At 43.7% G+C, this 115,343-nt stretch carries 104 protein-coding genes, 2 tRNA genes and 3 pseudogenes (2 of these 109 cut by a window edge); 53 read left to right on the top strand and 56 right to left on the bottom strand.

Features of this window, described 5'->3' with window-relative positions:
* The 3 genes from HGH90_RS23595 to HGH90_RS23585 form a co-directional block, all read right to left on the bottom strand.
* Positions 1-913: the start of a SusC/RagA family TonB-linked outer membrane protein gene (locus HGH90_RS23595; protein ID WP_169192021.1), read on the bottom strand. The gene continues 2,306 nt to the left of window position 1, outside the view; 913 of the gene's 3,219 nt are visible here — the first part of the coding sequence; the start codon lies at positions 911-913; its stop codon lies off the left edge, out of view.
* Between the two features lie 414 nt (positions 914-1,327).
* Entirely contained in the window at positions 1,328-2,413 is a 1,086-nt protein-coding gene (locus HGH90_RS23590; RefSeq protein WP_168765863.1) for a glycoside hydrolase family 43 protein, read from the bottom strand.
* Between the two features lie 90 nt (positions 2,414-2,503).
* The gene (locus HGH90_RS23585; protein WP_169192020.1) at positions 2,504-3,271 is read right to left on the bottom strand and encodes a response regulator transcription factor; all 768 of its coding nucleotides are present in this window, start codon (positions 3,269-3,271) and stop codon (positions 2,504-2,506) included.
* 147 nt (positions 3,272-3,418) lie between these two features.
* On the opposite strand from HGH90_RS23585, the gene HGH90_RS23580 reads away from it, so the two are divergent.
* Positions 3,419-4,078, top strand: coding sequence for a DUF1349 domain-containing protein (locus tag HGH90_RS23580; protein WP_168765865.1), 660 nt, complete (start codon positions 3,419-3,421; stop codon positions 4,076-4,078).
* Positions 4,079-4,214: 136 nt separating this feature from the next.
* Here HGH90_RS23580 and HGH90_RS23575 read toward each other — a convergent pair.
* Both HGH90_RS23575 and HGH90_RS23570 read right to left on the bottom strand, forming a co-directional pair.
* Positions 4,215-4,285 (bottom strand) — tRNA-Gln (locus HGH90_RS23575).
* Positions 4,286-4,351: 66 nt separating this feature from the next.
* The gene (locus HGH90_RS23570) at positions 4,352-4,834 is read right to left on the bottom strand and encodes a DUF4126 family protein (RefSeq protein WP_168765866.1); all 483 of its coding nucleotides are present in this window, start codon (positions 4,832-4,834) and stop codon (positions 4,352-4,354) included.
* Between the two features lie 223 nt (positions 4,835-5,057).
* Here HGH90_RS23570 and HGH90_RS23565 point away from each other — a divergent pair, with 223 nt between their 5' ends.
* Complete coding sequence (locus HGH90_RS23565; RefSeq protein ID WP_168765867.1) at positions 5,058-5,390, top strand: DUF4870 domain-containing protein; 333 nt, start codon at positions 5,058-5,060, stop codon at positions 5,388-5,390.
* A 40-nt stretch (positions 5,391-5,430) separates the two neighbouring features.
* On the opposite strand, the gene HGH90_RS23560 is transcribed toward HGH90_RS23565, so the two are convergent.
* Positions 5,431-7,365, bottom strand: a complete 1,935-nt coding sequence (locus HGH90_RS23560; RefSeq protein WP_169192019.1) for a hypothetical protein — start codon at positions 7,363-7,365, stop codon at positions 5,431-5,433.
* A 422-nt stretch (positions 7,366-7,787) separates the two neighbouring features.
* Between HGH90_RS23560 and HGH90_RS23555 the strand changes: the two genes are divergently transcribed.
* Genes HGH90_RS23555 through HGH90_RS23545 form a run of 3 tightly spaced genes read left to right on the top strand, consistent with a single transcriptional unit; the run spans position 7,788 to position 9,691 of the window.
* Positions 7,788-8,441, top strand: coding sequence for a FadR/GntR family transcriptional regulator (locus HGH90_RS23555; protein ID WP_168765869.1), 654 nt, complete (start codon positions 7,788-7,790; stop codon positions 8,439-8,441).
* Between the two features lie 11 nt (positions 8,442-8,452).
* Positions 8,453-9,286 carry a sulfite exporter TauE/SafE family protein gene (locus HGH90_RS23550; RefSeq protein ID WP_168765870.1) on the top strand — a complete coding sequence of 278 codons (834 nt, stop codon included), beginning with the start codon at positions 8,453-8,455 and terminating at the stop codon, positions 9,284-9,286.
* Positions 9,287-9,295: 9 nt separating this feature from the next.
* Positions 9,296-9,691: a DUF1634 domain-containing protein gene (locus HGH90_RS23545; protein WP_169192018.1), complete on the top strand. Its 396-nt coding sequence runs from the start codon at positions 9,296-9,298 to the stop codon at positions 9,689-9,691.
* Positions 9,692-9,693: 2 nt separating this feature from the next.
* Here the strand turns inward: HGH90_RS23545 and HGH90_RS23540 are convergent, their stop codons facing one another.
* Together HGH90_RS23540 and HGH90_RS23535 are read right to left on the bottom strand one after the other, a co-directional pair.
* Positions 9,694-10,086 carry an acyl-CoA thioesterase gene (locus HGH90_RS23540; protein ID WP_145672358.1) on the bottom strand — a complete coding sequence of 131 codons (393 nt, stop codon included), beginning with the start codon at positions 10,084-10,086 and terminating at the stop codon, positions 9,694-9,696.
* 42 nt (positions 10,087-10,128) lie between these two features.
* Complete coding sequence (locus HGH90_RS23535) at positions 10,129-10,251, bottom strand: amidohydrolase family protein (protein ID WP_169192052.1); 123 nt, start codon at positions 10,249-10,251, stop codon at positions 10,129-10,131.
* 71 nt (positions 10,252-10,322) lie between these two features.
* Between HGH90_RS23535 and HGH90_RS32305 the strand changes: the two are divergent.
* Positions 10,323-10,409 (top strand): annotated as a pseudogene (locus tag HGH90_RS32305) (hypothetical protein); the annotation flags it as partial.
* 81 nt (positions 10,410-10,490) lie between these two features.
* Here the strand turns inward: HGH90_RS32305 and HGH90_RS23525 are convergent.
* Both HGH90_RS23525 and HGH90_RS23520 read right to left on the bottom strand, forming a co-directional pair.
* Positions 10,491-11,279: a TerC family protein gene (locus HGH90_RS23525; RefSeq protein WP_168765875.1), complete on the bottom strand. Its 789-nt coding sequence runs from the start codon at positions 11,277-11,279 to the stop codon at positions 10,491-10,493.
* A gap of 68 nt (positions 11,280-11,347) precedes the next feature.
* Positions 11,348-12,193: an AraC family transcriptional regulator gene (locus HGH90_RS23520; RefSeq protein ID WP_168765876.1), complete on the bottom strand. Its 846-nt coding sequence runs from the start codon at positions 12,191-12,193 to the stop codon at positions 11,348-11,350.
* A 103-nt stretch (positions 12,194-12,296) separates the two neighbouring features.
* Here HGH90_RS23520 and HGH90_RS23515 point away from each other — a divergent pair, with 103 nt between their 5' ends.
* On the top strand, positions 12,297-13,361 hold the full coding sequence (locus HGH90_RS23515; RefSeq protein WP_169192017.1) for an SDR family oxidoreductase: 1,065 nt from the start codon (positions 12,297-12,299) through the stop codon (positions 13,359-13,361).
* 60 nt (positions 13,362-13,421) lie between these two features.
* On the opposite strand, the gene HGH90_RS23510 is transcribed toward HGH90_RS23515, so the two are convergent.
* The 10 genes from HGH90_RS23510 to HGH90_RS23465 form a co-directional block, all read right to left on the bottom strand.
* Complete coding sequence (locus HGH90_RS23510) at positions 13,422-14,945, bottom strand: sulfatase (RefSeq protein WP_211172672.1); 1,524 nt, start codon at positions 14,943-14,945, stop codon at positions 13,422-13,424.
* Between the two features lie 557 nt (positions 14,946-15,502).
* Entirely contained in the window at positions 15,503-18,187 is a 2,685-nt protein-coding gene (gene fdhF, locus HGH90_RS23505; RefSeq protein ID WP_169192016.1) for a formate dehydrogenase subunit alpha, read from the bottom strand.
* Positions 18,184-18,429, bottom strand: a complete 246-nt coding sequence (locus HGH90_RS23500; protein WP_169192015.1) for an acyl carrier protein — start codon at positions 18,427-18,429, stop codon at positions 18,184-18,186. Before HGH90_RS23500 ends, fdhF begins: the two co-directional genes overlap by 4 nt.
* Positions 18,426-19,559, bottom strand: coding sequence for a dihydrolipoamide acetyltransferase family protein (locus HGH90_RS23495; RefSeq protein WP_169192014.1), 1,134 nt, complete (start codon positions 19,557-19,559; stop codon positions 18,426-18,428). Before HGH90_RS23495 ends, HGH90_RS23500 begins: the two co-directional genes overlap by 4 nt.
* Positions 19,552-20,529 carry an alpha-ketoacid dehydrogenase subunit beta gene (locus tag HGH90_RS23490; protein ID WP_169192013.1) on the bottom strand — a complete coding sequence of 326 codons (978 nt, stop codon included), beginning with the start codon at positions 20,527-20,529 and terminating at the stop codon, positions 19,552-19,554. Before HGH90_RS23490 ends, HGH90_RS23495 begins: the two co-directional genes overlap by 8 nt.
* A gap of 3 nt (positions 20,530-20,532) precedes the next feature.
* A complete protein-coding gene (pdhA, locus tag HGH90_RS23485) occupies positions 20,533-21,525 on the bottom strand; it encodes a pyruvate dehydrogenase (acetyl-transferring) E1 component subunit alpha (protein WP_168765882.1) in 993 nt (330 codons plus the stop codon).
* A gap of 4 nt (positions 21,526-21,529) precedes the next feature.
* Positions 21,530-23,272 (bottom strand): acetate--CoA ligase, encoded by a 1,743-nt coding sequence (acsA, locus tag HGH90_RS23480; protein WP_169192012.1) that lies wholly within the window; start codon positions 23,270-23,272, stop codon positions 21,530-21,532.
* A gap of 1,039 nt (positions 23,273-24,311) precedes the next feature.
* On the bottom strand, positions 24,312-24,824 hold the full coding sequence (locus HGH90_RS23475; protein ID WP_169192011.1) for a hypothetical protein: 513 nt from the start codon (positions 24,822-24,824) through the stop codon (positions 24,312-24,314).
* 59 nt (positions 24,825-24,883) lie between these two features.
* Positions 24,884-26,239 (bottom strand): hypothetical protein, encoded by a 1,356-nt coding sequence (locus HGH90_RS23470; protein ID WP_169192010.1) that lies wholly within the window; start codon positions 26,237-26,239, stop codon positions 24,884-24,886.
* 155 nt (positions 26,240-26,394) lie between these two features.
* Positions 26,395-26,820, bottom strand: coding sequence for a hypothetical protein (locus HGH90_RS23465; RefSeq protein WP_169192009.1), 426 nt, complete (start codon positions 26,818-26,820; stop codon positions 26,395-26,397).
* A 177-nt stretch (positions 26,821-26,997) separates the two neighbouring features.
* Here HGH90_RS23465 and HGH90_RS23460 point away from each other — a divergent pair, with 177 nt between their 5' ends.
* On the top strand, positions 26,998-28,161 hold the full coding sequence (locus HGH90_RS23460; RefSeq protein ID WP_169192008.1) for a cytochrome P450: 1,164 nt from the start codon (positions 26,998-27,000) through the stop codon (positions 28,159-28,161).
* 127 nt (positions 28,162-28,288) lie between these two features.
* On the top strand, positions 28,289-32,659 hold the full coding sequence (locus tag HGH90_RS23455) for a hypothetical protein (RefSeq protein WP_169192007.1): 4,371 nt from the start codon (positions 28,289-28,291) through the stop codon (positions 32,657-32,659).
* A gap of 189 nt (positions 32,660-32,848) precedes the next feature.
* Here the strand turns inward: HGH90_RS23455 and HGH90_RS23450 are convergent, their stop codons facing one another.
* The 4 genes from HGH90_RS23450 to HGH90_RS23435 form a co-directional block, all read right to left on the bottom strand.
* A complete protein-coding gene (locus tag HGH90_RS23450; RefSeq protein WP_169192006.1) occupies positions 32,849-33,319 on the bottom strand; it encodes a hypothetical protein in 471 nt (156 codons plus the stop codon).
* Between the two features lie 142 nt (positions 33,320-33,461).
* Positions 33,462-34,433, bottom strand: a complete 972-nt coding sequence (locus HGH90_RS23445) for a terpene synthase family protein (protein ID WP_169192005.1) — start codon at positions 34,431-34,433, stop codon at positions 33,462-33,464.
* A gap of 75 nt (positions 34,434-34,508) precedes the next feature.
* Positions 34,509-36,272 carry a hybrid sensor histidine kinase/response regulator gene (locus tag HGH90_RS23440; RefSeq protein WP_169192004.1) on the bottom strand — a complete coding sequence of 588 codons (1,764 nt, stop codon included), beginning with the start codon at positions 36,270-36,272 and terminating at the stop codon, positions 34,509-34,511.
* Between the two features lie 534 nt (positions 36,273-36,806).
* The gene (locus tag HGH90_RS23435) at positions 36,807-38,111 is read right to left on the bottom strand and encodes a toll/interleukin-1 receptor domain-containing protein (protein ID WP_169192003.1); all 1,305 of its coding nucleotides are present in this window, start codon (positions 38,109-38,111) and stop codon (positions 36,807-36,809) included.
* A gap of 183 nt (positions 38,112-38,294) precedes the next feature.
* On the opposite strand from HGH90_RS23435, the gene HGH90_RS23430 reads away from it, so the two are divergent.
* Positions 38,295-39,122, top strand: a complete 828-nt coding sequence (locus HGH90_RS23430; protein WP_169192002.1) for a DapH/DapD/GlmU-related protein — start codon at positions 38,295-38,297, stop codon at positions 39,120-39,122.
* Between the two features lie 544 nt (positions 39,123-39,666).
* Positions 39,667-40,233: a hypothetical protein gene (locus HGH90_RS23425; protein ID WP_169192001.1), complete on the top strand. Its 567-nt coding sequence runs from the start codon at positions 39,667-39,669 to the stop codon at positions 40,231-40,233.
* Positions 40,234-40,335: 102 nt separating this feature from the next.
* Here HGH90_RS23425 and mobC read toward each other — a convergent pair whose 3' ends face one another.
* From mobC to HGH90_RS23405, 4 genes are all read right to left on the bottom strand, one after another.
* Complete coding sequence (mobC, locus tag HGH90_RS23420; protein ID WP_169192000.1) at positions 40,336-42,318, bottom strand: conjugal transfer protein MobC; 1,983 nt, start codon at positions 42,316-42,318, stop codon at positions 40,336-40,338.
* 11 nt (positions 42,319-42,329) lie between these two features.
* Positions 42,330-43,646, bottom strand: a complete 1,317-nt coding sequence (locus HGH90_RS23415) for a relaxase/mobilization nuclease domain-containing protein (protein WP_169191999.1) — start codon at positions 43,644-43,646, stop codon at positions 42,330-42,332.
* The gene (locus HGH90_RS23410) at positions 43,631-44,020 is read right to left on the bottom strand and encodes a plasmid mobilization protein (protein ID WP_169191998.1); all 390 of its coding nucleotides are present in this window, start codon (positions 44,018-44,020) and stop codon (positions 43,631-43,633) included. Before HGH90_RS23410 ends, HGH90_RS23415 begins: the two co-directional genes overlap by 16 nt.
* 185 nt (positions 44,021-44,205) lie before the next feature.
* Positions 44,206-45,147, bottom strand: a complete 942-nt coding sequence (locus HGH90_RS23405; RefSeq protein ID WP_169191997.1) for a toprim domain-containing protein — start codon at positions 45,145-45,147, stop codon at positions 44,206-44,208.
* 149 nt (positions 45,148-45,296) lie between these two features.
* Here HGH90_RS23405 and HGH90_RS23400 point away from each other — a divergent pair, with 149 nt between their 5' ends.
* Positions 45,297-45,563: a hypothetical protein gene (locus HGH90_RS23400; protein WP_169191996.1), complete on the top strand. Its 267-nt coding sequence runs from the start codon at positions 45,297-45,299 to the stop codon at positions 45,561-45,563.
* 391 nt (positions 45,564-45,954) lie between these two features.
* Here the strand turns inward: HGH90_RS23400 and HGH90_RS23395 are convergent, their stop codons facing one another.
* The 6 genes from HGH90_RS23395 to HGH90_RS23370 form a co-directional block, all read right to left on the bottom strand.
* Positions 45,955-46,239, bottom strand: coding sequence for a DUF2622 domain-containing protein (locus HGH90_RS23395; RefSeq protein WP_169191995.1), 285 nt, complete (start codon positions 46,237-46,239; stop codon positions 45,955-45,957).
* A 323-nt stretch (positions 46,240-46,562) separates the two neighbouring features.
* Positions 46,563-46,814, bottom strand: a complete 252-nt coding sequence (locus tag HGH90_RS23390; RefSeq protein ID WP_169191994.1) for a hypothetical protein — start codon at positions 46,812-46,814, stop codon at positions 46,563-46,565.
* A 4-nt stretch (positions 46,815-46,818) separates the two neighbouring features.
* Entirely contained in the window at positions 46,819-47,022 is a 204-nt protein-coding gene (locus HGH90_RS23385; RefSeq protein ID WP_169191993.1) for a hypothetical protein, read from the bottom strand.
* A 49-nt stretch (positions 47,023-47,071) separates the two neighbouring features.
* Positions 47,072-48,055, bottom strand: coding sequence for a DUF932 domain-containing protein (locus HGH90_RS23380; protein WP_317166170.1), 984 nt, complete (start codon positions 48,053-48,055; stop codon positions 47,072-47,074).
* A 128-nt stretch (positions 48,056-48,183) separates the two neighbouring features.
* The gene (locus HGH90_RS23375; protein ID WP_169191991.1) at positions 48,184-48,702 is read right to left on the bottom strand and encodes a hypothetical protein; all 519 of its coding nucleotides are present in this window, start codon (positions 48,700-48,702) and stop codon (positions 48,184-48,186) included.
* Positions 48,703-49,023: 321 nt separating this feature from the next.
* Complete coding sequence (locus tag HGH90_RS23370; protein ID WP_169191990.1) at positions 49,024-49,494, bottom strand: JAB domain-containing protein; 471 nt, start codon at positions 49,492-49,494, stop codon at positions 49,024-49,026.
* 727 nt (positions 49,495-50,221) lie between these two features.
* On the opposite strand from HGH90_RS23370, the gene HGH90_RS23365 reads away from it, so the two are divergent.
* Positions 50,222-50,683 carry a hypothetical protein gene (locus tag HGH90_RS23365; RefSeq protein ID WP_169191989.1) on the top strand — a complete coding sequence of 154 codons (462 nt, stop codon included), beginning with the start codon at positions 50,222-50,224 and terminating at the stop codon, positions 50,681-50,683.
* A 40-nt stretch (positions 50,684-50,723) separates the two neighbouring features.
* Here HGH90_RS23365 and HGH90_RS23360 read toward each other — a convergent pair whose 3' ends face one another.
* Positions 50,724-51,002 carry a hypothetical protein gene (locus HGH90_RS23360; protein WP_169191988.1) on the bottom strand — a complete coding sequence of 93 codons (279 nt, stop codon included), beginning with the start codon at positions 51,000-51,002 and terminating at the stop codon, positions 50,724-50,726.
* A 791-nt stretch (positions 51,003-51,793) separates the two neighbouring features.
* Here HGH90_RS23360 and HGH90_RS23355 point away from each other — a divergent pair.
* The gene (locus HGH90_RS23355; RefSeq protein ID WP_169191987.1) at positions 51,794-54,442 is read left to right on the top strand and encodes a TonB-dependent receptor; all 2,649 of its coding nucleotides are present in this window, start codon (positions 51,794-51,796) and stop codon (positions 54,440-54,442) included.
* Between the two features lie 298 nt (positions 54,443-54,740).
* Here HGH90_RS23355 and HGH90_RS23350 read toward each other — a convergent pair whose 3' ends face one another.
* Positions 54,741-56,102: a hypothetical protein gene (locus HGH90_RS23350; RefSeq protein WP_169191986.1), complete on the bottom strand. Its 1,362-nt coding sequence runs from the start codon at positions 56,100-56,102 to the stop codon at positions 54,741-54,743.
* A 490-nt stretch (positions 56,103-56,592) separates the two neighbouring features.
* Between HGH90_RS23350 and HGH90_RS23345 the strand changes: the two genes are divergently transcribed.
* The gene (locus HGH90_RS23345) at positions 56,593-57,237 is read left to right on the top strand and encodes a hypothetical protein (protein WP_169191985.1); all 645 of its coding nucleotides are present in this window, start codon (positions 56,593-56,595) and stop codon (positions 57,235-57,237) included.
* A gap of 40 nt (positions 57,238-57,277) precedes the next feature.
* Here HGH90_RS23345 and HGH90_RS23340 read toward each other — a convergent pair whose 3' ends face one another.
* Genes HGH90_RS23340 through HGH90_RS23330 form a run of 3 tightly spaced genes read right to left on the bottom strand, consistent with a single transcriptional unit; the run spans position 57,278 to position 59,571 of the window.
* Positions 57,278-58,258, bottom strand: coding sequence for an adenylate/guanylate cyclase domain-containing protein (locus HGH90_RS23340; protein WP_169191984.1), 981 nt, complete (start codon positions 58,256-58,258; stop codon positions 57,278-57,280).
* A 20-nt stretch (positions 58,259-58,278) separates the two neighbouring features.
* Complete coding sequence (locus tag HGH90_RS23335) at positions 58,279-59,037, bottom strand: adenylate/guanylate cyclase domain-containing protein (RefSeq protein WP_169191983.1); 759 nt, start codon at positions 59,035-59,037, stop codon at positions 58,279-58,281.
* Between the two features lie 12 nt (positions 59,038-59,049).
* The gene (locus HGH90_RS23330; RefSeq protein WP_169191982.1) at positions 59,050-59,571 is read right to left on the bottom strand and encodes a Pycsar system effector family protein; all 522 of its coding nucleotides are present in this window, start codon (positions 59,569-59,571) and stop codon (positions 59,050-59,052) included.
* Positions 59,572-59,840: 269 nt separating this feature from the next.
* Between HGH90_RS23330 and HGH90_RS23325 the strand changes: the two genes are divergently transcribed.
* Positions 59,841-60,404, top strand: coding sequence for an RNA polymerase sigma factor (locus tag HGH90_RS23325; RefSeq protein ID WP_169191981.1), 564 nt, complete (start codon positions 59,841-59,843; stop codon positions 60,402-60,404).
* Positions 60,405-60,430: 26 nt separating this feature from the next.
* On the opposite strand, the gene HGH90_RS23320 is transcribed toward HGH90_RS23325, so the two are convergent.
* Positions 60,431-60,706, bottom strand: a complete 276-nt coding sequence (locus HGH90_RS23320) for a hypothetical protein (RefSeq protein WP_169191980.1) — start codon at positions 60,704-60,706, stop codon at positions 60,431-60,433.
* A 278-nt stretch (positions 60,707-60,984) separates the two neighbouring features.
* Between HGH90_RS23320 and HGH90_RS23315 the strand changes: the two genes are divergently transcribed.
* The 6 genes from HGH90_RS23315 (at position 60,985) to HGH90_RS23290 (ending at position 71,944) form a co-directional block, all read left to right on the top strand.
* Complete coding sequence (locus HGH90_RS23315) at positions 60,985-61,563, top strand: RNA polymerase sigma factor (protein ID WP_169191979.1); 579 nt, start codon at positions 60,985-60,987, stop codon at positions 61,561-61,563.
* A 150-nt stretch (positions 61,564-61,713) separates the two neighbouring features.
* Positions 61,714-62,856 carry a FecR family protein gene (locus HGH90_RS23310; RefSeq protein ID WP_169191978.1) on the top strand — a complete coding sequence of 381 codons (1,143 nt, stop codon included), beginning with the start codon at positions 61,714-61,716 and terminating at the stop codon, positions 62,854-62,856.
* A 141-nt stretch (positions 62,857-62,997) separates the two neighbouring features.
* On the top strand, positions 62,998-66,366 hold the full coding sequence (locus HGH90_RS23305; protein ID WP_169191977.1) for a SusC/RagA family TonB-linked outer membrane protein: 3,369 nt from the start codon (positions 62,998-63,000) through the stop codon (positions 66,364-66,366).
* Positions 66,367-66,377: 11 nt separating this feature from the next.
* Positions 66,378-67,838, top strand: coding sequence for a RagB/SusD family nutrient uptake outer membrane protein (locus tag HGH90_RS23300; protein WP_169191976.1), 1,461 nt, complete (start codon positions 66,378-66,380; stop codon positions 67,836-67,838).
* Positions 67,839-67,853: 15 nt separating this feature from the next.
* Positions 67,854-69,170, top strand: a complete 1,317-nt coding sequence (locus HGH90_RS23295) for a thioredoxin family protein (RefSeq protein ID WP_169191975.1) — start codon at positions 67,854-67,856, stop codon at positions 69,168-69,170.
* Between the two features lie 83 nt (positions 69,171-69,253).
* Entirely contained in the window at positions 69,254-71,944 is a 2,691-nt protein-coding gene (locus HGH90_RS23290) for a S9 family peptidase (protein ID WP_169191974.1), read from the top strand.
* A 129-nt stretch (positions 71,945-72,073) separates the two neighbouring features.
* On the opposite strand, the gene HGH90_RS23285 is transcribed toward HGH90_RS23290, so the two are convergent.
* The 7 genes from HGH90_RS23285 to HGH90_RS23255 form a co-directional block, all read right to left on the bottom strand.
* Complete coding sequence (locus HGH90_RS23285; RefSeq protein ID WP_169191973.1) at positions 72,074-72,313, bottom strand: hypothetical protein; 240 nt, start codon at positions 72,311-72,313, stop codon at positions 72,074-72,076.
* A gap of 488 nt (positions 72,314-72,801) precedes the next feature.
* Entirely contained in the window at positions 72,802-73,041 is a 240-nt protein-coding gene (locus HGH90_RS23280; RefSeq protein ID WP_169191972.1) for a hypothetical protein, read from the bottom strand.
* Between the two features lie 108 nt (positions 73,042-73,149).
* Positions 73,150-73,389, bottom strand: coding sequence for a hypothetical protein (locus tag HGH90_RS23275; RefSeq protein WP_169191971.1), 240 nt, complete (start codon positions 73,387-73,389; stop codon positions 73,150-73,152).
* A gap of 85 nt (positions 73,390-73,474) precedes the next feature.
* Positions 73,475-73,999 (bottom strand): peroxiredoxin family protein, encoded by a 525-nt coding sequence (locus HGH90_RS23270; RefSeq protein ID WP_169191970.1) that lies wholly within the window; start codon positions 73,997-73,999, stop codon positions 73,475-73,477.
* Between the two features lie 15 nt (positions 74,000-74,014).
* Complete coding sequence (locus HGH90_RS23265) at positions 74,015-74,470, bottom strand: MauE/DoxX family redox-associated membrane protein (RefSeq protein ID WP_169191969.1); 456 nt, start codon at positions 74,468-74,470, stop codon at positions 74,015-74,017.
* Between the two features lie 489 nt (positions 74,471-74,959).
* Entirely contained in the window at positions 74,960-75,301 is a 342-nt protein-coding gene (locus HGH90_RS23260) for a helix-turn-helix domain-containing protein (protein ID WP_169191968.1), read from the bottom strand.
* A 41-nt stretch (positions 75,302-75,342) separates the two neighbouring features.
* A complete protein-coding gene (locus HGH90_RS23255) occupies positions 75,343-78,009 on the bottom strand; it encodes an outer membrane beta-barrel protein (protein WP_169191967.1) in 2,667 nt (888 codons plus the stop codon).
* A gap of 857 nt (positions 78,010-78,866) precedes the next feature.
* On the opposite strand from HGH90_RS23255, the gene HGH90_RS23250 reads away from it, so the two are divergent.
* The 4 genes from HGH90_RS23250 (at position 78,867) to HGH90_RS23235 (ending at position 82,525) form a co-directional block, all read left to right on the top strand.
* Positions 78,867-79,268 (top strand): hypothetical protein, encoded by a 402-nt coding sequence (locus tag HGH90_RS23250; RefSeq protein WP_169191966.1) that lies wholly within the window; start codon positions 78,867-78,869, stop codon positions 79,266-79,268.
* A 4-nt stretch (positions 79,269-79,272) separates the two neighbouring features.
* Positions 79,273-79,710 carry a hypothetical protein gene (locus tag HGH90_RS23245; protein ID WP_169191965.1) on the top strand — a complete coding sequence of 146 codons (438 nt, stop codon included), beginning with the start codon at positions 79,273-79,275 and terminating at the stop codon, positions 79,708-79,710.
* Positions 79,711-80,165: 455 nt separating this feature from the next.
* Positions 80,166-80,732, top strand: coding sequence for a Crp/Fnr family transcriptional regulator (locus tag HGH90_RS23240; protein WP_169191964.1), 567 nt, complete (start codon positions 80,166-80,168; stop codon positions 80,730-80,732).
* 617 nt (positions 80,733-81,349) lie between these two features.
* On the top strand, positions 81,350-82,525 hold the full coding sequence (locus tag HGH90_RS23235; protein ID WP_169191963.1) for a hypothetical protein: 1,176 nt from the start codon (positions 81,350-81,352) through the stop codon (positions 82,523-82,525).
* 126 nt (positions 82,526-82,651) lie between these two features.
* Here HGH90_RS23235 and HGH90_RS23230 read toward each other — a convergent pair whose 3' ends face one another.
* Both HGH90_RS23230 and HGH90_RS23225 read right to left on the bottom strand, forming a co-directional pair.
* The gene (locus HGH90_RS23230; RefSeq protein ID WP_169191962.1) at positions 82,652-83,176 is read right to left on the bottom strand and encodes a hypothetical protein; all 525 of its coding nucleotides are present in this window, start codon (positions 83,174-83,176) and stop codon (positions 82,652-82,654) included.
* Positions 83,177-83,219: 43 nt separating this feature from the next.
* Positions 83,220-84,320, bottom strand: coding sequence for a hypothetical protein (locus HGH90_RS23225; protein WP_169191961.1), 1,101 nt, complete (start codon positions 84,318-84,320; stop codon positions 83,220-83,222).
* Positions 84,321-84,928: 608 nt separating this feature from the next.
* Between HGH90_RS23225 and HGH90_RS23220 the strand changes: the two genes are divergently transcribed.
* The 26 genes and pseudogenes from HGH90_RS23220 to HGH90_RS32295 form a co-directional block, all read left to right on the top strand.
* Positions 84,929-85,390 (top strand): hypothetical protein, encoded by a 462-nt coding sequence (locus HGH90_RS23220; protein ID WP_169191960.1) that lies wholly within the window; start codon positions 84,929-84,931, stop codon positions 85,388-85,390.
* Between the two features lie 84 nt (positions 85,391-85,474).
* Positions 85,475-85,750, top strand: a complete 276-nt coding sequence (locus HGH90_RS23215; protein WP_169191959.1) for a hypothetical protein — start codon at positions 85,475-85,477, stop codon at positions 85,748-85,750.
* A 39-nt stretch (positions 85,751-85,789) separates the two neighbouring features.
* Complete coding sequence (locus HGH90_RS23210; RefSeq protein WP_169191958.1) at positions 85,790-86,134, top strand: DUF4134 domain-containing protein; 345 nt, start codon at positions 85,790-85,792, stop codon at positions 86,132-86,134.
* Positions 86,134-86,565, top strand: coding sequence for a DUF1896 family protein (locus tag HGH90_RS23205; protein ID WP_169191957.1), 432 nt, complete (start codon positions 86,134-86,136; stop codon positions 86,563-86,565). Before HGH90_RS23210 ends, HGH90_RS23205 begins: the two co-directional genes overlap by 1 nt.
* Before the next feature lie 84 nt (positions 86,566-86,649).
* Positions 86,650-87,033, top strand: a complete 384-nt coding sequence (locus HGH90_RS23200; protein ID WP_169191956.1) for a DUF4133 domain-containing protein — start codon at positions 86,650-86,652, stop codon at positions 87,031-87,033.
* A 41-nt stretch (positions 87,034-87,074) separates the two neighbouring features.
* On the top strand, positions 87,075-87,926 hold the full coding sequence (locus HGH90_RS23195) for a hypothetical protein (RefSeq protein WP_169191955.1): 852 nt from the start codon (positions 87,075-87,077) through the stop codon (positions 87,924-87,926).
* 10 nt (positions 87,927-87,936) lie between these two features.
* Positions 87,937-89,154 carry a hypothetical protein gene (locus HGH90_RS23190; protein ID WP_169191954.1) on the top strand — a complete coding sequence of 406 codons (1,218 nt, stop codon included), beginning with the start codon at positions 87,937-87,939 and terminating at the stop codon, positions 89,152-89,154.
* A 113-nt stretch (positions 89,155-89,267) separates the two neighbouring features.
* A pseudogene (locus tag HGH90_RS32300) lies at positions 89,268-91,802 on the top strand (TraG family conjugative transposon ATPase).
* A gap of 27 nt (positions 91,803-91,829) precedes the next feature.
* Positions 91,830-92,771, top strand: a complete 942-nt coding sequence (locus tag HGH90_RS23180) for a DNA-methyltransferase (RefSeq protein WP_169191953.1) — start codon at positions 91,830-91,832, stop codon at positions 92,769-92,771.
* 228 nt (positions 92,772-92,999) lie between these two features.
* A complete protein-coding gene (locus tag HGH90_RS23175) occupies positions 93,000-93,674 on the top strand; it encodes a conjugal transfer protein TraI (RefSeq protein WP_169192050.1) in 675 nt (224 codons plus the stop codon).
* A gap of 4 nt (positions 93,675-93,678) precedes the next feature.
* Positions 93,679-94,530 (top strand): hypothetical protein, encoded by an 852-nt coding sequence (locus tag HGH90_RS23170; protein ID WP_169191952.1) that lies wholly within the window; start codon positions 93,679-93,681, stop codon positions 94,528-94,530.
* A gap of 10 nt (positions 94,531-94,540) precedes the next feature.
* Positions 94,541-94,975, top strand: coding sequence for a hypothetical protein (locus HGH90_RS23165; protein WP_169191951.1), 435 nt, complete (start codon positions 94,541-94,543; stop codon positions 94,973-94,975).
* 75 nt (positions 94,976-95,050) lie between these two features.
* Positions 95,051-95,893 carry a hypothetical protein gene (locus HGH90_RS23160; RefSeq protein WP_169191950.1) on the top strand — a complete coding sequence of 281 codons (843 nt, stop codon included), beginning with the start codon at positions 95,051-95,053 and terminating at the stop codon, positions 95,891-95,893.
* A 30-nt stretch (positions 95,894-95,923) separates the two neighbouring features.
* Positions 95,924-96,565: a hypothetical protein gene (locus HGH90_RS23155; protein ID WP_169191949.1), complete on the top strand. Its 642-nt coding sequence runs from the start codon at positions 95,924-95,926 to the stop codon at positions 96,563-96,565.
* A gap of 42 nt (positions 96,566-96,607) precedes the next feature.
* Positions 96,608-97,258, top strand: a complete 651-nt coding sequence (locus tag HGH90_RS23150; RefSeq protein WP_248277048.1) for a TerB family tellurite resistance protein — start codon at positions 96,608-96,610, stop codon at positions 97,256-97,258.
* Positions 97,255-98,526, top strand: coding sequence for a conjugative transposon protein TraJ (gene traJ, locus HGH90_RS23145; protein ID WP_211172671.1), 1,272 nt, complete (start codon positions 97,255-97,257; stop codon positions 98,524-98,526). Before HGH90_RS23150 ends, traJ begins: the two co-directional genes overlap by 4 nt.
* Positions 98,527-98,571: 45 nt before the next feature.
* Positions 98,572-99,189, top strand: a complete 618-nt coding sequence (gene traK, locus HGH90_RS23140) for a conjugative transposon protein TraK (protein WP_169191948.1) — start codon at positions 98,572-98,574, stop codon at positions 99,187-99,189.
* Positions 99,190-99,221: 32 nt separating this feature from the next.
* On the top strand, positions 99,222-99,737 hold the full coding sequence (locus HGH90_RS23135) for a hypothetical protein (protein ID WP_169191947.1): 516 nt from the start codon (positions 99,222-99,224) through the stop codon (positions 99,735-99,737).
* 32 nt (positions 99,738-99,769) lie between these two features.
* A complete protein-coding gene (gene traM / locus HGH90_RS23130) occupies positions 99,770-101,071 on the top strand; it encodes a conjugative transposon protein TraM (protein WP_169191946.1) in 1,302 nt (433 codons plus the stop codon).
* Positions 101,072-101,100: 29 nt separating this feature from the next.
* Positions 101,101-101,940, top strand: a complete 840-nt coding sequence (traN, locus tag HGH90_RS23125) for a conjugative transposon protein TraN (RefSeq protein WP_169191945.1) — start codon at positions 101,101-101,103, stop codon at positions 101,938-101,940.
* 45 nt (positions 101,941-101,985) lie between these two features.
* Positions 101,986-103,035: a hypothetical protein gene (locus HGH90_RS23120; protein WP_169191944.1), complete on the top strand. Its 1,050-nt coding sequence runs from the start codon at positions 101,986-101,988 to the stop codon at positions 103,033-103,035.
* A 5-nt stretch (positions 103,036-103,040) separates the two neighbouring features.
* The gene (locus HGH90_RS23115; RefSeq protein WP_169191943.1) at positions 103,041-104,261 is read left to right on the top strand and encodes a hypothetical protein; all 1,221 of its coding nucleotides are present in this window, start codon (positions 103,041-103,043) and stop codon (positions 104,259-104,261) included.
* 18 nt (positions 104,262-104,279) lie between these two features.
* Positions 104,280-104,582, top strand: coding sequence for a hypothetical protein (locus tag HGH90_RS23110; protein ID WP_169191942.1), 303 nt, complete (start codon positions 104,280-104,282; stop codon positions 104,580-104,582).
* A 30-nt stretch (positions 104,583-104,612) separates the two neighbouring features.
* A complete protein-coding gene (locus HGH90_RS23105) occupies positions 104,613-105,473 on the top strand; it encodes a hypothetical protein (RefSeq protein ID WP_169191941.1) in 861 nt (286 codons plus the stop codon).
* A gap of 64 nt (positions 105,474-105,537) precedes the next feature.
* Positions 105,538-106,089 carry a hypothetical protein gene (locus tag HGH90_RS23100; protein WP_169191940.1) on the top strand — a complete coding sequence of 184 codons (552 nt, stop codon included), beginning with the start codon at positions 105,538-105,540 and terminating at the stop codon, positions 106,087-106,089.
* A gap of 671 nt (positions 106,090-106,760) precedes the next feature.
* Positions 106,761-107,708 (top strand): annotated as a pseudogene (locus HGH90_RS32295) (recombinase family protein); the annotation flags it as partial.
* 583 nt (positions 107,709-108,291) lie between these two features.
* Here the strand turns inward: HGH90_RS32295 and HGH90_RS23085 are convergent.
* The 7 genes from HGH90_RS23085 to HGH90_RS23055 all read right to left on the bottom strand — a co-directional run bounded on the left by HGH90_RS23085 (position 108,292) and on the right by HGH90_RS23055 (position 115,063).
* Positions 108,292-108,365, bottom strand: a tRNA-Gln gene (locus HGH90_RS23085).
* A gap of 105 nt (positions 108,366-108,470) precedes the next feature.
* Positions 108,471-109,511: a glycosyltransferase family 9 protein gene (locus tag HGH90_RS23080; protein ID WP_211172670.1), complete on the bottom strand. Its 1,041-nt coding sequence runs from the start codon at positions 109,509-109,511 to the stop codon at positions 108,471-108,473.
* 12 nt (positions 109,512-109,523) lie between these two features.
* Positions 109,524-110,129: a DUF4254 domain-containing protein gene (locus tag HGH90_RS23075; protein ID WP_168765884.1), complete on the bottom strand. Its 606-nt coding sequence runs from the start codon at positions 110,127-110,129 to the stop codon at positions 109,524-109,526.
* Between the two features lie 635 nt (positions 110,130-110,764).
* Complete coding sequence (locus tag HGH90_RS23070; protein ID WP_168765885.1) at positions 110,765-112,210, bottom strand: APC family permease; 1,446 nt, start codon at positions 112,208-112,210, stop codon at positions 110,765-110,767.
* Positions 112,211-112,442: 232 nt separating this feature from the next.
* Complete coding sequence (locus HGH90_RS23065) at positions 112,443-113,057, bottom strand: OmpH family outer membrane protein (RefSeq protein ID WP_168765886.1); 615 nt, start codon at positions 113,055-113,057, stop codon at positions 112,443-112,445.
* Positions 113,058-113,176: 119 nt separating this feature from the next.
* Positions 113,177-114,202 carry a glycerophosphodiester phosphodiesterase gene (locus HGH90_RS23060; RefSeq protein ID WP_168765887.1) on the bottom strand — a complete coding sequence of 342 codons (1,026 nt, stop codon included), beginning with the start codon at positions 114,200-114,202 and terminating at the stop codon, positions 113,177-113,179.
* A gap of 168 nt (positions 114,203-114,370) precedes the next feature.
* A complete protein-coding gene (locus tag HGH90_RS23055) occupies positions 114,371-115,063 on the bottom strand; it encodes a DUF4397 domain-containing protein (protein ID WP_168765888.1) in 693 nt (230 codons plus the stop codon).
* 134 nt (positions 115,064-115,197) lie between these two features.
* Here HGH90_RS23055 and HGH90_RS23050 point away from each other — a divergent pair, with 134 nt between their 5' ends.
* Positions 115,198-115,343: the 5' portion of a hypothetical protein gene (locus HGH90_RS23050; protein WP_168765889.1), read on the top strand. The gene runs 415 nt beyond the window's last position; only the first 146 of its 561 coding nucleotides appear in the window; its start codon is at positions 115,198-115,200; its stop codon lies beyond the right edge, outside the window.

Below are 115,343 nucleotides of genomic sequence, written 5' to 3'. Positions count from 1 at the left end.
AATTTTCATCGGAGCCGGTGGTGCCGGGTTTAACATACTGCCCACCGATGCCGTTGGAGAAATTGGTTTGGCGTGGTTGTAAACGGCGGTTGATTTTATCTACCGTAAAGGAGCCACTGTAGCTTACGCCGAAAGTTTTATCGGTTAGTGAACTGCCTCTTTTGGTGTTGATCACCACGGCGCCATTTGCCGCCCTGATGCCGTACAAGGCAGCGGCAGCAGGCCCTTTTAATACCGTTACACTGGCAATATCAGCGCTGTTGATATCAATAGCCCGGTTGGATGGAGTAGCCAGCGACACACTATTGGAAATAGGAAGGATATCCTGGATGGAGTTATCCACCGGGATACCATCAACAATAAACAGTGGTGCATTACTTCCCAGCAGGGAGCTGTTGCCCCTTATTTTTATGGTAGATGAGCCACCTGGAGAACCACCAGAATTATTGATCTGCACGCCGGCCACTTTTCCGCTAAGCGCCGCTACCACATTAGGCTCCCGGCTGTCTTTCAGAGCAGCGCCCTTTAGTTCGCCCACGCTGTATCCCAGCGAACGGGTAGCGCTTTTAATGCCCACTGCGGTAACAACCACCTCTGACAGCGACTGTTGCTGCTCCAGTTTAATGACCTGGTGCAGATTGTCTTTGGTAACCACAATTTCCTGCGGCTGATAACCAATAAAAGTGACCAGCAGTGTTTGTGGCAACTGGGTAATACTAAGCTCATAATTACCCGTGGCATCAGCGAGGGTGCCTGCTTTCCCGTTTTTCACGCGAATAGAGGCGCCAGGCAAAGCTTCTTCTGTTTTATGATCGATCACTTTTCCTTTAAGAATAACGGGCGCCTGCGCCATTATAATTCCTGGTAGTAACAGGAATGCGTACAACATTATTTGTCGTAAATATTTCAACATAAAAAATTAATTATTAATGGAGAGATATGGGCAAAACAGGTCCAGACAACGGCATAAGCCGTCATTTAAATAATCTCGGAAATACCTGGAAAGTGTTTAACAGCAGCAACAACAACAGCTGCCAACAGACAGTAACCTGCCAGTATACAGTGCCTTCTTCCTATTGTTGTTCAATAGCTGATTCATGGTTGAAAATGTTTAAAAAATAGTGATCCGGGTTACTTCAGAGAAGTAACATTTGTTGATAAATTATTTGCTCGCTTTGTGTGGTGGGACAAAGACTTTTTGCCGGGATACCGGCGTCTGGTGGTGGTAAATTTCTATTAGTCTACTAAAACTGTAGACAAATATACAAAGGCTTTTCAAAAACGCAAATCTTTGCGCAAAAATTTTGGGTTAACAAACTGCTTGTACTTACCTTCCATGGTAAGCGCTGATAGTTTGTATTGTTCCATCTTCACGATACACCAGCGGCGCTACTTTCACATTGCGCAAATGTGTTTTCCCGGATAGCTGTGTATCATGATAGAACAAATACCATTTCCCGTTCACATCAATAATAGAATGGTGATTGGTCCATCCTTTAACAGGATTCAATACGATACCTTTATAGGTAAAGGGTCCATAAGGGTTATCGCCAATGGCATAAACAATATTATGTGTATCACCTGTTGAATAGGAAAAATAGTATTTGCCCTTGTACTTGTGCATCCAGGCGGCCTCAAAAAAGCGCTTGTCGTTATCTTTCTCCTTAAACAAATTTCCGGCGCTATCCAGTATTTTAATTTCTCTTACTGCTTCAGAAAAATGTTTCATATCCTTATCCAGCTTTGCCATACGCGGCAAAATAGCAGGCTCGTTCCCCTGGCGCAACCTGGCTGTAGAATCATATACATTATTATTCCAGCGTTGCAGCTGTCCTCCCCATATACCGCCAAAATACAGGTAATAAGATCCATCATCATCCTTAAATACACAAGGATCGATGCTGTAACTGCCTGCTATAGGCATTCTTTCTGCTACAAAGGGCCCTTCCGGCTTCTGTGCAGTAGCCACTCCTATCCTAAAAATGTCTTGCTTATCTTTTACGGGGAAATACAAATAGTAGGTGCCATTGGCAAAAGCGGCATCTGGCGCCCACAGCTGCCGGCCTGCCCAGGGAATATCCCGGATGTGCAGCGCCACACCATGATCAGTAACTTTGCCGCCAACGCTATCCATAGAAAACACATGAAAATCCATCATGTTAAAATGATCCCCATTGTCATTCTCCGGCGTGCCAGTGGCTGTATCGTGCGAAGGATACAGGTATATGCGTCCTTCGAACAGGTGAGCAGATGGATCGGCAGTATATATCGAAGTAATCAGCGGTGGCGAAAGAAATGTGGTGGAATCTTTTAGCTCTGTAGCCTTGCCGGCATCAGGTGATTGACAACTTTCGCCGGTGACCGCCGTCATTGCAGTCAGCAGCAGCAAACTATATTGAATAGCCTGTTTCATAATACGTGGAATGTTTTATATGTCAATATATAAAATTATTATATACAAAACCTAATATGATGGCTTATTTTCAATATATACAAGTGCCGATTAGATCAGCCCCATAATTTCAGCAATGCTGCAAGCCTCCAAGGAGTTGGATACTTTCAATTTTTCGAGAATATTCTGGCGATGCCGGTGTACGGTATTGATACTGATAGATAATTTTCCGGCGATTTCTTTACTGCTTCTCCCATTTTTGATGAGCCGCAATATCTCCTTCTCGCGATGCGACAGTAAGTCGTTACATTGCTCCTTATCGGGTGTGATGAGTTGGCCGGTACGCGTGTTAACAATCATCCCCTGGTATCGTTCTATGCTTCCAGGAAGATAACAATGGTTATATAAACAAAGGGCCAGCCATATACTGCCATTGCCCGCACTTAAAATATAAAAAATACGGTGTTGTACCGCCACATACTGCTCTTCCCTGTTCTTCATCCGGATAGTACTCTGTACCTGGTAGTCTCCACGCTCCACCACTGGTACAGACTTTAGCAGCTGAAAGAAGTGTAACTCCAGGGCATACTTTTGCAGCAGGTCGTCGGGATGAATGCGGCCAAATATATCTTCTTCCCAGATTGACTTGATTTCCGTTACATTGCTGGTGGCAGGGAGCCCCAGACCAGCTGCAATGCCTCCATTATAGATGTAGCTGGTATTGGCTCTCAGGTCGCTCAATACACTGATGGCATTTTCCAGTTTTGCATACATCTGCGCTATAAACCGGCCAGTGGCCAGTTGCAGCTCCGGCTGCTGCTCATCATTGAAAGTTTGCCTGAGCAGCGTATCATTTAAGGCGGTATGAATATTATCCATATATGTCAAAATGGTTATTATTCACCATTGGGCGTTACCTGGTAACATTTTAGTTTTGCAAAGGTAGCCAACCGTCCCGGTTAACCGGGATATTTTCTGCTGCATACCAGGACACAGCGTCCTTTCATTAATATTATGATCATCGATATGAAGAAAATTATTGTCAGCTTAGTGGCGCTCATGGCCATGCAATCGCTTGCTGCCCAGCGCCTTGAAAAAATGCAATGGTTCAATGAACCTGCAAAATGGGAGATAAAGGACAAATCGCTCACCATGTTTGTTACGCCCCAAACCGATTACTGGCGTATCTCTCACTATGGATTTACGGTAGACGATGCTCCTTTTTACTATGGCACCTATGGCGGAGAATTTGAGGCCAAAGTGAAGATTACGGGGGATTATAAAGCGCGGTTCGACCAAATGGGATTAATGATCAGAACAGATGAGCAAAACTATATCAAAACAGGAGTAGAATTTGTAGATGGGAAATTCAATATCAGCTCCGTTGTTACGCATACGGTAAGCGACTGGAGCGTTACCCCGCTCGATAAAACCCCTCCTTTTATCTGGATAAAGGCGGTACGAAGATTAGATGCGGTAGAAATTTATTATTCCCTGGATGATAAGAATTATATCATGACCCGCAATGCGCCCCTGAAAGACAACCACCCCGTAATGGTAGGACTGATGGCTGCATCGCCGGACGGGCAAGGATTTGAAGCGAAATTTGAAAGCTTCACCGTAAAGCATCTACCGGATCAACGCCGGTTGAACTGGTTGAAAAATAATACAGCCCCTGAGAAATAATAGCCCGGAAAATAAGACCCGCAGCCGGCTGGCAGTAGCGGGTTCTTTTGATTTAAAGCACTTCATCGGCTACTCAGTCATTTTCCAAAATAAGAAAGGACAAAGCGAAAGCACTTTCACTTTGTCCTTTTTATTGTTGCCCAACCTGGATTCGAACCAAGACAAACAGAACCAAAATCTGTCGTACTACCATTATACTATTAGGCATTGTTTAACGGGATGCAAATGTAGTTTTTTTCTGAAATAAAACAACATTTGTGAAAATAAATTTCACTACTTCCTGATAGACGCGGCTGCAATACCCACAGCCATGGCGTCCTCCACGCCTCCCAAGGCGGCATCTTTTATAGGCAACCGTCTACCTGTTTCACGGCGTAGATAGAAAAATGCATACGCCGCGACAACGGCCGTAACCCCGCCTATCAAGGCGCCTTTCCATGCTTTTCCATTTCGCGCCTGGTATAACGTAGCACCCGACAAAGCGCCGGCAAGCGCCCGGCCGGCTATACCGGGAGCGGCTATACGATTTCCAACACCCGGCGCTTTATCTATTACCAGCTCTCCCGCTGCCATTGTTTGCAGGTAATGCAGTGTAGCAGGATGCTGCATGAAGCGTAAAGGCGACCTGCGTAACTTGTCTGATGGTTGCTGGTTAACAAAATAACTGGTAAATGCAGGACCCATTGCACTGCGCATCCCGGTCACTATTCCTAAACCAATAGCCCGGAAAAAGGTAGGTAGTAATGCTTTCTTCATAACAACAGCGTATCAATCATTATGCCACCGGTGTTATTAAATAATATAATAAAAATTAACTTGTAAAAATTTTTTAATCAACTAATTAAAATTAATGTAGCTTTTTTGTAGTGTTAATTCCTCGTGATTGTAGATATCATGTAGTAGCTACTTTTTCCCATTTGCCACACCCTCCTTTTACTTTTGCGCTAAATCATTCTTAACAAAAAAAACCTCAACAGCTATGAAAACAAATCAATGGGCAATGATTGCTTACATCACAATTATAGGATGGATTATTGCATTTGTAAAAAGTAAGGAAGAAAGAAGTGCACTGGTGAGCTATCACCTGGAACAAGCCCTGGGATTGGCTATCGCAAGTATCGTATGGTCTATTGCTGTAGGTATTGTTATCGCTGTTCTACCGGCTGCCCTGTCTGGTGTACTCGCAATTGCCGGCTTCCTGCCAATTATCTTCATGATTTTTGGCATTATCAACGCCAATAACGGTGTACAAAAACCTATACCGGTGATCGGAAAAATGTTTGAGAACAAATTTGCTTTTTTACAAGCCTGATGACACGGGGACGCGGGTTCACTGCGTCCCCGTATCATTATTAACTGGCCACCGTCATCAGGTAGGAATCAAGCCCCTCATCTTTCCCTAGCCCCAGTTTTTGCTTAATCCGGTAGCGCGACATCAGGATACTCTTCGGCGCCACTCCCATCCTGGAAGAAATTTCTTTTGTAGACAGTCCCATAGAAATATAGGAGCAGTGTTTCAAATCCAGCCTGGTAAGGGAATTCCCTGCCTTCTCCTGAAGACGGGTAAAAAACTCAGGGTGAATATTTTCCAACTCCGTTTTAGACGTTTCAAAATCCTCATCCAAACGCCGGTCCTGGTCTATCATACGGCTGATCTGCCCAATCAGGTTACGGTCGCCCGACTTTTCCTGGAGCTTTGCCTGCAGCGTTTGCAGCAATTCATTTTTTTGCTCTACCTGTAACGTGCCTGCCAACAGGTCTTTCTGCAACTGCTCCTTCTGGGCCTGCATCAACTGCTGTTCTGCCTGTAAACGGGCAGCAGCCTCGCTTTGCAGCTGTGCCTGCAGTGCCGCCTCTTGTTTTTCCAGTTCCAGTGTTTTCGCCTCTTCTTCCTTCAGGCGAACCTGTAATATCGCATCCTGCTTTTCCTTCTCCAGTAATGCCTGCTGTTGAATGGTTGATTTTAAGCGGAAGTGATAAGAGCGGAAAAGGAAGAGCAACGCCAATATACAGGCAACAATTAATATCACATATGCAATATTCAGCTTTTTGTTAAAAGCGGCCTTTTCCTGTAAGGATATTAGTTCCTGCTCCTTTTGTTGCGCCTGGTACTGGGCTTCCAGCTTTTTGGCGATGCCCATTTTTTCGGCATCGAAAGCGGCCGCATAATACTTGCTGTGCTCCCGCTCGTAGTTGAGCGCCGCCGGCAGATCTCCTTTCTTTTCTGCCACCTCAGACAGGGAACTCATAAAGTGCGCCATTAGGTTATTATCTGGTGTGGGCGATTGTTGTAAGGTATGTAACCCGCTTAACAAAAGGCCGGCCGCCGCATCGTAATGCCCGTCGGCCAGTTCGAAACTGCTCTGCATCCCATAACTGCTGGCAATGATCTCCTGCTGGTCGGTTGCTACGCCTATCTCCTTGGCTATTCTTAAATAGTGTTGGGCAGAGTCGCGGTAACTGCGGGGAAAATACTCCGCATACAAATTAGCCGTATTTAATGCCAATATACCTAAAGTACTCGGAAAGCTGATCCTGTTCTTATTTTCCAGGTAGTATTGAATGGCCAGCCGGTTATAATACAGGGAAGAATCCAGCAGGTTACGTGCGCTGCTATCACCGGCAAAACGGTGCTCATAGCTGGTGGCAATAGCCTGGTAAGCATTGCAGATATCATCGGGATCAGGAAAACGTTTGGCCGCATCAAGACTCGCAAAAGCGTACCGCGACTGGTTTTCGAGATCGTCCCAATCCCCGTATACTGCCGAAAGATTATAGTAGATGCTATTAGCATAGCTGTTGGGCGGTTGTTTTTCTCCAAATTTCAAGGCCTGCTGGAAACTCTTCACCGCCTCATGCGGTTTGCCAATGCGGTTTTCCAGCCAACCTTTCCTATACCACACATTTTCCAGGGTATAAGGGTCGCCCGATTGTTCGGCCAGCATAAAAGCGCTGTCTAATTGTAGTCTTACCCGCTTTACATCTTCCTGGCCATACATTAATGATACCAGGGAGGAATGTGATTGTGCGGCATACTTACTATCCTTCAGGGAACGGCTCATGGATAACGCCACCTGGGCATTAGCAAGCGCTTCCTTTCGATTGGTGCTCAATAAAGCGCGACTCAGTTTCAATCTTGTCAGCACCTGTTCTTCAGGTGTAAGTCCCGGCTGGGCCAGCACCCGCTTCAGCGAGTCCACTACCGTTTGGGCCGACAAATTAACTGTATAGAGCAGGCTAATGATGGTACATAAAAAAACTACCAGGCCTTTTTGGATATGGTTCATTCCGCAAAAATACTATTTGTAGATGTTTTGTAGATATAAAAAATGGTACAGTGTAGTTACGTTGTAGAGGCCCTAAATGCCTGAAATCCGCCACCCGCATGTATTTTTGCATCAGAGTTCATTTATAGAAAGGATCATATGGAAAAATTGAAAAACCTGCATCCTGGGGTCTGAACTTACTATTACGTATATACGGCCTTTCGTCCCTTTGTTAGTTGTCCCAATTCTTCTTATAGAAAAAAAGTAAAGGGTGTATCCAAACAGGTACACCCTTTTATATTTGTTTCCCATCCATATATCTCTAAAACATATAGCCATCCCAGTGACATCTTTCCCTTTTTTGTTTTTTTTCCATTTTTTCAAAATTAAACATCTGATGTTTAAATAAACATCATATCTTTACAAGTGTAAAATTGACTAATATGGAACAAGCCTCCAAATTATCGGACCGGGTCATTAACGCCATCCAAAAAGATATTTCCCAGGGAAAATACAAGCCAGGTCAGAAAATACCGGCTGAGCCCGAATTAATGGTACAATATGCGGTAGGCCGCTCTACCATCCGGGAAGCCATCAAAACCCTGGCCATGTCAGGCATACTCCGGGTACAACAGGGCGCCGGCACCTTTATCAATGAATCCGTTCAGACAGAATCGTTGGATCAGCGCCTCAGGCGGGCCGACTTCGAAGAAATTAACCAGGTAAGGCGTATGTTGGACTATGAAATCGTAAAACTGGCAGCGGAAAATCATACACCGGACGATCTACACGAAATGCGGCTACAGCTAGACCAACGCAAAAAAGCCATCCTCGAACAACAGTATCAGTCCTGCATGGAAGCCGACATCGCTTTTCATATGGCTATTGCCAAAGCATCGGGCAACCACGTGCTGGCAGATCTATACCGCAGCTTCACCAGCGTGATCCGCGATTTCTTCGCTAAACGGGATACCCAGAGTATCAGTCACTTCGCCATCAGTCACCATACCCATGAAGCGCTTTACAAGGCCATCAAAAGTGGAAACGCCAAATTATCCCGCCAGGCGATGGAAGATATCCTGGACAATAACTATTAACTTTTTGTAAGATGAATATCCTGATTTTTAGCCTTATCCTCCTGGGAGGCGCCTACCTGGCCGGGTTATTGGGCTCTTTAACCGGCCTGGGGGGAGGCGTGGTCGTCATTCCTTTGCTAACCCTGGTATTTCATGTAGATATCCGTTACGCTATCGGTGCCGCCTTGCTGGCCTCCATCGCTAACTCTTCAGGGGCAGCTACAGCCTATATCAAAGAAGGTATTACCAACGTGCGACTGGGCATGTTCCTGGAAATAGCTACCACGGCAGGCGCCGTAGGAGGCGCACTCATTGCCGTTTTCACACCGGTTAACACCATCGCTATCCTCTTCGGCGTAGTGCTCATCTTTTCCGCTTTAATGACCATCCGGAAAAAAAGTGAGCATGCAGAACAGACCGGCAGTAAACTGTCTTACCTGTTAAAACTCAATGGCAGCTACCCTACTCCTGCAGGAGAAGTCAGCTATAAACTAAAAAATGTGGGAGGAGGATTTTCTATTATGCTGCTGGCCGGCGTTCTATCAGGACTATTGGGAATCGGTTCCGGCGCCTTAAAAGTATTGGCCATGGATGGCGCTATGCGTATTCCCTTTAAGGTAAGCACTACCACCAGCAACTTCATGATTGGCGTTACAGCTGCTGCCAGCGCTGTGGTATACCTGCAAAGAGGATATATAGATCCGGGTATTGCGTTTCCTGTAGTACTGGGCGTACTGGGAGGGGCTTTTACTGGCGCCCGTTTACTCACCATCATGAATCCTAAAACATTGCGAATCATTTTCTGTATCGCTATTTCCTTTGTGGCCCTGGAGATGATTTACAACGGATTACATTATCAGTTTTAACCAACATATATGAAACTAGGCAGGAAATTATTGGGAGATCGCGATATAGAACTTTTTATCGGGCAGGTGTTGCGGGTAGGTGTCGTTACCGCCAGCAGCATTGCCTTATTAGGAGGCATTGCCTACCTCGCCCAACAGGGAGCTGCCAGTGTACCAGATTACTCACAATTTACCGGCGAAGGCGCCGGGTATACTTCCTTCCGCGGCATTTTCCGGGGAGTAGCCATTGGTAATGCTACCGAAATTATACAGCTGGGCGTACTGGTACTACTGGCTACGCCTATACTCCGCATCTTTTTTTCACTGGCAGCTTTTGCTGTGGAAAGAGATCGGTTGTATGTGGTGATTACCACCATCGTATTGGGCATTATCCTGGTCAGTATGTTCGGTGGCCTGAAAATATAAACCTATTCTTCCCGCAACCGTTCATCAGTATAAGTGATCTCCGTTTTGCCGTGCGGCACCGGGCGCCCCTGCTCATCTACGCTTACAAATACCATCTTATCTATCGTTAGGATCGTTTTCTGCGTAATCTTATTCCTTACCTGGCAGGTGAGCGTGAGAGAAGTCCTCCCAAAATGCGTGGCTTTAATACCCAGTTCTACGATATCGCCCTGGCGGGCAGAGTTAATAAAATTGATTTCAGACATGTACTTGGTTACACAACGATTGGTGCCCAGTTGGATAATGGAGTAAATGGCAGCTTCTTCATCTATCCAACGCAACAAACTTCCGCCAAACAAGGTTCCGTGTGCATTCAGGTCTTCCGGCTTTACCCATTTCCGTGTGTAAAAATTCATGACAATGATTTTATGCGCTAAAATGGCAAAGCTATTTCTTTCTTATAAATGATGCACTACTTTTCCTGCTACCATCGTCATTTGTATTTTGATATCCTCGTCAAATATGAGGATATCAGCATCCTTCCCTTTTGCCAGTGAGCCTTTGCTGTTGGCTACGCCCATGATACGGGCAAGCGTGAGGCTCAGCGACTGTAAAGCAGTGGGGGTAATACTGGCGTTAAAGAAAAAATATTGTGATAGGAAAAGACGTCGGAGTAATCGGTTTTACAAACGATCCGGTGTCCGCTATTATCTCCCCCACCCTAAGTACCATTGCTGAGCCAGCCCTGGAAATAGGCAGGAAAAGTTGCCAGCTGCTGCAACACATCAAAAAGAAAAATTTTATGCCGGAAGAAATTATCCTACTTTTTCGTTTCCGGCATCTCTGGTTGATGGAGCTTTACCGGCTTTTCAGATTTTGCTCTCATGCGCAGGTTGAGGGCCTCTATAAATACGGAGAAAGCCATCGCAAAATAAATATATCCCTTCGGGATGTGCTGGTCAAAGCTTTCAGCGATCAGCGATACACCAATCAACAACAGGAACGACAGGGCCAGCATTTTCACGGTAGGGTGCTGGTTTACAAAACGGCTGATCGTTTCCGATGCCAGCATCATCACCGCCACGGCTATTACTACCGCAGCAATCATAATTTCTACATGGTCGGCCATACCTACGGCAGTAATTACCGAATCGAGTGAGAACACAATGTCCAGCAACAATATCTGGACGATCACCTGCCCGAATTTCAGGGCTTTTGCATTAGGGTTGCCATGCTCTCCACCTTCCAGTTTTTCGTGGATCTCAGCGGTACTTTTATAAATCAGGAAAAGTCCTCCTATCAGCAGGATCAGGTCTCTGCCGGAAAGTGCCGTTTTTTCCAGCCATTCAGGATTCTGCATGCCTATCCACGTACCCGGGTTAAACAACGGCTGCGTGAGCGACATAATCCAGCTGATTGACAGGAGCAGCAATACCCGCACAAACATGGCCAGACCAAGCCCCAGTCGCCGGGCCCTCTTTTGCTGGCTCTCCGGTAATTTTCCGGATAAAATAGAAATAAATACAATGTTGTCGATACCCAGTACAATTTCCAGCACAGTGAGTGTGAGAAGGCTTATCAATGCATCCACGGTAAGCAGCTGTTCCATAATTCGCAGTTATATAGGTTGTGTGTGGGGCTAAGATAGCGCCTTTTTCAACAGCACGGAAATTGCACTTATTCAGATACCGGCGCGTGTAATTGTTCGCGGTAGGCGGAAGGGCTCATCGTATGATATCTCCGGAAAAATTTATTCAGGTGGCTCTGGTCGTTAAATCCCAGCTCATGACTGATTTCCTTCAATGACAACGAACTGTAGTGTAACCGGTTTTCCAGTTGCCGTAATCTATATTGATTCACATAGTCGCGCAACGTGCTCCCTGTTTGCTCTTTGAAAAAAGCACCCAGGTAATGTTTGGAATACCCGAAAATATGCGCCAGCTGCTCTACCTGCACTTCGGCTACATCGTAAATATGCTCATGGATATAATTCAGGATAGCTGTTACACGGGCGCCCGGATGCGGCCCCGCAGACGCTATGCCCGCAAACGTCCATTTCTTGATCATCGCAAACAATGCCTGTAACAGGAAAAAAATGGTTTCACTGTTCTCCTGTTTTTCCACTTTCCACTCCCCGTTAATCAATTCCATCAGGACAGCCATCCGGCCGGTAACATCCGTAAACGCCCTTTGCTGACGGGCCTGTAACAACAGCTTATCCAGTTCCCGGTTCCAGTGCTGCTGTAATTGCAGGTTGCCGGTTCCATGCAGGTATACATTGGTAAACTTAACAAAAGTAAAAGTAGTCGCAGTAGCAATGCGGAAATAGTGTGCATCGCAGGGTGCCAGCAAAAACAGGCAAGGCCCGGTGTAGGGATAGCTCATATCTCCAATATGATGCGTACCACTACCCCGGTGGATAAAAATAAGTTCAAAATGGTTATGATTATGCACCGGATGCTGCCATTCCTCGCTGGTAAAATGCGATACCTTCAGGTATTCGTGCTGTATATATCTCTTCATGGCTGAAAATATACCAATTTACCCTGCTTTGATACAAGGCTGGTCAACCGTTTCCGGTAGATCTTTGTGAGGTGAAAAATTACTGGTAAAAATACAACATAATATGGAACAGTATCATCAACAGAAAGTAGCATTGGTAGCGGGTGCACAGGGCGTTATAGGTCGTAACCTGATTCAACACCTGCTGGAGCAGGGCACCTGGGATATCATTGGGCTGTCCCGCAGAGGGGGCAACGATACCGATCATGTAACACATATCGCAGTAGACCTGCTGAACGAGGAAGACAGCCGGCAAAAGCTCGGGCAATTGACTACGGTCACGCATATATTTTATGCCGCTTACCAGGACAGCAACAGCTGGTCAGGACTGGTAGCACCTAATCTAACCATGTTGCGCAACGTTGTAGAAGCGGTAACCCCGGTAGCCCAACAGCTGCAACACATTAGCCTGATGCAGGGATATAAGGTGTATGGCGCACACCTGGGGGCCTTTAAAACGCCCGCCGTAGAAACAGATGCCGGCACTTTTATGCCGCCGGAATTCAACATGGAACAACAACATTACCTGGAACAACAGCAACAAGGTCAGTCCTGGACCTGGTCGGCCATGCGCCCTTCTGTAGTAGGCGGCTTTGCCCTGGGCAACCCCATGAACCTCGCCATGGTGATCGCTGTATATGCGGCCATTTCCAAAGAGCTGGGACTTCCACTGCGCTTTCCCGGCAAACCGGGCGCCTATGATAAACTGATGGAAATGACAGATGCCCGCCTGCTGGCCAAAGCTACCGCATGGGCCGCCAATAGCCCCGCCGGTGCTAACCAGGCATTTAATATCAATAACGGCGACCTGTTTCGCTGGTCGGATTTATGGCTCCGTATCGCCCGCTATTTCGATATGGAAGTAGCTGCACCATTACCTATGCAGCTGGAAGTAGTAATGCCCGATAAAGAAGCCTTGTGGAATACCATGATGAAAAAGTACGGGTTGAAATATACCTATGCCGAGGTATCATCCTGGAAATTCGGCGACTTCGTCTTCTCCTGGGACTACGACTTCTTTGCAGATGGCTCCAAAGCCCGCCGTGCAGGGTTTCATGAGTTCGTGGAAACGCCGGCTATGTTTATGGAAATTTTTGACAATTTCAGAGAAAGGAAAGTGATTCCATGATTAGAAAAAGGTACTGGTTTTATAAATCCAGTACCTTTTCATAACAATATATCTGCCTTCCTACTTCTTTTCCACTATCTCCATCGCCTCCGTATCTTCATACTTCGCTATCTGCGCCTGCAATTCCTTCATCAGCGCAACAGTAGTTTTTTCCATCCCTTTCTGTCCATACAGGTTGTGCATTTCATGCGGGTCCTTCTGCAAATCATACAGCTCCCATTTATCTGCTACCTGGTAAAAACGAATCAGTTTGTATCGGGACGTACGGATACCAAAATGAGGGATAACCGAGTGTTCTCCACTTTCATAATAGTGATAATACATGGTTTTACGCCAGTTGGCCGGCTTATGCAGCAGTACCGGCAACAATGATTGCCCCTGTATAGCCGCTGGTATAGTTACCCCTGCGGCATCCAGGCAGGTAGGCGCGATGTCCAGGTTCATCACAAAATCATTGACTTGCGTACCGGGTTTTACTTTTCCCGGATAACGTATAACCATTGGCGTACGAAACGACTCTTCATACATAAATCGTTTATCGAACCAGCCATGTTCTCCCATATAAAATCCCTGGTCAGACAAATAAATGACCAGCGTATTTTCTGTGAGATGATGTGCATCCAGGTAATCCAATACACGGCCAATATTGCGGTCCAGCGAGGCCGCAGTGCTGAGGTAGTCGCGCATATAGCGTTGATATTTCCATTCGGTGAGCGCATTGCCACTCAGGTGTTGCGCATCGAATTCCTGTTCAATAGGTTTATAGTAAGCGTCAAACTTCGCGCGCTGCGCCATATTCATGCGGCCAACGTTATCTTTTCCAAAGCCGGTGTCGGGGTGCATTTTAAGATCATACCCTAATCGCATGGTATGCGCGATGTTCATGTCCTGGTGTGCAGCAGCATACCGGTTATCATAAGTATCATAGAAATTGGAAGGTAAAGGGAAGGTGCGATTGTCGTACATGCCCAGATCGCAGGTATCTGGCATCCAGGTGCGGTGAGTAGCTTTATGCCCGATAACCAGGCAAAACGGCTTGCTGGTATCGCGGCCTGACAACCATTGCTCCGCTTCATCGGTCACCAGGTTGGTAACATATCCTTCCTTCCGTTCCTTCTTACCATCCATCGTAAGAAAATCGGGATTATAGTACATCCCCTGACCAGGTAGCAGCTTCCAGTAGTCAAATCCCTGAGGGGTACTTTCCAGGTGCCATTTACCTATCCAGGCAGTTTGGTAACCGGCGGCCTGTAAACGTTTTACAAATACATCCTGGTTACTGTCGAAACGAGAGAGATTGTCTTTAAAACCATTCTTATGACTGTATTTTCCTGTCAGGATAACGGCCCGGCTGGGCCCACAAATGGAATTGGTCACATAAGCCCGGTTAAAGATGGCTCCTTCGCGGGCAATGCGGTCGATAGCAGGCGTTTGTACAAGTTTGCTGCCATAGGCGCTGATGGTTTGAAACGCATGGTCATCTGAGACAATGATGACAATATTTGTCTTCGTCGGTTGCTGGGCCAACGTGCTGTTTCCCATGAGCAGAAGGGCCACGACAAGAAAACGGAATGGCAATTTCATGTTACACTGTTTCATTGGTTCAACTGTTCTGAGGTGAGCGTCACCACTTGTAAATTAATGGTAGTATAGCTGATTGAAAGCTGCGTAATAGTACGCAACGAAGATAATTGATTCATGAGAGATTTTATATACCTGTTACCCAACCACAACTTATGGAGAAAAACAACAAATGAGGCCCTAAAAAGGACATGTACCGGCATGTCCTTTGGGGATAAAGGATCCCATATTAATTTTAAAATCAGGTATGACATACCTGCGCTGCATACTCGTGGAGGGAATTACCGACGATGAGACAATAGGCTGGAAATCCTCCGGGAAACTTTGGAAGAGCCATTAAGAAAAAACCTGATCAATGCAGGCCAGTAGCCAGCTGAAATTTTTCAAAAGGTAAAAGCAGGTGAAAATGATTTTGGCTTCAATGCCAAAACGGAAAAATTTGCATTTTATTACAATAGCGTGTATGATCGTCAAAAAACCGGGAAAGAAAGAAACTACGGTGATAGCCGCAGCACCGGGTTTATTACAATAAACCAGGAAATAGATCCGGTTAGCCAGTGCTATCCTGCGGTTCGTTCTGTGGCCTTTTCAATCCGAACGGCTGTAATCTTGTATTCAGGCGTTTGCACGTAGTGATCTCTGAGGGGGTTGGTTATTTTGTTGATAAAAGTCCGGTTGTTATTAAAAGTGCTAAACGCCTCTCCTTTTCTTACTGTATCATCTATTAATACAGGCAAGAATGTCTCACCATATTTACTGATGATCCTGGCATCGTCTCTATCTTTCAATCCGATCCTTCTGGCGTCAGCAGGATTCAGGTGAAGTAGGTCTGAATGGCAAATGTCCTTATTGGCTGTTCTATACGTCATAGTACCCGCATTAAAATGATAAAGTTCCCTGCCCGTAACCAGGATAAACGGATATTCGACAGAGACCTGTTCAGGAGTGGGCATGAAATCAACGACGGACAATTGGGCTTTGCCTCCTTCGCGGGGAAAATTTTCTGTATGGAGTATAGATGTTCCCGGATGATCAGTAGCCGGGCAAGGCCATTGTAAGCCGCTATTTTCCAACCGCTCGTAAGTGATGCCATGTACTGCGCTCCACACCTCTCTTATTTCGTTCCATATATCCTGCGCAGTTGAGTAATTGAATAGTTCTTTCCTCCCCATAGCAACGGCCATGTTACAAACAATCTCCCAATCTGCTTTAACGTTGGGCAGTGCAGGAATTGCCTTTCTAATCTTTTGTATCCTTCTTTCAGCATTCATGAAGGTTCCTTCTTTCTCAAATGAAGACGAGCAGGGGAGGAATACATCAGCAAACCGCCGGGAGGTTTCATTCATAAACATGTCCTGGACCACAACAAAATCAAGCTGCTCAAACGCCCGTATAGTATATTTTGCATCGGGCATGGTAAATAATACATCATAACCGGTAATCCACATGGCCTTTAAATAGCCTGCCGATGCCGTATCCAGCATCTCAGGAAGATTTAAGCCCTTGCTGCTGGGCAGTGAAGTTTTCCATAACGCTTCAAACCTTTGCCTTTCCTTTTTCACGGAGGCCATGCCGGTATATACAGATGGGTCACAACCCATTACTGCGGCCCCCTGAACATTGTTTTGGCCCCGTAAAGGATTAATGCCTGTTCCTTCTTTCCCAATATTTCCAGTAAGCAATGCAAGGTTTACAAGTGCTATCACATTGTCGGTTCCCTGTGTATGCTCTGTTAATCCTAGCCCATGAAAACAAATTGCAGGCGTCTGAGTTGCATATAAACGGGCCGCTTCCCGGATAAGCCGGGGATGTATGCCGCAAATTTTGGCAGCACGCTCCGGTGTCCACCCCCCGATAAATGTTTTAAAAGTGTTCCATCCTTCTGTCCGGCTTTCAATATAGGCTGTATCCTGTAAATTTTCGGTTATAATAACACATGCAATTGCATTTAATAAGGGGATATTGGTGCCTGGCTTTACAGGCAGATAACAGGTAGCATAGGATGCCAGTTCAGTCCTTCGCGGATCAATTACTATCAGGTTAGCGCCTTTAAGCACAGCCTGTTTTATCCTGGCGCCTATGACCGGGTGACTGCCAGTAGCATTAGCCCCTGCTACCAGGATGGTGCTTGCTTTTTCAATATCATCAAAAGAATTGGTGGAAGCGCCAGTTCCCAAGGCTATACTCATGGCTTTAGCAGTTGGCTGGTGGCATACCCTGGCACAGTTATCAACATTGTTGGTTCCGATAACAGCCCTGGCAAATTTTTGCACCAGGTAATTGTCTTCATTGGTAGCCCTTGCCGAGCCCACCATGCCTATGCTGTTAGGCCCATACTCCTTAATAATAGATGTTAGTCTTTGCGCACAATAATTGATGGCCTCATCCCAGGATACTGTCTCCCATTGTTCCTGTCTGCGTATCATGGGTTGTGTTACGCGGTCGGGCGCATACACATATTCCCATGCGTAACGGCCTTTCACACAAAGATGTCCCTTATTGACCGGGGCATTTTTTGCAGGATGCACGGCAACAATTTTCTGCTCTTTAACCCCCACCGCTATTTCGCAGCCTACGCCGCAATAAGCGCATACTGATCTCGTTGTATGTTCTGGCATCCCCAATATTATCGCCTGTTTATCTTCAATAGCTCCTGTAGGACAGGTATCAGCACAGGCCCCACAACTTATACAGGAACTTTGACCAAAGAGATCTTTTGAATCGGAAATTATTTTCACCTCATCACCCCGGTTGATGATATGCCACACAAACTGGCCCTGCAATTCATCACATATTTTTACGCACCTGAAACAATTAATGCAGCGTGTCATATCCACCTGGATATAAGGATGAGAAGCATCAAGAAAGGTGTAAGGCCTGTTCTCTATCTCTCCTGTTATTCCATAATGCTGGAGCCACCAGTGAAATTCCTTTTGAGGATATTTTAATACCATTGCCTGGGGATAGTCTTTCGCCAGCATGCGTAAAACACCTTCCCGGTAATTTTCAATTTCTCCGGAATGAGTCGTTACTTCCATCTTACTGGTTAAAAGCGTGCGGCAGGAAGGTTGTAAGCGATCAATACCTTTTATTTTCACCAGGCATAAACGACAAACTGACGAAGGATGCAGCCGTTCATCATAACAAAGAGCAGGCACTTCAATGCCATTACTTTCCAACAAGTTCAATATGGTCTGGCCTTCATGAAAAGCATATTTTTTATTATTGATCACAACCTGGTTCATACAAGTTTCTCCTTTATGTAATTGATCAGGCTCCTCAGTGTAATAATCTTTCCATAATCCTCTTCAGGTATCTCTATCCCATAATTTTCATTCAATGCCACTACAAACTGTAATGCATCAAAGGAATCAATTTCCAGCGTATGCCGTATATCGTCATCAGGCTGTAAAGTTTCGGGCGCTGTATCAGGCGCAATTTTTTTTAAGAGTTGAAAAACGGTCTGCTTGATTGCCTGTTCGGTCATAACATATCTGGTTTTTGAAGGTGTTCATTAAATGCCACCAGGAAGCGGCTGCCGGTTGCCCCATCAGTAGCGCGATGGTCGGCAGCGAGGGTAACGGTAAGTATGGGCCGCACGCCCAGCATGCCCTGTTCGGCCCATGGTTGTTCTATTATGCTGCCAAAACCCACCAATGCTACCTGCGGCGGATAGATAACACCGTATACCGTTTCAACATTTCCTTCACCCAGGCTTGTTATGGTAATGGTTGAATCGCTTAATTCAGAACTTCTCAGTTTCATGGCCCTTGCCCGGGGAATCATGTCATTTAAGGATGCCATGAGCTCATCCAATGTTTTCTTATCAGCCAAGTGAATAGCAGGGATCATAACGCCTCCGGTCCGCAATGAAATAGCAAATCCTATATTAATAACGTCCTTTCGCTGCAATCCGTTGTCCCAATAAGCATTAAGGTCAGGCACATCAGCCAGTGCTTTGGCAACTGCTTTCACCAACAATACTACCGGTAACAGCCGCTGTTTTACAGTCCGCTTTTTATTCGCTTCCGACAGCCAGGCCAGAGGCAGGGTCATATCTACTTTTGTTTCGAGATAATAATGCGGAATTTCCCGGTTAGATTTGCTCATGGCCGCTGCTACTGCCATCCGGATACCTTCTGCCGCCATCGTCGGTTGTTCTTCCTTTACCGGTTCTTTCTGTGCGGCGGCAGCTTTCTCCACATCCTCTTTTGTAATGGCACCTCCTTCCCCGGTACCTTTAATGTCCGCCAGATCAACTCCTTTTTCAGCTGCTACCCGTCTGGCCAATGGCGAGGCTTTAACGGTGGTGGTTAAAGAAACCGGTATTATCTTTTCTGCTGTTTTTACTTCCGGTTGTTCCGGCTTTACCACTGCCTCCTTTGTTGATGCGATCAGCGCCATTAATGTGCCTACCGGCACCTTTTCCTCTTCCTTAACCACCAATTGATCTATTGTCCCTTCATCAAATACTTCAATATCAATAAGTCCCTTTTGTGTTTCCACCACAGCAATAATGTCTCCCCGCTTCACAGTATCCCCAGGCTTTACAAGCCATTCGCGCAATGTACCGGCTTCCATATCAGCCCCCAGGCTAGGCATACAAAATTCAATCATGCTGCAGCATTTTCTTTACTTTTTTAATGATATCTTCTATTTGCGGCAAGGAAGCATCTTCCAGGTGTTTGGGATAAGGCATCGGCACTTCTATTCCGCATAACCTTTGTACCCCCGCATCCAGCTCATAAAAAACATTTTCCATAATACGTGCACTTACTTCAGCCGCAATATTTACAGAGCCCCAGGCCTCTTCCACCACCAATACCCGGTGTGTTTTCCTTACCGAATCAAGAATGGAAATATTGTCCAGTGGACGTAATACCCGCAGGTCAATCACTTCAGCATCTATACCTGCTGCAGTCAGTTCTTTCGCAGCATCCAATGCTTTATATACGCCCGCACCATACGTAATGATGGAAATATCTTTTCCTTCTTTCCGTACACAGGCCCGGTCTATATTAACTGCACCCGCATCGGCCGGCAGGTCAGCTTCCAGGTTCAGCATCGCCGTGTATTCGAAGATGATCACCGGGTCGGGGCATTGCAATGCCGTATGCAGCATGCCGCGCGCATCCTCATGAGTGCCTGCAGACAAAACTATCAAACCGGGAATATGTGCATATAACGGTTCCCAGCTATGGGAATGCTGCGCCGCCAACTGGCGTCCCGTACCACAACTCATTCGTATTACTACTGGCACATTCAACTGACCACCAGACATGTGCAGCAGGGTGGCAGCATTGTTTACCAGCTGGTCCATGGCCAGCAAGCTGAAGTTGACTGTCATTACTTCCACTACGGGCCGCATACCTCCCAATGCAGCGCCAATACCAGCACCAACAAACCCGGATTCAGACAGTGGAACATCCATGATCCGCCCGGGGCCAAATTCCTGCAACAACCCTTTACTCACGGCAAATGCGCCGCCATAACGGCCTACATCCTCCCCCATCAGGAATACCCGTTCATCATTCTGTAATGCCTCGCGGATAGCCTGCTTTAATGCTTCCCGGTAAGTGATTTTCATATGCTATTTACTATAAACAAATTTTGTTAACTCCTCCACAGGCTCCAATGTGCCGGATTCGGCAAAATCAACGGCCTGTTGTATCTCCGTTTCCACTTTTAGTTCCAATTGTTTGATGTCTGCCGCTGTTACCAGTTGCCATTCCAATAACTGCTGCATTAGTGCCGGAATGGGGTCCTTTTTTTTCCATGCTTCCACTTCGCTTTTATCCCGGTAGAGTTCTGCATCAAACATGGAATGGGCGCGGAAGCGGTAAGTATTGCATACCAGGAAGAATGGTTTGCCGGTTGTCCGGATTTTTGCTGTCGCTAAACGGGCGGCTTGCTCTACCGCCAGAACATCCATTCCATTCACCTTCATTGATTCAATGCCATAGCCCGCTCCTTTTTTCTCCAGGTCCTGCATGGCATGGGTGTAGCGGATCGCCGTTCCCATGGCATACAGATTGTTTTCGCACACCATCAGCAAAGGCACTTCCCATAAAGCTGCCAGGTTCATGGATTCATGAAATTCACCTTCTGCTGCAGCTCCGTCACCAAAAAAACAACAGGTGATATTATCCATCTTTTGCTTCTTGGAAGCCAACGCCATCCCCACAGCCATTGGAAGGTGACCCGCAACAATTGCGTTGCCCCCATAAAATCTTTTACCGGCGTCAAATAAGTGCATAGAGCCACCACGGCCACGGCTGCAGCCCTGCAGTTTACCAAACATCTCGGCCAAAATTACTCCGGCAGTTATCCCGCGGGACAGGGCATGCCCGTGTTCCCGATAGGTAGATAAAACATTGTCCATAGTTCTTAAGGCCTGCGTGACCCCTACTGCCACAGCTTCCTCGCCCACATATAAATGCAGGAAGCCGCGGATCTTTGCTTTGGTATATAATTCTGCTGATTTCTCTTCAAACCGCCGGATGCGCATCATTTGGTAAAGAAGATCCATTCCGTGCTCACGATCGGTTATAGTTGTTGTTTGCATGCCACTGGTCTCTTCCATATCTTTAAAATTGTTCAAGCGTGGATGTATCACCTTCAGGCAATCCCAACTCCCTTGCCTTCAGCAGCCGCCTCAATATCTTCCCACTCCTTGTTTTCGGCAATTCAGAGACAAAGGCAATTTCTTTCGGCGCCACTGCTGCCCCCAGCTTTTTGCGGGCATAAGCAATGATATCCTGTTGTACGTTTTCATTACCCGTAAATCCCTGTTTCAATACTATAAATGCTTTTACCATTTCCCCGATCACCGGGTCGGGCTTACCGATAACCGCCGCTTCAGCCACTGTTGTATGTTCCATCAATATGCTTTCTACTTCAAAAGGCCCTACCATATGCCCCGATGTTTTGATGATATCATCCGCGCGTCCCACAAACCAGTAATATCCGTCGGCATCTCTTTTGGCCAGGTCGCCCGTGATATACCATTCACCCCGGAAACATTTTTGATACCGCTCGTCTTCATGCAGGTAAGCGCAAAACATGGAAGGCCAGCCTTTCTTCAATACCAGGTGTCCCTGTGTACCAGGCGCTGTAAGGATATTAATGTCCTTGTCGGTGATCTCAGCTATGGCAGCTTCAATACCCGGCAAAGGTTTGCCCATAGAACCCGGTTTTACGAGCAGGGAAGGATAGTTGGCTATCATAATACCCCCCGTCTCTGTTTGCCACCAATTGTCGAGCACAGGAAGGCCCAGTTTTTCTTCACCCCACAATACGGCTTCTGCATGCAATGGCTCGCCTACACTACCTACCAACCTCAGGAATTGCAACTTGTATTCTTCACGGGGACGGATATTCATTCGCATTAAACGCCTGATTGCAGTAGGCGCTGTATACCATATATTTACCTTTTGCTCTTCCAGAATAGAAAACCACCGGGCAGCATCAAAATCTTCTTCATCAACAACATTGGTAATGCCATTTACCAGGGGCGCAATAATTCCGTAGGACGTGCCTGTTACCCAACCGGGATCGGCCGTGCACCAGAAAATATCGCCCGGTTGAAAATCAAGCACATATTTTCCCGTTACATAATGAGTAAGTACAGCATGGTGTACGTGCAGCGCCCCCTTCGGCATCCCGGTAGTGCCGCTGGTAAAGTGCAGCAGGGCAGGATCGCCGGGATTAGTAGCCGGAATTAAAAATTCATCGGAAGCTGCCTGCATTAATCCTTGTAGCGACAACACTTTATTGTTCCCAACTACCTCTTCATCGGTTAATAAAATGAATTGAAGCAATGGCAGCCTGTCGAGCAGGGGCGCGACCTTTTTCTCAAACAAAGCCCTGGTAGTCACCAATACTTTGGCATCCCCCCTGCTTAGACGTTGGAAAACAGGCTCAGGGCCGAAGGCTGAGAATAAAGGACAAAAAACCGCGGTGACCTTGAAAGTACCTAAAGCTGCTATGTATAATTCAGGAATACGGCCCGTGAGCGCAAAAACCTTTTCGCCTTTTTTAATACCCAGGTTCACCAGTACATTGGCAAAACGGGCAGAAAGACGCTGTAAATCAGTATAGGTGAAATCACGGGTAGAACGGTCTTTCCGAATGCAACGCAGAGCCAGTGTGTTGGCCAGCTTCCCCGCCGCATGCCTGTCTACCGCTTCATAAGCGATATTCAACCCTTTGTTACCTGGCAAACCGGTTAGATATTGCTCTTCCTTTTGCCAGGAGAACGAGTGGTAGCTGGATTCATAATCCGGTAAATTGTGAACCGGATGGGAAGTAATTACTATTTCTTCCGGCATTATTATTCAATTATAAACCGAAAGTTATCAGTAATATCCACCAAAAAAAATGACTGCCGTCATTCCTCCACCTGATATTTGTGCCCAACTGGTATTTATGAGGCCTATCATGCATCCGCCTAACAAGCATCATCGTAGTCAGGAAGAAGAGTTGGTAGAAAAAATAATGAACTTCATATTTGTTGCTCAGTGACCAGATCAAGTTTTCTGTCAATTTTTGAGTTAATCCGGGCGGCATAGGGATGGGTATTTACCCACGCTTTATACTTGCCGGCCCACTGCGCATTGGCTCCCCCGGGAGTCAGGATGTGGAAATATTTAAAGGTTTTGTAAATGGTGATGCGGATGTAAACAGGGAATGGCCGCCTGTTCCCGGCTTATTGCGCCAGTTGTACTTGATGCTGTAGACTGGGCCGTGCATAAATGTTAAGAAATGAGAAAAAGGGAGGCGGTTCTTAATGTTTTTCAGCGGGGAGGCCCCAGGAGGAAGCGTAACAAAAAAACCGTTACAGACCAGTGCTGTAACGGTTTTGAGAATTTCTGAGAGATTTCTTAGAACGATTAGTTCTACCTCTCCTGTTGACGAAACTGAACTAAACCCGAACCACTTTCTCATAGACTTAAAAAAACTAGCAGATATATTTAATTGATTTACAAAATATTAAACAACATTAAACAATAATAAAAACCGATTCGATGTTCAATAGTGATACTGGAGATAAAATCCTACAGGACTTCAAATTTTCGTAAATTCTGGAAAACATAATTGGTGCATATGTGCTATCATATTACACCTCCAAACATGAAGACTCTTGCAAAAGCCTTTCCTAAAAACTGAAGGAAAAAGAGCGATCTCGACGAATTAAACAGGGTTTAGAGATGCGAAAGAAAATGGGAAACTGAAAGATAAAATCAGTCCTTTCTAGGTTAAATTTTCGAATTAATTAGTCTTACAGGCACTACAAAATCATAACTACTCCAATAATTAACACGAATTGAATTAATTATTGGAGTAGTTCAACAAAGGAGATAACGCCCCTTAAGTATTGATCTCAAGTTTAGTGAACAGCTTTGGTACACCTAATTGCAAAGGAAATTCTACAACATCAATATCAAATTGATGGCCACAAAACTCAAAACAGAGCTGTCGATGTACATCTACTTCTCCAGGCTCCTGCTCAATAACGGTCTGATCAAAGGTAATTGCTCCATAACTTAGCCTAACAACAGGTGACATAAAATAGTGCTGACCGATAAAAGTTCCTTTTAGAAATGGCCAATTTTTCAGCTGTCCGTCCAGATCTGGCATGATCCACTTAATGTTCTGAAAATAGGTAAAGATGGTCTTATCTCCATGAATTCGCACTGCTTCAATAATCGTTTGCTCCAAACTCTTTTCCTCAGTGATTTTAAAAGGAACCAATAAGACATCCTGTGGAATTCCTTCATGATCTGGATACATAATAATTCCGCTAACAGTTTCTATTTTCTTTTGAAAACGGGAAGCATAGTCATAATAATCGGAAGTACTCATGTTTTCTGAGTCTATCATGATTGAAAATTAATTGAACGTTGTTTGTTTAGTCTCAAAAGTATACCTTTTTATCAAGTTTAATTGCAGGCTGTATATACTCTTGGAACAACTGGCGTTGAGGTATTCAAAGAGCCTTTTGTTCCCGACCTGGCAAGGCCTTTACTGATCAGTCTGATATAATAATCTGTTTTTTCTACCCAAATATCTTGCAATTGCAAGGACGTTAGTCTAGGATTTGCCGAAAACGCTTTACGCATCCTAAATTCCCCATAATTTAGCGCATCTGTTGCCATATTAGCGGCATCCATTCGGGTATAAAGTTGTTTGCCATTGTGATCAAAATAAGGCACTCCAAAATAAATGATAGGGAGAACGACCCTATTGGGAATGTAAATATCTTCCTGCTGGTCAATGTAAATCAGGTTGGCATACGCATTTGAAATGGCCGCTTCCTGCCAAAGATCATTGGTGGTTACCGATACAAATGTAAAGTTTGATGGACAAGTGTAGTTATACTGATCTGTTGTATTAGGTAAGGCCGGAAAATCCCTTGATTTCACGATCCCACTTGTATAGGTCCCTCCCACGCTAGGCAGATGGGTTGGATCTGGATCAATTACATTGGTCGGAGGCGCCGTTAAGCACCTGATTTCCGAATAAGTCATCTGCCAAGCAGGAGTGTATCCTCCGGTATTAGAACCAATTGGCCAGGAATCTGGACAAGTTTCAGGGGTTGGCCCAAGACAATAACCCTCGGCTACTGTAACAGTAACATGGTATCCATCGGATGGACAATAAAACCCCCATGTGCAAACATTATAGCAGATTCTGTCTTGTGGGGCTGCTATACTAGAGGCCCTGGATGCCCTTGGAGTCTTGTTAAGTAAAGAAGCAATTTTTTGAAATTTGCCATTTACCTTTTGAAAAGCAACCTGATAAGAAAGTCCATTTAAATTTTCAACCAGGACATTCTTTATGGTATCGCCTGTTATCACGTTTGGAGCTCTGGCATTGGATCTTTCAGCTGCCGATCCTTGATCAGGGTAAGTTATAGCATTGAAGATATACTTCCCATCCCTTTGATATACGATCAATGCCTTTCGTCCCGCATTTTGCAAAACGTTGTAATAAACGGATGATGAATTCCTTTTTAAACGTGCGTACAGAGGCAAAAAATAGACCGTTTGTGTGTCAGACTTTTCCAGGACTGAAACCTTATCCCAATCCGGGACAAATAATAAATTTAAGGAGTCATTGAAGCGGGTAATGAAGTGTTGTTCCACCTTTTGATGATCAAATTCCAGTTTTAGGGTTTGATTGTGTTCTGTTTCATTGACTGTGGAATCCTTTTGTTCCTTAGTACATGTGGTAAACAGTAAAAGAAGCAACATACAAATACAGGCCGCTTTTAACTGCTGGGGGAAGAGCGTCATAAAAATTGGGTTAAGGGTTAAAGGGTTACTTTTAAAATAAAATGAATATAATTCAATATGTGATTTCCGGTATATTAAATATTAATGAACTCCAATTGCAGGGGGAAACAATATAATGAGCATTAAATGATCTTATCTTGTAAACCGGATCTTTATTATAAATCCCCAACGCGTAAAGCAATATCAAAAGACAAGCATCCACTTCGGGCATCGTTTAAGGTCTCCTGGTGTTCAAAGGGGAATCTCTCTGCGGCAATATCGAATACAACAAAATTTCTTGGTATGATTCCGTACCATTCAACGGGGAATAAGAACAGGTCGCGTCCTGGACCTAACAATTTATCCATAGCCGGCTGGCATTGCCGATAAAACTCTCCAGGTAAAGAAGAGTACCTTATAAACCCAAATGCTTCCAGGATCTCCGGCTTAGCATTTTCAATGACCATATAGAATTCCTCATCATTCTCAGGGAGCCATTCAAAATCAAGTTTCTTTTGGCGTTCAAAAGGTAAGATGGACTTTGTATCCTCTTTTGATAAATGCAGGTTTAAATATTCAAACCAAGCTTGAATAAATACCACAGTTTAGATAACAAAATCACAGATTTTATGGCTTATAATATTTGTTTTGCTGGAGTCAAATTCATCGTTAAAATTGGAGTTACAAGACAAAAATACCATCTAAATAAAAAATTTCCTCTATAAACACATTTGCTGTATTTTATATTATTCTTTAGCTCAATACAACATTCATCAACCATGAAAACATCCCTAAAAGAGCTCGCCCTATGGCATCGTAGCTTATTAGATAAACCAAACTTTGACCCTGGTTTTACTCCTTATTATAGTAATGTACTACCTGGTGGATGGAACATTACCCGCTATACGGATGTCCAGGAAGTTTTAGCAGATCACAAAAGGTTTTCTTCAGAGTACATTCCAAAAGTCGGTGATAATATTTACACCAGGCAGCTCAACGCAATGGATCCGCCCCAGCATACACGCCTTCGGAATTTCTCCAGTCTGGTATTTTCAGCTTCGGTTGTCCAGAGGTTGGAAGGTTGGATAAGGGAACAATGTATAGAGATTCTATCTCCCTTCATTTCAAAAGGAGAAATGGACTTTGTAAACGATTTTGCGATCCAGTTACCGCACCGCGTTATCAGCAGGTTGGTCGGTGTTGCGGATCACGACGCGGATCAGGTGCGCAAATGGATCATTGCTGTGGCTGGAGACCCTAATGTGACCGGTATTGAAATTTTCGCAAAAAGTATGCAGGAAATGGCCATCTATTTTGGTGAATTGGTCCAGGAAAGGCAGCATCGACCGCAGGATGACCTTATGAGTCATTTAATTTCCGCGGAGATCAAAGGTGAAAAACTTTCCATGGATGATGTAGCAGCCATGTGCGTGGCCATTTTCTTAGGTGGTTATGAAACTACAAAAAGCTCTTTGAGCAATGCCATGTTTGCCTTTTGTGAATACCCTTCTATCCAGCAGCAACTTGCGGCCAATCCCGGCGATATACCTAAAGCTGTCAGCGAGGCACTGCGGTTGGTTTGTCCGGTGATTGGCTTTCCACGTATAGCCACAGAGGATACTGAAGTTTCCGGGTCGCAGATAAAAAAAGGCGATCTGTTAAATGTGATGATCAGTTCAGCGAACCGCGATGAAGCTGTATTTGTACGCCCTGATGAATTTGATCCAACAAGAGGGAACCTGAATCAATCGATGGCGTTTGGTCACGGTATCCATGCCTGTTTGGGTATTCCATTGGCCAAGCTGGAAACCAAAATAGCCTTTGAAACGATTTTTAGCAATATTGGAAATTTAGCATTAAAAGATCCTGGAAAAATCAGCCTGGATAAAAGCAACTTGGTCTATAGCCTTTCTATGTTGCCAGTCACATTTTTAACCATTTAGAGTAGCGGCTTGCTTTGGTGAAAATATTTAAAGTCATGTAGTTAATAATTAATATATTGCTATAATAGATAGACAAAAAATACCAATTGTTGCTTATTACGCGACAGGTAAATGATTATAAATAGTTATGGACTTTAACAATTTCAAAACATACAGTGATAGCCCGCAAAATGCTTTTGAAACTTTTTGCACCCAATTGTTTGAACGGCACCTCCGTAGAAAATATGGAAGTGACCTTGCGAAGTTTCGCGTGGTTAATGGTGCCGGTGGCGATGGAGGTATCGAGGGTTATGGCCAGTTCAAAAACGGCGATATCATTGCAGTTCAAGCGAAATGGTTCCGCACTAGTATGCAAGATTCCCAAATCAAGCAAATAGAAAAATCGATCAACACTGCCCTTGGTCATCGAAAGCGGATTGTCGAATACATAATTTGTGTACCCCGTTCCTTGGGCTCCAGTAAAATGGGCAAGGGCAAGGTTCCGATAACGGATTCGGAAGAGTCACGCGTGGATCAGCTTACAGATAAAGCGCATACGGCACACCCAGGCACGACTTTTACCTGGTGGTTTGAGCAGGATATGCAAAACGAACTACTGGAAATGGATAACGAAGGTATGCACAAGTTCTGGTTTGAACGGGATGTTGTTACACATAACCATCTGATACAGCAGTTTGATCTGGAAAAGGCCGCCTGGATAGACAAACGTTATATCCCTGAGTTACACGGCCCTGGTGTGATCCAGGAGCAAATTGACCAGATACTTTTCAGCAGGGAATATCGCCAGGAATTGCTGGAACAGATTGGGACAACCACGAAAATTTTGAAAAATGGCAGCGCGCTGATCACACGTTTCATTCAAACCCTTGAAAAGGGAAGTGCTATGTTGCCTGAGCTACGAGCCATTCGGACCAATATCGATCAAAATATGACTGCCTTTTTACCTGTGATCAATGCGGTCCAGGAGGGCCTCAATACATTGCCTGACGTGAACCTTCCACCCATGCCGGTGAGTGATGAACTGTTTAATACCCTGAATAACTTTAGGCCGAGTGCTAGACAGCTTGGTCTGCATCGGAGGCTAACTGAACTACTCGATCGGATCATGCATCTCAACCTTGAGGGTATCATGTCAGGCATTCGGGATGACATAGCACAATCCGGCAGACTCTTTTTGGGCAAGCCGGGTACAGGTAAAACCCATGCGGTTTCTAATACAGTGGACAGGCGATTGAACCAGCAGCGCGTTCCGGCCATGATCATAAGGGCCAAAGGTGCCCAGTGCGGTGATTGGACAACTTTGCTACAAAAGGCGCTAGATATTGACAATTGGAACAAGAATGAAATGCTCTCTGCGCTCGAAACTCTTGCAGTCCGCGCAGATTACCTAGCAGCCAAGACGCTGAAACCTGGAGATGAACTTAAATCTGAACCCACAAAGGTCATGATCTGCGTCGATGGAATTGATGAAGATACCTCCCATTGGACAGAATGGTATGAACGGATACGTGAGAGTGTTACTTTGATGAAGCGGTATTCGCGGATACGTTTCGCCTTTACTGCAAGGCCTTACTTTCGGGATGACCCGGAAATGCCGGCGGATGTTTCGTTCCGCATCATTGATATTCCCCATGAAGGAGATATTGCGGTTCATGAGGTGGTTGATCGTTATTTTGAGCACTTTGGTATTACCGTTGAACCCCGGTCACTGATCCGGGGAATCGACAGCCTGTATGCGCTACGGTTGTTCTGTAACCTATACAAAAACCATCACCTAACCGCAGAAGATGAGATACTCACGGCCGAGCATGATTTGCTTGATGAAAAGGTCAAGCGGATGGAGGAAGAATTTCGCCAGGTCAAAAATCCAGGAGTAGCACGCCGCCCGGTAAGAGATGCCATTGGAACAATTTCTGAAGTGTTTTATGAGCATTCGGAGATTTCACATCCCGAACTTTTCAGCCTGTTAAATGATGGCGCTTTAAGCTATCTGGAAAAGGATGAGGTTGAGCGGGTTATTGATTTCCTGGTAAACAATGCGTTTCTAACCAAAAGTGAAATCCCTCTGGGAAAAGGGGCACTGAAAAAGATACAAGTAATCTATACGCTCACCTACCAGTCGATTATGGAGGTGATTATGGCCGAGAAATTTGTTGAGGGCATTATGAGTGAGGAAATTAACGCTATTCCGGAACATTTGCTATTGGGGGGCGGAGTGCCTGCTGCAACACAATCTCCTATGGTAAACCAACGAATCGTTCAGGATATTGTCAATACACTGTTCCATAAGTACGATATGCTGATCGGTCGGGATGGTTTCCTCACTGAGGGAATCCAGCAAGCTACAATTCAGCAGTTACAGACCAATGCATTGATCCATGCCCCGGCTGGAGTTGCGGCATCTTTCAGCGCAAGGGTTGAAGAATTATATTTCAAAGACCACATCAACCGTTACTTAGTATTCAGGAGCCTCATTTATCCTTCTGCGGCCTCTTCGGCTAATTATTTCGGATCGGAGTATCTGCATGAGCTATTGATGAGGCAACCTTCGGCGGTGGAGCGTGATAAGATCTGGCTGGGGATGGACAGAAAGGATATTGCTGGAATCAGCAAGGGAGATAATCAGCAAAATTATAGATATGACCTGCGGCGGGTAATCGACCCCGACGGAGAAGGAGAACTTTATCTTTCTGACCTTGCTCTGCACAATGAATATCCGCTGATGTTTGGCTGGGCGCTGGCGACGCTCGATCAGTCCTTTAGGGAGCGATTGCGCACTGCGCTGACCGGCTGGGCGATCAAACAGCCCAAAGAATTCGTGTTATTGCTCCAAAAATTATTCATCTGTTATGATCCGCAAATACAAGAAGACCTAGCCTCAATTACCTTGGGGGTTGCAACCAAATTAAAAGATAAAACTGGGCTTCAGAAACTAGCAGAATGGGCACTGGTCAATGTTTTCCCAGAAGCTAGCAGCCACCACAACATCATTGTCAAAACAGGGTTCCGTGCTGTCGTTGAAAAAGCCTTTTATGCCGGCGTAATCTCTGATGAACAGGCCACACAGGCAAGACCGCGGCAGCCTGAAGAAATTGAAATTATTCCAATTGATACTGATGCATTGGCCAAGGGCGGTCAGGAAATCTACCCGATTGTCCATGATTTAGCCTGGTATGTGATCAAGCGTGCTTTTGAAGATTTTCTGGATTATGAGTCCGTGAATGACCAGACGGAGCCTGAAGGTGTAGGAGAGGAATTTTTGAAGACCTATCTGGATCAGTTGGGACTTAAACATCTTTCTGCATATTCCTGGACTATTTCGGCTGCTATTGCCTACATGAAAAGCCTGGGCTTTAAACGAAGCGAAAGAGATGGCAACGGTTATACTGATGCAAGTCATGGGGCAAAAAGCAAATTATTTACCCAGGAAGAGAAGTATACCTGGCTTGCTGTGCATTATATCCAAGGGTATCTTTCTGAGTACCTTCCGTTGGAAAAAAACGGGGAGTTTGTGGATGATTACATGAAGATCGTCACCATTGACAACCCGGCCGAATTTCTTCCGGTAGTTCCTCATGAAGAAATGCCTGATATCGAAGATAACTGGATCGTCAAAGAACCACTTGCACCGGAAATGCAGGGGGCTGGAACACCTGACGACCAAGTAAGGCAAGCTGTAGAAAGTGAGCCGGTAGTTGACTTCAACAACTGGATTCATTTCAATGACCGTGAATTGCGCAATGAGGGTACTGACAGAGAATGGCTGGCGCTGTTCAACTATACTTCTGTTCATGATTCCAAAGCCTTTATTAATGCCAGTGTGGATATCCGAGGTGTTCTTATAGATAAATGGCAGTCATCTGCATTGCTAGATATAGTTAAAAATCATGCTAGCAGAAGTTCTTTTGTAGAATATTTAGATCAGATGGTTGGTTCTCCTGATACGGATACTTACAGTAATCCGTCTGATATAGTCTGGATGAAATGGATCGGTGAAAATAGCGATATCCAGGCATATTACCTACCACCACATGGGGAGGAAAAATATATGCAGTACACAGTGACCAGTGTTACAAAAAATACGGTTGAGGACGGTGAAGATGAAATATATATTCCTTCTAAAATAGTCAGGACTATGCTTGGTATCAACGAGATGTCGCAACAATTATTTCTGGATGATGCTGGCCATATCATGGCTATTAACCATATCCTTAGTCTTCCAAATTATGACCAGCAGGAAATGACTCTGGTGCCAAAAAAAGAGTTCTTAGCCAAACTTGATGCTGATGGTAAAGAGATTGTATGGTTCGTGGACCTTCTACGGGAAAAGAATGCTCTTAATAATGCTATTAAAAGTAATGAACACCCTATGAAAAGCCGCAAATACATGGTTTGGTATGAAAATGGCGAGTTGAAATGGGAAAAATTCTGGGATGCCCGTTTTTCTAATGTGCGCGATGATGACCCAAATGCGCTGGAGGAACCAAATGATGATTAAGGCAAAATAGTTTCGTATTGAGAGTTTTCAAATAAGCAAACACTATTTATTTTTCGCCTGAATGAATGACGTTAGTTATATAAATTTCTGCCTTTGTTGCTCAAGTATACCTATTTCTACTTTTGAAAAACATTGCAACTAAAACTTTTAAATCTACAGGAAATAAGAATCGGATAAAAATCGAGTGAATTAGCATACTTGCTGTATCAACTTTCGTGTTTTCCCCATAATAGTGAGTTGAATATAAAGGCTTTTGCCAGAGGGTATACTGAAGGCAAATTGTTCATCAATGCCATATGTCTCAAATTTAAAAGGGAGAATCGTAAAAATTCTTTGATCATCCTCATCCCCGGTTTGGATTCGTTGGCAGACCGCCGTCATCTTTTTTCTCGAAATAAACCTTTGAGTTATTGGCCAGAAAAATAGTTTGGATTTACTTGATAAAAATAGCTCGACGTAGCTAATTGTGATGTTCTTAGTAGAGTTATTTAAAATTGCAATATAATCCGCTGACTGTGGGTTGCCACTGAAATAATAGGTAGTTTCAATTCTTGGTCGGTTCAAGCGCCATGCACGTGTGGCTAATATTGTGGAAACTACAGCGCCATATACACCAATATACTTTTGAAGAAATTCTAGCACAGATAAAATTGCCGCCATATGTAGATCTAATTAGAAAAATAACGTTAAAAAAATGCAGAACTATTTATTATTTCTATTTCATTCACAAAACGCCCTTTATTAAATTCTCTATCTTTCAAATTCTTCGATGCAAACCACAAACATTTTCAGCCCTGAATGATTACTGCGCGCTGATGTAGGAAAAATCATAGCGCTTGGTTTCTGCCGTACTCCAGTCCACATTACCTTTTAAGATCGCGCCTAGTATGCGCACGTATCTGCTGATCGAGTGGTCAAAGGCACCGAAGGAAGGCAATTCTTTGGAGATGGCCATGAATTTGTGCATATCGGTGTCATGCAAAGCCGCCGTTTGATGAATAGCCTGAGGTAAGGAAAGCTTCTTTTCAGCCTGCATGATGAAAACCATGTTGTGCTGGTCACCATGTATAATTTCTTTGCTGAGGCTGAACAGGTCATTGGCCCAGCAAACTGCATTTCTGGCAAGTACGGTCAGCTCCTCGATAGAAGGATGACTCAACAGTTGTTCTGGAAGGTCGATCTGCTCAATAATCGGAATCATATCAGTGCTGATGTGCGCCGCTCCTAGAAACTGTCGCTTATTATAGAATTCACTCACCGTTGGAATACGACCAGACGCCACATTATCAAATTCCCATAACGCAGCCTCAAACATTTTGGCGATACTGAGAATGAAATTATCTTGCCACCTTTTGTTGCTAATGACACAAAGGCGTTTCCATACGTCTAGGGTTGCGGCAAATACGCCGGTCGGTTCTCCATTATACTCCTGAGGCAGGTGAAGGATGTCGAGGGTAGTGGCGATAAAGGCTTCAAACTTTTTGCGAGTGGTAATCAAATCATTTTTTACGATTTGATTATCCATGGCATCATCCATCACAAATAGCAACACATTGATATCATTGGCCAGGCATAGATGCTCCAGGGGAGCAAAGGGATAAAACCGGGCCGTCATAAAACCAAAATTGTCGCCAAGGTATTTCTCATAGCTTTGGCCTGTATGGAGTTCAAACGTTTGTACCCACTGATTGGTATGGTTAGTCACGATGTGAACAAATGGGTTGATGCTGGTTTCAACAGGGCAATAGAGCTGAGGGATCTGTATACTATTCATTTTTTATCGGATAGGTATAAAAGATACAACAATGCCCCGCATTTTTGCAGCATTTATCTAACACCTGCTCAAATGTTAATTTTCCGCAGTTGTAGAATATTGGCTGTGAAGGTATTTTGAAATTTCAGCGACCAATTTTTCCGCGGTGACTGGTTTGACCAGGAATGAATCCGCATGTAAATCATCTTCCAGATCCTTCAACTCGGATGCCGTGATCATGATCACCGGAATATGAGATAGAGATGGGTTCTTACGCAGGCGATCAATCAGTTCGTTTCCATTGGCGCCGGGCATATGGTAATCAACCAGGATCAGTTCTGGTTTGATCGCATTTTCCATAAGCCTAAAGGCCAAGTCCACGTTCTCAGCGACATAGGTCCTGCACCCTACTATCTTTAACAACTTACTGGTCGCTAATAAGCTGGTGGTGTCGTCATCGACCACCAGGACATTACAGCCTAATAAATTACTGCGCTGTTTTTTTTGCGTCGAAGAAATTTGGGCCCAGGCGCCTTTCTGTAAAGGAAAGATTAGACTAAATGTAGTGCCATGCCCTAACTGGCTTTGAACCGTTAGGTCCCCATGAAGGGCCCGGCTAAAGCGTTTGGCAATGGATAGTCCCAAACCTGTTCCTTCAGAATTGGGGGATGCGGTGGTGAAAAAATCGTCAAACACATTATCGAGCTTTTCTGGCGCGATTCCAGGTCCCTGGTCAGTGACGTTGATTTGTATCCCCTCCTCAGTAACAAAAGCGGAAACTGCGATCTCCTTTCCCCTGGGACTAAATTTTATGGCATTGGACAATAGGTTTCTAACGATACGGGTCAAAAGCTTCCGGCTGGATACAATAACATCGGGTATAGCCGGATCAATCTGCACTTTAAACTGGGGTTTACTCATTACCGCGAACTGGTAAGACTCCAGGGTTGTATACAGCCAGCCGTGAAAGGCAAATGGCTCGGGGTCAGGGTTTACAAAGTTTCCGGATTCGATGCTGGCCAGGTCCAGGGAATTGCCCGCCAGATCCATCATATTGGAACCTGCGACATGAATAGCCTTAATTACATTACTGGCCACCAGTATTTCATCTGGGCGCCCCTTTTCCTCCCAACCTTCCATCAGTATGGTGCTAAGGTTTTGTATGGGCTGTACAAAAACCCGGTAGTCATGCGAGGTTTCGTTCAGATATTGGGTTTTAAACTGATTGGCTGTTTTCAAATCCTGTGTGCGTTCTGCGATAATCGCTTCCAGTTCCAGGTTGCTTTTACGCATTTCACGGGTATAAAAATAGATGGCCGCTCCGTTTAAACTGAGCACGGCGAAAAATGAAAAGAAGTAAGATAACTTTTGAGTCAGCTGGTTAAAGGCTACGGGAGTGCTTAAATGCTCGTACCATACGACTTTCAAAGTGATGCCCATCAGAAGGATCAGGATCACCGTTCCCCACTTGTGCGCATTGGAGCGGATCATCAGAAATACAGCACTGCATAGGAAAACAATTAGGGCTTCTATATTGACCACCGGCCCCATGATCGCACCAAAATACAACGCGCTGGCCCCATGCAGGATAAATACTGCGCTTAATGCCAGATCGTGTTTGCCAATTCGATTGAGCCGAATGACTCCTAAAAACAAACTGAGTTCAATCACGCCAGGCAAGCAAATCACAAGACTGTGTGCAGAAAACCACAAAACCGTCGTAATGATGGTACAAAGCAAGGCTGTGATCAGAGAAATTTTGTTGACGATAACGATGAGCCGCTTTTTTTCAAGGGTTAGCGCCGAATCAGTGCCGGCAGTGATTAAACGTAGAACAATGTTTTTTACAGTGTAGGACATAAATGGTACTGGGTTTAAATGAGCGTGTCCTGACTATTGAGGTGTAGCCAGCATCAGGAGTCAAGTGGTTTGATACTTTAATAACGAGTCAAGTGGTTTCGATAGATCAGTCAAAAAAATTGTGCGATGGAACAATGCCGGAACTAAAGCCTGTTGGTGTAAAGTTGTGTCTTATTTTAGGGCAATGCGTTAATCAAATGTTAATAGCTGGCAAGTTAACGACGAAATTAATCATCCAGAAGGCCTGCTGCTTCCGGTTCCTATTTTAAAAATACGACATTTCCCCAATATAAATATCGTTATGAAGTATAACCCTCTCAGGCTAAGGAGGCTGAATTAATACTAATATTTTTAACATTAAATACTAATATTTTTAGTATTCTTGTGCTTGATAAGGTCAACGAAATGAAAAGCAGTGAAATCAGAAATATTGTGCACTTAGATTTGGACCGTTTTTCGGAGTAAGGTCGGCCAGGCCAACCAGAAAGGCAAAAGGACCTTGCCCTAAATAATGCTGTCTAGGCACAGGAATTGTCACCCCCTATTTAGGATTTTTCCAATTACCCCATAAGGTAATTTATAGTCGTGATGTGTTATTCCATTTTCATTGATCAATAGAATCTCCATACAATCACTAACCTTATTGCTTTTTTCAACCTCCGGTTGAGGTACTATGATCAAATGGCTTGGGAATTCAAATTTATCTGTACGTAGTAAATCATATTCGGTAATCTCGGGGATGTCACCGTCAGTAACCTTTTTGTAGTCTTTAGGTCCTCCGAAATTTAGGGTATTATTAACTGCATAGGTTTTAAATTCTTCTAATTCCTGATACGTGAAGCCCCTTATATCATCAACCGCTTCTTCATCCAAGTCGAATCTATACCATTCTATCAGTACTGGTTGATGGTTCGGTATGCGGTTAAATTTAAAATGAATTAGGTTGGTTTGAAGGGCATACCTTTCTATAGAATAGTTAGCGTTTACGTTCATGGCAGGCTGTTCAGGTTTGATTGGGCTGCTTGGTTCGATATTAAACTCCGGAATAGGGACTGGCTTAAAAATTGGCATTTCGGCGGCTACTTCTGCAAAAACATATTTAGGTTGTCCGGTTAATTTTCTCATTAACGTCTCCATTCCACTAGAGGCAGATACATCTACAACATCGTAACCTTGTAACGCAAAGGGAATAATGGAAGCCTGGCGCCCTTTAAAGCTGACGAGGATATATTTATTTGGCTGGGCCTCCATATCATTGATCAGCAGTTTAAACTCTGTACCCACACCACCTTCAAATTGATCTGCTTTAATTTTATACTTTTCAGAAAGGACCACCACTACCTTGTCATATTGCATGGCTTTTACCATCATTTCCTTAAAATTAGGTGCAGTATACCTTTGGCTGATTATTTGATCTATTTCTGCATGAAACCCGTTCTTCCTTAAATGATTGGTGAAGGACAGCACTTTTAATTGATCTTCTTCTTCTCCCCAGGCATAGGAAATAAATACTTTAGACACATTAAGTTCAGTTGGATGGGCAGGTGCTAAGGTTATTATTTCTTGTTTTTCTTTGGCCTGTTCCTTTTTACGATAAAGACCTCCAAAACCTCCCCGCTCCAGGAATTGTAAAGTTTCAAAGGAATAAGCCAGGTATTGTGAACCGATCACCCGTACCACGCGGCTAACCATCAATTGGCGATGAAGTGACTGGGCCTCATTGAAATCAATAGGCTCCTTAATAAGGATTTCCTGTATGGTATGCGCATTGATATTAATCCTTTCTGGATGGATCACGATAAACTCCAGAATCTGGTTGAGCTTTTGATGGTCATTCATATTGGGCGTTAATTGCTGCTCAATATACTAAAATTTTAATACTGAAATATTCGGCCATCGGATCGTTACCTTTGGGAAAGGTGTCAGCCAATCCCAACCCAAAAGGGAAAAATGGCTTAACGATCGATTAACGCTTGGAGAATTTCCAGCACTTAACTTCACTGTTCAAATAATGACAACCATATGCAGACGCGCGAAGTTTTCTTGTTGATTGACGACACCTGGAAAAAATTCCGATTGAAAGATAAGGAATTGAAACGGCAGCAAATCCAGATTGCACAAACCGCAATTTTAGGAGAAGGATTACATGTACTTCCCCAGGTCACCATAGGTGAAAAGGCGCTGATCGAAAAAAATGTGATTATCGGAAAAGGAGTTTACATCGGAGACCGCGCCATCATCGGATATAATGTTAAAATTGGATTTCACACTAAAATAGGCCAAGGGAGCGTCATCGGGAATCATGTACAACTTGGCAACTACGTTGAAATCGAAGGAAAATGTAAACTAAGTGAGGTGGTTTCGGTATGTGACAGGGCTTATTTACAATTCGGGGTGCAGTTAGGACCCAATGTAATAGTCAGTAACAGAGCCAATATTGGATCGGAAACAAAAGTTAAAAGCGATGTATCCATCGGCGCCGATTGCGTAATTGGAGAAGCATGTAGCATTGGAGTATTCAGTGTCATAGCCGCCTGTTCTAGAATCCAAAACCAGGTCATTATTGGAAAACATGTTTTGATTGATTCCTATTCCAATATTGGCCCTGGTGTAAGAATACCATCTAAAACAAGAATAAAAGCCAATGAAGTCATTAAAAATCCTGGACCCAATAACTTGATTCATCTTGAAGACTGTGGAATGATGGAGGATTTTGGGGATCTGGAAGACCTGGAAGATCAGGCGATGCTCATTTATAGGTATGAGAAAGCGGAAGCTCATTGTGATTTAGGAGCGTTTTATCTCAACGGAAATTGGGAAAAGGGAGAAAAAAAACAGCATCAAAATTAAAGCACGGCAAGTCAATAGGCTCCTATTATGAATAGTACCCAAAAATTTTACAGCTTTGTTAAGCAGTTGTTAGGCAGTTGTTAACCCTCTTTGCTTCACGATCATTCAACAAGCGGCCTTAATAAAACCGATAAACTTGCGACGGATTTCGAAAAAGTCAGTTTATCATAAGGCCGTTGATTCTTCTTCGGCCATCATGATAGGCTACCACACCAAACCCAAATTATGCAAATGAATCGCGTTAAATCAGTATGCACCATTCTGAGTATCATTGTAACCATGCACTGGCATCTGCTCCATCATGTTCGTAGCTTACCCTCATCGATGAATCCCATAGAATCCGCCTGGAAAAATACCAGGGAGAATTACCCTTTGTCGGTTCTACTGGATAACAGGAGCGGTTTTTCGATACCTTTTGTAGGAATTGCAGATGAACAGGTCTACCTTACCCTATTCCCCGGAACGTTGTTTTAATTCGGACGCCAGAAGTACAATCTAAAGAATGAAATAACCACTTGCTCACAAATTAAAAGCATTACGCCTTATGAAACTGCCATGGACCAGAAGGGACATGAAGCCCTTCCGCACCTGTAAAACCTTCGAGGAATTCCTTATCAAATTAACCCAGGGTCACCGCGACGTGGGAGAAATGTCAGCAGAACACGAAGCCAAAAACCATTATGATCGTGCTGTGAAGCACAGCGAAAGAACGGATATGCAATGGGTCGACGCAGAACCTGATATACAATCCCTGGTTAGATCCTATAATAGGGTTTTCAAAACAGTAAATAAGGGAGAAGAATTCCTGGTACTCACCAGAAAGAAAGGTTTCCTTCTGGGATTTGATCGCAACTTGGAGAAGGTCAGTAATATCTTTAAGCATAACTTCCCGACTTTTAACATCCAAGAATTGAATGACCTGTTTACTAGAGCTGAGAGTTATTATGCTGGGTATATTGTAAAATACGCAGGAATGCGTCTGGAGTTTTCTATGGCTGTTAAAGGCAGGTATGGCTTAGCTGCTTATTCTCATATAACAAAGCCACACATTGTCAGCTGGATCCAACACCCTTTAGTTGATTTTATGGAGACAGAACCTCCAGCTAAATGATGCTGCCAGCAATCTTAAACCTTTGCCCCAGGCTTCTTTTGCTCCTACCACTGGAGGCTGAAAGGTAAAGGTTTCTTTGCACAAAGGTCTGAATTGAACAGACTATTTCCGGATCACTAAATGCTCCAGCTCGGGGTCATTGAGCATCCTGGCGATCTCTGAGGACACCAGATCTGCCACCTCCTGCTTAATCCGCAAATAGTTTTCATTCACCATTTGCGGGGTCACCTCGCGGATCACCGGAATCGGCTGATAGGCTTTTTCTTCTGCATTGATGGCTTCAAAATCCGCCATCACCGTACAATGAAAGGCTTTAAGGGGAAGCTTCTGATCGGGCAGATCCGCTAAGGTTCCCACAAATTCGCCGGAGGACAGCATGGCGATCTTGCTGGCCGGCACAGCATATTCCAGCTGTTTGCTGTTGGAGAAACTCACCTCCTGGCCGATGCTATGGCTCTGGCGATCCTGCATGATCTTGCCGATTCGTTCAGATACCTGCTTGGCACTGTCTCCAGTGACCTGTCCGGAAACAATATTGCCGACAATACTGGTGATCACGTCGGCCTGTTCTTTGCCATATTCCTTGGTCATCTGCTGGAGACTCTGGACCCCTAGTACACAGGAAATGAGGGAACTTCTGCCTGTAGATATGGTACTGGTCAGGTCTGCGCTGATGGTGGGGTATTCATCGAAAATCAGCATGGAAGGCAGCTTGCCCTTCTTATTGATGATCTTCAAAAGACGGTTGATGTATAGGGATAAAACGGCGCCATAGGTTTGTATTTTCTGAGGATTGTTTCCAAGGCACAGGATCTTGGGATGATCGGGGTTGTTGATGTCCAGGCTAAAATCATTACCGGAAAGCACATAATACAGCTGGGGAGAAGAAAGCCTGGCCAGGGCGATCTTGGCACTCGCCAATTGTCCTTCCAGCTGTTCCATGACATCATTGAGATAGGCTTGAATGAAGGGATTAATGAGCGCGTGAATGGTTTCTTCCAGGCGCAGGATGGAAAATAAATTGTCATATTCCACCTGGAGCAATTCGATGGCATGGGGAAGCGTACAGTATTTTCCATCCTTATATTTTCTCAGGAACCAAATAATAGCAGAGACGAAATTGATTGGGGACTCGACAAAAAAATCACCCTGCCGGGTCTGCCATTGCTTGTTTAATCCCAGCAGAATGGTTCGCGCCGACTCACTGGCATCGGTGATATCGATCATGCCCAGGGGATCAAACACATTCCCCCTATTGGTCCTGGAGAGGTCATCGAAGTTGATAAAAATACACTCGGATTTAGCCTTATACTTATGCTTGTTCTTCAGCCAATAGTTATAAGCGATCAAGGAGAGGTCCGGGAACTTGAAATCATAGACCAGCTGGACATATGGGGACTTTTTTTCAAGGCTTTGGCGGATAAATTCACGAAAAAAATAGGCAGATTTTCCGCTGCCAGGGCTGCCAAGGATGATCGTGGACCTAAAATTCGCCACAAAATTCAATACCGAAGCCCTGATGCGGCCCTTGTATTTATACTGCGCATGGATATTGATACTGTAGGGATTTTCAAGGAGCCGTTCTTCCTGGGGAAAGGTTTCACTCTCTGCATTAAAGATGTCATCAGCCAGTTGGTTCGTAATGATCCTGCTTAACCAGGTGCCACCGGTGAGCATCAGCAGGTACCCTGTGAAGGTGATCCCGGTATAGAACAGCGTAATCGTAACGATCTTCCAGGGTTGCAGCAACAGAAAATAGGAACAGAAATAAAGGATTAGCCCAGAGAGGATATATTTCCAGGCTTTTCTCAAAGTCAGCTTGGGGCTTTTGCGTCCCCTGGTGCCCAGCACAGAAATGGCCAGAAAGCACAGGGCAAATAGTTTCGATTTATGGAAGAAGCTAAACAGACCCGTTCTGGAAATATGGACCAGTAACCTGTCGGTAAAGGCAGTGATCAGATGCCATTCTAAGAAAGCACCGTAAAAAAAATAATAGATATGCAATACCAAAAGGGTAATGCTGATCAAACGAGTCATGTCCAGGATCTTGCGTAAAGCCTGTTCGTTTTCACCTGTATGGGCCATCACATTTGGGATTAAGGGTTATCGGGTTGTTGTTTTTTCTTCTTTTTTTTCTTTCTTGCGCGCAGTGGATACGGCACCGGATCGTAGATCATTTCAGGCCCGATGAGCTCCTCCATCAGGGTCGTGACAACGGAAATGGTATCCTGTGCAGGTGTGGGTGTCCCCAGCTCAGGAGGTTGGAAAGGCGGATTATGGTGATGATCAAAACGGGATGGTTGTTGCATGGCCTGCTGAGCAGATACCGCGCAGCGTTCTAAAACCGCTTTAGCACTATAGTTTGTTCCAAGGTCAGCACCCTTGAATACACATTTATTCACCAGGTCAACATAAGTCAGCCCATAGATCCGGTCCTGATTTCGGTGGATCACCAGACGGATCTTATCTTTTTGTAAGTCTCTGGTAAGACCAGTAAGACTGTCCTGGCGTACCTTTTTCAGCGAAAGATCAATGGCATTTTTAACCCTGGTTCGTTCTTCTGCCGTAAAATGGCAATGATCCTTAAATCGCTTTTCCAGGAAGGAAAGTGTCGGCTTGGACCAGATATGACTGGCTGGAATCTGTATACCTAGCGGCTTTCCCGTGGGACTGAGCGCCCTGTATACCAGGCCTCTGTTTTTATAAATCCTGGAGTTTTCACTGCCCCGTTCTGCGCGGATATGATAGCCTTCCAGGACGGCATTTAAGGAAGCCAGCGAAGCATATTTGTACCGGGTCAACACCCAGTCCAGCACATTGACGATTTGCCTTTTGGTGGCGGCCTGACCATAATGTACCTTGGCGGCATCCACTGGCGGCAGGCGGAAGAAGTCCCGTTTATGCTGCTGGGCTTCCACCAGGCCAAACTTTTTTTCCAGCATTAACCGCGCTTTATTGGACGCATTAGCCCCTATTTTGTAGGTATTAATTAAAGTCCCATCAGGGCGGGTACGCAGGGTTACAATATGCAAATGGGGATGCCCGGCATCATGGTGTTGATACACCAGGTAGGGTTGCCCGCCAAAGCCAATAGCGTCCATATATTCCCCAGCGATCTGTTTCAGCAGGGCTTCAGAAAGTTTTTCCCCAGGGGCGAAATTCAGCGAAATATGAAGGCTGTTCTTTTTCACTGTAGGCCGCTTTTCAGCGGTTTTCAGAAGCATATTCAGCCGCTGCTGGCGGTTCATGGCTTCCAGATCCATGGGGTAATTGGCAGCTAAGAGCAATACAGCAGCAGGCTTGAGCGTCACTTTTCCCTTTTCATCCACCGCCTCAATCAGGGCATCAACCTTATGCTCGTTGTAATAAAAGGTACGCCTGATGGAGGCTCCGGCCTTTACGACTGCAACCATATTCCAGCCGTTTTATGAATAAACTCCTTGATGTTTTGGATGTCTGCAACCAGCTTTGCGCGGTCCGCCTGGTATCCGGACAACCACTTGTGGATGTGCTGATGGTGCTTGTTGGTGTGCAGGACATGGATAGCCTGGTTAAAGTTATTGGCCACTCCGTTGAGGTCTTTGATCAGTTTACTGAACTCGATCATCAGGGCATCGGCAGTAAGGTTACGGTAGCCGCCGATCATAGGTTTTCGGAGAAAAACCTTGCGGGCATACACGCTGATCTTGCGCTCGGTGGTGCTTTTAAATTGTTGCTCCAGTAGCCTATACTCTTCAGCGGTGAGGCGCAAATGCAACCAGTGGGTTCTTTTTTGGGGTGCTGTCATCACAATTTCCTTTTCACATCATCAATCATTAAACTCGATCAACCGCCCCGACTTGGGAGGATAGGCGGTCAAAAAATCAACCGTTGTATCACAACGGAACATCTGGCAGGTTCGAGCGAAGCCAGAGAACCTCCGCTAGAAAAATAAGCATCTGCCCTGGATGCTATTTTCTTAAAAGAAGGGGATCAGGGAGAAAGGCGGTTGGAATTTTTAACCCGCCTACCGAATTGACAGATCATGTCATTGAAATCTTCATAACCTTGATAAATTAGGCTTTTATCCTGGTAGATAGCAGGTTGACTTTGGATGGCTTTTTGGGTGACCCGCTGGCCTGGCCCGTTGCGATCCAAAAACAAATTGGCCTGGGGGTAAGTCTCTAAAATGGTGCGGGCGGATTCAAAGAAAACCAGGCTGTTGAGGACCATGATATCCTGCTTCGGTACAGATCCAGCTGGAACATAGGTCATGTAGGAAAGAAAGTTAAAATACCCTTCGAATACAGAAATCTCTGATGCCGGGGGATCGGCAACAAAGGTGGTAAATCCTTTTGGGGAAGAACTCCCTTTGAACCGGGGACGACGCAATTCAAATCCACCGAAGTTATTTTTAAATCCAATGGCAAATTGAGGTTTACCGTCACCAATTTTGAAAACCACTTCCCGGCAATACTGGTCTGCAATCCGAAAGGGAATCCGGCGCTCCTTGATGTAGGCTAATAGTGCGGGATGAGATAAGGACTTATCCTCCAGGATGATTACCTTATTGGCTTCTTCCTGGGCTTGCGCTTTGCGCTCCTGGGGCGTTAACCGGGGAAGGTCTATCCTTCCTTCCAGCTTGGCCAAAAACTCGCCAACGGTACATCCGTGAAAGCGTACGCCAAAATCGATGAGATTTCCGCCTGAACATTTCTTGCCCTTTAAATCGGCTTCCATATCCCCGAAATCGGCCCAGATGTTTTTACCACGATCCACCTTAAAACTGGGGGTCTTTTCATTCCGGAATGGCGAGAGATACCAAAACACATTCCGCTTCACATACTTGGGCTCAATGCCCAGGGTAGCTAAGTAATTCACCAGGTCATACTGCCTGGCCTCGGCGCAGGTCAGTCTTGTTTCGTTGTTTCCCATAACTCACAATTTCAATTTCACAAAAACGGTGATACAAAACTAGACAGGTATAGCCGAATTTCCTCAACCTAGCAGATTTTTTGAATAGGTTAAACTCTCGGCTTACCCCTATTTTTACAAGGTGAAATTGAACCTAAAAAAATGTGCGTATGATGACCAACAGTGAAAAAGTCCAAATGTTTGAATTGCTCATGAGTACACCTGAATGGGCGGGAAATGTGAAACTCCCGGCCACGGCTGGCCGGAAAGTAGTCTTGCTGCTAGCCCTTTTGATTGACAAGGGCATCAAAGAAAAATCGGAGGTCTTTACCCTATTCCCCGATGGCCTGTCCGGGGATCTGCAAACCTTCATCCAGGAATGCCTGGAGAAAGCAGGACTGAAAATGACCTATGACATGGTGAAAGCCTTGAAGTAAGCCGAGCAAAATGAAAACAGGGTTACATCCATTGCCGGATGCAACCCTGTTTCATAAGGTCAAGACCAATACTTAACCACCCTTCGTTTCAAGCCTTATTTTTCGATTAAGTACCCGAATAAGGCATTGGTGTTCCGCTTGGTACTTTAAGGCCCCAATTGGCTTAAAATAGACCCAAAAAGAAGATATAAAATCAAAGATTCCAGCCTCTAATTACGGTTTAGGAATTTGACTAAGGCTAACAATCTCATTTTTTACCAATGTATTTGCGGAAAGCAGTACAATACGATAGCTGTTGTCCATGAGAAACATTTTGAGGCACTTAATATTACATTATAGGCCTCTCGCTAGAAGAGGCCTTGGGATTGTTAACAGGTACTGGACGACAAAGTTAATTTGCAACAGTAAGACCGAACCATTTTCTACCTGCTGATTCAGTAACTAGCACTGCATACTTTCTACCAGTTTTGAAGGCGGCTGCCTTTGCAGCAGAAAGGACGGAATCCAACGTAGCATTACCAGAGTCAAAATTGTACTCTGCTGGTGGTAAATAATACTCCTTATTTTCGGAAAAAATGCTTCGTGTAAACCCTTCCTTTTCCATTTCATCGTGAAGGGTTTCATAGTCATCTTCATTCCCATCGTGCAATTCAACACGCGCGGTAAATTTTGCCATAATTTTAAGTTTAGGGCATAGAGGATGCAATTATAATGCAAGCATATAAGGAATGACAAAACGACATATGAGATCGATTTCAAACCGATAATCTCTTTGGTAAAATGGCAGATTCTTAATTTTTTATAAATCTCTCAGTATAAATTTTAGCGGATAAGGTTAGGTTAAGCTGGTTTATCAAAACCATAATTTAATTATAGATTAGCTCCATTGAATATAAATCCTTCAGAAAGGATCAGTTCTAGGGTTCTGCATTATTCAAAGGCGGCCCGCCCCCTGCAAGGGGCGGGCCGATTTTTTTTAAACCGGCAACTTCTCAAGCCCTAATGGTGATTATACCAGACCAGGAGCAGAAAGAACAGGCCAAATAAAATCAGCATCCGGGACAACAGAATGGCGAGCCATTCCAGTACGCCAATGACCAGCGCCCCAAAAAAAGGCAAAGGGCTTCGCTGAGTAATACCGATAAAGCGGTTATAACGCCGGCGGGCAATGAAGGCCCATAGAACCACCCCTAAAAAAATCGCAATGCCGGCATACCATTGCACGTCATATAATCCTAAAAATGTTCTCATGATATTAGATTTTTGTTTCACCATCATGGACCTGTTTTAAGTTCACAAGCTTTTGATATAAATCCGTCCAGTATAAATAAAGAGCCTCGGATAAATCACCTTTACCGTAATTCACGTATCGGTACGCCTTAAATTTTTCAGCCTGTGCTATAGCCTCGTCAATATTGGTGACCTCGATGGTCATCCCGTGTAAATCAAGAATTTTCATAAAAGAGGAAAGTTTAAAAGCAGCCCTTTAGGGGGCTGCAGATATAGAATCAGTTAAGCGCATCGGCACCGTACCGGGCGAAATCATTGCACAGTTTAAAGCAGTCCAGGCTTTTGGTATAAGCATCCCCGCCAAAAAGAATGGACTTGGCTTTTTCCTCGCTGGATTTATAGGCCTTTACATTTTGAAAATAGCCGGTAACAGCATTGTAGGCTCCGAATACAGTACCTTTTGTGGTATCCAATAATTGAGATTCAGTCCCCATGGCATAGCTAAAGACTGTATCCACAATATTGTTCATATAGGTTGACTGTATAAATTCCTGTTCCAAGCGAATTTTATCAATAGTTTCCTTATTTGAAGTCATGGCAAGCCGGATCAGCTTTTTAACTTCGTGATCCCTGATTCGTGTTTTTGACCAGTGGGTAAATAACTCCTGCTTGGAGCTGGCGCTCTTACGGCTAAATCCGAGTACTTTATCAGCAAGTTTCAAACGGGATTCAGCATTCAGGGTATGCTTAATTTTCAGGGTATTGCTTTTATCCTTTAGCGCATGATTTAAGGTATTGCCACAGACCACCCGAATATCAGTAGGTGTTAGTGTAAGCGCAGAACTACCATCGTGGGAATTGGAAAGCAGCAAATATTTTTTGATCACATCATCGCTATTCCCGATACGAATATAATCAGGTAATAAAGCAGTAATGAAAATCCGCTCCCCATTACCCAGGGCACCAGCTGTTTCATATTTAATGCCTGTGTGCTCACCAATAAGGGAATCAAAGAAGTCAAAGGCCTCTCCGTTTTGAATGATTTTATATTTGTGTCCTACATGATCACCCAAAACCTGCATGGAATCCGTCCTGTAGGTAAAGAAACTCTCTTTTGACGTTCTATTTGGCCCTACTGGCAGGATTTGGGTATTGGGTCTTTTTTCTACCCTGTAGTCTAGCCCCGCGAATTGTATGGCTTCGGCGCTGGTCGGATAGTCTTCCACGATTTGGCCAAGCCCATGCCATGCAGGAAGATTCACGGCAAAAAAGCTGTGTTTTTCAGTAAGGAGATTATAATTGATATTTGATGACATAACGAAAGGGTTTAGTGATTCAATAAGAAAAAAGTATCCCGCAAGAACTGCGGGACACCGGGAAACATAGCGGCTTAAAAGTTTTGAGCCAGTTCTAAAATTTGTTTCTTTAATTCATCTTCCTTGATGCTAAAGGTGTCAAAGAGGAAAGCCACAACAAGGGCGATCACCCTTTTATTAGTCAGGGTATAGCGATTGCCTTGCTTGTCCCGGATGTCAAGGGAACAACCATTCCAATCCGCTTCTACCTCTTCTTCCTCGTCGCTATCAGTCCGTTGAAGCTGAAAAAGAGTAAGGGCCTGTTTGTCCTCGGCAAGTCTGTTGAGGTATTGCTTTTTGCCGTTCATTTCCTCTACCTTTTTACTCACTTCCTCCAAGTTGAACACGCGCCCCATACTTTCCCGCAAATGTTGCTTGTAATACGGGTCCCCGGGTTTTGGGCCATCGGGGTTGTTGCCCTCTTGCCCTTCGGTCAAATCTGTGCTTAGGATTTCGCTGGCCGGAGTGGTGGCCTGTTCGGTTGATGTAGTACCTCCTTTGATAAAAGTGGCTTCTTGTCCTTCGTTGGTCTGTGGGATTCTTAACTTTTTCATGATGTTGAATTTTTTATATTTAAAAATTTTGTTTTGGTCTTTCCCTTTTTTTGCCCCGCCTTTTTTGTGGCACGTGGGAAAAGACAAATCAAGTGTATGGGGAGGGGGCAAATAAGGCGCTGGTAAGTCCCGAAGGGTGGCATTCCGGTCGCCGGAATGCCATTAAGGAGGCGCCGTTTTGAACGCTCCACATACCTTCGATTTGGCTGCTTTATCCACGGCTACAAAAAAGGTGGGGTAAAAAAACAGTGTCCCGAAGGGACCAGGAAGCTCAGGGTAAAAGGCAAGATGAACCATAAATGGCGGAGCAAAAAAAAGGGGCTAGATCAGCCCCTGGTCAGCGAAAGAATAGTAAGAATCAGCAGTTAAAATGATATGGTCTAAGAGGGCTATACCCAACAGTAAACCCGCTTCTTTAATTTTTTGAGTCAGACGAAGATCCGGCTGACTGGGATTTAAGCTGCCGGAGGGGTGATTGTGGGTAATGATCATTTTTGCAGCATTGACCTTCAGCGCTGTGGCAAATAAGACTTTCAAATCAACGATAATTTCGCATGTGCCTCCGCTGGAAACCTGGAAGATTCCAATTAGACGGTTTCCACGAGTGAAGAACGCGACCTTAAACTCTTCGATAAATTGCAGTTTTCCGGGGTCCCAGGAAGCTCTTAACAACTTTGCGCAGCTATTGCTATCATTGATTAGAGGACGATCAGCTATCTTGAAAGCGGGCTTATATGAAACGGAGATTTCGTTTACCTGGTAACCATCAGTTAAGGTCATTTTACTTTCCATAATTTCTAATTTTAAGTTGAAGAATGAATTATGGAAGTCGCTCCGGTAAAGGGGGAGCAAGCCCAAAAAGCAACGCAAATTAAGGAGGGCCCTTGCGGGCGGGGCCAGTGTTCATTGCGGAATTTTTTGGGCGCCCCGAACCCCTTTACCGAACTTTCTGAAAAAATTCAGGATTGAACTTTCTCACTCTCCAATAAAGGTGAAGCATAATACAGTTATGGCTAACCAACCGCTAATACCTTAGAGCGCACGCAATGGCCATGGCTTCCTTCAGGGTTTCGGGTAACAATTTTCTACCTTTAACGCCGAAGTTGTTCGGGGTATATGGTATAGCTTATAGAAGGTAAAGGCTCAGCATTGCAGAAGAAACAAATTGCTGCTGCTCAATTAAATTTGCAATTATGAAATGTAGTTCTTAGTATTGTACAGAGAGCGTAATTAGAGGTGATCGATTGAAAAATTGATTGCCTCTTTTCATTCATCTTCAGCTACAATTTCTTCCCTTATTTTTCAGTACCCAACTACTTTTTCATTCAGGCCATGTTTCCTTATTGGGGACGGAGTAATTATTGTGTGATGAGCAAACAAGGAATTGTACTGGTATTTATACATAATAAAGCTTGTCCAAATCCGCTAATTCCTGGGAAAGTTATCTTGAAAAATATATTGTTGGCTCGTCTACCACTTCGGCTAAATTGGTTATATTTTACGACCAATCCGAAAGTTCATGATCTTTCAACTGGTTACCCGCAAGTTTATAGCCCTGCTGAGCGATAGCCCAGCCGATGTTTTAGCCCTTCCTGATCCAGGAGAAATGGCCCCGGAGCTGGCTCAACATTTGGTGTTGCTGGATGCACGCATCAGGTATCACCTGCAAAACCATCAGTTTGCCACCGGTAGGTTTCCCGGACCACCCATCTGTGTGGGCCTTTCTCCGATCGCGGCGGCGGGTTTATTTTCGCACTGGCAAATATCTGCCTGGTTCGCTTTTGGACAGGCCGGTAGCCAGTTGATCGACCACCCACTGCAACGAGCGGATGGCGATCACCAGCCTAGTCCATTTACCGGGCTTAAAATTGTAAGAAGAGGTTCGCTTTACCCCCTATTGATCGTCAAGTCAGATTTAAGGAAAGGCCCTGACCCGCAGGATAGCTTTTGGTTGAAGCAGTGGCTCAAGGGCCATAATTAAAACAAGGAAATCAGAAATGGGAACCCTCGCCGTATGAAGATTAATAATCCGCATAGTCCCTAAAATAGGACGATCCTTCTTTGTGCGCCGAATGGCCTTTGGGATAATATTGGTAAATACATTTCTTGACTTTCTCCTCCATAACTGCGGATAAGGCGGGACCATCCGAATGTTCGAGTATTTTCTCCTGGTTCATGATATATTCAGTAACCTGCTTATTCAGGATGATTTCAAAATGATGAGGTAAATTTCCCTTTTTGATTTTTAGTCTTACCGATAAACCTTGCTCATCGTTAAGGTGGATGAATAAATGTTTCATGCCGTTCTGGAATTTTCGAGTTTAAAAATATGATGGTATAACGCTGGTCTACAAATTGCAGCAGTGGAAACTGCCGCCAGAGAGGGAAAGCACTCCCATACAGGTTCATGAACCTATATCCCCTATTCTCGGTGGGGCGCCGTGGTTTATCAAATACATGCCTTGACGGTCTTATGAATCCCGCTTACCCAACAAGGCAACACGCAAGCAAAAAAGGTCTGCGAAAAAAAATTAAAAGATCACCAGGAATTAAGATGTGCTGACCAGAAAGATCACTGTATAACGGCGCGGCATAAAACCCTAAGAAAGCAAGGTTTTAAAGGCACCTTCAAGACCGCACAATATCCATTGGACAGTACGGCTGGTATTGATCCAAAAGGTGATCCATTCCTGTTTACATTTGAACGGGCCAGTGGTCAACATCAGGATCAGCAACGATAATAACGGCGATAAACGCTAAGAAATCGTGGTTACCAACGGGATTTTACCCGGCATTTTTGTTTCGCAAGTGGTCAAAAAAAATATTTTTCAGCCGGCAATTTATTTGGATTCATGGAATAAAAAAACGCATTTATTTTATTTTTCGATACCCCGCGCGATTCCGAAAACGGTTATTAGGGTGTTTACAATGGTATGTACCCATACAAATACGATGGTTTCTGACTGTAGATTCGTCTGAGATTTGCCGTAGTCTTATATCTTCTGTTATTATACCTACCTGCCACCGACCATTGATGCCGGTGCGGATCACCCGTTTTGATGATTTATTAAGGTAACCACTTGTTTCTTTTATGAGATTTTTATTCAGCGTATTATGCGCTTTGTTAGCGCCTGCCCTTTGCTGTGCCCAGCTGGTGGGAACAGTGTACAGCAAATCCTCTGACAAGCCTATGCAAGCAGCGTCGGTGACGTTGCTCAAAGCGCAGCAGCCTACTGGCTACAAGGCCTTTTCGGGGGAAAATGGGCAATTCACTTTGCCGTTGCCGCCTGCCGGGATTTACCGGCTAATGATCAGCTTTGTGGGTTATAAAACTTTCTATTATCAGGTGGAAGTAAAGCCTGGAGAAAGGAAAGTCCCCCTTTCCCGCCTATACCTGGAGCCGTCTAGTATCAGTCTTTCCCGTATTGACATTAAGAGCGATAAGAATCTGGTGAAGATCAAGCACGATACCCTGGAATATGCAGCGGCGGATTTTAAAACCGCAGAAAATGCAAGCCTGCAAAATCTGCTGACTAAAATTCCAGGGATCTATATTGATCCGCAGGGGAACATTTTTTACCAGGGGAAACAGATCAAAGACATTTATATTGACGGACGCCCATATGCTGAAATCGCTGCCGGAAGCGGGCCACAGCAGAAGATCACTCAGCAGTTGCTGGCAGGGATGGCGGAATATATACAGATTGCCAATAAACCTGATCCCGGAAGTCAGGCGCCTGTGGGCAGCGGGGAAAAGATCATCAACATCACGGTACCTAAAGCCTTAAAAAAAGGAATTAATGGTACGATTTCCGGCGGATGGGGTAATAAGGATAGCTATAACCTGGCTGGTCAGCTTAACCTGCTGAGAGCACACAAACAATTGATACTGTCCGCTGGCGGCAATAATGTCAACGCTTCCACTGGCCCTTCCAGTACCGATGAGCAGACTTATATGGCTGAAGCCATGGCTGGATTAATGGATATGAAAAATGTAAATGCCAACCTTTCCATTGATGTGAACCCGAAGGTGAAGCTCAATGGGAGGTTATACCATCAAAACGGATCCATGGAAATGTCCACCAGTTCGCTGCGGACCAATATACTTGCAGACAGCAGTTATCAATACCAGTCCTTGGTCACCAGGCTTTCACAAATCCTGGTAGACCACGTATCTGTCAGTGCAGACCTGCACCCGAATGAAAACGATCTGCTCAATGTAGGATTCAACGGCGAAGTGATGAATAATAAAACGGTTTCCGGCAGCTCATTTCTCACCAATACCCTGGCAAAAGACACCATCAATTCCGGTCGGTTGGAAAATGAAAACACCATCCGTAACCGGAATATGAGCTTTTCAGGACTATATGTTCATGGCTTAAAAAAGGCCGATGCCAGGCTGGTGCTGAACTGGAACATCGGACAAAGCAGCATCCAGGAAGATCAGAAAAATTACAGCTTAAATACAGTGAAATCTTCCGGCAGCAGGGATTCCATGAATCAACTGGTAGACAATAGCATGACCACCGACAACATCAACCTGAGCGCGAGCTTCAGTAAAACCATTGCCAAAGGTATTGATATGAATATCGGCTATAGCTTTTCAGCCAATAACACTTTAAACAATCAACAAGCGATGGACTTTGAATACAGCCGGTCAGCATACGACAAACCCAACGATTCACTCAGTTACCGGTTCAAAAGCCTCATGCAGACACATGGACTTAATGCAGGTCTGTTTGTCCAGAAGGGAAAGCTCAAGGGCATGCTGGGCTTAGGCTTTCATTCCAGTCTTTCCCGGAGCGTTAATTTAGGTCAGGACAGACGATACGATCAGCAGGTGAATTTTCTGGCGCCAACTGCGAGCGTGATGTACAACTGGAGACCTACGGCGTCCATCATCCTGCGCTATACGGTATTGCCGTCGATGATGGACAGGTCTAAGTTTCTGTTGCCCGTGATCTCCAGCCAAAACCCGCTGTATATGCAACTCGGAAACCCGGACTTAAAACCTGTGGTAGACCACCAGTTCTCGATTGAATTGCAAACCCTGACGATGAAAGGATTCAGCTTTAGTGTCAATATGTTGGGCGGAATAGAAAAAAACGGGATGTCTACTGCGATCACCACCGATTCTACAGGCCGACAGGTTTCCAGGCCAGTCAACGTGAATGGCAATTATACCCTCACGCCGATCATTACCATTTCCAAAAGGGTTAGCTCGATTGGGCTAAGTGTGGATTATAATACTTTTTCATCCGTCCGGCATACGCAGACTTATCTCAATCAAACTTTAAGCCCTACAGTGACCATTGTCTCGGATCATCATCTGTCTATTTCCTGGATGCTGAAAAATGCGCTGGAAATCACGCTGATGCAACAGCTACGCTATTCAGCTACTCAATATCATCTACAAGTGAACAGTTACCAGGATTATTTGCTCACCAGAAGTTATGTAGGGATTAACGGATATCTGCCCTTACAACTGAATTTAGGATCAGCAGTCGTCTATACCGTCAATACCGGTGCAAGCCAGCACTTCACCTTGTGGAATGCCTGGATATCGAAAACCATGCTGGCTAAAAAATCTTTGCAAGTAAAACTGTATGTCTATGACCTTTTGCACCAGAACCAGGCACTGAACAATATCCAAATGCCCACCTATACCGAAAGGTCAGAGCGTACGACGTTACAACAATACTTTATGGCTTCGGCCAGCTATTTCTTTGGTAAAAAGTGACCGCCCTCCCTGGGTAGCCATCAACCGGGCCGTTAGGAAGATAGGGAAAGGCACAAAAAATCAACCTGTTGGCACAGGTTTAAAGAAGCACAATTTTATGTCACCAAACTTCCTGCATTTGTTCAGATGACGGGAATTATTTGTGATTGATTTTTCACCTAGCTAGTTTGGCATTTTTCTAAATGCGAATTACTGGTTTAGATTATTTCTAAAAAATTGGTTGACTATTGCCGGACATTTCCATGTCCGGCTTTTCTTTAGTCTAAAATGCAAGTTGTACAAGTCATCGCCCAAGTAATTAAAGAACCGTAAAATGTATACTGGTACAGACCAAACCCTGATCGCTATAACCTTGGATGGTACAGGTATATGTTCCGGGAATGTCGCCGGTAATAAAGCTGAAGGATGTATCTTCGGACTCGGTATCAGGCATGAAGTAATTCCAATACAGGGTGGTATTCAGGTTTATTTCCCGGAGACTGTCTGTGGCATTGTCAGACATGGGAAAAGCTTTGGCCGGAGCAATCAGGTTGACCCTTTTGATATGGCCGGATTCTGTGCCGGTAAAGGACGGTGCAGATTTCAGCGGACTGGAGTCCCCCGGCTGATCCGCATGCCTGGACCAGTATTCCATTTCCTGTGGGGAAAACACCGCGCTATCGGCCTGCTGATCGGCTAAGTAAGGCAAGGGCCTTTGCGCTAAGGTGCGACAGACGCGGGCAGCAATGTCTAAAAAGTGGATGGTAAAAAATTCTGAATTACTGCCTTTGGACACACTCAATAAGCCTTTAGAGGCCGACGAAGCCAGTAGCTTCGTGGAAGGAAGATTAAAGACACCGATGGAATCGGTTTTAAATTGAAACACTCCGTTACTAGTGAGGAGTTTCAGAGGAATCCGTTTATTCACGATCTTATTGTTCTTAGTGATATAGCCCACCAGAGGATTGAGTAAACACGGGGATACGGTAAAATGAACACTGGAATCCATTAAATTCTGATAGCGGTCTACGTAATAATACCTGCGCATATTCCAAAAACCTTCCGTCTGCCGGCGCCGGTCCAGGGCGCAGGATACCGTATAATATCCTTTGATCCTAGTCCCTGTGCTATCAGTCACCCGGAGTTTGCAGCTCACCTGACTCCTGCGATGATAAACACTGGAATCTGTACTGAGCGTGACCCGGGCCGTTGGCGCAGGTTCCCGTCTGATCCAGCGAACAGCGGTATCTATGGAGGCACTGGTGAAGGAACTGGCAACAACAGGCTCCTGGCCGTACTTTCTAATGGAGATCCACTGATAAAAATCCTGTTCACAGGAATCCTGCAACAGGTTATTGGTAAACGCATGGAGTGAGTAATCTCCTGAAGGAAGATCCTTAGGAATTTCGATACTTCCCGCTGAAATACCCAGCTCCATCCAATACGGCGAGCAGATCACCGGCAGGCGCTGCTGCCCATCGGCCAAAGCCAGGTAAAGGGTATGATAGGTTGCGGTATCTCCAGGCTGAAAATTGAGCAGGTAACCTGTAAAATAAAGCGTTTCCCCGGGTGTGTAAATTTGCTTGTCGGTGACTACAAACGTGCCTTTGGCATGGTCGCATTGGGCGCCTGCAAAATAGCAAAGGCTGGTCAAAAAAAGGCTGGACAACATTCTTTTCATATCTAAAGAGTAAGTGGTTAGTAAATCAGTTTGGACCTGAATAAAAGATTAGGCCTAAGAAGAATCAAAGGCCGGTCTTATATCTTTCTAATTATTAAAACCCGTAGGCAAACTACTCCGCAATACCACGCAGAATACAAAGCGGCTCCAAACGCAAGCTGCATAACAATTGCCTAACAAAAAATGAAACCTATGCAGAAGGGAAGCGCAGCAGAAAAAAGAAATTAAACCAGCTCCGTAAATAGCAAAAAAAACGGCCAATGAAGAATCAAAGGCCGGAGGTTCAATTATTCGTTAATCAAAAAAATCGATTCCGTTAGACCATGCCACTGGCCAGGAATAAGCGTTAACAGTAGAAATTACCGAGGTAATGAACCTGAATATAAGGAATTTTTAAAACTGGGCCTAATGATATTAAGGGGTCAGGGCATGAATTTGTTCCCTTGCCCCGATCCAGCTTTCCTTCGGTCAGCGAGGTGGCTATAAACAGATGTGCAGATGTTGGCCAGTTCATAGCAAAGGCGTAAATTTCAAGCAATTTACATCAACCATCAAAACTATAAACAAAATGAAAACCCTAGTCATCATTTCCTTCAGCGCACTGGTTATACTGAACAGTTGCGCTGGTAATGACAACACAGCAGATAGCCAAACTGACAGCCCCGCAAAAGCTACAAAAATCAAAACAGGAATTAAACTTGCTGCATTCAAAAATGTAAATGCTTTAAGCAGCAGCTTATCTGACAATGGAATTGGTGAGGTCAGGCCATGGCGCGGTGATGAACTTGGTTGGATCGCCAGTACCCCTTATTTCCAGTTTGGCGGAAATTCAGAAGTTAACGGGATGCAGAACAACCTAGCCTACTACCTGACCAGTGACAGCCCTGAATATGTGAAAACCCTGAAGATTGTATTGAACATTAACAACAGCGCAGAAAAAGACCAGGCCATCGCAAAATTTAAACAGCTCATCGCCAAAACCTTTAAAGGTTTATCTCTGGATCCTCCCACAGGGCTCTATAGAAAGATCCCCACAGGAGAAACCTTTACCGCAACGAACCAGAACTTCAACACTTCACTGAAACTGGACCAAAGCAAGATTGACACGTGGATACTTCAAATAGAAAGCAATTAACGACCTAATCCGGATTTGCTACAAAATGTTCAATTAGAGATCATTTGTTAAACGTCCAATGTATATCCGCACCATATACTTTACAGTCCACATTTTTAATTTTATGTTGTTGTTCTTTCCAAAAATGCGATTCAGCAGGTTTAATTTTTTTCAGTCCGTTTAAAACCCGATCCGTAATCAAAATTGGAGAATATGAAAATTCTTCTGTTTTTCTTTGGAAGGAAATCATCCTACCATGTAATGTTGAATAACCATTAAAGCCGCTAAAAAAACTTTTGGCAAATTCAGATTCTGTCATCTTTACGGTTTCCGTAGAGGTCAAATAATAGGGCGCTTTGGGGTCATATTTCAGACCCAAACTCTGCAACCGATAAACGTATGGGGACTGGATTGCCCGAGGGTTTATTGGATTTCTTACAACATAATAGTATTCTTCACTCATCTTCTTATTGGCTACATCTGTCAGGCGAGAGGCAACATTAGCCGGATAGCCAGCCCACACCAACCCTTTGTTTTGTGGCCCTTCAGTCCCATTTCGCTGGATACCGACTTTTAATATTTTAAGCTCTCCAAAATCGACCCCGATTCCACATTTAAAATCCACCGGGGCGAATTCGGGTTTCAAAATATACTTAACAACATGATTGATGGTAATGGCGCATTCAACAGCGTTAACAAAACAATCCTTTGCTGGAAAAACAATCATCACCCGATCCCCTATAATATTACGGGTATGCCCCCCATGCTCCCGTCCAGCCTTGATCACAGCTTTAATAAAAGCTGTATATATCTTTGCCATTCTGATGGGTTTGTGGGCATCATTTAAAGTTACAGAATTTCGAATATCTACATACAAGACGCAGGTCGACAGCACTTTCCCGCTTTTTTGCTTCCCACGCTCATAGCTTAAACTCGGATCGTCAGGGCTGGGTACTATAAAAGTCGGGCTATAACCAAACTGGGTATCGATCACATCTGCAACATCAGCTTCAATTTCATCGATTATAGATTTAACGGACATATTTAAATTGTTGGGTAATGTTACTTTTTGTACTGAATGAAATATAAACGATCATACCTGGTCCCTTTCGGGGGTTGAATACCTTTATCAAAACGAGTCCATACCGGCGCAGTGGAATTGCTACGTTGGCTTCTGGTTATTAAATTATTATAATACTTATGAACGTCAGTATTACAGAAATAATTAATGCAATTGTTTTCTGAAATTCCCTCCAACCTGAATAACTCTGTTAATGGCTTTCCAATCATGGTAAACTCTTTGTAATAGCCGCTTTTGTTTTTAAAGTAATTGATGGCTCCCGAATGGAAGGCGACCTTACTCGAAAAATCAGTACCGATTGTTTTTGAAATAATCCACTTGGCACAGGTATCAGCTTTATCAATGGCCTCACGATATGAGCCTGACAAAAAAGGCGGGCCAAATAAAGCAATAATCCCGTCACCGATTACCTTTTCAACAACCCCTCCATTTTCATAAATCAATGGGATAATGATCTTATAATAATTGTCAAAGTATTTCGCAATTTTATCACCATCCAGGTGCTGAAAGCGGGTTGAGAAACCACAAACATCTATGAAAAGCAGGGCGACATCGGCTGTCATTCCGAGATCGAAATACATGGTATATTCTGTACCCAGCTTAGAAAGCGAATCATCCAGACCTTTTTGAATATCATTAGGATTAAAAGACTCATTGAGGTTGAAGGAAAAGTTCCTGTCCTTAAACAATGGTGGTGAATACTTTTTATTGAAGTATTCAATCAGATCTAAATTTGCCATAAGAGAAAGAAATTACAGGTTCTGGATTAAATATGAAAAGACTGCCAGTATCAACACAACCAGCCCCAAAATGGATAACCGCATTGCCCAGCCCACATTCTGGTATTTGTCCCATGCGATTGAAGAAATCTGGTGGATCTGTTCAGTAATGTGATCGGTAAATTGTTCTTCATCATTCAAAATGGCTTTTGCCTGGGACTTGTAATCGGTATGTTGTTTATGTTTTTTCGCTATGTCCCCGAAATAAATGATAGAGTCTTTAAATTCTTTGGTCAGTCTTGGGTTCACGCACAAATAAGCAAAGTAGATGGAAACCATGCTTAGTAAGCCATAAATAAATATTAAGACTAAGATCCATACAGATTGCTTTGCAGAGGCAAATACTGCTGATGAATTGGTGTAAGCGATGGTGAACATAATACCATATGCGGTAAGAATAAATGTAGCTTTGGTTTCGGAAAAACGTAGCCACTCAATGTTTAATTGTAGGATCTGCCAATACCTGTCCGGGTGGTTCGACGGAGGCGTGTTCATATATATTATTTTGTTTATTTAATTACCAATATAAATATTACACTTCGAATAAGAGAAAAGTACCATTACTTCAAAATCCCTACTTTTTTCATGGGTTTATCAAAAATACCAACGAAAAATCTACCTTTAAATAGCACTAAATTGTTATATTTGTTGATCGTCCGCCAAATATTTTTCGCTATTCCAATTCGCTCCATAATTGAGATAGATTCCCCTTAAACCAACCGATCACCAGAGCAAGAGATGCCTTTAGAGTTATGCAAAGACCTTTGAAACATTTATTAGACGCAGACTTAGTTATGGCTTTTAATGAAGGCCACCAGGAGGCTTTTGCGGAGATCTACCAAAGATACTGGTTGCAGATGTTCAATCACGCCCGCAGAATGTTGAAAGATCCCGATCAGGCGAGCGATGCGGTACAGGAAGTGTTCACTAAAGTTTTAGAAAAACGGGGGAGCCTTGTCATTAAAACCTCCCTGGCGGCATTCGTTTACCAGGGTTTAAGGAATCATATCATTAACCTGGTGGAACATGAAAAGGTAAAGGCGCTTTACTTACAAAGGCTGCAACATTTCCAGAACGACGGATCCTGGAGTACCGATGAGCGGGTTCGTGCCAATGAACTGGAGGCATTGATCGAAAAGGAAATTTCCTTACTACCGGAAAAAATGAGAGAAACGTTTATCCTCAGTAGAAACGAGGAATTGAGCTATAAAGAGATTGCAGCCAGGATGGATATCAGTGAAGGCACTGTTAAAAAACAAGTGTATTATGCCCTAAAGATCCTTAAAGGCAAACTCAGTTTTATGCTGGTAATGTTCAAGTTTTTTTAAGTCAGGAATAGTTGCGTCTCCAGTGATCAAAAAGGATCAAAATTTCTATAATCCCCAATGAGCAAGTCTCCTGCGATCATGGCTTCTCCCCAAAACAAGGTTGTGTGGTTGAAGGCTGTCCAGGTTACCGTATAAATTCCAGTGGCGCCTGGCCTAACGGCAATGGATAATCGGGCCTGCCTGGGTTTGTGATCTTCTAACCAGGTGGTGATGTATTGCCCTGCAAAGGGATCAGTCGCCAATCCTTCTATGGGATCCACAGATGTTTCCAAATTGGCGCATTCAGCGTCCGATCTTCGCATCCCACTGTTGGAATATTCCCCTAACAAATTCCCATTACCAGTTTTCCTGAAATAAAATCTTCCGATGACGCGAGCCATAGATATCAAAAAAATATCATTTAAAAATGGTCAGTAAGCTAACCATTTTCCAGAAAACAAAACAATTTTAATTTGTAATCTAAATTCTCATTTTGAGCGTAAGTATTATAAGCATACACCATTCTACCTAAAGCATCCATTGGCCAACCTCAATTTTTTATGAGTACATCAATACCATTGGCTTTAGAAAAAAAAGAAAAATGTATGATTCTCTAACGGACCGGCAATTATTGATTGCCTTTGAGAATGGGGACCACGGGGCGTTTGAACATCTTTATACTAAATATTGGGGGATATTGTTCAACGAAGCCCGAAGGATCTTAAAAGATAGTGAACTAGCCAGCGACGCCGTACAAGACGTATTTATGACGCTTTTAACCCGATGCGACCAAGCCAAGCAAATTGAGTCCCCAGCTAACTTTCTTTACACCAGTATTCGTAACCGGGCCATTAATTCTCTGACACACCAAAAGGTGAAAGATACTTTTGTCAGGTACGTTCATCAATATCAATTTCATGAATTAACCTACACGGAAGAAGAAATATTTCAAACCAGATCCCAATTGGATAAAGACCTCCGCGAGCGAGTGGAGGCTGCGATCGCTGATCTTCCCCCAAAAATGCGCACTGCATTTGAGCTTTCCAAAAAGAATGAATTGAGTTATAAAGAAATCGCCAAACGTACTGGCACCACGGAAGGCACGATCAAAAAACAAATCTCCAATGCTTTAGATACGCTCCGTAAAAAACTGCTGAGTACATTCTTTTCATTTTTCTGAATATTTTTTAAATTTTCAATATATTGATAACCAATATTTTACACTCAAATAAAAACGGAATAACAAATGAATAACAAAAAAAAGCTGAAATGGAATACCACCATTGGGGGGGCATCCTGTCATACATTATATACCTCCTAATAAAGATCCATGGAAAAGGAAGAAGTACAAGACTTACTACGCCGTTACAGAGAGGGAACATGTACGGAACATGAAATCATCTTGCTTGAAAAATGGTATGCTGAAATTGCCCAAAACGAACAGCTGCCGGATGAGCAGATCGATTTGCAAGCTTACCAATCCAGGGACTATGACAGACTGAAAGCCATTGAACAGAGACTCAGGCCCTCAGTAGTAAAACCAATTAGATCCAGAAGAATGATCAGTATTGCGGCTTCCTTATTGGCATTATTCACCATTGCCGGGGCTGCTTACTGGATCCAATATCAAAAACATTCAGGTAGTTCACCCCAAAAGGCATTGGAAGAAAATGGTCCGGGCGGACTGACTACCGTCCTGACCCTTTCCAATGGTCAGAAAATTAAATTAGATGAAAAGGGGCAGAAAGAACTGGCTAAAGATGCCGGGCTATTGGTACAAATGAACAATGGCAAAGTCATTTACAAGGTATCGGATGACTTGCCTGTATCTGCGACAGCGGATCAAATGAATACAATTACCACCCCGAAGGGAGAAAGATATGAATTGATATTACAAGATGGAACTAAAATATGGCTGAACGCTGACTCAAAACTAACGTTCCCCGTTAGCTTTAATGGGCGGAAGCAAAGGGAAGTTTTTTTGAGCGGCGAAGCCTATTTAGAAGTTGCTAAAAATCCTAGAAAACCTTTTTTGCTCAAATCTAATGAGCAAGTGGTTACCGTAACCGGCACACATTTCAATGTGCGCTGCTATTTAAATGAACCCATTCAAACCACCTTAGCAGAAGGTGGTGTCACCGTATCCCAAACCCAAACCGGAAAAACCGCAAAACTCACACCTGGCCGACAGTCTATTGTTACTATTGACGGAATCCTTATTAAAGAAGTGGATCCAGATGATTATATTGCCTGGAAACTCGATTATTTCGTTTTCGTCCAAACCCCAATGAAACAAGTATTAACAGAGATTGGCCGTTGGTACAACGTTCAAATTGACGAAAGTAAAATTCCATCAGAGTCCTTTGACGGACGTATTTCCCGCAGATTGCCCTTGTCTGAGGTTTTACATTTACTGGAGCTCAATACGGACCATAAATTTAAAGTTGTAGAAAGGAGGATAACCATACAGTAACTACCCGAAAGATTCCCTATTAAGAGCATTAACTAACCCAATAAAAAACTAAAAACCGGAGGCGCCTTCAACACCCCCGGTTGGAGTCAGGTTTTTTATTGTCGAGAAGCAACAATTAGCTAACCTAAACACGACAAAGATATGGAAAATAAAATCCATAAAGGCGGTCGTTTGTCCAAAATATGGACCGACGGAACGTCTATCAACCAAAAACTAAAACTACCAGTCTTAGCCATGAAACTTTCCATTTTCTTATTGGCAATTTCTTTACACGTATCCGCTGCTGTATTCTCTCAGCAAATCACGATATCTGTTTCCAGGGCGCCCCTGCGGGAAGTGATGCAAACGATCAGCAAACAGAGCGGTTACAATTTCCTGTTCAAAAATTCGCTCAGCAAAGAGGCCAAACCTGTCACGATCACATTAAGCCATGTACCCGTAGAAATTGCGCTGGAGAAAATTTTCCAAGATCAACCATTCAGCTATACCATAGATCACAACTCAGTGGTGATCACTAAAAAAAAAGACCAAAGCAACACGCCCCAGCCTCCAAGTGATAGGTCAATTTTAACACTAAAAGGTCGAATCGTGGACAGTACCGGCATTGGATTGCCACGAGCAACAGTGCTTATTAAAGAGCAAAAAGATAAAATTACCTTCACGAATGAAAATGGTGAATTCTTGCTGAAATCGGTTCCTGATAACGGAACTATTGTAGCAAGCATGATCGGTTTTCAAACCAAAGAAATTAAGTATAAGGACGCTTCAGACTTACTTATTCGATTAAAGGCATCAAACTCAGTATTAGATGAGGTCAGGGTGATTGCTTATGGAACGACAACTACAAGACTAAGTACGAGTAATATCACATCAATTAAAGCATCAGAAATCATAAATCAACCGGTAAATAATCCAATGCTGGCCTTGCAAGGTCGAGTACCAGGATTATATGTAGAGGTTGGTTCAGGCAATGCTGGTAGCAGTACGCAAGTTAGAGTTCAGGGCCAGAACAGTATCGCTAACGGAAGCGATCCATTTTATGTTATAGATGGGGTTCCCTTTAACTCTACCAGCCCCGCCTACCTTTCCAGTATTTTAGGAGTAAATGGAGGTAGCGCATTAAGCTTTATTAATCCAGCAGACATTGAATCTATAGAGGTTTTGAAAGACGCAGATGCTACAGCAATATATGGTTCAAGAGCAGCCAACGGAGCTGTTCTGATCACAACCAAAAAAGGCGTGGCAGGAAAAACCTCAGTAAGTGTTAACATGCAAACCGGAATAGGAAAAATCACCAGAAAGTTAAAGCTTCTTAACACCCAAGAGTATCTTAATTTGAGAAGAGAGGCCTATTTTACCAATGATAAGTTTACTACATCATCACCAAATTACCCACTTCAGTATGACATCAATGGCACATGGGATTCCACCAAAAATACCGACTGGCAAAAGGAATTAATCGGCGGAACTTCTAGGTATAGTGATATCCAAGCTATGATTTCAGGTGGAAGTAAAGGTACTCAGTTTAAGTTTGGAGCTGGGTATCATAAAGAAACCACCGTTTATCCTGGTGATTTATCGGATACTAAAGGTTCAATCAGTTACAATATGAACCACACCTCGACCAATAAAAGATTCACCTTCCAATTAAGTGGAAATTATTTACATGACCTTAATAAACTCTCCTATCTTGATGTCACAGGAGCAGCAATAAAACTTGCTCCCAATGCGCCCGACCTTTATACGAATGATGGAGGAATTAACTGGGCTCCATTACCTAACGGGAAAACAACATTTGCGGACAATCCGATAGCTTTATTGTCTAATGCCTACCGGGTTAAAACGGATAACCTATTAGCTAATGCGCAGATAGCCTATGAAATCATACCGGGATTAAATCTGAAAAGCAGTTTTGGATTTAACAAGCTGGAAACGGACGAATTCCGGACGACTCCTTTATTTGCGATCAATCCAAGCTTTATCAATAGGATCAGGTCTGCGATGTATGGCGGATCAAATAGTCAAAATTGGATTATTGAGCCTCAACTGACCTATTATACAGAGAATAAATTTGGAAAATTTAATTTCTTAATTGGGTCTACATTTCAAAGGAACAATCTAAAAGGAAATTCATTCACTGGAACCGGCTATAACACTGACGCCGAATTATCCAATATGATGGCAGCCTCCAATTTAACCATCACTAACAATGTGATTGCTGATTACAGTTACAGTGCTGTATTTGGTAGAATCAGCTATAACCTTCGGGATAAATATTTATTGAACATCACTGGCCGAAGGGATGGAAGCAGCAGGTTTGGCGCTCAAAACCTTTTTCATAATTTCTACTCTGTAGGAGGTGCTTGGATCTTCAGCTCTGAGAATTGGGTATCGCAGAATTTAAGGTTTTTGAACTTTGGGAAACTGAGGGCTAGCTACGGGACAACTGGTAGTGATCAAATAGGTGACTACCAATACCTAAACCTTTATACTCAGGTTTATGCTGATCTTCCATACATGGGAAGTACAGGAATTGAGGCTTTGGGCCATGCAAGTCCTTATATACAGTGGGAAGAAACTAAGAAGTTAAACATCGGCCTGGACTTAACCATGTTAAATAATCGCTTGCAGTTAACGGCTAATTATTTTAGGAACAGGTCCTCCAATCAGTTGCTTGCATATCCTTTGCCTATCGTCACTGGCTTTAGTTCTGTATATCGCAACATTCCCGCCAAAGTACAAAACTCAGGTTTAGAATTGGTCTTGAAAGGCGATATAATTAATGGAAAGAACTTCAAATGGAATAGTAGTGTCAACATAACACTTCCATCCAATAAATTAATATCTTTTCCCGATCTGGTGGATTACCCATCTTACTCGGATCAGCTCATCATAGGCGCTCCTATTACTTTAATCCGCGTGTATAAATTCGCAGGGGTAAATAGCCAAACTGGAGTGTATCAATTTTATGATGTAAACAATAAGATTACCTCTTCCCCAAACACTACTACTGATAAAACCACCTGGGTGGACCTGACGCCCAAATTCTATGGAGGCTGGCAGAATCAATTTCAATACAAAGGCTTTTATCTGGATTTCCTATTTCAGTTTGTCAAACAAATTGGGGCAAATGGTAAAGCCGGGAACATTCCTGGGGTAGCGACTAATCAACCGGTCAGCGTTCTGGATCGATGGAAGAATCCTGGTGATAATGAACCTGTGCAAAGAGCGAATTCCACAGGTCGCTACTTCCGCCAGGAAAGCGCATTCAGAAGCAGTGATGCCGCTTATTCCGATGCTTCATTCATAAGGCTGAAGAATGTATCCCTATCTTACAACTTCAGTTCCACTTTATTGCAGAAAGCCAGGATCAGCCAGGCAAGAGTCTATATCAATGGACAAAACCTTTTGACATTTACCAACTACTTGGGTATGGACCCGGAAACCAGGAATTTCGCTTTCCTTCCGCCACTTAAAATCATTTCAATTGGAACACAGATTACATTTTAATTAAAGATATTATGACAACGATATACATCCTTGATCAAAGAACTTCAGTGCTACGGGCCAAACTGGTCTTCAAAAAAGCGGTCTGCTTAGTTCTGTTAGGGTTAGGGTTGACTTCATGTAAAAAGTTTACAGAAGTACCTGCGCCATCCACCTTCACCAATGCTGCTATTGTGTTCAGTGATGATGCAACAGCAACGGCAGTATTAACTGGGGTTTACCAAAAAATAAGCTATGCACCTTTTACTGCCGGGGTGACCAGCTTATCCCTATTTCCAGAATTGTCGTCGGATAATTTGCTGTCAACAGCGAGTGATCCGCAATTTTTAGGATACTATCATAACAATCTTGACGTTTACTATACCGGTAATTCATCAAATTTTTGGAATGACTTATATCCTGTTATTTATACAGCGAATTCCGCAATTGAAGGCATTAATAGTTCTACGACGCTTTCAGCAACAGTCAAACAACAGCTTTTGGGTGAATCATATTTTATCAGGGCCTTCTGTTATTTCTATCTGACGAACCTAATCGGTGATGTGCCTTTAGCTTTGACATCCGATTACGCTCAAACATCCGTATTACCAAGGTCATCTAGCGAAAAAATATATGAACAAATCATTTCAGATCTCAAAAACGCCCAACAGCTGTTATCGGAAACGTATGTAGATAATACGCTGACGCATCAATCTCCAGAGAGAACACGACCGAATAAATATGCAGCCACCGCATTACTATCCAGGGTATACTTGTATACCAAAGACTACACTGATGCAGAACAACAAGCAAGCGCCGTTATAGGAAATTCGAATTATGCTATAGCAAGTCTTGATCAGGTATTTAAAAAGAACAGCAGCGAAACCATTTGGGCTTTGTACCCAGTGACTGCGGGAGAAAACACAAAAGCAGCTAGGTTTTACGTGTTACCGGAAACCGGACCGAATGAATCTGCTCAACCTACTTATCTTTCCCTAAGCTTGATGCAGGCATTTGAAAACAACGATCAAAGAAAAATACAATGGGTATCCACCGTTACAGCAAACGGCGTGGATTACCCCTATTCAGCAAAATACAAAGAAATTATCCAAGATGCCCCTGTGACTGAATATCAAATTGTGTTACGTCTTTCTGAGCTATTCCTTATACGCGCTGAGGCCAGGGCGCAGCAGGGCAAACTACCAGACGCAAAAGACGATTTAAACCAGATCAGAAACCGTGCAGGACTGGTAAATACGAGTGCCAATGCTAAGGATGACCTTATAAATGCTATATACAGGGAAAGACGAGTTGAACTATTCACCGAATGGGGTGACAGATGGCTAGATCTTAAAAGGACCGGCAGAGTGGATGAGGCTATGAAAGTGGCTACGCTACTGAAAGGAGGAACGTGGAACATCAACTGGCAACTCTACCCAGTACCACAGACAGAAATCGATAAAAACAGGAAACTGACTCAAAACACAGGTTATTAGTAAATAAAATTAGTTATGAAAAGATTGTCATTATGGATGATGTTAATCATCCCCAGTACCCTTTTTGCCCAAAAATCCGGGATTATCTTTACCAGCGCCACTAGTTGGAGGCAAGTCCAAGAACAAGCTAAAGCAGAGCACAAATATATTTTTATCGATATTTATGCGACCTGGTGCGTTCCATGCAGAATGATGGATAACCAGGTATATAACTCAGATTCCGTTGGAAAAATCATGGATTCCTCTTTTATTTCCCTGAAACTGCAAATGGATAAAACTAAAAAAGATTCTGAATCCACCAAACAATGGTACAGTTTTGCAGATTCCATTAAGGCTGTACATAAAATACCATCCTATCCCACATTCCTGTTTCTATCTCCAAATGGGGATCTAGTTTACCGTTCTTCAGGTTTAAAATCCAAAGCGGAATTTATAAAAGACGCCCAAACCGCCCTGTCAAGTACTCAGACGACCGGCGCTCAACTCATTGCCTACCGCGAAGACAAACTGAGTACAGGTGAAATGGAAAAACTGGCCCTACAGATCCTGGAAACAGATAATAAAGAACTGGCAGACGAGATCGCCCAGAAAGTCAAAAGGAACACCTTGGACCACTTAAAACCGACAGAACTGGCAAACCCGGATCACATTCAGTTCATCCGAAATTTTCCGGACCTGGTTACTACAAAAGATAATTTCTTTAAAGCTCTCACCAGCTATAAACAGAAGATTGACAAAATCGTTGAGCAAGCAGGCTTTTCAGATGAATTTGCAGAATATACGATCTCAAGGGAATTTATCGAACCTCAAATCTTCGGAAAGAAACAAGACTCCAATGAATCACCCAATTGGGAAAATCTTCAAAAACAAATGGCAGGCAAATTTGATGCGAACAGGGTGAAAAATGTATTGCTAGACGCACAAATTCGTTGGTATACAGTCCATAAGGATATCAATAAGGTGATCAAATATACCATCCAGAAAATAGACATGACAGGCATTGATACCACTAATGATATCAAGCTGGCAGGAATTAACAACTTTATCTATAATTATATATTTACCCATAGTGACGATCCTAGCATCCTACAAAAGGCCATTGGCTGGATGGAAATTATTGTTAACTCTTCTCCTAAGAATTATAATTGGCTAGATACCTATGCCAATTTGCTCTACAAGACCGGGAAGGTCAATGAGGCAATCCATGTTGAAAAGAAGGCATTGGAAGCCATTGAGGGGGTAGATAAACACATCAGCACCTATCAACGTGATTTAAATCAGATGAATTTAACCCTGGCTAAAATGAAAGAGGGACAACCCACATGGAGGTAGGCCACTGGCCATACTATTTGATCCCAAACATTAAAAAAATCATGTTCAATTATTTCGTATTTTATAATAAAATCAAGTTAACCATGACACGACGCATTTTATTCCTGTTACTATTCTTGATAACTTCCCTTCAGGCCTACTCCCAAAAGAAATTAGTGGACACCACAGACTTTGGTAAATGGGCCTATGTGTCTGATCCGGGTATCTCCAATGACGGCAAGTATATCTCTTTTACAATCAACGACCAACCCTATCCATCCTCCATCATGGTCATCAAAAAAACATCTACCAACTGGGAAAAGAGAATTCCTAATGGCACCTCCGTTAAATTCAGCGATGACAGCAGGTCGGCTATACTGAAAGTGAAAGATACTTTACAAATTGTCAACCTGGAGCACGGGCAAACCCAATCTATTCCAGGGGTGGAATCCTTTGGACTTGTAAAGTTTAAAAAAGCGGAATGGCTGATCTACCATCCCGGTAATATCGCTGTGGGGCTGATCTTAAAAAACCTAAAAACCGGTCAGCAGCTGACGCTGGACAGCGCTACTGACTACCAACCTTGCCCAGATGGAAAATCCTTGTTAGTTACGCAAAACTACAAGGATAAAATTGGGGAACAAGAACTGGTGATCTACGATCCCGAATTGAAAATAAGTAAGTCCCTATGGCATGGGCCAAATCCCTACTTTATAATATTCGATAATTTGGGGGATAAAATCGCCTTTTATACGGGCTCGTCTCTGGAGTGTTATAAATTAGCCACGTTGTATATAGTTGACCTAAACACGGGCGAAGATATGAAGGTGACGCTACAGGATTTAGGAAAATCGGAAGATATGACGTTCAATGCAAATTTTTACGATCATTACAGATTTAGTAATGATGGGAAGCGATTATTTTTTTCTGTATCCGACCAAGATGGCCCCATAAAACCTGGCAATGGCGTGAAAGTAACCATTTGGAACTATCAGGATGCAAAACTGCAAAGCTGCCAATCGGATCCAACCCTGGCCAAGCAGGAATATTTGTATTGCTTTACTATTAAACAGAATAAATGGATTGCCCTCACAAACGAATTTGAATCGATTCCTTATAACTGTAGATTTAGCAGGAATCGAAAAGATGATTACATCGTTGTTGAACGAATAGAAGGTAACGCATCTGAGTTTTATTGGAATCCAAAATCCAAACAAAAAGTAACACTGGTGTCAACACTTACCGGTGAAAGAAAAGTTATAAAAGAGGAATCGAAGGACTATTTAAAAGAAATTGAAATTTCGCCCAATGGGAATTATTTGGTGTACTACAACTGCGCAAATAGGAATTACGAAAGTTACGATGTTCAAACTGGTATAGTAAGAAATTTGACTTCTTCAATCCATACCAATTGGGGAAACATTAATGGGATACCATCCATGCAGTCACCTTTAGGAATTTTGGGCTGGATGCAAGATAGCCGAAAGATTCTATTAAAAGACTTCAAAGGAGTATGGGAAATCGACCTAGAACGACAAATGCCACCGGTAAATTTTATCACCCCAAATTATTCAAATCGAATCTTTACAATATTGAGATCAAACGGCAATAACATTTATCAATATGGGGATATTCTAATCTTTCAAGGCTATAATTTAGAAAATAAGAGTTGCGGATTTTACAAGCTCGAACTTTCTAGCGGAAAAAAAATGCAATTTTTATCGGAAGGGCCTTACCAATATCAGAAGAATTATTCGTACTACAGCACTTTAGGTCCTAATGAGCTAATGAAAGCCAAGTATTCAGAAGATTATTTACTAACAAGGCAATCTGCATCAACGGCACCAAATTTCTTCCTTACTACAGATTTTAAAAAGTTCAAACAAGTCTCAAAAGTTTACCCAGAAAAGGGATACAACTGGATTACTTCTGAGCTACATCAATATATAGACGACAAAGGGGAAAGGCAAGAAGGCGTTCTCTTAAAGCCTCAAAATTTTGATCCGCAAAAAAAATACCCAGTTATATTTATTTATTATACAGAGAGTACTGATAATCTCAATAAATATTATTATCCCGAAGCAAATGGCGGTTACATAAACTTTCCCTGGTATATCAGTAATGATTATCTAATTTTTATGCCGGATATCAAATTTGATAGCGTCAGTACATCCGGTGAGAGTGCCTATCATTCGGTGACGGCCGCAGTTAATTATCTTACAAAAAAACCTTGGGTAAATCAGAATAAAATTGCTGCCCATGGCGGAAGTTTCGGAGGATTTGAAACCAATTACATCCTAACAAAAACCGGAGTTTTTACAGCTGCCATGGAACTTGCGGGGATGACAAATTTGGTTGCAATGTATGGTAGTATTTTTACTCCATATGGCAATAGCCAAACCGTAGGTTATGATATTGGAATGCTCAGAATGTGGGGCACATTATGGGATAAACAACAAAATTATCTTGACAACTCTGCCATTCTTCATGCAAACAAAATCACAACCCCATTATTAATTATGCACAACCCCAAGGATGGATCGGTCCCATATGAACAAGGACTATCATTCTTTATTGCTTTAAGGCGTTTACAAAAAAAAGTATGGATGCTGGAATACGAAAACCAAAACCACATTATTTACCCAAGTAATAGAATCGCCAGAATGGATTATCAAATAAGGGTGAAACAATTTTTCGATCATTACTTAAAAGATCGAGCAATGCCCAAATGGATGTCTGTGGGTGTCCCCGCCAAATTCAGAGGGGTTGACAATGGCCTGAAATTAGAAGAATAAATAGAGGATTTGAAACTAAAAGGCAGTATAACCTTTCGTGGAATTTTAATTTCAGAGAGACAAAAGTAAATATTTAGGCATATCCAATAAGGTGGCTTCATGAAACCACCTTATTGGGTGCAATTGAAATCAATTAGAAATCCAAACAGTAACTACAGGACAAAGAGTAGTAGTTGAGGCTGCAGCGCAACGGCGTGAGTTATGGTCCAAACCAGTATCCTTTAAGGATACAAATGCGGTTTCTACTTGGCAACCGTGAGTTAAATTGCCATCATTACAAAATAAAATATCAGATGGCAACGCGGAATAAGCCATTGCTGATCCTACCAAAGCAATTACTGCTGCTGCGCTAAAGATTAATTTTTTCATGAGATTAAAAGTTCAAAAACAGAATAAAAAGCCTACTTTTTTCTAAGGGTGTTCGGCTATTCCCTCATATTTATATATTTAACAATATTTATAAATATCGGAGCTGGTATAACCTTTCAAATCAATTGCTATAATAAACTGTTAATATCGGACACAAAGTATTGACTGGCCCAACTGAACACCGAAGTTGCGAGCTACCAAGACCCTTGTCAACCAGGGAGACAAATGCCGTTTCAACTTTACACCCATGGGTAACATTGCCATCATTACACCACAGGATATCTTGAGGGTTATAGGCGAAACCAACGCCCACCGAAGTCATAACTGCGATTAAACTAAAAACTATCCTTTTCATGAAGTCATGTTTTAGGTGCAGAATAAAAAGCCAGTTCAAAAATGATATAAATGATTACCGTATGATCCTTGGAAAACTATCGATCAAGTTTTATGACGCATTAAAATGTGTCAAATCTCATGGAAATATCATGTCAATAGGAATAATACACAGGTACAAGTGGGCAGAGCGTATTGGTTGGAACTACAGTGCAGCGCATATTCTTACTTCCTAAACCTCTATCAACAAGGGTAACAAATGGTGTTTCTTCCCTACACCCATGCGCAGGGTCGCCATCATTACAATACAACCAATCTGCCGGATCGCTGGAGTGAGCTAATCCAGATGCTACAGTAACCAAAACGAATAATCCACTTAATGCAAACTTTTTCATGTTAAACAAATTATAGGATTAATGTTACACCGGCTACCAGGTAATGCTTTTGGGATAAGATAAAAGCTGACCATTCAGGCCAGCTTTTATCTTATGGGCCTACCGAAATCAGTTAGTGGTATAAACTGTAACGATTGGGCAAAGAGAAGTAGTTGAAGCAGCTGCACAACGTTGTTGAACAGAACCCAGTTGATGGTCTGTCAAGGAAACAAATGGAGTTTCAACTTTACAACCATGGGTAATGTTACCATCGTTACAGAACAGAATGTCTGATGGGCTTGCAGAGAAAGCCATTGCAGAACCAACTACTGCTAATACTGCAGCTGCGCTGAAAAATAATTTTTTCATGATGAATAGTTTTAAAACATAGAACTACTTTGCCTACTCTTTTCTAAGGGTTTTGGGCTTTCCCCTTTCGGAAACCTGATCAATGTTACCGTATTGATTGCGCAATAGATTTATGCTGAGTGAGCGTTTTGAATTGTTGAAGTCCAATGGATCCCGCATATGCACTGTCCAAGTGTCCGCCAGGACCATAGATGGCAGTAAAGGGAACCACAGCTGAACCGAAGTATTTTGGAAAAACAAATCCTGTATCAATGCCTACCACTACATTCGGAAAATCTTTTAGCCGATACCGATCAATAAAAGGCTGTGTTGAGGCTACGTCAGCAATGGTCAAAATGGTGAATTGAACGTCTTTGAATTTCTCCATATTACTTACTATCGTACGCATTTGTACACGGCAATGCGGACAAGTTGGCGAAAAATAAAACAGGACGTTTGTTTTACCCAGTGGCAGTTGTTCCGTATGAAAATATTCAGTCTTTCCAGGTATCAATAAATTCAATTTTGGGATAGTTTCTCCTTCATGCCCGGTTTTAATGGATTTAATTAAAGGCGCTGAGGAACAGCTGCAAAAAATAAGCACGACTAAAAAAACCGTAAACTGCTTCATACTATACGTTTTTTCTCAAACAAAATGGTAATTATTCCCGCCGGCATCTATCCTGGACCTTTTATCCAAATAAATAGCCAGGATCCCCAACGCAATAAATGCAGAATTAAATATGAGATGTTGTGGCCAGGAAAGAGCTGAAATAAAGCCTCCGCAGGTGCATGGCAAATGTGGATGGAATCTAATCAAGTAAGCCACATAGATAGTAAAGAGAATCATTAATCCACTAACTGCATATAATCCTATCCGCCTAGTACGAGGAATGAAAATTAGAATCGAAATAATCACTTCTAAACCAGGAAGGCCAAAGGCTACTACATCGGAATATCTTTCCATGAGGGGCATTAATGACAATTGTTCTCGGGTTTCGGTAAAGGTGCGAACTTTGGAGATTGCCGTATACAGCATTAAGCTAACATAAAGCAATGAGATCACATCAGTACTCAGGGTACGAAATGTTTTAGAATTCATTACGGATCACAATTTACCCTTGGCAACCTGCCAAAGCGGATTACAGGAATTAAATTACAGCCTTTAAACATTGCTCCATTGCAAGTATGGTGCAGATCTCAGCTATTACCTTTTTCACTTTTGATGAGAGAAGTTCTCTCTACAATGACAAATTAAAGGCATTGCCGTACATCGAATTACAGGTACTACAACAGTATTCAGAACACGCTAAGGCATCCTCTAATGTTCGCGTAAATTACTTTCGGTAATTGCCTCTAAAGTGCCACTGCAATCATCATTATGAAATAAGAAAGCTGAAAATTAAAATTGGTACATTAATCAAGTTTTCAACCGGCATGAGGTTAATGTGTGTCTATTAATGGTTATAGATTATTCTCCAGGGCTTCATCCTTTCTGATCAAACGGGAATCATTGGTATTGATTCTTCAAGTAAATTACAATGCTTTATTTACTCCACCAAGTTGAATCTGGTATCCAAAACGATGTATATTACTGCTGTAATTTTTCAGCTCTCCATTGAGAAGGACTCTTTTTATATATTTTGTGAAAAGCCCTGGCGAAATTGCCAGTGGTTTTATAGCCCAAGGTTAGCGCCACCATCTTTACCAACTCACCCTTATTTAATAATTCGACAGCATACTCCATGGACCGGTGCAGCTGATAATGATATAAGCTTAAGTTGTATTGTTCCTTAAATCCTTTGATTAATATGTCTCGTGACAGCTGACTTATGCTCACAAGTTCATTCACCGAATATTTCTTTACAGGATCCTTATCAATTTCCCCGCGAAGGGCAATAATCTTCTTCAACTGACTTTTTTTGAGGGCCATTATTAATTTTTTAAGGTTAGCGAATACAGTACCGGTCAAATTTACTTGGCGCTGTTATCCTTTTTGAGGTAATATGTAAATCCTACCAAGAACAGCCTGCTAATTGACTTAGTTTGAATGTCTTCAACATAGGTTTCACCTACATTCCTGATGTAGGCAAAGTTTCGATTGAGTAAATCAAATACCTGGACTTTTATAAGTCCGCGGTTATTTTTGATCACTGGTTTAGACAAAGAAAAATTAATGATCAGTCGATCATTGTTGTATCCATCGGCACGGCCAGCGCTTAAAGTATACTTACATGTGGAGGTAAAATAAAGGTTCCAGAAAATGGAGGTATTGGCGTTTATGGAGAAATTATAGTCAAAATAATTTGTACGGCTGGCTGGCTGAGGTTTTGACGAGGTGCTATTGTAGGACAGGCTTGCTGTAATCGCGAAATCCATATTTTCCTTGGGAGAGTAATGAAGAAAAACTTGTTGTATAAGGTTAAATCGGTTAAGGCTGTTTAATTGGCCGTTGATATAACCTCTATCCATGAATACTGTAGATGAGTTATTCCCTCCAATAGTCATTCTATTCCTATTCAAAGGTAAACTTAATGAGATGTAGCTTCCCGTAAACCAGGCGCCATTCGCATTGACCAGAGACGTATATTGCCGGCCTACACTATCGATACTGCTTGTATTTACCATCTGATGCTCTAACATCCCTAAAAAGCCAGCAACAAGGAAAGTTGAACCATTGATTGGATTGACCCTTTTATAATCAACGTTTAAATAATGGGTCAGGGTTGGCAACAGATTAGGATTTCCATGACGTATATAAAGGGGATCGGTATGATCAGGCAGCTGGAATAACTGGCCTGGATCTGGTGTTAAAAGGCGTGTGTCATAAGCGGCATGAAGGAAAGATTTCTTGCTGATTCTGAGGTTTAAATCAAATGCAGGCGAGAGATTAGTGAAATTTCTTGTATAGGCCAAATGATCACCTATTGAATTGGTTACTTGATTATTGGAATAAAGGTTGGCGCCAATGGTCAGGTCATATATACTCTTCGTCACTTTAATACTGATCTTTGCCTTGTTAAAGAAATTGTTATTGTGTATACCACCGCTAAGGCTATCCATAAGCACCCCATAGGAATGAGTAAATTCGTCAAATCCCTTGACCTGTCTATTTGAGCTCGTGGTGGAATAATTTGTGATCAGGTCAAGATTCAAGGACCATACCTGATTTATAGGCCGCAGGTAGGAGACTGAAAACTGAAATGTAGATCCTCGATCTCGTTGCGTTCTAAATTGATTGATGGTGTCTGTACTATGTGGTGTATCATGCGTAAAATAAGAGGTTAATGAATGATTCGTTAACTCTGTGGGATTAAAGTTGTAAGCATAGCTTAAATCTATTTTGAGTTGCTTCGCATGACGATTAAATTGTCGTTTGAAGCTTAAGCTATTAAAATAATAACCTGTCCTACCGTCCGCCTTATTATCTACTTTCCCACTATTCTGTACATTTTGAGCTATCATCGTGGTATAACTGTTATCGATATCGCTGATTACACGCGAAAAAATAGCCCTACTGTTTAACTGAATTGTGGATAATGAGTCTATTTGATAGGATAGACTTGCTTCAATGGCGTGAACATTTGAGCGTTCCTTTGCCATCGAGTTCAGGCTATAATTGGAAACCTCATCCGAAAATAAATTTTGACGAAGGGATTTAGTTTCTATTACGGACTTTAAGTTATCCAGATAGTAGCTTCCAGTAAAAGTTAATCGGTTGCTCAAATCCTGGTTAAGGTTGATCCCACTAACAAGGTTGGTGTTTATTCCTTTTAATCCTACACGATATTCATCGAGGCTATTGATATTATCTGTATTTGCCATCAAGGAGATCTGACGGTGGCTTTCAAACCTGTTGAGCTTGGTTCTTAACGAAAATTTCCCATCTGCACCTCCTGCAGCAGAAATAAGACCATTGACTTTTCCATACTGATCATGTTCCAATGTAATGTTGATGGCTTTTTCCGTTTGCGCGCTATTCCCTTTTTGAATTTCATAGGACTCCGCTTTGCGATCAATGAACTGAATAGTTTTTACAATACCGGAAAGCAAATTATCCGTTGCCATTTTGGTATTTCTTCCAAAATATGGTTTCCCATCCACCAGGATCTGTTTGACCTCCTGGCCATTAATACTGATTGTCCCATCTGAAGATATTTCAACCCCGGGAAGTTTCTTTAAAAGTTCCCGCATCGCCTCTGTTTCCCTGGTGGGATAATAGGTGGCATTGAATTCAAGCGTATCTTTTGTGTTTTTTGCGATAGCTTTTTTTTGAACAATATCGATCTGTTTCAGGGCTATCGGAATTTTAATTAAATGAATTGCTCCGATATCGACGGTAAGCTTATAGGTGCTGAATTGGACAGAAAAGCTTACTGGCTGATAGCCCATGTATTTGACAACTACCTGGTATGCGCCTGTCTCTATAGAAGGAATTCGAAAATTGCCGCTGGCATCTGAAGAGGCAGAATATTTGACTTGATCAGATCCTTGGGGAAGCAAGGCCACCGAAGCTCCAGGCAATTTTTCTTTTGACTCCCCATTGTAAATTTGGCCGGTTATGATACCTATAGGTTTATTTTGAGGAAAAGCAAAAATTGACCATAAAACTCCGAATGCTGCGAACAACAGAGTTTTCATATGATAATTGCTTAATGAATTAAGTTAGGGAATCTAACCGCTGTACATTCGCAGTATCCTTGTATGGCCTCAAAAAGCTAAAATGGACAAATCTTTTTCCGGTAAGATGTAAAGTCTTTCCATTGGAGGAACCAGCTTCTTTCCATATCTGTAGAGTAAACAAAAAATGAATCCTACTCGAGGGAAAGCACATCAAAAATGGGGGCAATCCAGATCAATAAATCGAACCAAGAAAACGGCCAATGAAGAATCAAAGGCCGGGGGGGCATTTATTCGTTAATCATAAAAAACAATTCTGCTAGACCATGCCACTGGCCGGTAAAAAGCGTTAAGGATAAAGACCTATGGAGTAATGAACCTGAAAATAACGCATTTTTAACTTAGTACCTAATGGTTATAAATAGCCTGATCGTTGGGTCCATCTCAGATTTTGGCATCAAGCATTGTGGTGATTATAAGAACTTGACTGTAGACCTCACGGAGATCATAACCTAAATTACAAATTTGGCTTTAAGTTCAGCTTTATCAGATAAACTGTCAGCCAGACAATATCCACTCATAGCGCCGACCTTTGTCTATTTCCTACATGATAAAATAACTGCTTTTATCATCCGTCAATGCTGACAGCCTAAAACCCAATACCGTATGATGAATGCGCCTGGGAATTAGGGCGGGCCAGATACCCGACCCAAAATTAATTTGGAAGTTCCTGCTATTTGATTAATATTACAGCCAATGTTATGTCAGTTTGTTAACATATGCCTCTACTAATGCCTATTTAATAAACTAATCTGTACTGTATACCGTTCGAAAAGCTAGCTGTTCATGCAAATCAATTGTTAACTTAAAAATAGTCTATGAAAAAAATTTGCCTATTATTTCTGTCTTTGGTAGTTTCAAATGCAGTTCTTTGCTTCTCCACTTATGCAAAGGAATTTCAAACGGCAGTCTTGATCAATCCACCGGAGAGTACCGCCTACATGGCTGTAGATGGAAACCAGTGTACCGATTTAACCCTTCGCAATCAGAATGTGTTAAGTGTTTTGCTTTCTGTCGCTGAACCAAGACCACTTCAGCCTACATGGGACCTCATTCTTTTGCCTTTCGCTAGCGGTAAAAAAACATATTGTGTTTTTGCCAAAGTTCCTGTTCGCTGGAATTTTACGGTAAGCACGGTTTCCAGTGCGGCACATGTTGTTCTTGAGGCAGCATGGGACCCTTTTATCCCAGATCCTACAAACCTAAATCTACAATACTAAGCATATGAAAAATATCCAGGTACTCACCGTTGCTCTTTTATTTGCACTGGCCGGCTGTGCCAAAAAAGAAAAGGAATCCGCTTTACTGATGGGACCTATCACTTCGGCTACAACCACCGTATCTGCACGACAGTATGCAGAAACAGATAGCTTTCTAAACGTTGATGCTCGTGGCAAAAGCATTTCAGAGTTGTCCGATACTTCAAAGGCAAAATTAAAAGCAGCTGTTTATCGATTCTACAAACATGTTTCCCTAAATAATGATCATTATAGCACGACTTTAAAAACAGGTAGTGAAATCAAAATGTCCGATGACCTGTTTTCATTTCTCAAGGAGGATTTGGATAGGTTAAATACACAAATTGAACAATCCAAAAAAACTGGTAAAAAGTATGAGCTTCCAGAAGTCACACCCGAGTATTTAAATTCTCTGATCCAATAAAGTATAGTTGAGCGTAATCAAAGAAATACGAACAAATTATATCTGCATTGTGGGCCATTCTCTCTGAGAAATGGCCCATTTTTTTGTACCATCATCGTAACATTCTTTAAAGCCTTTGGTGAGGTATCCACTGATAAACAGGATATGACCAGAAGTTTAACTACCGAAGCGCGTTCCAAGAGGTTGCTGTCTATATATGTTTTCACTTGTTGGATGGCTATCTCATGCCTGTATTTACGGATCATGCACTATACCAATTTAAGAGGTTAATGATAATGGGTTGGCAAAAATTTTCTTATTAATGGTTAACGATCAATAATTCCAATGGTGAATTTAATATAAATATCATTTCGATGAACTTTACTGCAGTAGGAGAAAAAAGCTAAAATGGACTATTTTTAAAGGGAGATTTTCGTTAACTCAGGCCTGCAATGGCTACCCTCAAAAAAATAATCATGGAAAAATTCGTAGCGACCCTCTCTCAAATTTCCGAACTCTCACCTCAGCTGCGCGAAGATATCGCCAGCAAGATCACCTTCACTTCCTTTAAGAAAAAAGAGCAGATCTTAAGGGAAGGAGAAATTTGTAACTATCTGTATTTCGTGGAGCATGGATTACTGCGGGCTTATTACCTCAAAGATGGCGAAGAAATCAGTTCTCTGTTTATGGAGGAAGGTGATTTTGTGATTTCTGTGCTGTCCTTTTACAAGCGGCAGGCGAGCCATGAGTTTATTGTAGCCCTGGAAGATTGTCAACTTTGCGGCTTCCATTATGATGATCTGAACTATTTGTACCGAAAGCATGTAGAATTTAACCTCATCGGCCGAATACTCACCGAAGCCTATTTCTGTCTTGCTGAAGAACGTTTAATTGGTATGCGCAAATCCAATGCAGAGGAAAGATTCCGGTTTTTGCTGGATAAAAAAACCGATCTGATCGCAAGGATTCCCGGTAAAGACCTGGCCACTTACCTGGGTGTAACGCCAGAAACCCTCTCCAGGATGCGCTCAGCCATTCGTTAATTTTCTTGACTAATATCAATTTTCAAAAGATTTCTATTCGTCATCTTTGAAATAACAGACCGACTGTCCTAGTAGCCAGTTCCAGGAAGGCCTTTAGCTTTGAAGTGTCACAGGAAAAGAATATTTGCGGGGGCCGTTCACAGACCTACGGTTACCCAGTTCACCTAAAATCACACAGTTATCCGGAGGAATATCCATAAAACACCTATTCGCTTTTCTTTGTTTCCGCAAAATATGCCAGAGGATGATTCATAAAACTGAAAGGGTTATGGTCATTCTCCTGTCAAAGTCCGGGTGTAACATATTCACTTTAAGAAAGTCAAACGATAAAAGAATGAAAGTTAATTACCGTTTAATTATCATTCCTAATTTTAAAGCCTGATATTAACAAACAATAAATTTTTTAACCCATAAACCCATAAACCAATTTTAATAGACTAACATAAAATCCACGAAAAATCTTTAGCCCCCATGCGCTAACATAAACGGATCAAGGACGCTCAAGCGATCAAAGATCAAATCATTTGCCGATTTCCATTTCATGTAGCCTTTGCAGGTTTAGCCTTTCTGTGTCCATTACCTCCGTTTTTTTCAAAACTCTAAAACGAAAAAAGAAAATGAAGAAAATTTATGCTTTTGAATGGCTGGAGGAGCTGACCTCAAAACTCAAACCGGGAGAAGTTCAGCTACAAGAGGACAGGACAGGTGATTTGATCAAAGAGATTTCTTTTGAAAAACAAAACTCCCTAAGAACGCTAAGAAACCAGATTACGCTGATCAAGGATGAACATCATACGGAAACAGTGGTACGAAAATATTATCGGGCGATCCTATTGCTGATCGATAAGGTCTATACCTACAAAGAAGTTACCCTTGTGCAAAGCAACCAATACACTGACCTGCTGGAATACCTCTGGATTACCTTAAATGAAATCCAGCAGTTTATCGAGGTCCATTATCAGGGTTACCTGACCCAGGAAGAACGTGTACCCCTACCCGAATTGTTACTGATCAAAGCAGACTTTCTTCAACGGCTTCCCGCCCTGCGTAGTATCCTGAAAAAAGGTAAAAATACCGCGCGGAGCATCCAAATGGTGATGGATGCTCTGGCTAGTTTCATCGCCAGGATAGAAAAAAATGAACTGATCACCCTGCGGGAAGCCAAATACCATGTCGAATTCCTGATTGAGCTGGAGCGGGGAGAAACCACCATCCTGCCCGACTGTCCTACGCTGCATGAAGTGCTGTTTGTGTGGAATTTTAATTCCTTTGAGAGCCTGGGTTACTTCACCAAGGAAATGCAGCTGCGGGTAGATGCCAAGCCTACCCAGGAAGAGAAGCTCCAGTACATGAAGTTTGAGTTTAAGCGTATGCTCCATCTCCCGGCTAAACCCAATACCATTTATGACAAGCGCTATCCCAGCATTAAAAGCTATTTCACCGGATGGCTGGAAAAAGAAATCGAGTACCTGGAACAAAAGACTACCAGGATATCGCCTTTAAGCAATCTTCCATCCGCCCGTATGGATCCTCCTAAACCATACAAAGTCATGGTCAACCTGTCTTCTGATCAGTTGGGATTGCTTTTAAAAGGCTTTACCGACGCCCAACTGCTTACGGCCAACAGTATGCGGGCGATATTTGAAGATGTGGTTCCCCGGTTATCCACTCCCCGCAAAGATGAGCTGAGCTGGCAGAACATGCGGATTAAAACTTATTCACCGGAAAGAAAGGATGTGGTGCGATCTGTAGAAGCCCTGGAAAAGGTAATCAAGATCATTCAAAACTATTAAAAGTTCTTCCCGCAACTTGGTGACTAAAATAAATAAATGTAATTAGAAGCAATAAGCTTTGTAATAATTATAGGAAAGGTGCCCCAATATTCTTTGGAACACCTTTCTCTTTCGTTTGTTATGAAGCTATTTGGCTTTCAATTTCTTATAATCGTCTGGCACTCCTTCCCAATCTGCCCATTTGACCCGGTTATAAAAGCTATTCTGGCGTATGGTCGTCAGCTCCGTAACCACGGTGTCCAGTAACTTGATGATCATAATGATGTCGTCTGCACCGACTGAAGCAGGTTTGCTTTTACCTAATGCCTCAAAAGCGGTATTAGTATATGAATCAGCTTTAGCAACAAGATCTTTTAGGTCTCCACCATACTTCTCACAAACACGTTCTTTTTTGGTGAACAAATTAAGATCCTCGGACATTTTTTTGAAAAGATCATTGAATTTATCCTGAAGGTCTGAATATTCCTTTTTTAGCCTTTGGATGGTTGTGTCTTTGAGTTTAGAATTTTGAAGATCTGTCACACATTTATAGACTTTCATTTCAACTTTTCGATTACCTTTCGCAGGACCACCTTTGCAGAGGTCTTGGGAAAAAACCTGAGTAGCGGGAATTGCAATCAACAGCAAAAAGAGAAGTTTGATTTTCTTCATAAAGTATATTTTAGGGTAAAAAAATGACATTGGATGTAGTTGATTAGTTATTAGGCTTCACTCGCAGATTAAATGTGAAGGTATATATGGATTCATCCAAAAATTCAACCACGATTGGAATATCGAAACTTCCGTATACGCCAGCCATTATCAGTTGGAAATTTGATGTGCTAAAATCCCTTTTTACAAACTTAATATCCTTCTTATTGCGGGAATGTTTGGACCGGAAGCTATGGTGAAGACCATAGGTCACTTTTTTGATCATACTCATTAGTGTATCATTAGGCATGTCTTTATTATTAGACTGAATGCTTAAATGAATACGAAAATTTCTTGTATCGGAACTATCTTTAATTTTTTTTCTATATTCAGGTCTAATCACACATGCTGCATCCACAAATTGTTTTAATATGTCACTATAAGTAGTATCCGTAAAATTGATTAGATCATCCATCTTAATGAGTCTAATCTGCTTAATTATTTCCAGAACTGACATTTGAGTTTTTAATTGGGACTTTTTTGCGTCATCCCATCCATCTGCGATCGCATCCCGTCGTTTAGGCTCAAAAGGCGGATGAATATCATCTTTTGATGCTTCTAGCTGGGAAAACGGGAATTGACTTTCCGCTTTAGTCATTTGGTGGAGTGATGACCAGAACCCTGAAAAATAATCAGCATCCAGTTCGTCTTTGGGGGTCAATTTTGATCCACCCTTGGTCAAACTATTTTGAGTGATATGACCCAGTTCATGCGCGAGGAAGCTATAGATCATTTTCTCCGTGAATTGATCTTCTTTAAATTTTGCCTCATTAATCAGGATGTAGATTTCATCATTCTTTTGCCCGAGTCCCGTGGCCACATAATCTACAAAGGAATCATCCGTATTAGCTAAATGCAACACGAGTTGACTGTGGCCAGTGGTAAATAATAGTTTCTTTGCCAGGGTATCGTAAAAAGGGGAAATGTCGGCACTCTCTGCAATCAATGCACTATCGAGATATAAGTTCACGCCACAGATATTCTTCATTGCAATTTTCCGGCTCTGAGCATAGGTAAAGGAATACAGCAGAAAATTGAAAATTGTTCCAAATACGACTGTGGAATACCAAAATTTTCGGGGCATAAAAACTTTAACCCAGATCATAGATGGGGATTTAGTGGTTATAATGGGGACTTGATATTGTTTAAGTCGCAAAATGCTTGGAAGCCAGGATGCAATAGTATCCTTACTTCTAAGTCCAATGTATATCGAACTCACACTTACCTGATCTTCACATTGTGTTTGTTGAATTATCTGCCTGGTAGCTTTTGAAATCTAGGGATTAAAACCGTCTGCTTTGTGCCTTTGCTATAGGGTATAAGTACAGAAAATTCTGATAGTTAGAACTTTTTGTCAATTGTTGCGATGAAAATAGGATAAATATATGATCTACCCAAATTTATGAAATCCTCACTATGTTTTCACCTAAATACAATTTACCAGCTGAGGTAAATATCAAAGCAGATCATACTTTTTGACAGGCCTGGATCGAGATTAATTTCTGATAGGGATCATCTGTATTTCCACAAAAAAGTACTTAGTCCAAATATTTTTTACTCCAAATTAACTGGCTAAAAATCAACGCAATACTCCACATACCATTTCCCCATATGGGAAAGTGTTGCTTGTACAGATTTTCAGTTGTGGGTTCTTTTGTATCGTAAACAACGCAGCACAAGGTTGCACACGGATTAACCTAAAAAAGAAATGATATGAAAATTCTGAACTACTCCTGGAAAGATTTTGGCACCGTGATCCTGGTGCTGGCACTGATCTACTACCTCGTGATCTTTTATCTCCGGCATCAGCGGCAAATGAAGTCGCCTGTTCAAAACCGGCAGGTAGACCTAGACGATGACTTTATAGAGCCGGAGATCATTGATCCTTTTAGCAAAACCGCCCGGCTTTCCCCTGAACAAACGGAGGAGCTGAATTTCCAGCAAGCCGAACGCCTGATTGGTCACATCAAAAGGGCCATCCCGGATTACGTGGACCGGGAGCTGGGCAAAGAAGAAATGCTGGAGGAATTGCGTGGATTGATGGCCGGATATCCAGGTATTGAGGATGATATTCTGCGCAGGGGCATCACAGAACTGATCCTCTCACAATGTAAGATACATGGTTCCATTATGCCAAGCAGAAGTGAGGTAGAGCAGTTGTGGACAATGGTGTGAAGCATCTGGAACCGGTTTAGCTGGCGTTCCCCGCTGTGGCCCCAGGCGGGGAGCAAGAGCCAAAATAAAGCCCCTTTGAAGTGATTGACCCGCTTAAAGCTCCACGCTACTGAGCAACGTGTTAACCCCAACCCGGAGTTGTTTTTTGCCGGTCAGCTTTCCCACTCCCTGCCTGTAGGCAGGGAGAACCGGGAAAGTCTTAACAGTGGCCTGTTGCAGGCCAGAATAGAACAAAAAGAATGTGATGAAAATATCGGCTGCTGCCAGCTGCGGGAATGGTGTGTGCGTAACGGAGTAGAGCAGCAGTGGCAGACAGCCGACCTGACCTCCCTCTCCCTGCCCGTTTGGGCGGGGAGCTGAGGAAAGGGACAAGAGTTAACCTTAAAATGAGAGAGAGAAATGTGTAGATGGAAAATCAAGGGAGTATCCCAAAAAAAAGTGCTGGGCACAGTCACACTGGCTTATCTGCTCCTGATGGAGATTGGTGTCCAGGCCCAGGGAACCGCCGATGGATCCAAAGGCATACAAGCCGCCGACAAGGCCGTCCGTAGCTATTTTGGTGTAGGTACGTCACTCATGTACGCGGTAGGCGGTGTTCTTGGATTGATTGGCGCCGTAAAAGTGTACCAGAAGTGGAATTCGGGGGACCAGGACACCAGCAAAGTGGCCGCCTCGTGGTTTGGTAGCTGCATCTTCCTGGTGGTGGTGGCAACGATTATTAAAAGTTTTTTTGGACTCGACTGATGGAAAAATTACTCAAAGAAGCGCTACAGCGCTATGTCGCCGAATATTATCCGGACATGGTACAACAGTTTACCGCCGATGTACCCCTATCGACCTACCTGGAGGATAGAGTTACTTTAGTTCGACCCTTAATGGATGAACTGATCGCACAGGGAGAAACCGCGCAGCAAATTGTGGATGCCTGCATGCAGCAGATCATTAAAGATCTGCCGCCATCAAAATACCAGTATCTGCTAATGGTATTGCAGGAAGAATTCCCGGACGACTATAAAAATTTTAAAACCGCCGGGGTACTCCGGTATAAAATGATCCAGTTGATCGGGCATTGCCAGCAGGCCTTTGAGGATTTTGATTTTGATACCCAGGTGCCCCCAGATCACCGCCTGGAGCATAGGGTCATTGGGGAGATAGCCGGTTACCTGATCGGCTAATCTCCCTGGAGGGGCCCGGGGAGTTGGAAAAGACGAGTTAAAAAGAAGTATCAAACCATTTGTTTCATCCTTAGAAAGAGCGTTATGGCCAACAGTGTGTATGAAATCAATAAGGGTATTAACCGCAGCATTGAATTCAAGGGGTTAAAAGCACAGTACATCTGGTATTTAGCTGGTGGCCTGTTAAGCCTGTTGCTCTTGTTTTCGGTGGTGTATATCCTTGGTATTAATGTCTATCTGGGCCTGGTGATGATTGGTGGCCTGGGCACCGCTTTGGTGATGAAGGTATACGCCATGAGCGCGAAATATGGCGAGCATGGACTGCTCAAAAAGATGGCCATGCGGCAGGTGCCCAAACTGATCAAATCGAATAGCAGAAAGGTTTACCGGGAGCTGGGCCGGTCAAGAAAAAAAAATAACCCGGTAAAGAAGAATTTGTTAACCCGATCCACCCTTATCCATGGATGAAGGCGTGGTATGGGATGGTCATCAATATAGAATAGTGAGCTATGGCAAGTAGATACACCGTGCAGATCACCATGAAAGACGGCACCCGTTTCCATTATGACTTTATCCAAAGGGCGCTGGTGGAGACACAAGACCCGAACAATAAGATCTTGCTGACAGACAAGATGAGTATCGAGGAGGGTGGGTACTGGTTCCTTTATGATCCCAAGACTAAAAATATTGCAACTCCAGAAGCGATAGGTAACGATATACAAGGACTGCATGTCGCGAAGGTTCGTGGATTGACTTATGCTTCGCCCGGTGAACTGAGCTTTCTTTATGGCGTTCCTTCTGCTTATGTAAAAGGTAAATCCGATACCGAATTTTTCAAAGGTCTGCCTGCTTATCGGAAAGAGCAATATGAGCGGTACAAAGACATTTACGGTACCGAGCATTTAGAGCAAAGGCTGCAAGGTCAGTTACCGGAGATTAAAATCGGTATCAGGAAATATACACTGGATTGGGGGAACCGGCAAATGATTAAGGTGAACGATCCAAAAGAGATCCTGCGGTTTAGTGACCTTGCTCCACAAGAAGGAGGCTACAATGCCTTTTTCAATTTAAAAACCGGGAAAGCCTATCGCTCCTATCATGAAGAGGTCAATCTGGATGAATGTGTCATTATTGATATTCCGCATGAAAGGATACTGGATAGCGTAGCGGTAGCCAGGGAATGCGGTTTTAAGGATACCGACCTGTTGGGTGCGTATCCCTACAAAAAAGAACACCGCGCTTTACTGGTTGCTGTTCACCCCCAGGCTGCAAAGCTGATGATCGATCAAAAAAGAGCAGAAGAACAAAAGATCGCGCAGAGTCCTTTCATGGGCAAAGGCAGGAAGTTCGGTTTAAATTAATAGTAAGACGATGGAAAAATATGAAGGTATGCTGGCCATACATGGAGATTTGTTTGAAGTGGATAAAAGTCAAAGGCTCTTAAAAGGGCAACGGGCTTGCATCAAATGGGGATCAGGGAGAACCTTTGATCTTGCCGATGGCTACCTGGCGGGCATGTACAATACCCGGGACAAGGAGTTCTATCCTTATACCAAACCGTATATGCTTACCCGGGAGAAATACATTTGGGCATTTTTCATTCCACAAACCTTGCTGACCGGAACGGATCGTCCGACTGCAGCCCAGGTGATCAGGTTCAATCAGCAAAGCCTCCTTGGGCACCATGGGTACGCTTACATTGATGGGCTGCTTTCCAGGCGGATAGAAAATCAGCTCCCCATCTATGCGGAACGCGGTATTGTCCTGTATCAACCCGCCAAAGTGAATTATGTCGGCATGTTTGTCATCCATGGCGACTTGTTTGAACTGGATACAGAGAGAAAGCAGTTGTTTGAGATGGGAAAGCTTCATCGGGCCGTGCATCTGGATGGCCTAAAACAGCAGCAGGACGCCGTGTATGGACGTTATAGCAGTAGACTCAAACGGATATATGGTCAAGGGATCACCCTTATCAATGAGGAGCAACTATCCTGGTTTATCTTACCGATGGAATTGATCCAAGGTTTCAAAAGCCTTAACCCTGCAATCATTGAGGCCTATAACCGCAGCAGCTTAGCGGAACAAATGGGGTTCCAGTATGTGGATCAGGCCCTGAGCAACCGGCTGAATGGAGAGCTCCCGCTTATGCAGCTGGGCGGAAAGGATTACGTGGTCGATATCTGCCGGCTTCGAATCTATCGGAAGGACAACCCTGAACAGGCCTTTCACTTCCGGTCGGTGGATATGTACGAACCTTCCGAAAAATACTTTGACACCCTGCAACAGCTGCCGGTCAGCCTGGAACACCGGTATCACCAGCTGATTCAAATGCCTGATCAGGTGGTGGCGATGAGCTTTCCAAGGCTACATGACCTGGACTTGATTGGTTTTGCCGGTTTATGTGGCCTTGCCCCTACCGCCCTGATTTGCAATTATGACTGGAAGATCGATCCGGAGAAAATTAAAATCGTGCCGCTCATCAAAACAGCCATACCGGAAATGATCCGAAGAAATCAGATTGAAAAAGAGGTTCAGGGCCCTCCTGCATACAACGGTCAGCCTACCCACCGGGCGCCAGATGGATCGTAGTTCAGCCCCTTAACCCCTAAGATCAAAACCGTAATGATCAAGTTAACCAACCCCAATAGAGTACCCCAATTCTTCAGGCAATATTGCCGCTTTAGTGAAATAGACATAGTGAGATGGAAAAGTGGATGGATGAAATCATGCCTATTATGGGCGTGGAACACGATGTAATCGTGAGTAAACAGGGTGATCTCACCCTGGTATTTAAAGTGGATTTGCCGGAGATTTTTACCCTGAGTGACCAGGAATATGAGGCGTTCCACCAAACCTGGATCAAAGCCATAAAAGTACTGCCGAAACATACCGTGTTTCATAAGCAGGATTGGTTTGTAGAGCGGCAGTTTAAACCGGACTTTCAGGCTTCAGCAGAAAAGGGCGACACCAGTTTTTTAAGCCAGGCCAGTAACCGTTTTTTTAACGAAAGGCCATTTTTAGAGCATACCTGTTATTTGTACCTGACCAAAAAACCAGAAGGCAAAAAGGTCAGTACGTCGATGTACTCTAACCTGATCAGGCCTTCGATTGTGCCACGTCAAACCCTGGATACGCAGGCCTTACAGGATTTCTCCGACAGTTGCGGACAGCTAAAGCGCATCCTGGAAGACAGCAGCTTTGCAAAGGTGACGCGCCTGAAAGGGGAGCAACTCACCAGCCATTCCAGGACGATGGGCCTCATTGAACGCTATTGTACCTTATCGGAAAATGAGGATTTTGGCATTAAGGACATTCAGTTTAATCCGGGCATCCGGGTCGGCGACCAACACGTGCAGGTCTATACGTTAGGTGATGCCGCAGACCTGCCGGCACTGTGCGGATCAAGGATCAACTATGACCGTTACAGTACCGACCGGACCAAGTTCAGCGTCGGTTTCGCCTCCACCCTGGGCCAGTTATTGGGTTGCAACCACATCTACAACCAGTATATCTTTATTGATGATGCGGCAAAAACCATTCAGAAGCTGGAAGCCAAACGTCTGCGCCTGCAATCCCTGTCGGCTTATAGCCGCGAAAACTCCATTTCCCATGCAGCAACCAATGACTTCCTGAATGAATCCATCTCCCAGGGCAGGGCCCCGGTAAAGGCGCACTTCAATATTATGGTTTGGACCAGCCAGGAGGAACAACTCAAAGACTTAAAAAACCTGGTCAGTTCAGGATTGGCGCAGATGGATGCAGCGGCGAAGTTGGAAACCTTTGGCGCCGCGCAGATCTGGTGGGCAGGGATCCCGGGCAATGGGGCTGCTTTTCCTCAGAACGACACCTTTGACACCTTTATCGACCAGGCCAGTTGCTTTTTAAACCTGGAAACTTCCTATCAATCTTCGATCAGTCCTTTTGGCTTACGCTTAGGCGACCGGCTCACTGGAAAGCCCATCCACGTGGACATCAGCGATGAACCGCTTCGAAAAGGCATCTGTACCAATCGTAACAAATTTGTATTAGGTCCGTCCGGGGCTTACCGGGTCATTTTTAATTAAATGACCCGGTAAGCCCATACCATTGGATCTGGAAAATCCTTCTTTACCAACCATTTGGTGAGGAGCTATTACGAGCAGGGATGCCACATTGTTCTGGTCGATGTGGGCCACAGTTACAAAGGGCTGTGCGACATGGTGAACGGATACTACTTCACGTATAGTGAAGATAATCCCATCAAGTTTAATCCCTTTTTTATCGGCGAGGGGGACAGCCTGGACACGGAAACCAAGGAAAGCATCAAAACCTTGCTGCTGGCCCTGTGGAAGTCGGAAGAAGAAGATTACCGGCGGTCGGAATATGTGGCGCTATCCAATGCGATCACGGGTTATTTTGAAAAGCTGGAAAAGCGGCCTGATATCTTTCCCTGCTTTGATACCTTTTACGAATTCTTAAAAGAAGATTTCGTAGAAGAACTGGCCAAGGAAAAGGTCAAGGAGAAAGACTTCGACATCAACAACTTTCTCTATGTCCTTCGGCCTTATTACAAAGGCGGGGAATACGACTATTTGCTCAATGCCCGCGAGAATTTAAATCTGCTCCAGGAAAGGCTGGTGATCTTTGAAATTGATGCGATCAAAAATCATGGGGTTCTGTTCCCGGTTTGTACGATCATCATCATGCAGGTGTTCATTAATAAGATGCGGAAGCTGAAAGGTATCCGCAAAATGATTCTGATTGAAGAAGCCTGGAAAGCCATCGCACGGGAGGGTTTTGCTGAATACATCAAGTACCTGTTTAAAACGGTCAGGAAGTTTTTCGGGGAAGCCATTGTCGTGACCCAGGAAGTAGAAGATATCATTTCCAGCCCCATTGTCAAGCAAGCGATCATCAACAATTCCGATTGTAAGATCATGCTGGACCAATCCAAGTACCAGAACAAATTTGACCAAATACAGGATTTACTGGGGCTCACGGAAAAGGAAAAAGCGATGGTCTTGTCAGTCAACCGGGCCAATGAACCTGGGCGGAAGTACAAGGAGGTCTTTATTTCCCTGGGTGGGATGCTTTCCAAGGTGTACCGGACGGAAGTAAGCCCGGAAGAATATCTGAGTTATACGACAGAGCAGACCGAAAAGGTAAAGGTCATGGAATATGCAGAAAGGTTTGGCAGTATTCAGCGAGGTATTGAAGTATTGGCCAGGGAGCAGAGAGACAAAAAAAGTGAACCTTAATTTTAAAAATTTGAAAGGAGAACATGTATGGAAGATCAGTGCAAAAAGGAGCCTTCTATCAATATTATTCATCATCAGGATTGCCTGGTAGGTATGAAAAGTTATCCGGATAACTTTTTCGACTGTTGTGTGACCTCTCCCCCTTATTTCCGGCTGCGTGACTATCAGGTGCAAGGGCAACTTGGACAGGAAAAGGAACCCTATGAATATGTCCATAACCTGATGGCGATTTTCGCTGAGGTCACCCGGGTGTTGAGTGATCGCGGCACGATCTGGCTGAACCTTGGAGATTCCTATGCCAGCAGTGGTGGCTATGGGGGCACTGGCCATCTGGCGGGTTATGGTAAGATCAAGGAAAAGGACTTGATTGGTATTCCATGGCTGGTGGCGTTGGCCTTGAGGGACTCCGGATTATATCTGCGTCAGGATATCATCTGGAAGAAACCCAACCCCATGCCCGAAGGTGTCCATGACCGTTGTACCAAAAGTCATGAATATATTTTCTTGTTCAGCAAATCACCCAACTATTATTATGATCAATACGCCTTGAGTCATGCTTTGAAATGCTCATCGGTTATCAGGATGGGCAATGCGGTATCAGGCCGCCATAAATACAGTAATGGTATTCCAGGATTTCAGCGGCAACGCATCAATGCGCCAAGGAAACAAAGGAATCAAAGAATTATTCCCGCCACTGATACCAGGGCCAACAAAAGATCGGTGTGGACAATCGCAGCCAAAGGATATAAGGGGGCACACTTTGCCACTTACCCCGAAGAGATCCCTTATCTCTGTATCAGGGCCGGATGCCCGCAAAACGGAACGGTCCTAGACCCCTTTAGTGGTGCCGGCACCACTGCCCTTGTTGCCAGAAAACTACAAAGACAATATGTAGGCTTTGAATTGAATGAAGCCTACGTGCGGTTGAGTGAACGCAGGCTCCAAAAGGACCTGGGGCTATTTGGATAATTCAGACATAGAAACGGAGGTGAACATGAACAGGGAAATGGATCCTATCATCGGGGGATATATCAGATGTATGATTAAGGCTGCCCGCAAATTTAAGCCCCAAGGGCTGATCCACATGGGTGGTATTCAGAGAAGTCCACCGAAAAATCCTGCCGTGACGATGAGGAAAAAGCCCATGGTCATGAGGTTTAGGAAAGCATAAGGTGAGACAAAAAGAAGGAGGTGAAAATGAAAAAAGTGATGTTGGTGCTCCTGGTGGGTTTCTGGCTGATCGTAGGCCCGATACAAAAAGCACAAGCCATCTGGTGGTGGGTGGCCAAAGCAGCGATCAAAAAGGCGATTCTGGCGGCTGACCTGGCGATTCAGCGCCAGCAGAATAAAATCATCTGGTTGCAAAATGCGCAGAAAGAATTGGAGAATGTGATGTCCAAATTAAAACTGGAGGAGATCAGCAGCTGGACGGAAAAGCAGCGCAGCCTGTATGCCAAGTATTTTGAGGAGTTGAACAAAGTGAAGTCCCTGATCAGCTATTACAAGCGGATCAAAGAGATCATTCAAAAACAAACCTGGCTGGTGGAGGAATATAAGCGGGCCTGGTCGCTGATCCGGCAGGACAAGAATTTTTCAGCTGGCGAGATCAATTACATCGCGAAGGTCTACTCGGGTATCCTGGAGGAAACGGTCAAAAATGTGGATCAGTTGTCACTGGTCATCCACTCTTTTACCACCAGTATGACCGATGCCAAGCGGCTGGAGATCATTAATGATGCCGGGGATAAGGTGGATGAAAATTTTGCTGACCTGAGACAATTCAATAATGAAAACGCCTTGCTTTCGCTGTCCCGCTGTAAAAGTAAGCTGGATGTGGATCAGGTAAAAATGTTGTACGGAATCAAACAGTAAGAAGATGAGGGAATGGGAGAAACATACGGCAGATTTAGAGCGTTCGCTAAAGGCAAAGGGTTATGACATTGGTCAATGTATGCAGCCATTAGAAGATCCTATCCCTTTATCGCAACTCCTGCATCATTATTACCAACATTATTGTGACACCCCTTTGAACGAGCGGTTGCCGATACTGGTGCAGATGGATATTTCCATAAAAGAAGATCCCCAAATTTATACTGAATGTTCCATGGTCATGGCTTATGATCAGGTGAAGGGATTTAAAGTTCAGAACATGCAGATTGATAAGCACTTTGGGCCACGAAATTTTTGGAAAGTCAATCACGCCGTATTGTATTTTGGTTATCACGATCAAATACCTCCCAGAGATGTCGCAAACCGCATGGTGGCCTATAATATCCAGGATATCAAACTGGCGGCACAGCAGCTTCAGCGTAGCCTGGAATTGAAAGGCTATACAGGCGATTTCAATCTTCCGCCCACTCATTTTGGGGATTTTTCCAAAATGATGGAGGTACATCTGAAAAGATGGCATTACGGGGAGATCAAGGGCCCTCCTTTTCCCGCCAAATTCATGACCTACCTGGCTGATCATGTACCTGGCGTAGAGCAGACGCAGTGTTATTTTACCCTGGACTTTGATGGACAGGTGAATTTAAAGGTCAAAAAAATGGAGCTGGTCAGCAAGCGTGTGGGCATCCAGATGCCGGTGTTCAAAACACTATCGTTCAATAGCAATGAAAAAATACCTGACCAGGCAAAGGTCATTAAGTATATACAGCCCCTGTCGATCAAAAACGAAATTGAAGGGCTGTGGAAAAAGAAGTTTAAGCGGGGAAAAGGTTTGAGTTGAGTGCAAGGAAATGTGGGAAGAAGAAAATAAAAAGATCGAGCAGCTGGAACGGCAATTTAGACTGCTGGGCTACTCGGGTGCCGACTTTCACATCAATGGCTTGGAGCAAGGCACCTTGGCAGAGGTGATCAGGCGTTGTCTGGTGATGAGAAATACTGAAGAAGACACCATGTTCAAAGATCCGGTGGTCATCAATCATTTCAGCTACAATACCCAAAAAACGGAATACATGGTGGCTGCTTTTGCCGTAGAACTTGGAGCCCCAGGCGGGTATCGGGTCCGCTCAGTCACTTTAACTAAAAGTGACGGGAACATTGAGCAACTGGCGCAGAAAACACTGATGATTCAACGGTTTGACCAGGTTCCCGGAATTGGCAAAGCAAGGGCCATGCTTCATACCGGTGAGGGCATTAAAGGCAGGCCTAAAAAAGGGAACCGGCTATAGCCTCCAGACTAGTGGAGCAGGATCATTTCTGCTGGCCCGCCCAGAGATAAAAGATAAGAAAATAAAGAAAGTGTGATGGAGAAAATTGAAGAGAAAGAAATCGAGAGGATCAGTAAGCAATTTACGGAGAAGGGCTTTACTGAAGGATTTTATGGCCGTGGCATCCAGTCGGATGACATTAAAGCGTGGCTGGATGAATTTGTGGCCAAGCTACCGGCCCAACACCAGGCGGAACAAATATTTCCGGTGATCATGTTCACTTATATTGAAGGCGCTCCCCCACATTATCCTTATAAAGCCTGTGTATTTAATTTGGATTATGATCAACTGGGCGGCTTGCATGTTAAAAGTTTGCATTTGATCGATCATCAGGCCCACGGATTTACGACCAATCAGCTTATTGATCGCCCATTAGCTATCGCAGACCTTCCGACTAAGGCTGCGTTACAGGCCCACCCATTTGAGCTTCGTACTGGCATGGATGCAGCCCACTATCATATTACGCCGGAGCAGATCCAAAAATTTGTCCGGCAGATCGAGGAGAAGGGGTATACGCATGGCTTTACGCATTTACCCAAATTTGAAAAGGCAGACCTGATCACCATCCTGACGCAGCATTTGAAAGACCCCGGTCACCAGCAAATGATCAGCAAAGCCTTTCCCTTAACGGTGGGCACGATTACCGGGCAGAGTGAAATCAAAAAAATGCAGACCCAGGTGATCTTTGGAATTAATCATGATCCCCATATGGGCCTTAACCTGACCGCTGTTAAAATCATCAGTAAATCCATGAAGGCCTACAGTATTGACCAGAACAAGCAATTAGTGATTAAATCCACTGCTGACCTGCCCAGTGTAAAGGAGGTGAACAAAATCGCTGAAACGCTGGCCTCTCCAAAAAAGGGATTTCGCCTTTAGAAATAATTATGAACTGTTAAACCCCAAAAGATGAAAACGATCATCATCCTGTTGGTAACCTGCCTGTTGTTTGTGGACAGTCATGCGCAGATCCTGGGCGGCTTTTTCTCCCAGAAAAAAGAAAACCGCAAACTGCTGGCTCAGCAGATTGCCGCATTGGAGGTCTATAAAGGTTATCTGAAGAAGGGATATGACATTGCCTCCAAAGGCTTAAACCTGATCAACAAAATCAAGAACGGGGATTTCAATTTACACCGGGACTTCTTCGGCGCCCTGAAAATCGTTAGTCCCCGGATTAAAAAATATGAGAAGGTTACCGGGCTGATTCTGTTCAATGTCGAAGCTGTAGCCCAGCTAAAAAAGATCGGTGAATTGTCCCGCACCGAAGGAATGGCAGCCTGGGAAAGCCAGTATATCCGTCAGGTGATCGATCATACGCTTGATCTGCTGGCGCAAACCTTAGATGAGCTGATCACCGTAGTTTCTGACAACCAGCTCCAGTTAAAAGATGATCAGCGGATCACCCGGATCAATGAGCTCTACCAGCAGGCGGAGGAGCAATACAGCTTCACCAGGGATTTTTATACGACCCTGCAATTGCTGCGCGTGTCCAAACAGAAACTCCATAGAGAAGTTAAAGCCAGTCAGCAGTTGAACGGTGTCCTGCCGTAGAAAAATACAAAAATTTGATGTGGAAGAGAAAACGTGAGAGAGATGAAAATCATAAAACCAATACTGGTTGTGCTGTTGCTATGGTGCATGGCAAAACCACCTGCTAACGCACAGGCCAATGAAGCGGCCCAATTGGCCCTAAATATCGAGAAGCTTGCCCAGTTAAAAAGCATTTTAACCACCCTGAAAAAGGGGTTTGAAATTGTCAGCAAGGGCTATACGACCGTGAAATCGCTGACCGAAGGAAATTTCAACCTGCATAAATTTTTCCTGGACGGACTGTTAGAAGTGAGTCCTGTGGTCAAGAAGTACCGAAAGGTTGCCGACATCATTGACTATCAGATCATCCTGCTCAAAGAGTATAAGTCCGCAGGCAAACGGTTTACGCGTCCTGATCTATTCAACCCTTCGGAAATCACCTATATGCTGGGGGTCTACCAAAATATCGCCAGCGAAAGCCTCCAAAACCTCGATCAGCTGCTGAATGTAATCACTGCCGGCAAGCTGCGCATGTCGGACGATGAGCGGCTGGCCGCCATTGACAAGATCTGTGCAGATCTCGAGGACAAACTTGATTTCGTCAAGGCGTTTGGCAACAGCTGTTCGCTGATGGCCCTGGCCCGTTCGAAGGAAAAATTACAGGTCACCAGCTCTTCCAAACTCCATGGTATCACTCAATCAGATCAACAATGAAACGGAATAAAATTCTACTGCTGCTGTCCTTGCTGGCCCTTATCCCCATGCTAAGCTATGGCCAGGGTACGGCTGACAGCATCCATTCTATGCAGGACATTCTGGATTCCATCCGCAACCAGATGATGTCCTTATCTTCTAACCTGATCAATACCAGTAAAGGCATTGCGGGTTTTGCCGCCCTGTTTTATATCGCCTTCCGGGTATGGAGACACATTCAAAATGCGGAGCCCATTGACTTCTACCCTTTGTTTCGCCCCTTTGTGTTGGGCTTTTGTATTGCCTGGTTCCCGACTTTGGTCATCGGCACACTGGACGGGCTTCTCCAACCGGTTTGTGATGCAACTTCTGAGATGGTGCAGAATTCCAACCAGGTCATCAAACAGCTGCTCAAGGAAAAGGAAAAGGCCATCAAAGATTCCCCTATCTATGAGATGTATGTCGGTCAAAGTAAAGATGGTGACCGGGACAAATGGTATAAGTATACCCATAATAACCAGGATCCCTCCCAGGAAACCTGGTATGACGGCATTGGCAACAGCCTGCGTTTTGAAATTGCAAAAGGCATGTACAAAATGCAAAACTCCGTGAAGGAATGGATGAATGAAGTGCTTCGGGTGCTGTTTGAAACCGCAGCCTTATGTATCAATACCCTGCGCACCTTCCAGCTCATCGTTTTAGCGATCCTTGGCCCGCTGGTATTCGGCATTGCCGTGTTTGATGGTTTGGGACACACCCTGGGCGCCTGGATCGCCAAGTACATCAATATCTTTCTGTGGCTCCCGGTGGCGAACATTTTTGGGGCTGTGATTGGCAAAATACAGGAAGAGATGATCAAGATGGATATCGGCCAGATCAATCAAACGGGCGACACTTTTTTCAGCCAGGCGGATACCGGTTATCTGGCCTTTTTGATCATCGGCATCGTCGGCTATTTCACTGTTCCTTCTGTTGCAGGCTTTGTGGTTAACGCGGGTGGTGGTGGCGCACTGGTTCAGAAAATTTCCAGCCTGGCCAGCAGTTCTCCAAGTATGGCCATGAGTGGCGGCAAGATGGGTATGGGTATGGCAAAATCTGGATTGGGCGCAGCCGGCCAGGTATTAGACAACCTGGGGGAAATGCGCAACGATTATAAACAAGGTCGTAGCGGCAGTGCCTCTGGCTATGGAATGGCTGGTGCTATCGGCCGGGTAGCAGGTTACGGCGGGGCCTATATGGCCGACAAATTATCCGGAAAAAAACAAGATGATATGGGCACTGGTAAATAACCGGAGTGCTCTATCAGAACAATGTGAACGAGAAAAGCGAGAGTGATGTTCAAAAAAATGCAAAATGTAGATAGCGCGTTCCGCTATATCAGGATGGTGAGCCTTATGGTCATTACAGGCTCCATTGCGTTATGCCTGTATACCATTTACAAGAGCTTTGAAATGGCAAAGGCCAAAAATGAAAAGGTATATGTGCTGGTCAATGGAAAGGCCCTGGAGGCCTATGGTTCGGAGCGAAAAGACAACTTCGCCGTAGAGGCCAAAGACCATATCAAAACTTTTCATACCTATTTTTTCACCTTGAGTCCGGACGACAAGGCGATTGAAGCCAATATGTCCAAGGCGCTTTACCTGGCTGACGAATCGGCAAAACGGCAATACGATGATCTCAAAGAAGCCAACTATTACAGTAATATCATCAGCTCCAATGTCAACCAGACCATACGCATTGACAGTGTTACCCTGGATATGAACGGCAATCAGGCGCGTTTTCGTTGCTATGCCATCCAGACGCTGACCAGGCCCACAAGTATTTTATCGCGCAGCCTGGAAACCGCGGGCGACTTGAGGGAGATCAGCCGTAGTGACAATAACCCCCATGGTTTCCTGATCGAACGATGGAAGATCCTGGAGAATAAAGATATCTCGGTGGTCCCCCGCTAAACCTTTGTTTATAAACCTTAATCTGTTGAACAATGACCCCAATTCAATCCCCTGTAGGAAATGGAGATGTCCATTCTCCAACCCCTGGTGAAACTAAGTACAGTCCTAAAATTCAAAGACCGCCATTCCTTCCGCCCAAAGGGCGCCCCAGGGCTGAAGCTCCCGCCAAGAAAGCTGGTGGACTGACTAAAAGGGCCAAACTCCTGATCCTGGCCGGTCTGACACTCTGCTTGTGCGCCTATAATGGCTGGCTGCTACTGCACTGTTTTACCACGCCGGCTAAACCTCAGTTAAACATTGGCCAGATCCATCCACCGGTCATGGCGGCTCCTTTGGATTCAAGGATGGATTTGAGTGATGGGCGCATCAATGCCCGGAATTACAAATCCCTGATGGGTTTTAAAGCCCACCTGGACAGCCTTGCAGCCAGTGCCGGTGGGCAGATGCAGTACAAAGCATTCATGCAGTCCCACCCCGGCTTTTTAGATAGCCTGGAACTCCTGAACCAACTTTTTCAGCAGCAATTGCGTAGCCCCCAGCACCGGTAGCGCCCCATTATTAACCCCTTAGCAAAGAAATCATGAAATCAAATGATCCCCAAAAACAAAGAAATGTAAGTGACCCTCAAAAACAAACCAGGCTATTTCAATCCTTAATGGTATTGCCACTGTTTGCCATCCCTTTTCTGGCCTTAATGTTCTGGGCATTGGGCGGCGGCAAAAAAAAAGATGAGCTTGTAGAGGTCCAGCAGTCGGTGAAGGTGAACCCATCTTTACCGGACGCCAAATTTGAGCGGGTGAAGCCTCAAAACAAAATGAGCTTCTATGACCTGGCCACACAAGACAGTTTAAAACGCAGCAGTCAGAGTCAACAGGATCCCTATCTGGGACAACCTGCAGGGTATAGTCCTGCTCCTGGAACAGATCTGAATTACAATTTAAATAACCCTGCAGGCTTAAACCGCTCTATTTACAATGGGCAGCATTATGATCCCCAGGAGGCCAGGATATATGATAAGCTCAACCAGCTCAATGCAGTGATCAATCAACCGCCAGCCAGCGTGTCACCACCACCAGGATATTTACCCGAAGCATCCAGTACCCCTTCGGTAAATAAAGCAGACTTGGATCGCCTGGAGCAAATGATGAATACCATACAGTCCGGAAGTGGCCAGGCGGATCCTGAAATGTCGCAGATCAACGCCCTGCTGGAGAAAGCACTGGACATCCAGTATCCGGAGCGGGCACTGGAAAAATTGAACAAGGCCAAAGATGCCCGCAAAGGTCAGGTATATGCGGTAGGCAGCGCCCAGGAAGATAACCCCATTACCCTGATCAGCACGCCGGCGAAAGGCAAACAAAAAAAAGCTTCAGGCTTTTTTGGACTGGATGAATTTCAATCCAGCGAGGATAACAATTCCATCGCAGCCCAGGTTCATGATAACCAGACCATTGTTTCCGGCTCCATTGTAAAACTTCGTCTGTTAAACGATATCCTCATTCGTGGTGAACTGATCCCCAAAGATGTTTTCATTTTTGGCGTGGCCAATATCAACGGGGAACGCCTAAATATTGAGATTTCAAATATCCGCTATCACAATTCCATTTACCCCGTTAAACTTTCCGTATATGATCTGGACGGATTGGATGGGATTCATATCCCAGGAGCGATTTCCAGGGATATCGCCAAAGAATCAGGATCGGATATGATTTCAGGCATCGGCCTCAACAGTTTTGATCCCAGCCTTGCGACCCAGGCCGCCTCCGCGGGAATTGAAATGTCCAAGAGCCTGATTCGAAGAAAGGTCAAATTGGTCAAAGTGACCTTAAAGGCCGGGTATAAACTCCTATTGAAAAGTGATGCTCAGGCAGCCAGCAATTAACCCCATTATAAATTTAACAATGCGTGAACATGAGAAAGTGTGTATGGATGATCGTGTGTATGATCGTGTTCCTATCAGGACAATGGGCCCAAGCCCAAAATTTAATTACTGAAATACGGGCGAAGGTGATCCCGATGAATTTAGAAATCACCACCCAAAAAACCACCAATCTGATTTTCCCTTATCCGGTGAAAAGCGTGGACCGGGGCAGTGCTGAAGTGCTGGTACAAAAAGCCAAGGGCGTGGAAAATATCCTTCAGCTCAAAGCGGCCAGCGATACGCTGAAGGAAACCAACCTGACTGTTGTCACCGCAGACGGCACTTTGTATTCCTTTATTATTCGTTTTTTGGCCAGCCCAGCCCAGCTCAACTTTAGCCTGGGAAAAGTCATTGCTCAGACGCCATGGGCAATATTTGCCGCAGGTGACAACAATGAAGCAAAGATCAATGATCTGGCCACTCAGTTAAGTCACAAAAAAAGGATCGTCAGTAGTCTGCGGACCTGGAACAATGCCATTGGCCTTCGTTGCAATGGCATCTATGTCAAGGATGACATTTTGTATTTCCAGATGGAACTGGAAAACAAGAGCGCCATCAACTACACCGTTGATCAGCTCAGGTTTTATATCCAGGATTTAAAAAGAGCGAAAAGAACGGCCTCTCAACAGGTACAGATGCAGCCCATGGAGATTACCGGAAACGCCACTGTCATTGGATCAAATTCCGTACAAAACATTGTAGTGGCCATTCCAAAATTCACCATCCCTGACCAAAAAGTATTCATGGTCGAGATGCTGGAGAAAGACGGAGGCCGCAACCTGTTGCTTAGGATCAGGAACAGCTATGTCATTCGTGCCAACGTCCTTTAAATGCGATTCAAATCATCGAATTATTAACCTAATAAAAATCAAAAGATGGAAACAAAAGAAAATGTGCCAACGAACTTTCAAGAGAACATGGAATTTGTAAACAACCTGATGACCAGGCTGGAGCTGCCGCCCACGCATGAACCGCAACTGCATGCACTGGCCTCGAAAGGCTTGCCGGAATTCAATTTAACGATTCCTGCGGAACGGGATGGGATTCAAACCAGCAATGAGTTGAAGTTTGAGTTCAGTAAGGAGGCCCAGCGTTACTACTTTAACGAATGGACCAGTAAGATCACCAACTTACCGGACAACGAAAAAGCATCGGTTCCCATGACCATGCACGTGAATAGTATTCATCAGAAAAACAACCTGACCCTGGAGGAATCCATTAGCCTGAGACTCCGTGGATCGGTTGAAAAAACCCTGACCTATAACAAAAAGGTGAAAGAAGGTGAAACCCCACAACCTGCGCCGGAGAAAAGTGAAGGAGAAACCAAAGAAAAAGAAACGGTCACGCTGGTCAAATGGAAAAAGATGGATTTCAGTCAGCTAAATGACAAGGGACAATATCCGGTCAGAGAATACCAGTACCCTAAGCTGGAAGAACATTTACGGCAATTCTCGATTGATAAAAAAGACGATGAAGATTACATGAGAAAAGTCCTTTATTGCCTGCGTAAAGGCCGTGTATATCCAGTTAAAGTAGGCACCGGGGATGTTTTGCTGACCAGATATCTGGAAGTAGATGCCGCCAAAAATGTCATTTTGCAGCATCCTAAGAACGTACGCAAAGTCCTTACCCAGGGGCCCGGTATGCAGCAAGGCGCAGAATCTGGCACCACCGTACCACCAGCTGCGACCAGTGAACAGACGCCAAATCAAAATCTGTCTGGTGCCTCCACCTCCGTGAATCAGGTCCCTCCGGACAAAAACACTCCAGGGATGAATACGGGGGGGCAGCATCCAGAAGCCGCGGAAAAAAAAATGACTGGTCCAGAAGGGCCTGGCCCTACACCTCCCGCGAACTCTTTCACTGGGCAAAGAGCCAAGCCGGAAAAACCAGAGAAAGGAAAAAAGCATTCAAATAAACTATAGCGGTGATGGAACTAGAAAACAGGGTCCACGATGCGATTGCAAAGTGGAAAAGACACGATGAAATGAACCTGGCCTTATTAAAGGATATGGACATCCTGAATAACCCCAAATTAGCGCAGCAAGACGTTTCCCGCAACCCGGAGTTTGCCAAAATCAGGTTGAAAAGCCTGGATCAGCTGACCTCATCACTGGCCTATGGAAGCAATGACCAGGAAAGGGCTTCGCTGAAGGTGATTGCCATTACCAGAAAACAGTTGTTGAATACGGCATATCCTGGGATAAAGGGAGCCTTGATGCGGCTATTTTTCAGATCATTTCATCTGTTGCGCGAAAAGAAAATCGACATTCAGGTTCAGCAAAAACAAAAGCAGGATCTATTCAAGCTAACCAATTCCCTGACAGATGCGGGCCTGAAGAACATCACAGGTAAAGTAGTGGAGAGAATAAAACAGGGAGAGAGAAATTTCTCTCTTCCTGTCATTGTAAACCGGCCCAATAATGAGGAACTGACTTTTATTGCAAAGATCAGTTTTGATGCGATCAGGGGCCATTATCTCCATGGATATGAGGCCCACATTCAAATGGATGGAAATTCCGGCAACATCCGTCAGCAAAGTTTCCATACTGATCACGGGCCTTTACCAGACATCAATAAAGCCGCCAACCTCATGGCAGGAAGGACCGCACTGCACCCGATCCTTGAACATGGGGAACTGGTGCCCTATTGGCAGAAAATTTCTTTTGAGCGAGGGATGAACGACAGCAGTGGGAGTTATCCAATCAAAAAGCTTCCCTTTGAGACCTTTAATCTAATTGATCAATGTACATCCCTGCCCCTATGGCAGCATATAGATGTGATGACACGCCTAAAAACCACCACAGGCCTGATGCTTGGAAACCGCCAGGAAGTGGTGATTCAGACACCAAAAAAGCAATTCCAGTATTTTCTGGAAGTTGATCCTGGAAACCGGCGCCTTCTGGCCTTTGATAAAAATGGGAAGGTCATAGATCCCAAAAACATCTTAGCGGAAAGGCCGGAGAAAAAAAACATCAGTCAGCAACAGGTACAGGGACCTGCAACAAAAGTGGAGCCGCAAACGCCACAGCCCCATAGGGAGTTGACCCCGCGGCAAACCTCGTCCCGAAATCAAACCATTTCCAGCAAACACAAAAAGGCCAAAGGCTTCAGGCCGAATAAGAAATCCAGGAAGTTTAAACGCAGATAATAAAGTAAACAGTTAAAGATGGAAGTTCAGCAAATCATGCTTTCGGGTATAGAAAGGATTGTCAATGACCAGCGGCTCAGTAAATCTCACGTATCACTGATCATGGCATTGGTATATCTATGGGGGAAACAGAATTTCCAGGGTGATGTCCTTGTTTCCTGTAATGAACTCAAACCCATGGCTAAAATATCCACCAGTGCCTCTTACTATATCCTTATGAATGAATTGGCCAGGTATGGCTACATTAACTACAAGCCCTCTTTCTATCATCGCAAGGCCAGCCAGATAGGTTTGAGCATGGATATGGTCACCGGAAGATAAACATCCTCTTGTTACTCAAATGAAAGTATTATGAAAAAAGATCATGAAAATAATATCCGGGGAAAGGCGGAAATACTGAAAAGAGAAGGGTATCAAATGGACGACATCAAGTTAGTGGTCAACCTCGATGAATTGAGACAACAACTTATAGTTTTAGGTTTTGGTGAAAAATTTGTTCCCGGCATCCAGCTTGAAATGGAAAAAGGTACTCCCCATATCGTTATACCCTATGCGGAACTTCTGCATTCTGATGCCGTCAGGGGCGTGATCAAAGTGGACAGATCCCAAAGCGGTCACTACTTTTTAACCCAATATACGACCGACCTCATTGGAGGTTATTACGAAAACAAGAAGCTTCATCCCCAAACCATTGATGTAGAGCCGTTTCAAACTGAAAGCAGAACCTTATCTCTGGAAGAATCCTACAACCTTTTAAAAAATAGGGCTGTTTATAAAGAAATATTGTCACCGACAAATGAATATTACTGGGATTGGATAAAGTTGAATTTTAAAACTGCCGCCAGTGATACTGGCTACCAGATACTACCTTTAAATAAAGGAAGCCAATTTGACCTGGGAAAATTACTGACGGATGCAGGTATAACCGGTACTGAAAAGTTCCCTAAACTTAAAGACTTACAGGAGTCCCTCCAGAAAGGCAACCAGGAAGATTACATCACTTTAAAAGGACATAAAACCATTATCCAGGCGAATCCGATGGAAGACAGCCTCGATGTATTTATGGGTAATCGTAGGATTAACCTTGTCCTGGATGGAGAAAAAAGCTATGCGCAACTGAAATCTTTGCGAGAGATCTCACTCAAAGGGCTAAAGGAAAATCTTGCAGCAGATTCATCAGGTTATAAAAAGCGTAAAAGGTTCCGCAGGTAAGGATTCCAAAGAATAGCAGCACGGTAACTACAAAATTTTCAGTAACTTAAATAAAAAATCCACGATGAAAAACATATTACCTATAGCATCTGTACTGGCATTTATTTTATCCATTTCAATGACCAAACCCTGTGCTGCCCAGGGTTCTGTAGAATTGCAAATTATTAGCCCTTTTAAGGAGATCACCTTAACAGATGTAAAAGCAACAGGCAATAAAAAAAACGGGATGGTAGAGGTTTCGATGAACTTCAAAAATGAATCTTCTCAGAGTGCAGGGGTATCGCTGTCCCTGGGCGGATTCCCTGATTTTGGGATCACCGACTCTAAAGGACATAAGTATAAACTGTTTACCGATGTGAACGCTGTGAATTCCAACAAGGGCTACCAGAATATCCCTTTTATTCAGTTTGGTGATAAAAAATTTGATTGGGTGGCCCTCGTGAAACAAGAATTTCCCAGTGGAGAAATGCGTAAACTATCTGTCCGGTTCAAATCAACAGAGGCGGCTTCACCTGCTTTGACTGATTTTCATATTAGGTGTATACTCTCCTTAGACTATGCAAATGTTGGTGATAAGCTATACGAACTGAAAAACCTGAAAGTTGACTGGAAGTAGGCCTATCTGTTTTAGGACACGATCACTCGTGAGAAAAATAACAATCCAGATCATCAAATTCAGCTGGACACAAAAGAAAGTAAATAAAATACAACAGTTTAATAATCAACAAATTAAACAACACACACTTGTTTAGTGATAGCACTTTTATTTATCTTTAAAAGATGCTACCATTCATCAATAGGAATCTATCTGACCTGTGGAAACCAATCATGTTAACCTGGATAGGCCAAACTCAAATCATACAATCGAATTGTTCCTGCTTTTCAAAGTAAGGATAAAAGGTTGATTATTCCCGCTAACTACGGATAGCGGACTAAATTAATTAGGAAGAAGTAAAGAGGGAACCCTTCGCATCTGAAGGAATTTGTGAAATTGAAAAGTGAAGAAAGATGAAGGATTTTGAACCCACGCAAGTCGTAGAATTGCTTAAAAGAAGTGGCGTGCTTGTCACAATGGAAGAGGCAACTGACATCCTAGCATATCTCATTATGCTATCGGATATAATAGTCGACAATTATATTGAAAATAAGGAAAGAGGAACCCCAACGATTTAATTCCTCTGATTTAAAACAGGCGGGAAAGAACCAAGGCGTATAGTACTTTGATGACATTAGGTGGCTATTAGTTATAGAATATTAAACAACGTCTTTTTGGACGTTTTAAAATTTATGCCAATGAAAAAACATTCAATCGCAGATCTGTACATTCGGGTAAGTACTGATGAACAAGCAGAAACAGGTTATAGCCAGCGTAGCCAGGAAGAACAACTCCGAAAATACTGCGCGCTACATTCGATTACCATTCGGAAAGTCATCTTTGAAGATCATTCCGCTAAATCTTTCAATAGGCCCGAATGGAAAGCCTTGTTATTAGACCTCAAAAGGCACAAGAACCAGATCGATCTGATTTTATTTATCAAGTGGGATAGATTTAGCAGGAATACTGGAGATGCCTACATGATGATCAATAAGCTGCGCAAACTTGGCGTTGAACCCCAAGCGATCCAGCAGCCATTGGATCTGTCAATTCCAGAAAATAAATTGATGTTGGCCTTTTATTTAGCAGCGCCGGAGGTTGAAAATGAACGCCGTTCACTAAATATTCGGGATGGTAATAGAAAAGCTTTGAAAGAAGGCAGATGGCTAGGGCAGGCCAGCTATGGTTATACAAATAAAATGGATGGTGAGACAAAGAAAAAATGGATAGAACCTATAGATGGTAAGGCAGATTTGGTTGTTTGGATTTATGAGGAAATAGCAAAAGGGTTACACAATGTTCAGACAATTTACAAACTTGCAAAACAAAGAGGATATACCAATGCAAGAAGTCTATTCTGGTGGATTATAAGAAATCCCATTTATTGCGGAAAGATTTTTGTCCCAAAGTTTAAAGATGAGGAAGCAAAATTTGTAAAGGGCCAACATAGACCTATCATCTCTGAGGACTTATACTATAGAGTTCAGGATATTTTAGACGGAAAAAAACGTACTAAATATAAAATCAACCCAGGTTGCAAAGAATCCGCGCCGTTAAGAGGTCTTTTAATCTGTCCGAAATGCCAACGGGCATTAACCGCCAGTGAATCGAAAGGAAGAAGCAAATATTACGCTTATTATCACTGTACAGACGGCTGCCCAACTCGCTTTAGTGTTAAAAATGTCAATGATCAGTTTGTTGATCGGTTAAGAGATTATATTCCCAAAAAAGAAATTGAGCCAATATATGCCGCCGTATTGAAACAAACGTGGGTAAAAAAAATAGGAAATAAAAAAAATGAACGAAACAAAATTGAAAAGGATATCACTGACTTAAGAGCAAGGTTACAATATATAGCGGATCTATTGACCTCCCAGCAAATTGATCCTTCGGAATACAGGGAAATGAAGTCAGATTACCAATTTAAGTTAGACCGGCTTACGGCCCAGCTTTCCGCCACTGAGGATTCAGAGGAGAATATTAAGCCCATTTTGAAAAAAGGAATATCAAATCTATTATTATTAGACAAGGTTTATATCGAATCGAATTTTGAGAGAAAGCGAGCAATAATTGGTTCGACGTTCAATGAAAAATTCAGTTTTTTAAATTCCTCACTTCGAACCGGGAGTGTCAACATTGCAGTGAAGTATATATATCAGATTTCCAGCAAATTAGAGGAAAATAAAAAAGGACAAAATGGAAATAATTCCATTTTGTCCTCACTGGTTGCCCAACCTGGATTCGAACCAAGACAAACAGAACCAAAATCTGTCGTACTACCATTATACTATTGGGCAATACCCTTTATTGTTTGGGATGGCAAAAGTATAACTTTTTTTATTTCTGCAAAAAAAACTTGCAATAATTTTTAAATATCCTTTCAAATCAGCCACTACGGCCCATCAGGAAATCACTCCGTTTACCTTATCCGCTATCTGTGCGGGTTTTATCCACTCCATACAGGCATGATCGCCTCTGAAACAGGGTTTATTGCCAAATACGGAGCATGGCCTGCAAGCAAGGTCATCAATTTGAACGACATGGTTAGCTGATTGCCCATATCCCATAAAACCGGCAAATGGATGCGTAGCTCCCCAAACGGATACGGCGGGTATGCCAAATAGCGATGCCAGGTGCATATTGGCGGAGTCCATACTGATCATTACATCCAGCTGGCTGATGATCGCCATTTCTTCTGCCAGGGAAAAACGTCCTGCAACTACAATGGCGCCGGGCAGTTTCTCTGCTACGACGGTCAACTGCGTTACTTCCTGCGGCCCTCCCCCCATCAGCAACAGCTGTTGCCCAGGTTCCTGCGCCAGTAATGCCAATACCGCTTCCATCTTTTCCAACGGGTACATTTTTTCGCGGTAGGTGGCAAAAGGGGCCACTCCTATCCACTTTTTACCGTTTTTGGGACCAGTTACCACCAAAACGTTTTCAGGCAAAGAATGGCGTGGAAAAACGGCTTGTTGCCCCATTTGACAACGCAGTCCTAATTGACGGAAAACAATGGCATATCGCTCTATTGTAGTGGTCAACGGTTGCAGTACCTTATTTTCCCGGCGGGTAAGCGCCTTTTTTTCTGCACGACCTTTGTCGATAGCGGCGACCGGGGTGCCTGTAAAACGGAAAAATGTCCGGATAATCTTTGACCTCAGCACATTGTGCAGGTCGGCCACCGCATGAATGCGCCACTTCGTCCTCACTTCCCTGAACAGGCGGTATAATCCCTTCACACCTTTATGAATTCCCTTTACCTCTGCGGGGAAAAAGTGCAGGCGCGGTATACCTGCGCATAAAGCTCCCCAGTTCAGGTTGGTCACAAAAACAATCTCCACTTCCGGGTTCTCTTCCAGCACCTGCTTCATAACAGGGATAGTCATGGCCACATCTCCCATGGCCGATAACCGGGTAACCAGTATCGTTTTTACAGTGCCCAAATGATTGCGGATTTATTGTTCGGTTTTGTATAACACAGGATTGAGAGAAGGATCATTATACATCTTCATCTGCTTATACACTTTCATGAATTTTCTACCTGCAGCAATATCCGCCAGCAATGCTTCAATAGCGGTAGTCAGGTCTTTTTGCTGTTCCAGTAAAATATCCAGTTTACGCTGGCAGGCTGCCCGGTGCTCAGGCGTAGCATCTGCGCGGGTGGCTTCCTCCTGCATATGATAAATTTTCAACCCCAGGATAGACAAACGGTCTATTGCCCAGGCAGGACTTTCAGTATTAATACTGGCGTCTGCTGCCGGCACTACTTCTTTGTATTTGTCCAGGAAATAGCTGTCTATATACTCCACCATATCCGTACGCTCCTGGTTAGAACGGTCAATCCAGCGCTTGAGTTCCAATGCAGCCACCGGGTCTATTTTCGGGTCCCGGATAATGTCTTCCAAGTGCCACTGTACCGTATCGATCCAGTTCTTCAGGAAAAGTAAATGCTCAATGCTGCTTTTTTCATACGGATTGGAAATAGCCTGATGCACATCATTGTGCTCATGATAGGCGGCGATACTCTGGTTAAATATCTTTATAGACAGTTCTGTAAACATGCCGCAAATGTACAAAAAACAGCCGTTTTCAATAGCTGAAAGCAGAAAGCGAAAAGCTAAAAAAAAGCGCATGGTGGAAACCATACGCTTATTGTAAAAGATTGTCATGTGAATGTTCGAGAATGCAAATCGTGAAGGCTTTTAATGGTTATCTTGGGGTTGAGATGCCGTCAAGGTTATACCACCTTATTTCCTTTTTACCCTAAAAATGATGCGGTTACACACCATAGTTGGCAATAAATATTTTTATAGTTATTTGCTGTTTTTTATTTGAAAATCTTTTGAATGCAGTAAAAATTAACTACTCTAATGGCTATACTTTATTGAGGGTTTATAAATAATTGCTGTAATTGTTAACAAAAATCCAGGTTACAAATTACAGGGTCAAATCACAGACGTTTCATAAAATGGCGTAGCCTCTTGCTACATCTTTTTTATGGGATTCCTTCGCTAACGTTGACAATATCCTATTTTAAAAATATTCTCTAATAATTACCGGGTTTTCTAAATCGTCTAGGGCTCATTTTTCAGACATCACTATTACCGTGTGTCTTAGTGCAAATTAAGTGTGGCCACTGCAATCGGTATTGCAGTGGCCACACTTTTTTATACAACGTTCGTGCTAAATCTCTGTTTTACTTGTCCATTTTAGCTAAACTACTTTTACGTTGACGCGCCATAGCCAGGTAATACAGCGGAATACCCAACAAGATAATTCCAAGTCCGGGTAAGGTATAACTGGTTTCAAATACCAGCAGCAACAACGCCAGCGAAGAAGCAACGATGATATATATCATCGGTAGCACCGGGTATCCGAAGGCCTTATACGGCCGGTCAACTTCAGGGCGTTTCTTTCTTAAGATAAAAATACCTAGTATTGTCAACACATAAAATATCAATACGCCGAAGATTACCAACGCCAGCAAATCGTTGTAACGACCCGTTAAACAAAGCAACGAAGCCCAGGCGCACTGAATCCACAACCCATGAGCAGGTACGCTGTATTTATTCAGCATACCGGCCTGGCGGAAAAACAATTTGTCCTCTGCCATCGTATAATAAATCCTGGCGCCTGATAATATCAATCCATTATTACATCCGAAAGTAGAAATCATAATCATCACAGCGATGATAATAGCGCCGCTGGAACCAAATATTTTTGCCGCTGCAGCCACCCCCACACGGTCGTTGGCCGCAAAGGCAATGTCATTCAGGGGTAACACCGCCAGGTACATCAGGTTGCAGCTCACATAGATAATCGTTACGATCAACGTTCCCAGGAACAGCGAACGGCCAATGTTTTTAGCCGGGTTCTTAATTTCCCCTGCAATAAAAGTCACGTTGTTCCATGCATCACTGGAAAACAACGATCCCTTCATCGATACCGCAATAGCGCCAAATAACGCCAGCCCTGACAATGCCGCCGTAATTACCTCCCCGTTGGGTGAACTTACCGCTGTAGCATCCCAGGCATGTTGCCAGTTAGCCTGCCAGATTTCCTGTTTGGCGCCAATGGCAAACCCGAAAATAATCAACCCAAATAACGACAACAGCTTCGCCAGCGTAAACACGGTTTGTATTACCTTGCCATGCTGTACACCACGGGTATTGATAAACGTTAGTAAAATGATGGAGATAATAGCGACTACCTGTGCGGCCGAAATCTGTACAATGCCTGCATCCAGCAAAATATTTTTTTCACTAAACCCCGGGATCAGGTAAGCGGTAAACTTGGCAAAAGCCACTGCTACGGCGGCAATAGTACCTGTTTGGATCACCCCAAACTGTGTCCAGCCAAACAGGAAGGCTATAAACGGGTTGTAGGCCTCCCGGAGATAAACATACTGGCCACCGGCTTTGGGATACATGCCCGATAACTCCCCATAACTCAGGGCCGCAATAAGCGTTACTACGCCTGCCAGCACCCACATGGCAGTGATCCAGCCGGCGCCTCCCACACTACGGGCAATTTCCGCAGTTACAATAAAAATACCGGAGCCTATCATGGAACCTGCCACAATCATGGTGGCATCCAATAAACTCAGCGAAGGCTTGAACGATTTAGTCTGGTTGATTTCCATATGATTCGCTATAAAAAATCCCGGTAGATAGAACACCGGGGAATAAGGTAGAATAAAATAGTTTTGTTTTATAAGCTTATACAGGGTTACATCCTATATATTCTTCCTGCAATATAATAACATCTGTCGTTAACTGCTAACCTATTCCTCGTGATTTTCCCCCCGGAGCCGGCATAAAAAATCCCGGCTCGTGACGAACCGGGATAATAAAAAGTTTGCTGACGCTATCCACTTATTTGGCAGGTGTTGCATCCTGTGTATTCATACCTTTAATAACATCTGCGGTTACATCATAGGCAGGATCTTTATACAGAATATTGCTGGCAGTGCTACGATAAGAGAATATAAATGCATAACGTTTATCGGCATTGAAAGATTTCAGGAAAGCATCCAGTCTCTTCTGGAGCTCTTCGTTAAATTTAGTTTCCTGCTCTGTATAGGCAGCCCGTAAATTCTGCGCTTCCTGCTCCAGTTGTTGTTGTTTAGACATCAAACTGCGCTGCGCCGCTTCTCCCTGCTCTTGTGTGAGGGTATTGGCTCTGCGCTGCAGGTCAGCATATTCGCTTTGTAAAGCGCGGGCCTTGCCTTGCAGCTGGTTGTCCATCTGCTGCTGTTTCTGTTCCAATACCGCTCTTTTCTCTTTAAAATATTCAAAATGTGCTTCTAATGAATCCAGATCTACATACGCCATTTTGAAACCGCCCGCAGCAGCAGTACTGGTTCCTGCGGCAGGAGTTGCGGCTGGCGTAGTGCTGTTACCAGCTTTGTTTCCCTGGCAAGACATCAATAATCCGGCTGCTAATGCCGCTAATAATCCTTTAGTCACTAATTGTTTACGAGTGCGCATGTTAATAGGTGGATTTGCTTCTTTTAGTACATTTTTAAAAATGGAACGGCTAAAATAATGCTTTTACCGGATTTTCAAATTCCGGATACCGTTTTTTAGCTAGGTTTTAACTAATATCCCTACTTTACTTTGTCCAACAGGATTTCGGGCTCATTGGTGGTAATAAAGTCGATACCGTCTTTCAACAACGTATCCATCACTTCCGGATGATCGATTGTCCACGCATTGGTGGTTACTTTTTGTTGCCTGGCATTGGCTATCAGCTGCGGATCTTTTTTAAATACCGCCTGGTTATAATCCAGCCCCCAGATCCCATCAGCCTGTAATTCAGCAGGCGTTTTGTCGCCGTTCAGATAGGCTATCTTCGCCGTCGGCTCCAGCTGCTTCAACTTTTTACAGATATTGTAGTCAAAACTGATGTAAAACATCCAGGCCTGGGCTTTTTTGGCGCGAATCATCTCTACCGCTTTAGTGGCCAGTAATTCGCCCCTACCCGTTGCAGATGGCTTCAACTCCAGTACCAACCTGGTTTTATGTTGCTCCATCGCGGTATTGATATACTCCTCCAGGGTAGGGACCCGGTCGCCATTCTTTAACTGCACTGTTTGCAAATCAGCCAGGGTAGACGCTTCTACCTTCTTCCCTCCTATCTCCGGATCATGGGATATCACCAGCTGATCGTCAGAAGATAACCACACGTCAAACTCAGATCCTTCGCAACCCAGTTTAATCGCGTCTTTCAGAGAAGTAATACTATTCTGGCTACCCTCATGGTGCTTCCAGGCGCCGCGATGTGCTACTACCTTATTACGGATAAACTGGTCGGCCACCAGCAGGAAATCGGCCGTATCTGCCCCTGCTTTAATTTTCACCGGGTAAACGGCCTGGCCGGAAGCATCCACGACAGCCTTCTTCTTAAGCTGTAACAGGCCGTTGTTGATGGCAAACAGCCCAGATTTGTCTTCCAATAAGGTAGCAGGACCTACATTCCCTTGCTTATCATAAATCTTTCCTATAACGGCCTGTTTTTGCTTCACCGGAATCGTGTAGGCATCGAGGTAAAGACCGGCTGCCTGCTGTGCCTGCGCCCCAGCCCCCATGAAGGCGATTCCTGCCATAAGCAATACTTTTTTGCAATTGTTCATGTTATTGGCGTTTTCTCTAAAATAGCGTGCAATTTATTTATTTCCATCCCCCGGACAGGGAAATAGGGTATTAAATTAAAATAAAGCTTTAATAATAATGCATAAAAAAACGAGGAAGTATTCATTTGAAATACTTCCTCGTACTATTTTGATGGCCGGAGCCTGCTATTAATTATGGGTTACCTGCAATACATCCAATTTCGTTGAATCTAGCGGATACCCCGCCGTAACCAGCGTGTATACCTTTCCGGTTTGTACCGGCAGTTTGTACAACTTCAGTACCTTAAGGGAATCCGTCCACCGGAAATTAAGCGTATAGGTGCTGTCGCCCGTTATGGGTACAAAATCCGTTTGTGAAGGGAAGGTAAGTCCCCGGAAGAAACGGGGAAAAGTATCCGAATAAACATCCATTCCCAATGGCGTCCCATTAGGTTTGAATCCCTGGCTAAAATCAATCACCCTGAATTTAGCCTGGCCGGCCGGCACAGCCAGGTTATCTTCTGTAACAATCATCGTCAGAAGAGTTTTAGTACTGTCTGCTCCAAGAAAAGCAGTGTAGTAACGATTGTTCCGCAAAAAGAGTTCTTGATTGAAGATGACATGGGTAGGGTTACTTGCAGCAGTGATCATTAGGTTGTATCGCTGCGCCCGGAAAGATTTATACCCGGTACTGGTTTTATAAGCTACATTGCTGGCAAAGTCAATACTGTCAAGCTTTACATTAAACTGATCGTTAAGTATCTGCGTAGCATTAACAAACATCAGGTTGCCATGGGTATCCGGTACGGCACTATCGCTGTTCTTCTTACAAGCCCCCAGCAACACCAGCCCAATAATTATAGGAATGATCAGGTATTTCATGAAATCCACTTCGTTTTACGACGTCAAAAATAGGTTTTAATTGGTTTTTAATACTCCCCCATTAAACAAATATTATCCAGCTCCGTCTATTCTTTACAAACAAATTATTTGTCATATATTAAAAACCTACAACAATGATGAAAATCACTACTGTCCTTGTACCCGCGCTTGTCTTAGGATTAACATCCCTTACCGCACAAGCCCAGCACCATGTAAAGCATGATAAAATCGATATGCACCACGACCGGAAAGACATCCGGCACGACAACATGGATATTAA

Source organism: Chitinophaga sp. Ak27, from assembly GCF_012726295.1.
GTDB lineage: Bacteria > Bacteroidota > Bacteroidia > Chitinophagales > Chitinophagaceae > Chitinophaga.
The sequence above is the reverse complement of the archived record's forward strand: the minus strand, read 5'-3'. Positions and strand labels throughout refer to the sequence as shown.

Bases quoted from the DNA above. Each gene is read 5' to 3' on its own strand.
- HGH90_RS23590 (WP_168765863.1), bottom strand. From the start codon at position 2,413: ATGAAACAGGCTATTCAATATAGTTTGCTGCTGCTGACTGCAATGACG.
- HGH90_RS23585 (WP_169192020.1), bottom strand. From the start codon at position 3,271: ATGGATAATATTCATACCGCCTTAAATGATACGCTGCTCAGGCAAACT.
- HGH90_RS23580 (WP_168765865.1), top strand. From the start codon at position 3,419: ATGAAGAAAATTATTGTCAGCTTAGTGGCGCTCATGGCCATGCAATCG.
- HGH90_RS23570 (WP_168765866.1), bottom strand. From the start codon at position 4,834: ATGAAGAAAGCATTACTACCTACCTTTTTCCGGGCTATTGGTTTAGGA.
- HGH90_RS23565 (WP_168765867.1), top strand. From the start codon at position 5,058: ATGAAAACAAATCAATGGGCAATGATTGCTTACATCACAATTATAGGA.
- HGH90_RS23560 (WP_169192019.1), bottom strand. From the start codon at position 7,365: ATGAACCATATCCAAAAAGGCCTGGTAGTTTTTTTATGTACCATCATT.
- HGH90_RS23555 (WP_168765869.1), top strand. From the start codon at position 7,788: ATGGAACAAGCCTCCAAATTATCGGACCGGGTCATTAACGCCATCCAA.
- HGH90_RS23550 (WP_168765870.1), top strand. From the start codon at position 8,453: ATGAATATCCTGATTTTTAGCCTTATCCTCCTGGGAGGCGCCTACCTG.
- HGH90_RS23545 (WP_169192018.1), top strand. From the start codon at position 9,296: ATGAAACTAGGCAGGAAATTATTGGGAGATCGCGATATAGAACTTTTT.
- HGH90_RS23540 (WP_145672358.1), bottom strand. From the start codon at position 10,086: ATGAATTTTTACACACGGAAATGGGTAAAGCCGGAAGACCTGAATGCA.
- HGH90_RS23535 (WP_169192052.1), bottom strand. From the start codon at position 10,251: ATGGGCGTAGCCAACAGCAAAGGCTCACTGGCAAAAGGGAAGGATGCT.
- HGH90_RS23525 (WP_168765875.1), bottom strand. From the start codon at position 11,279: ATGGAACAGCTGCTTACCGTGGATGCATTGATAAGCCTTCTCACACTC.
- HGH90_RS23520 (WP_168765876.1), bottom strand. From the start codon at position 12,193: ATGAAGAGATATATACAGCACGAATACCTGAAGGTATCGCATTTTACC.
- HGH90_RS23515 (WP_169192017.1), top strand. From the start codon at position 12,297: ATGGAACAGTATCATCAACAGAAAGTAGCATTGGTAGCGGGTGCACAG.
- HGH90_RS23510 (WP_211172672.1), bottom strand. From the start codon at position 14,945: ATGAAATTGCCATTCCGTTTTCTTGTCGTGGCCCTTCTGCTCATGGGA.
- fdhF (WP_169192016.1), bottom strand. From the start codon at position 18,187: ATGAACCAGGTTGTGATCAATAATAAAAAATATGCTTTTCATGAAGGC.
- HGH90_RS23500 (WP_169192015.1), bottom strand. From the start codon at position 18,429: ATGACCGAACAGGCAATCAAGCAGACCGTTTTTCAACTCTTAAAAAAA.
- HGH90_RS23495 (WP_169192014.1), bottom strand. From the start codon at position 19,559: ATGATTGAATTTTGTATGCCTAGCCTGGGGGCTGATATGGAAGCCGGT.
- HGH90_RS23490 (WP_169192013.1), bottom strand. From the start codon at position 20,529: ATGAAAATCACTTACCGGGAAGCATTAAAGCAGGCTATCCGCGAGGCA.
- pdhA (WP_168765882.1), bottom strand. From the start codon at position 21,525: ATGGAAGAGACCAGTGGCATGCAAACAACAACTATAACCGATCGTGAG.
- acsA (WP_169192012.1), bottom strand. From the start codon at position 23,272: ATGCCGGAAGAAATAGTAATTACTTCCCATCCGGTTCACAATTTACCG.
- HGH90_RS23475 (WP_169192011.1), bottom strand. From the start codon at position 24,824: ATGATAGACTCAGAAAACATGAGTACTTCCGATTATTATGACTATGCT.
- HGH90_RS23470 (WP_169192010.1), bottom strand. From the start codon at position 26,239: ATGACGCTCTTCCCCCAGCAGTTAAAAGCGGCCTGTATTTGTATGTTG.
- HGH90_RS23460 (WP_169192008.1), top strand. From the start codon at position 26,998: ATGAAAACATCCCTAAAAGAGCTCGCCCTATGGCATCGTAGCTTATTA.
- HGH90_RS23455 (WP_169192007.1), top strand. From the start codon at position 28,289: ATGGACTTTAACAATTTCAAAACATACAGTGATAGCCCGCAAAATGCT.
- HGH90_RS23450 (WP_169192006.1), bottom strand. From the start codon at position 33,319: ATGGCGGCAATTTTATCTGTGCTAGAATTTCTTCAAAAGTATATTGGT.
- HGH90_RS23445 (WP_169192005.1), bottom strand. From the start codon at position 34,433: ATGAATAGTATACAGATCCCTCAGCTCTATTGCCCTGTTGAAACCAGC.
- HGH90_RS23440 (WP_169192004.1), bottom strand. From the start codon at position 36,272: ATGTCCTACACTGTAAAAAACATTGTTCTACGTTTAATCACTGCCGGC.
- HGH90_RS23435 (WP_169192003.1), bottom strand. From the start codon at position 38,111: ATGAATGACCATCAAAAGCTCAACCAGATTCTGGAGTTTATCGTGATC.
- HGH90_RS23430 (WP_169192002.1), top strand. From the start codon at position 38,295: ATGCAGACGCGCGAAGTTTTCTTGTTGATTGACGACACCTGGAAAAAA.
- HGH90_RS23425 (WP_169192001.1), top strand. From the start codon at position 39,667: ATGAAACTGCCATGGACCAGAAGGGACATGAAGCCCTTCCGCACCTGT.
- mobC (WP_169192000.1), bottom strand. From the start codon at position 42,318: ATGGCCCATACAGGTGAAAACGAACAGGCTTTACGCAAGATCCTGGAC.
- HGH90_RS23415 (WP_169191999.1), bottom strand. From the start codon at position 43,646: ATGGTTGCAGTCGTAAAGGCCGGAGCCTCCATCAGGCGTACCTTTTAT.
- HGH90_RS23410 (WP_169191998.1), bottom strand. From the start codon at position 44,020: ATGACAGCACCCCAAAAAAGAACCCACTGGTTGCATTTGCGCCTCACC.
- HGH90_RS23405 (WP_169191997.1), bottom strand. From the start codon at position 45,147: ATGGGAAACAACGAAACAAGACTGACCTGCGCCGAGGCCAGGCAGTAT.
- HGH90_RS23400 (WP_169191996.1), top strand. From the start codon at position 45,297: ATGATGACCAACAGTGAAAAAGTCCAAATGTTTGAATTGCTCATGAGT.
- HGH90_RS23395 (WP_169191995.1), bottom strand. From the start codon at position 46,239: ATGGCAAAATTTACCGCGCGTGTTGAATTGCACGATGGGAATGAAGAT.
- HGH90_RS23390 (WP_169191994.1), bottom strand. From the start codon at position 46,814: ATGAGAACATTTTTAGGATTATATGACGTGCAATGGTATGCCGGCATT.
- HGH90_RS23385 (WP_169191993.1), bottom strand. From the start codon at position 47,022: ATGAAAATTCTTGATTTACACGGGATGACCATCGAGGTCACCAATATT.
- HGH90_RS23375 (WP_169191991.1), bottom strand. From the start codon at position 48,702: ATGAAAAAGTTAAGAATCCCACAGACCAACGAAGGACAAGAAGCCACT.
- HGH90_RS23370 (WP_169191990.1), bottom strand. From the start codon at position 49,494: ATGGAAAGTAAAATGACCTTAACTGATGGTTACCAGGTAAACGAAATC.
- HGH90_RS23365 (WP_169191989.1), top strand. From the start codon at position 50,222: ATGATCTTTCAACTGGTTACCCGCAAGTTTATAGCCCTGCTGAGCGAT.
- HGH90_RS23360 (WP_169191988.1), bottom strand. From the start codon at position 51,002: ATGAAACATTTATTCATCCACCTTAACGATGAGCAAGGTTTATCGGTA.
- HGH90_RS23355 (WP_169191987.1), top strand. From the start codon at position 51,794: ATGAGATTTTTATTCAGCGTATTATGCGCTTTGTTAGCGCCTGCCCTT.
- HGH90_RS23350 (WP_169191986.1), bottom strand. From the start codon at position 56,102: ATGAAAAGAATGTTGTCCAGCCTTTTTTTGACCAGCCTTTGCTATTTT.
- HGH90_RS23345 (WP_169191985.1), top strand. From the start codon at position 56,593: ATGTGCAGATGTTGGCCAGTTCATAGCAAAGGCGTAAATTTCAAGCAA.
- HGH90_RS23340 (WP_169191984.1), bottom strand. From the start codon at position 58,258: ATGTCCGTTAAATCTATAATCGATGAAATTGAAGCTGATGTTGCAGAT.
- HGH90_RS23335 (WP_169191983.1), bottom strand. From the start codon at position 59,037: ATGGCAAATTTAGATCTGATTGAATACTTCAATAAAAAGTATTCACCA.
- HGH90_RS23330 (WP_169191982.1), bottom strand. From the start codon at position 59,571: ATGAACACGCCTCCGTCGAACCACCCGGACAGGTATTGGCAGATCCTA.
- HGH90_RS23320 (WP_169191980.1), bottom strand. From the start codon at position 60,706: ATGCGAAGATCGGACGCTGAATGCGCCAATTTGGAAACATCTGTGGAT.
- HGH90_RS23315 (WP_169191979.1), top strand. From the start codon at position 60,985: ATGTATGATTCTCTAACGGACCGGCAATTATTGATTGCCTTTGAGAAT.
- HGH90_RS23310 (WP_169191978.1), top strand. From the start codon at position 61,714: ATGGAAAAGGAAGAAGTACAAGACTTACTACGCCGTTACAGAGAGGGA.
- HGH90_RS23305 (WP_169191977.1), top strand. From the start codon at position 62,998: ATGGAAAATAAAATCCATAAAGGCGGTCGTTTGTCCAAAATATGGACC.
- HGH90_RS23300 (WP_169191976.1), top strand. From the start codon at position 66,378: ATGACAACGATATACATCCTTGATCAAAGAACTTCAGTGCTACGGGCC.
- HGH90_RS23295 (WP_169191975.1), top strand. From the start codon at position 67,854: ATGAAAAGATTGTCATTATGGATGATGTTAATCATCCCCAGTACCCTT.
- HGH90_RS23290 (WP_169191974.1), top strand. From the start codon at position 69,254: ATGACACGACGCATTTTATTCCTGTTACTATTCTTGATAACTTCCCTT.
- HGH90_RS23285 (WP_169191973.1), bottom strand. From the start codon at position 72,313: ATGAAAAAATTAATCTTTAGCGCAGCAGCAGTAATTGCTTTGGTAGGA.
- HGH90_RS23280 (WP_169191972.1), bottom strand. From the start codon at position 73,041: ATGAAAAAGTTTGCATTAAGTGGATTATTCGTTTTGGTTACTGTAGCA.
- HGH90_RS23275 (WP_169191971.1), bottom strand. From the start codon at position 73,389: ATGAAAAAATTATTTTTCAGCGCAGCTGCAGTATTAGCAGTAGTTGGT.
- HGH90_RS23270 (WP_169191970.1), bottom strand. From the start codon at position 73,999: ATGAAGCAGTTTACGGTTTTTTTAGTCGTGCTTATTTTTTGCAGCTGT.
- HGH90_RS23265 (WP_169191969.1), bottom strand. From the start codon at position 74,470: ATGAATTCTAAAACATTTCGTACCCTGAGTACTGATGTGATCTCATTG.
- HGH90_RS23260 (WP_169191968.1), bottom strand. From the start codon at position 75,301: ATGGCCCTCAAAAAAAGTCAGTTGAAGAAGATTATTGCCCTTCGCGGG.
- HGH90_RS23255 (WP_169191967.1), bottom strand. From the start codon at position 78,009: ATGAAAACTCTGTTGTTCGCAGCATTCGGAGTTTTATGGTCAATTTTT.
- HGH90_RS23250 (WP_169191966.1), top strand. From the start codon at position 78,867: ATGAAAAAAATTTGCCTATTATTTCTGTCTTTGGTAGTTTCAAATGCA.
- HGH90_RS23245 (WP_169191965.1), top strand. From the start codon at position 79,273: ATGAAAAATATCCAGGTACTCACCGTTGCTCTTTTATTTGCACTGGCC.
- HGH90_RS23240 (WP_169191964.1), top strand. From the start codon at position 80,166: ATGGAAAAATTCGTAGCGACCCTCTCTCAAATTTCCGAACTCTCACCT.
- HGH90_RS23235 (WP_169191963.1), top strand. From the start codon at position 81,350: ATGAAGAAAATTTATGCTTTTGAATGGCTGGAGGAGCTGACCTCAAAA.
- HGH90_RS23230 (WP_169191962.1), bottom strand. From the start codon at position 83,176: ATGAAGAAAATCAAACTTCTCTTTTTGCTGTTGATTGCAATTCCCGCT.
- HGH90_RS23225 (WP_169191961.1), bottom strand. From the start codon at position 84,320: ATGATCTGGGTTAAAGTTTTTATGCCCCGAAAATTTTGGTATTCCACA.
- HGH90_RS23220 (WP_169191960.1), top strand. From the start codon at position 84,929: ATGAAAATTCTGAACTACTCCTGGAAAGATTTTGGCACCGTGATCCTG.
- HGH90_RS23210 (WP_169191958.1), top strand. From the start codon at position 85,790: ATGTGTAGATGGAAAATCAAGGGAGTATCCCAAAAAAAAGTGCTGGGC.
- HGH90_RS23205 (WP_169191957.1), top strand. From the start codon at position 86,134: ATGGAAAAATTACTCAAAGAAGCGCTACAGCGCTATGTCGCCGAATAT.
- HGH90_RS23200 (WP_169191956.1), top strand. From the start codon at position 86,650: ATGGCCAACAGTGTGTATGAAATCAATAAGGGTATTAACCGCAGCATT.
- HGH90_RS23195 (WP_169191955.1), top strand. From the start codon at position 87,075: ATGGCAAGTAGATACACCGTGCAGATCACCATGAAAGACGGCACCCGT.
- HGH90_RS23190 (WP_169191954.1), top strand. From the start codon at position 87,937: ATGGAAAAATATGAAGGTATGCTGGCCATACATGGAGATTTGTTTGAA.
- HGH90_RS23180 (WP_169191953.1), top strand. From the start codon at position 91,830: ATGGAAGATCAGTGCAAAAAGGAGCCTTCTATCAATATTATTCATCAT.
- HGH90_RS23175 (WP_169192050.1), top strand. From the start codon at position 93,000: ATGAAAAAAGTGATGTTGGTGCTCCTGGTGGGTTTCTGGCTGATCGTA.
- HGH90_RS23170 (WP_169191952.1), top strand. From the start codon at position 93,679: ATGAGGGAATGGGAGAAACATACGGCAGATTTAGAGCGTTCGCTAAAG.
- HGH90_RS23165 (WP_169191951.1), top strand. From the start codon at position 94,541: ATGTGGGAAGAAGAAAATAAAAAGATCGAGCAGCTGGAACGGCAATTT.
- HGH90_RS23160 (WP_169191950.1), top strand. From the start codon at position 95,051: ATGGAGAAAATTGAAGAGAAAGAAATCGAGAGGATCAGTAAGCAATTT.
- HGH90_RS23155 (WP_169191949.1), top strand. From the start codon at position 95,924: ATGAAAACGATCATCATCCTGTTGGTAACCTGCCTGTTGTTTGTGGAC.
- HGH90_RS23150 (WP_248277048.1), top strand. From the start codon at position 96,608: ATGAAAATCATAAAACCAATACTGGTTGTGCTGTTGCTATGGTGCATG.
- traJ (WP_211172671.1), top strand. From the start codon at position 97,255: ATGAAACGGAATAAAATTCTACTGCTGCTGTCCTTGCTGGCCCTTATC.
- traK (WP_169191948.1), top strand. From the start codon at position 98,572: ATGTTCAAAAAAATGCAAAATGTAGATAGCGCGTTCCGCTATATCAGG.
- HGH90_RS23135 (WP_169191947.1), top strand. From the start codon at position 99,222: ATGACCCCAATTCAATCCCCTGTAGGAAATGGAGATGTCCATTCTCCA.
- traM (WP_169191946.1), top strand. From the start codon at position 99,770: ATGAAATCAAATGATCCCCAAAAACAAAGAAATGTAAGTGACCCTCAA.
- traN (WP_169191945.1), top strand. From the start codon at position 101,101: ATGAGAAAGTGTGTATGGATGATCGTGTGTATGATCGTGTTCCTATCA.
- HGH90_RS23120 (WP_169191944.1), top strand. From the start codon at position 101,986: ATGGAAACAAAAGAAAATGTGCCAACGAACTTTCAAGAGAACATGGAA.
- HGH90_RS23115 (WP_169191943.1), top strand. From the start codon at position 103,041: ATGGAACTAGAAAACAGGGTCCACGATGCGATTGCAAAGTGGAAAAGA.
- HGH90_RS23110 (WP_169191942.1), top strand. From the start codon at position 104,280: ATGGAAGTTCAGCAAATCATGCTTTCGGGTATAGAAAGGATTGTCAAT.
- HGH90_RS23105 (WP_169191941.1), top strand. From the start codon at position 104,613: ATGAAAAAAGATCATGAAAATAATATCCGGGGAAAGGCGGAAATACTG.
- HGH90_RS23100 (WP_169191940.1), top strand. From the start codon at position 105,538: ATGAAAAACATATTACCTATAGCATCTGTACTGGCATTTATTTTATCC.
- HGH90_RS23075 (WP_168765884.1), bottom strand. From the start codon at position 110,129: ATGTTTACAGAACTGTCTATAAAGATATTTAACCAGAGTATCGCCGCC.
- HGH90_RS23070 (WP_168765885.1), bottom strand. From the start codon at position 112,210: ATGGAAATCAACCAGACTAAATCGTTCAAGCCTTCGCTGAGTTTATTG.
- HGH90_RS23065 (WP_168765886.1), bottom strand. From the start codon at position 113,057: ATGCGCACTCGTAAACAATTAGTGACTAAAGGATTATTAGCGGCATTA.
- HGH90_RS23060 (WP_168765887.1), bottom strand. From the start codon at position 114,202: ATGAACAATTGCAAAAAAGTATTGCTTATGGCAGGAATCGCCTTCATG.
- HGH90_RS23055 (WP_168765888.1), bottom strand. From the start codon at position 115,063: ATGAAATACCTGATCATTCCTATAATTATTGGGCTGGTGTTGCTGGGG.